The organism is Chryseobacterium sp. (assembly GCF_019236175.1).
Lineage (GTDB): Bacteria > Bacteroidota > Bacteroidia > Flavobacteriales > Weeksellaceae > Chryseobacterium.
Genome location: NZ_JAFAJM010000007.1, coordinates 1 through 115,343, shown reverse-complemented (window position 1 = coordinate 115,343; position 115,343 = coordinate 1). Strand labels below are relative to the sequence as shown.

Here is a 115,343-nt window from a genome sequence, read left to right as displayed (position 1 = left end):
ATATTTCCGTCAGTGTATTTTTTCCCATGACCTGAGTGCTGTCATAGGTTTTATTCCATTTTGGGGCCGGCGCTAATGCACATGGAAGATTGCCTCCGGATGAAGGCTTCAACGTACATTTTCCAAAGGTGGCAGCAGCAGGAATGAAGGTCTTATCTTCCTCGGTGGCGGCCAGTTTTCCGTGTGCATCATTTAAAACAATGATAGAATGGGTGGTTACTTGTAAATCCGCGGTTTGTTTAGGATTTTCGGCTTTGTCACACACACATTTAGCACCGTGTACTACAAAGTATTTTCCGTCATGATCACTTTTTGAAGCCTGTTCGTTTTTCTTTTTTTCTTCTTCTTTTTTCTTTTCCTCTGCCTGTTTCTGTTCTGCGGTTTTTTGTTCTGCCTCAGGATCCGGAGGTGGGATTTCTCCATTGAGCTGATAGACCTCATCGGGTGGTGGAGTCATAAGATTGAATCCTTTATAAGGGATATCCAGCGTTTGCTGATCGGGACCGGCATGCTGATTGTGGTATTGTTTAAGTTTTGTCCAGTCTTTGATACCCAGCTTTGTTGCGATATCCTGCAGCGTCTCTCCGCTCTGAACTGTATATGGGATGGGTGCTGACATATTCTTATTTTGTTTCGATGGTGATACTGTGTTGGTAATAAAATTTATCTTCTGTTTCTATACATACATGGGTTTCCGCTTTTTTCATTCTGCCGGTTTTGCCGGTGTAGCTGATGTTATGCTGAAAGTCTGCATAGAGTGGAAGAGTCTCTTCGTCAAAGCTGACGTGATAATCATGTTTATGGATATATCTGATAATGTCATTCATCATATCCTGGGCATTATCGATTTTCGGTTCAAAAGACAGGGTATTTTGTTCTTTCTGATACCGGGTTTCTCCTATCCAGTCGGCAGTTCCTATGGGCAGTACTTTCCAGGAGGTTTCATAGGGTCTCTTAGGGTTGAATTTCTGAAGACCATATTCCAGGATTTTCATAAAATGAAGCTGTCTGATAAAGTGAAGCAGTTTTTCATCTGTTTGTATTGCTTCAAAGAACTGAGCCTGGATGTGGTCGATACCATCTCCGCTATAGATATCATGAATGGCTACATCTGTTTTTTGAATCCGTTTCCTGATCTCATCAATATTCTGAATGGAAAGACTGTACTTTTCTATCGTACAGATCAGTGGAAACAAAGCTTCCATATAGCTGTTGGCCACTTCGAGAAATTTGGTATCTATTTCCTGATCACTGACTTTTAAATTCGTTCTGTTGATGATCATTTCATCACTGTCTTTCTTTCCCTGTTCTATGTATAAAGTATAGGAGAGCTTTGCATCATACTGCTCTTTACCTATTTTGAGGGTACACTGATCCTGTACCCAATAGGTCGAAGTAGGAAACAGATCTGGTAGTGATGAGGTCATGTTAAGTTTTTTATTTTAAGTTGTCTAAAAGGTTAGTCAGCAGCTTGTATTTTTATAATATTATCATCTCCTATTTCTTGTGGTTCATTATTAATAGTATACATAATATCACCTCCCTGAGACTTGGACATCATTTTAAAATTAGTGATTTTGTATAATGAAGCATTGATTTTCAATTCATAACTGCTGTTGATCTGAAACTGAACGGCATCTTTAAAAACAAGCATGAAATAATTTGTTTTGTTCAGACTGTCATATTGTTTTTTTATGTCCACATTTTTCTGGTATACTTTAATTTTTTTACCATCTTTTATTTCCGTTAATGAAACAGTTTTGATCGGATTTTTTTCGTTCCAGTCATAAACATAAATCTGATTTTTAAGATGCCTTTCCTGTGAACACGCTGTAAACATGAATGAAATAAAAAAAAGAACAAAAATTTTATAACTAATACATTTCAATATACCCATAGTAATTACTTTTAAAAGCTTTAATATTTAATCCTGGTTTTTTAATCATAGCCTCTACATTTAAATCCAAATCGATTTTGCCTGCAGCATTAGTATATTTTCCTGATTGGGGATCACGTCCCCAGGTGAATATCTTAAAACTTACTGTTGCCGCTTTATCCAGATCCGATGTTATATTTTTATCTGAATCATAAAAAGCAAGATCCCCTTCATATACAACCCAGTGTGAATCATTGAAAACATCAACCAGTGAATTGTAGCTTACTTCGTTACTGATCATATCCGCATCTATCATCATAAGGATATGATGTCCTTTTTGATGGAGACTGTCTATTTGTAATAATTCTCTCAGATCACTATTTGAAAAATAATCATGAACTCTTCCGCCTATTATTGTTTTCTTATCATTGATGCTTGTATAGCTGAGACCATGTGCTGTGGAATTACTGAATCCGCCCACCTGCTTGCCCATTCTCGTCAGCATATCCGGCCAGTTCACCGCTTTCAGCATATCTAATTTACCGCTTTCTTTTCCTTTGTAAATCAATTTGGGAAGACTTTCTTTACTTCGGGTAGTGGCTAAAACCATCCAGTCTACTTCAAACATTCCCATTCCTCTGTAGTCCTGGCTCCTTTTAGGATGTGTGTCATACATTTCAAGAGCTTCCGGATGCGGAGCAATCGTATAGCTGTCAAGTGTACATTCTCCGGTTCTCAGTAAATCTTTAACAATTTTCAGATAACGTTTGGAGTCTCTTTTAATGAGGGCATTATAAAGGGAGGCCATTCCGCATAATGAGCTGCTGGCCTGTTTTATTTTCCACGGATCTTTAGCTCTTTCTTCGGCTTGTTTCTCTACCAGTTTCCGGTCAAAAAATCTAAATCTGTTATGATGCCATACTTTAAGATATCCTTCCGATTCTTCATCATTAATATAAGCCATGATATGAATCATTCTTCCGCAGATGTCTTTTTCATTCAGAAAAAGATTGTACTCTTCACCTGTTATGGTAGAATTATGTTCTATCCATTTGTTTTTTGAGATGCTATGGTATTTATATTTCCATTTGATCTTTTTTTTATCCTGAGGCGGAAGGTTTGTGTAGCCTTCTACTCTGAATTTATATGTTTTTCCGAATACAGCTCCTTCCTGGTTAAAGTTCTTTCCTGTACCATCATTATCGGAACCTTTTTCCAGGGCTGTCATAAGCTTGATGCTTTTCACCTGTGTAGGCTCTATGCCTTTACGTTGGGTGTCTTTTTTTTTGTCAAATTCTACTCCTGGCATATATCATATTAATTTGGGGTGAGACTTGGCTATTTTTTATTAAAACTCAATCTGAGATATTTTCCTTTCTGCTCGTAAAGTACAGCCATCAATTGCTGGCCTTTATCTCCGTTGATGGAGTATGTATATTGATCCGAATGAAGCTGATAGCCTGCTTCATTGATCTGACGGATAACAGACTTCAGAGCCTGTAAAGTTATTGTTGATCCGGAAATGGTGATCATTCCGGATTGCGGAGTTTTACGGGCAGTGGTGGCTGAAATTTCACCCTTGGTTTTGGTGTTGGGGATATTTAATTTTTTTATTTTAAAATTATCTTCATCCAGCTCATATTCAATAAGTATATCATTTGTTTTGGGCTCTCCGCTGATATCTCCTGGAGCTTTGTAAAAAATAACATTAGTGGCTGAGGTCGGAAGACTCTGACCTTTCAGGTATTTTTCAGCTACTTCTTTTTGCAGGCTGGCTATATGGCTGTTAATAGAATCCGATACTTTTTTGGAATCCTGGATATCTTTTTCTGCAAAATCATTGATTTTTTTAATTCCGTCGGTACTATCTTTAAAATTGAATACGTAGTTGCCGTATACATCATTGATGGATGTATATTTTATGTCCATGTTTTGTACAGAAGGATGTTTCATACATGAAGTAAGGTTGATTAATAATAATATAGCTAAAAAATAAGGTCTCATAAATTGATGTCAATTACTACGGTGAATGGCTGATACTTGGATTGATCTGCCGAATTTTTAAAATGTTGTAAGCAAAACATGGCTACTAAGCCGGGAATCCATTGTTTTTTCATGCCGCCGGCTCCGCCGTCTTCCCATCCGGCACCAAAGGTATCCAGGAAAGATACTTTGTCTATTTCTATTTCCACTTTTTTGCTGATCTGATATTCATATACTTTATAACTTGCAATACAACCCTGAATTCCTCCTACAAAAGTTGCAATTTCGTTTACCCAGGGATTCAGCCCTTCCTCGGCGGAATAATAAGGCAGTTTTGTGGAAAACTGGTAAATTTTTGTTGGGCTTTCATTAATATATTTTTTCTCTTTATAGCGTTTTTCAAGTTCGGCTTTTAAAGCGGTAATGAATGTCGTTTTGAATCTGTCCGAATCTTTTACCTCATTGGAAGGGTTGGTTCCGGGGCCAAAAGTAAAAGGCTGTCCCTGTCCTGTGAAGAAATGATTGGCAATAGCCCGTCCGTTTTTTCCAAAACCATCTTCTATATCAGAGAAACCAACCAGCGTTGTTTTAAGCTCAGCTTTAAGATAGGCTTCAGGATATGATTTGGTCAGGTTGACATTAAAGATATCATATTTCGACATTCCGTTAGCTTTCATAACCTCTTCTGAAGGCGCATCACCGTACATCCAGTCATAGCCGCGCCTTCCTTTACTGTTGACAATAACGGTTTTCCCGTTTTCATTAATCCAGTATCCTTTATTAACTACCCCACGGTCAACCAGTATTTTTTTATCTTCAGGATCAGCCTGACCACCTTTTCCAAACCCCTGCAATATTGCTTTCTTCTGGCTGGATAATTCCAGGTTCTGTTTGGTGGCCTCAATGGTTACTTCTCCGGATTCCTCATGAGAAACCTTGCTTAAAGAAGTATAATTGTTGGCAACCTGAATGTTAATATTGCTCGCTTTTTTTAGTATAGCCATGGTGGGGTGTTCTAATGGATATTCTTTATATTATTATTTGAATCAGCAGTTATTTAGGATGTCATTTTTTCACTGTTCAGAATTTTCAGCGATTATTCTATTCTGTTTCTACTGATTTTTATATTTTTTATGATGAGATTCTTTTTAAATATTTTAATTGATATGGATAATCTCCTAAATGGTTAGCCTATTATCCTTTCATTATTTATCACTTTAAAAGCCTGAAAAATTAATCAATAGTTTTAGGCGATTCGATGATAATTATATTCTGGGAAAGAAAAAGAGTATCTCCGCTTTTACGTACAATGTCATACTGCTGATCAAATAACTTTACTGTATGGGTACTTATTTTTTTAAATTCAAGTTTTTTGTAAGCCTCTGTTTCTTTGCTATTTCCATTTTCTTTTATATTGTCAATTAAAAGGCTTTCTGATTGAGGCGTAATGTACTTTTCTAAACTATTATTTTTATATAAAAAGCCTTCTCTTATCAATATTTCCTGATTCATATTTTTTATATAACAGTCTGGAGAATATACTTTGGAAATTCCATTGTCAATAGTCTCTCCTTTCACTACTAAAACCTTTTTTTGTGTGCAGCTTACCAGTGCTAAAAAACTAATAAGGAAGAGTGACTTTTTTAATTCTTTCAACATCGTTTCTTTTTTCAATTATTATTTTAACTTTTGAATAACCAAAAATCGTATCATCATCCGATTTTTCTCTAATTTTATTAATAATGTTTTTGGTTTCATTATCAGACGGACTTTTAGGGGAATTATCTTTGTTTGTAATTCCAAAACAACCTAGCGACCCACCAGCTCTTATTCTTGGCTTGTTATCATAAGTAGGATCCTTTTCATTATGATAATAACCTCCTACATGTATCATTATACTCTTTGCAGAAAAAACTTTTTCTTTTCGATCATTGAATCGTTCTTCTGAGGTAAGGATTTCAGAATTATTTTGTTCAAGTTTATAGGCAGCGGTATCATTATGATGAGGATATACATCTATAAAGACTCCCTCATATTCGTTATTGTCTTTAGGTTCAAATGCACAATTATACACTTCAGCATCTGTTCCTGTAATTTTATTTATAATCCAGGAGTCTCTTGAAACCATAGTCTCAAACTTAAATGTTTTATCAGTGGAGTGTGTAACTAACATTTTATACAGAGGAATTCCTATGGTTATATAATTCCCTTTTAACTTTCTGTCATCTGCTCCAATTAATTTAATGTAGCCCCATCCTGCTTTTTGATTGGTTATTGTTATAATTGGGCCTCCATCTTTTGAATCCTCATTGGTTGCATTATCATTACTGCTTATTGCTCCTCCTCTCCCAAACCCTTGTAAAACTGCTTTCTTTTGGCTGGATAATTCCAGATTCTGCTTAGTGGCCTCAATAATCACCTGCTGGGATTCCTCGTGAGAAACCTTGCTTAAGGAGGTATAGTTATTAGCTACCTGTATATTGATATTTTTAGCATTCTTGATAATGGCCATTTTTTAGCATTTTTAAAAATCCTGCTCCCTTAGTGTCTGGTCAAACGGGTATTTATTTTTTTTTCTTTGAATCAGAGCTTTTGTTGAAGTATAAAAAACTAAAACTGCAGCTAAAATTCCAAAGAATACAGATTCTGTTACATTATGGAAAGGCATATACCTTTGGTCTTCTTCAGTAACTGCGACCTGTGGGTTAATATATTCAGCAATATTATAGACCGTTATTGTAGATATTAACATAACAACAGCGCTTATAAATAAAGGAATCAGATATAATTTCATAATATTTTTTAATGAGAATTTCCTTGTTCTCCGCTTTGGGATTTTACGGTTTTTTCACTCTGAAGTACCATATTTTCTTTTGTACTTACTACGGTTACTTTTTCAGCATATGAATCACTTTTTTTAGCCTGGATATTTCTTTCGTTTTCAGAAATCTCAGTTCTCATATCAGACGATTCATGAATGTTTCCTGTAGCAGTTTGCATGAGATCTTTTCCTGCAGTATCAATCATATTGATCCCTGCATTGGATACAATGTTAACATTGGCCGTTGCAAACATGCTGTTTCCTGCAATGGAAGTGATATCATGACCAGCTGTCATTTTAATATTGTTACCGGCTGTGAAAGTCATATCTTTCGGGGCATTAACGGCGATATTTCCTTTTCCGTCCATGAAATAGGTGTTTCCGCTTGGATCTTCAATATAAATACTGCCTTCTTCATCATTAAAGATTACTTTATTACCACTTCTGGTCTGAATAGATTTGATATGATTGTTGACACTGCCTCCCAATGCTACACTCCCATGAAACATTCCTCCCATGGCAAAAGGAAAATCTGGATGATGGTATTCAAAACCTACCATGACCTGATCTCCAACTTCCGGAATCGCTACAAATCCCCTGTTTTGAGTGATTACATCTGTACCTCCCGCATCGGGGCTCATCATTCTGATAAAATGAGTAGTATCGTGCAACTGCCAGTCAAACTGAACCTGTATTCTTCCCTGATTCAGGGGATCCGTATTGGAAATTACGGTTGCAATTTGTGGCTCCGCCTGCGGATTTACAAATTCAGGTGTCGGAATATACCCCGTTCCTTCTGCGATGGCTTCAAATGATCCGGTGTAGTACCCTCTGGTATTTACTTCATGAGAAACTTCCGTGATCATCAGTTTAGTGAAATAAGAAGTCTGATTACTATTGGGCTTTCTCATTTCTATATCTGCGATACACCCCGGATGAAGAAAAGGAACCGTAGTATTTCCCGAAACGGTAAAAACTTCTACTGCGGCACTTCCTGCAGCACTTTTCTGAGCATCATCCACATTTAGAGACATATTGGCATTGACAGGCGAAGGATTTAAAGATCTCGTTTTATAGATCCCGTCATTCATGTCATAAGCTTTTGATGCAAGCTGCCCTAAATGTTTAATACTGGCTGTAGAGCTTAATAATTTCTCATTTTTACTACTGTTGTAACCGAAAAACTCAGGTTTTGTATGAACTGCTTTCAGTGCTATACAGATATCGCTTACATTACTTCCGTAAGTAAGCTTTATAGGTTTTTCTCCCGGAGGAAGTTTTCCGAAGTGAAGAACTTCTCCGTCATAGTAAAACTGTTCTCCATACGTTTCTGCCAGTCTGGAAAGATAGTTATAATGAGTTTCCTTATACTGAGCGCTATAGTTGATATAGCTCGTATTTTTAGTATTTACTTTAAAATCATATTTGCCTGAGCTAAGTCCTTCTTTAATGACTCTTTCTGCAATAATAGAAGTATTTACCGCCTGATCTCCACCGAAACTTTGGGTATGGGGTGCCGAATCCAGCAGGATGGTGGGACTTTTCCCTTTCAGAACAATACTTCCCAGACTTGCTTTTTCCTGGCTAAAAGCCACCTGGGTGATGAATCCTACAAAAGTTCTTTCAGGACTTTCATTTTCTGCATCTTTATACTTGAAAACAACCGTTAAGCGTTTCCCCAGAAACTGTTGAGCATCTTCCAGGTTATGATCCTGTATTTCTCCCAGCGTATCATGAGCGAGGGTGAGTTCAAATTCATGGTGCTTCCGTATGCTTTGCTGTAGACGGAAATGTTTGAAGTGTTTGATAATCTTACCTTCAATTACAACGTCCAGTTTTACCACACGCTGGACTCCTGCGATATGATTTTCAGCAATTTTATCTGCATTAGTCGTCTTATTTTTCATCGGGTACTTTTTTGTGGTTATATCACTAAAATTAGAAATGTTTTACGTTACTTTAATATATAAACTGTTAAATTTTAAAAATTGTAGTAGAAGTACGATTTTTCATTTATAAAATTTAAACTAAATATGTTTATTTATGAGATCGTATACATTGAATTAAGCTGTTTATATTGAGATATTAACAAGTGTTCTTTTTTTGAAAATAAAATATTGATAAAGAGAGACGAAAAGACCATCCCTAAGAGTAAGGATGATCTCTACTATTTTTTAACAGACAAATATTAAGCGTTTGGCCACAATCCTGTGTACTGAGAAGTACCATAATCAATGGTTTCCGCACTTACTACAAACGTGACCAGCATGTTGTTGCTATCAATCGCATCAAAGTCTACCTCGTGCTGAATCACATATCCGTTCTGCCAGTTTAAAGTAATTAATGTTCCTTCTTCGTGGGATTTATTAAAAATAATTTCTCCTGATGTAGGCTTATATTTTCCATTTAATAAGCTTTCAAGAATATCAGATTTTTCAGTAGCTTCTACTGTCAGTTTGATTAATGCATTGGAAGGATCCGAAGCGACACGTCCTGATACATCTGTAGATCTGGATACGCTGTAGTTTAATTTTAATAATTTCTGCCCTTCTCCGCCGTTGAATTTTAAGATTCCTCTTGAGTTTGCTGCCATGGTTGTAAATTTTTAAGATGAATTAATATATTGTGTAGTGATTGTGTCACAAATGTATATCACTCCACTTAATCTTAAAAATTTTTTGACATAACTTTCACTTTTTGTAGTAGTTCTACGATTTCGTGTCGTAGAATTACGATACCTTTCACTGAAGGGAAATAGACAAATTACAGATAAATAATCTGGGTTTTCAGTACTTTTTTACCCAGTTTTTCAAGAATGTTCCTGTAGCCTTCCACCTGTGCTTCATCTTTTGTTTTTTGTTCACCGGTTTTAAAATCTACAATGATATAGCCTTCATCACTTTTCAAAATACGGTCCGGTCTTGAAATATAGCTTTCTCCGTTTTCAGAGATCATAATATCTTTTTCATTGATAACCGTCCATTTTTCATCAAAAAATTCAGCATAGGTGTTGACGATTTCCTGTAAAGTGTCCTGGATTTCATTTTTTTCGTCCAGTGTAATCTGACCCTCCAAGGCATAGCCTTCCAGTACTTTCGGAATATCTTTTTCGGTATTGATTTTAGATAAGAGCTCATGAACAAAAAGCCCGATTCTTACCTTTTCATTTCTCACCTGATAGTTTTTGGATGGGGTGGCAATTTTTATAGAAGTACTTTTTTCATTAACATTTTTCAGGTTTTGAATATTCCGGGTTTTAAAAGGGGAGCTTTTTTCTTTAGAATATTTTTTAAGCATTTCAGGCTTTACTTCATATAGGTCGAATTCATCAGCATCTTCTGTATTTCTGGTTTTAAAAAAATCTAAAAGTTCAAGATTATTGGCGGTTTTGTTAGGTTTTTGAAGATAAAAGAACAGTTGCTCCACGGGTCTTGTCGTTGCCACATATTGAAGGCACAGCCTGTCGATGAGATTTTTATAAGAATTTTTCTTGTTGAAAACCTGAATTTCCTGATCGTAAGCTTCCAGGTTTTTACTAAACTGATTAATATTCACCGATTGTAAGGCCTCATTGTCATGGGTATCGAACCAATTGGTAAATTCATTATCCCTGTTCTTATTAATCATAGGAATAAAAACTATAGGAAATTCCAGTCCTTTGGACTTATGAATGGTCATGATTTGAATGGCATCAATATTTTCAGATGCCTGAATGGTATGAGACGAAGCTTCTTCATCCCAGTATTTCAAAAATTCTTTGGTACTGGCGCCGGCATTTTGTGTAAAATTAAAAAGCATTTCCATGAAATTAAGCAGGAAATCCGTTTCTTTATTTTCAGCAGAAAATTCGTTGATGTAATATTCAATAAAATTGTAAAGATTAAACCTTGGAAAATTATCCTGTTTAAGCTGTAATGAATATTTTTCCTGAATATACTGCAGGATTTCTTCATGCCCTTCAATCTCCAGCATTTCTTTCATCTCCAGTGTAAAATCAGCCATCTGAATTCTTCCCAGTGTATTCAGATGATACATCATCATAATCAGACAGGGTTTATTCTTAGGATTAATTTCCCATCTTAAATATTCTATTACCGCTTTTAGGGTATTCGAAAGTTCCAAAGTAAGCCCTTTATCAGAAATGGTTTTAATATTGGTTTCTTCACCACGATAGCGGACTTTTAAATTTCCCAGCTTTTGTGAGTAACTGAAAATATCAAAATTACCACGACAAAGAATGGTGATGTCCGAAAATTTGAAACCATTATCCAGACATTCCTGAATATCTTTTCGCATTCTTTCTGAAGTATCATCATAAAACTCTTCATTAGTGCGATTTTCAATGAGGTTTACTTTTACCCTTCCATCCATTTGCGATTTTGGGGTCTGTTCGGCATCTGTTCCAAAAATGTTCCGGTGTTCTTCTTCCAGTTCTCCGGCATGAAACTGGTAAAGTTCATTATTGAAGTGTACAATATTTCGGGCACTTCTCCAGTTGTCTTTTAGCACAAGAAGATCTGCCTGTTTAGGAGAAAACTCTTTTTTGTTGATGATATTTAGCATCAGCTTGCTTTCGCCACCACGGAATCTGTAGATACTCTGTTTAGGATCTCCAACCAATGTAAAAGAGGTATTTTCGGAAGAAACACTATGGTCTCTTAGAGGAACAAAATTCTGCCACTGCAATTCCGACGTATCCTGAAACTCATCAAAAAAATAGTGCTGAAACTGTGAACCTACTTTTTCATAAATAAAAGCAGAAGGCTCATCCTTAAGATTCTCATTAATGAGGATATTGAATTTTGAAAGTAGAACAAGATCATTCTCTTCCTCAATTTTTTTTAGCTCATCCTGAATGTCTTTATTAACTTTTAAAGGAAGAAGAGCAGATAAAACTTTCTCTTTTTTCTGAGTTTCGATATACCAGATAATCAGCTGCATTCTGTTTTCAAGAAGCTGATCAAGAATCTCAAAAATTTCAGATTCTTTATGTTTGGATTTTGAAGAAGCTCCTTTCCGGTAATTGTTGATCACAGATTCTTCCTGTGTGGTCGGGAAAGGGAAGCCGGCTCTTTTCTGCTGATAAAAATCGATGACTTTGGGAAAGAATCCTCCGATTCCGTTTTTTCCCTGAGCAAAATCTTCAACCTCGATATTTCTGGATGTGAAGAGCTCAACGGACTTTGCAGCAAGTTCTGCCGATTGTTTTTTATGAAGTACAATCTCTTTACGGAGTGTATTTTTTATCTTTTCATAATTCGCATCATCAAAATTATTGTTGTTTTTAAGATGTTCATAGTGGATATCTTTAACAAACTCTTTAGCCGAATCATAAAGATTTTTGTTGAGGTTGATCCTTTCATTGTTTTCCAGACTGTAATCTACATAATCCATGAAAGAATTGGAGATTGTTTCGTTTTCTCCGATCTGATCCAGCATTTTATCAACGGCCTCAATCAGAAAAGGTTCAGCTTCAATTTCAAGATTAAAATTTTTAGCCAGTCCCAATTCATAAGAAAAACTTCTTACCAGTCTTGAATTAAAACGGTCGATAGTTCCTATATTCAGTGTCGAATAATTATGAAGAATATAATCCAGAAGTTTTTTAGAACGAAGATGGAGTTCATCAATAGTAATTTTTAAGCCCTGTGCTTCAAATGCCTTTTGAATGTTTTTCAGATCTGTGTTTTCTGCAAAATTACCGGCGGCGAAGTTTCCCAGCCAGCTCAGAATTCTTTCCTTCATCTCATTGGCTGCTTTATTGGTAAAAGTCAGTGCGAGAATATTCCTGATCGACTGCTGCTGATTAGGATAACGAAGACAAATCATCAGAAGTCTCTGAACCAGAGCATATGTTTTCCCTGATCCGGCAGAAGCGTTGATGACTGTATAAGAATTTTGCATTGTTAAAGGTAGAATTGAAACTGCAAGTTAGCTAAAATTTAAAATAAACTTTAACAATTGAGTTGAGCTATTTAACGGTTTCAACCTCAAAACCTCAAAAGAAATACTAAAAGACGTTAACTTGTGGTTAAACTTCTGGTATAATTTAAAAATAATTTTAGCTTTGCTTTATAAAAAACAGCCCGTGAAACTTAAACTATTCTTTTTTTTCTCTTTCATCTTTTTCATTCATACGAATGCCCAAAGCTATATCTTCGGTAAAGTAACTACCGAAGGAGGTTCTGAAATACAGGACGTCAACATAATCAACATCCGGACGGATGAAACCGTAATGTCAAATACAGACGGACATTTTATGATTGCCGGAAGAGTGGGAGATGAGTTACGTTTTATCCGATCAGGTTATGAGCGCGTAACGAAAATCATTTCTCAGGAGAATGTACAGTCACCACTTGCTGTTACTTTGGTGAGAGCTACCATACATATTCCTGAAGTAGAAGTGAAACAGGGAATTACAGGAAATTTAAAGATTGATTCCAAAATGTATAATAAACCGAAAAAGGTTGAGAAACTGTCCAAAGAAATAGACCTGTATATCGCACAAAAATCAGATCCGAGAATACTGGCTGCAAAAGCAGGAGAATTTGTTCAGCCAAAAGGAGAGGGGTTTTATATTGGAAAAGTAAAAGATCAATGGGATGATATTGATTTAACGAAATATCTCAAAGCAAGCCTTGGGGATAATTATTTCGCCAATCTGAAAATAGATAAGCCTCAGATTGATCATTTTATTGCTTATGTTCTGGCAGGAGGTTTTGAAAGAAGAAAAATTTTAAAATACGGTTTTTGCAGTGATGCAGATCTCAATAGATTTCAACGGTTTGTATTGACCCGAATTGCCTCGTACCGGGCTCCGCAGACTCAAAGATAATCTTTATGAAAATAAAAGTCCTTTTCTTGTTTATTCTGCTATATAACCATTTGTTTTCCCAGCAAACGATAACAGGAAATGTAGCTGATGAGACGGGAGAAAGCCTGAGCTCGGTGATTGTCATCAATATGGCTACGGATCAAAAAGTATATTCCAATTCAATAGGACAGTTTTCCATTGAGGCCTCGCCGAATGATGAGCTTAGGTTTGTAAAGCAGGGATTTATGAGGGCATCCAAAAATGTGCTTTCAGATGGTGTAAATCCGTTCTTATATATCAGACTTCATCCGATTCCCAAAGAGATTGAAGAAGTCACGGTTTTCAGAAAACCTACCGGTGATCTGGATAAAGATTCCAGGGCCGTCGCATCAAGAGATAAGGGAGAGGAAGTAAGAGATGCGGTAGGTCTGCCACAACCTGTTGGGAAAATGAGGGAAAAACCGGCAGAAGTAAAACAGGTTTTGTTACCTATCCTTTTAGGAAGTCTGAATGTTCAGGGAATGTATGACCTGATCAGCGGAAAAGCCAGAAGACAAAAGAGACAATATAAATATGATGATCTTCAGGAGCATATTGCCTGGATCAGAAGTAGAGTAGAAGACGAATATTTTACCAAAGCGGGAATTCCTGCGGATAAAATTTCTGAATTTATAGAGTTTTCATTTACCGCAAAACCTTATGTACGTACGTATGTAAAAGCCCGAAACCTATCGGGAGTTTTATTAAGGCTGGAAGAAGCAATACCTCTCTATGTCGAAAGATTAAAGAAAAATCAGAAATAATGTTAAAGAAATCTTAAAGCATTGGAATAGAAATTGATGGTTTGTTTTGTACAACAACATTAAATTCACAATTTTTATGAATAAAAATATTATTGCAGTAGCAGTAGGAGCCTTAGGCTTTGTCCTCGGACTTGGTTTTCTGGGAAACGCCATTAAAAACAGGAATAAGTCTGAAAACACAATTTCCGTAACAGGACTAGGAACTAAACAATTTACCTCTGATCTGATCACCTGGTCCGGGAGTTTTTCCAAAAATAATGTTGATTTGAAATCGGCGTATGATGCATTGGCCTTAGACAGAAAAGTAATCAATGATTATCTGATTTCAAAAGGAATAAAACAACAGGAAATAGTATTCTCATCGGTAGATATTCAGAAACAATTCAGAAGTTATAATGATGCTAACGGGAATTACGTACAGGGAGAGTTTTCAGGATATAACCTGACTCAAAAGGTTTCCATTGAAAGTAAAGAAGTCGCTAAAATTGAAAATCTTTCCCGAAATATTACAGAAATTATTAATCGGGGAATAGAGTTTACGTCCTCTTCTCCTTCTTATTTCTATACCAAGCTGGCTACAGTAAAACAGGAAATGATTGCGGGTGCTACCAAAGATGCTAAAGAACGTGCAGAAAAAATTGCTGAAAATTCCGGGAGCAGTCTGGGAAGTCTGAAAAAGGCGACTATGGGGGTTATTCAGATTACCGCTCCTAATTCAAATGAAGATTATTCTTACGGAGGGACTTTTAATACCTCCTCTAAGGAAAAAGAAGCCAGTATTACGATAAAACTGGAATATGAAGTCAATTAAAGATAGCATATCAAAGAAATAAACGCCGGAAAAATTCCGGCGTTTTTATATATTAACGATAAACAGTATCGCAGATTTCATTTTTAAGTTCTTCCACGTTTTCAGGAGAATAATTCGCCAGCAACCAGAGATTTAAAGATTGTTTTCCTTCTCCGTAACTTGGCTGCACATGAGTGGTATCAATAACCTTAAAATGATTTCTCTGATAGAAAGAATAGCGTCTTTCAGCATCTCCTCCTAAATCAGCAGGCTCAATTTCTAGAATAATATTCGGGTAACTCTCCAACAGATGGCCTATGATATGGGAACCTAGTTTCTTACTTCTGAAGATTTCAAATACTTCAAAATGTTCTACAAAAACAAACGAACTCAATTCCCATACAATAAGGTATCCGATAGCCTGATTTTCATGTACTACAGACATTATTTTGGTCTGTGGATTTAATAATAAACCCATAAACTGTTCCTTATCTCTTTGCTCGTCTACAGGAAAGGTGCTGGTGTAAGAATTATAGATTTCCTGAACTCTATTATCCCCAGCATTAGTAATCGCTACAAATTCCATAATTATAAATCAAAAACGCTTGGCCTTCTGGTAATAAAAATATCTTTAATCCACAATGTAAATGCCAGTCCTAAATAAATTAAAAAGAAAAATCCGGCGGTAGCAAAAGTAGAATAAATGAAAAAAATTCTTAATTTAGATACAGGAATTCCCAGTTTTGCTCCGGTTCTTGTCAGAACACCAAACCATTCTCTTTCCATTTTATGACGGATATTACTCAGCATTTCAAGATTCTTTTAAAAGTTTAAATCCAATACTGCAAGTTAAGCAATTTTTTTCTTCACATGAATTTTTATAGTGATAAATAAGGCTCTGGCTTTCCAGTGCATCTGTTATTTTTACACCGATATTTTTCCATTTGGTGATCACCGAATTTTTTTCCGGTGGAATATTTCTATAGAATTCGATAATTTCATCAGCCGTTTCTTCACGATGATATCTATGGTAAGCGTATTTTAACGGAAGAACCGTATTAAGAATAATAAGATCAATAAAATCTTTACTCATTACTTTGGGCTGCACTTTAGAAATTGCTCCGAAATTAAAATGAAAATCCCAATATTCAGAAGCTTTTACTACTTGAAACACATGGTATAGCTCATCGATATGCTGAGCCTGAATTATTTTTGAAAATAAATTCTGATGCCGATGGTAAAGGTCCGCGAGTTGAGATAAACGGATGGTAGGGAAATTAGGAGGTCTGAGTCTTAGAAACTTGGGATGAAACTTTAAATCGGGGATATGAAATTTTATTTTCATGAATTCAAATTCTCTTTTCCAGATTTTCATCTGCCCGTCCAAAGGGGTATCCAGCCAACCGGAAATTCCAAATAACAAAGCTTCAAATTGTAGCGGGTGCTGTCTGATTTTATTAACGATACTGTAATCGAGACTTTCTGCAATCTGTCTGAAAATATGAGCATTTACTTTTAATCCGAAAGAATAGGCCAGACTATGAAATAAAACCGCTTCAAAATTATTTTTGCAGCGCATTAAACTTTCTTCCAGTTCCTGAGACTTTTCATTCAGTTTTTTCAGAATATTTCCTTCGTGAAAATGAACAGGTATTTTATTCCGGTCGAAAATTTTTTCACAGGCAATAAACTGGTTTCCGCTTACAAGGCTTTCGTACTTCCATATTATATTTTCATCAATATAATTTTTCAGTTCCAAGGCGGATACATTTCTGTTGTTAAGTTCAGGGATTTCAAGATCATGCTGGAAGACTACATGAAGAATGATATTCTGATAATTGGGATCCCGGGAATGATTGTGGAATATCCAGTCTGAAGATCGGAGATGCAGTTCTATATTTCCGGCCAGAATTAAACCGTTGATTTTAATTTTTGCCGCCAGAAAATCAGGACCGGCATCTTTATTCCATCGCCCGAAGTCAATGATTTCAACGGAATTTCCTTCAATATCCTTGAAGTCAAAATTTTTGAAAACCTTATAGTTCCAAAGATATTGAAGTAGTTTTTCCGTCATAAGTGACGATAAATATAATAGAAAAATTATACTTTCGTCGGTTCCTTTTTAAAATTTTCTATAGTCGTTCTATACATTCTTTCATATATAGGAAGAATGTTTTTTAAATCGAACTTTATAGCCTGATCTTTCGCATTTTGTTTCATTTTGGTTAAAAGTTCATCATTGCTTAATAATTTGATAGTGTAGTTACTCATTGCCTCTACATTTCCGATCTCAGCTAGATATCCGGTTTCTCCCTGAATATTTACCTCAGGAATACCTCCTGCATTGGAGCTGATTACAGGTGTGTATGCGGCCATTGCTTCAAGAGCTGCCAATCCAAAGCTTTCCTGCTCAGAAGGAAGTAAAAAGACATCTGAAAGCTGTAAAATTTTATAAAGATCATTAACTTTTCCCAAAAGGCGAATTTTGGAAATGAGATCCGGGTTTTCTTCAAGAAACTGGTTGACTTTTTCCATATCCGGCCCTTCTCCAATGATAATCAGTTTTGATTTCACTTTTTTCTCCACATTCTTAAAGATCTGCAGTACTTCATCCACACGTTTTACAGGACGAAGGTTAGAAACATGAATCAGGATTTTTTCATCAGGATTGGCAAACTGAGTTCTCTGACATTCAGTGCAGTCATCAAATTCAGAATTGTCAATAAAATTGGTAATAACCTGAATTTCTTTTTTAATATTAAAAAACTGAAGCGTATCCTTTTTCAGGCTCTCAGAAACCGACGTTATGGCATCAGACTGGTTAATGGAAAATTCTACAGCGTGTTTGTAACTCGGATGCTGGCCTACAAGAGTAATATCCGTTCCGTGGAGTGTTGTTACCAACGGGATATCATTGTTGTCTTCCTGAAGCATCTGCTTGGCCGTAAAAGCGGCATATGCATAAGGAATTGCATAATGAGCATGAAGAAGATCAAGTTTGTAAAGATTTACTACACGGTAAATCATCGAACTTAAAGCAATATCATAAGGCTGATACTGGAAAAGCGGGTAGGTTTGAACATTTACCCTATGGAAGAATATATTAGGATTGGTAATGTCTAATCTCGCAGGAAGAGCAGAGCTGATGAAATGTACTTCATATCCTTTATTGGCAAGAGACATTCCCAGTTCTGTTGCTACAATTCCGCTTCCCCCATAAGTTGGATAGCAAAGTATGCCTATTTTCATTAGATTATCGTTGTTTTGATGTTGTTGATTTGCTTATAGAAGAAACAGGATCCAGATCTGTTCCCATTCCCGGTTTTAATTGATCATTAACCAGTACCGGAAGTCTGCCCCATATTTTTGTTTTTCCTTTCATGGCATCGGCAGCTGCGTTCATAGAGTCCTCATTGTTTTCATAGGAAACAAGAACTGTAGATACTTTTGAAATATCAATATCTTTCAAAGCATAGGCACTCCCGAATACATTAAGGATCACATTTTGATTTTTTGTCAGATCAGCAAGGGTTTTCTTTGATTCTGCAGATATTTTATAAGGTTTATAAGCCGTTGAATTATCTTTATGGAAGCCCACAATTACTGTTGAACCTGCAGGAATTGTATTGATTTCACCTGCTTTTTTAAGGATTATATTTGATCCCAGTCTGTCTGCAAAAGTCTGATAAGGTGCTTCTTCCAACGGAACATAATATACCTGATTTCCTGTAAGAGGCAGAAGTTTTTTCTCATCTTTTAATAAAGTCAAAGCATTGGAATATAAATTCTGAACTAATGCTTTATGAGAATCATTATTAAGATCGGCATTGATATTCTCCGGATTTTTGGGAGTGTATTGAGTAAGCCCCAGAAAATATTTTGTTAATAAAATTTTCTTTACACTTTCTTCTACTCTTGACTGGGAGATTTCCCCTCTATCCAATGCGTTCTGAATTAATTTTTTTCCTTCAGAAACGCCCTGTGAAAAAAGCATGATATCATTTCCTGCTTTAAATGCCATGGCATCCAGTTCTCCCGGCTTGTATTTATTAGCTACAGCCCCCATGTTTAAAGCATCGGTGATAATTAATCCTTTGTAGCCCAGTTTATCTTTCAGTAAGCCTGTAATAATGTTTTTAGAGACGGAAGCCGGAATTCCTTTTCCGGATTCTAAACTCGGAACATATAAGTGCGCTACCATTACACCACCAATTCCTTTATCCATCAATGCTTTGAAAGGAGCAAGCTCTATCGTATTAAGCCTTTCCATAGTATGGGATACAACAGGAAGATCAAGGTGGGAATCCGTATTGGTGTCACCATGGCCGGGAAAATGTTTAATTGCAGCTAATATATTGTGATCCTGAAGACCATTGGAATAGGAAAGGGCAGAGCTGATTACATTGCTTACTTCCGAGCCGAAGCTTCTGTTACCGATAATAGGATTATTGGGATTGGTATTTACATCTACTACAGGAGCAAAATCCCAGTTGATTCCCATTCGGTGGCAATCTTCTGCTATTTTGGCAGACATTTGGTAAATCAGGTTTTTATCCTGAATAGCTCCCAATGTCATTGCCCAAGGAAATTTGTGTGCTGTAGCAATTCTTTGAAATACCCCCCATTCTGCATCCATTCCGATCATCAACGGAACTTTAGACTTCTGCTGAAATTCGTTAACCAGATTTATTTCTCTGGCAGCATCGTCCTGCATTAAAATTAATCCTCCGATTTTGTCATTGACAACGATGTTTCTTACCTGGCTGATATAATCTTCGCCTTTATTGGTATATAAGGCAACAATAAATAATTGTCCTAATTTTTCATCCTGAGAAAGATTTTTATATGTTTTTTCGACCCATTGCTGTGCCTTTTTTACATCTTCTTTGGAAGCATTTTTCGGCTGATACTGGGCCTTTGCGCCAGTGCTTATCAATGCAAAAATACAAAGTGAAGTATATAATAATTTCTTCATGACTTTTGAATAAGAACAAAAATACGATTAAAAAAATGACGAAAACAAAGTTTTTGAAATTTTTGGTATATGATTTGAATACGATTTATAAATAATAACTAAAATTTTATAAAAAAATAATAACTAAACTTTTATAAAAATGAAAAAAATTCTTCCACTTATGCTTCTTGCCGGAATAGGCTTTATATCTTATAGCTGTGATAATAAAGACGATGTTGTGGTGCAGCAGCAAAATGTAAATCTTCAGATGAAAGATGTTACAGGGACTTTTACAGGAGCCAATAATGCCAATTGGACTATTTCACAAGGGCTTAACATAAAATCTACAGATGTAGTGCTGGTATACCGAAATATGAATTCAAATTCCGGAGCTTCAGCAATCTGGCAGCTTATCCCAAAAACTTACTATCTGACTAATGGCAGAGAATTAGATTATAATTTTATATTCAATTCTCAAAATGTTGATATCAACACAAAAGCCAACTTTGACCAGTCTACTTTAACCGGGACTGAAGCCAATACTTATTTAATCAACCAGACATTCAGAATTGTACTTCTTCCTGCAGGAACGAATACATCCAAAACTGTGAATGCAACACCACCGGTTGATTACAATGATTACAACGCTGTTGTTAAATATTATAATCTTGACGATTCTAATGTTCCATCAACAAGGGTAAATTAAGAAATATCTTTTCAGTTTTTTATAATTAAAAAAAGCTCCGGGAGACTTCTTCCGGGGCTTTTGATTTAATAGGATGGTAATCGTAAATAGACTTTGGCTGAGATTAAATAAAGCCGCTTAAATAATAAAAATAAAAAAGCTTCAGATACATCTGAAGCTTTTATTTTATCTAATTATCATTGTCATCCAGCAGATGTCCAAAGAAATCTTTTTTTGTCTTAAGATAGCCTTTGCTGATCTCGTTGGCAGGAATTTGTAATGGTACTCTTGAATTAAGATGAATATTACTGTCCACCACATATTTTACCTTTTCAGGATTATTGGTCAAAAGGTTAATCTCTTTTACCTCCAGCAGATTAAGGATCTCAATGGCTACCCCAAAGTTTCTGTCATCAGCAGGAAGGCCCAGTTCAAGATTAGCCTGTACTGTATCCAGTCCTTTTTCCTGTAGAGAATAAGCTTTTAGTTTATTAATAATACCGATATTCCTCCCTTCCTGACGAAGGTAGATGATAATCCCTCCATTTTCATGGATATATTTCATTGCGGCATCCAGTTGCTGGCCGCATTCACATTTTTTTGAATGGAAAACTTCTCCTGTAATACATTCTGAATGGAAACGTACATTAACAGGTTTTGAGAAATCTGTATTTTCTGCGACGATTGCCATGTGAGGCATCCAGTCGTTTTCGTTTTCAGAGAAAGCTAACATTCGGAAATTGCCATGTTCTGTAGGAACATTGGCTTCCGCCTGAATTTTAATCATTAATATGTTTAATTAGTTTTTAACTTCCTGGTAAAGCATCTTCAATAACAGAAATATTGGTTTTTAAACGAACCAGATATCTGTTGAGTACCTCGTCATCATCTCTGTCAAGATTTTGTCTCAGTTTTTGAATTTTTTTATATGATTTTTCGAAGCTTTTAAGCGCTCTGCCTTTGCCTGGAGAATTGTTGGCATCAATAGCATATAAATAATTCTGAAGGCTGTATTTCAAGCTTGTTACTTCATCATTCAGCCCGTCACTTTTAAATTTAGGAAAGGTTGAAATCATATTTGAAATTTCAGAAGCGTTTACATTTTCTTTGATATTGATATTAAAACTTTTCTTTGAGCCTCTGTCAGAGTCAGAGCCTTTTGTTTCACTATAAAAACTATTTGACAACGGGGAAAGATTAAGCTTTTCCGTTGCGCAGGAAGAAGTTATTATTATAAGTAGTACTCCAAAAAAAAATGGTTTTTTCATTTCTGTTGCCCTTTTTGATAAAGGATTGGGTTAAGACTTTCATCATTGTACATCTTCATTTGTTTGTACACTTTCATCTTAACGCTACCGTTTTCAATATCAGCAAGCAACTGATCTATAGAAGTTGACAGGTCTTCTTTCTGAGTAAGGAGTACATCTAATTTTGCCTGGCAATTTTTTCTGTGCTCTTCAGAAGCAGATTCTCTATTGGCTTCTAATGACATATGATAAACCTTTAATGCAAGAATTGATAATCTGTCCACTGCCCAAGCGGGAGTTTCTGTATTTATTTTTGCTTCAGGTTTAGGAGTTATATTTTCAAACTTGGTAAGAAACCAGCTGTCGATATATTCTACCAGATCAGTTCTTTTCTGATTGGAGGCGTCTATCGTTCTCTTCAGTTGAAGAGCTTCAGCCGGATTAATATTTTCGTCTCTAATTATATCTTCCAGATGCCATTGAACGGTATCAATCCAGTTCTTTGCATACAAAATCCGTTCCAAACTATTATTTTCAAACGGGTTATTAATTAGAGTGTTAACGTCATCAGACACGTGATAGTCTTCAATGCATTGATTGAAGACTTTCCATGCAGTCTCAGTAAAATTCATTAATGCTGGGGAATTTTAGTTGCTGGTAGAATTATTATTATTGGTAGAAGAAGTTTTATTTTCAGAACCTGGTTTGTCCTCTTCTTTTACTGCATCTTTAAATTCTTTGATTCCTGAACCGACTCCTCTCATTAATTCCGGAATTTTCTTTCCTCCAAATAGTAATACCAAAAGTACGGCTACGATAAGGATGTGTTGCCAAGATAAGGCAAGTATTGTTAGTGCATTCATCTCTTAAAATTTTTACAAAGTTACACTTTTTTTAATATGAAATCCAACCTAATGGATCAACTGGGGTACTTCCGTTCCATACTTGGAAGTCAAGGGTATAAGAACCGTCGAAGTCCTGGGCTACCGTACCTACAGGAGTTCCTGAAGAAACCTGTTGTCCTTTGGAAACACTCACACTTCCTAAGTTGGAATAAATTGTGAAATAACTTCCATGTTTTACAATAACGGTTTTTGTTCCGTCGTTGTTAGCCAGTACAGAAGATACTGATCCCGGGAATACCGATTTAGCACGTGTACCTGATGGTACAGAAATCTTAATACCGTTGTTTTCTTCAGTGATATTTTTGAAAACCGGGTGGGGCTGTCTTCCGAAACGGTGGGTAATCTGGCCTGCTCTGTCTGCAGGATAGCCAAGTCTTCCTCTGTTATCAGCAAAGCTGTTTCCGCTGGCAGTAGAAACACCATAGCTGGTCATTGCCTTAGCTTCTGCTGCTTTTTTCTCTTCTTCTTTTCTCTTATTTAATGCTGCTTCCGCTGCTTTGGCAGCAGCTAGTTTATCAGCAGCTTCTCTGGATCTTGCAGCCGCTTCATCGGATGCTTTTTTTGCAGCGACTCTTTTAGCTTCGTCCCTTGCATTCGCTTCAGCTCTGGCAGCTTCTTCATTACGCTTTCTTTCTTCTTCAGCTCTTTTTGCTGCTAATTCAGCTGCTTTTTTTGCTTCAGCTTCGGCCAGTCTTCTTTCTCTTTCCAGGGCCTCAGCACGAGCTTTGGCTTCAGCTTCAATTCTTGCTTTTTCTCTTTCGGCTGCAATTTTAGCTAAACGTATTTTTTCTGCTTCCGCTTTTTTTCTTGCTTCTTCTTCCGCTTTTGCGATTCTGATTTCTTCGGCAATAATAGCTCTGATCTGGCCCTCAAGGGCTTTGGATTGAACCTGTTTCTGTTTCAGCTCTGCAGTAAGCTTGGTTTCATTCTTTTTAAAATCGGCCACAAGCTGTTCTTTTTGTGCTCTTTCAGCATTAATGGTAGCCAGATCTTTCTGTTGGTTCACCAACAGATTTTCTTTCTCTTTTACAGAGTTTTGTCGTTGAGCAATTGTTTTTTTGATTTTATTAGCTGCATCAGTGATTTCGGCAGCTTTTTTATCCTGATAATCGGAGTATTGTTTCAAATACTGAACTCTTCGTATTGCTTCTCCTAAATTTTTAGAAGAAAGGATAAATGTTACTTTGTTCTGTACCCCTTTATTTTTATAAGCATTAACCAAAACCTCAGCATAATTTTTTCTTAATACAGCCAGTTCTTTGTTCTGACGATTGATTTCCAGCTGACGTAAATAGATATCATCTTCAATGAATCTTTTCTCTTTCTGGGTATTATTATAAACCTTTTCTCTTAATACTAATTTCTGGTTAACACTAGTAAGATAGGCTAAAGAAAGTTTAGATTCACTTCTGGTTTTGGCTAAATCTGAATTTATCTGTGTAATTTGTTTTTTAAGTTCGGCATTCTGCTTTTGCAGTTGTTCTTTATTCTGCTGTCCCTGGTGCAACCCGAACATCAGAATACCTATTAAAAAGCTAAATTTTTTAATCATTTAATCTCAATTTTCTTATAATTGGATGGTACAGAATAAGGTGTTTCCATCCTCGAAAAGTCAAATTTCGTATTTTCCATTAAGATTTGACTAGATTTTGAGCCTTTTATAATTATTTTAACATTTTTTGGAAGACGGATTCCGTTGTATTCATCCCAGTCGCTGTAAGAAATTTCCAGCTCGTCCGGAGATAAAACATCTTTCAGATTCACACTCAATAAATCATAATTGGTGTCGTATTGCAGGGTGATTTTATATTCTCTGTTTTTTTCATCGGTTACAATTTTCTGATTAACATTAGAGACCATTTTATATCCCTGTGCATTTTGAGTTAAAGAAAACTGAGAATCTGAGATCTTTACAAAAGTTCTTCCCATCAGTATTTTTTCAAGAGACTTATAGTCGATGAAATTAACGTTGAGTAAATTGTTGAGATAATCAAAATCTGAATCGATATAAGTTTTGTTTACTTTGTCCTGCCCCTTTATTCCCTCAGGGGTTGCAATACCACGGGCAACATTCAGGATGACCGCTCTTAGATTCATCCAGACTTTTTTATCATTTTCAATATAAATAGTGGCGTCAAGGGTAGGAATAAAGCTTCCGGTTTCTACCCGTACTTTGCTGTCGATTTTGATCTGATCAAATTTGGGAGGAATTACCACATGCTCATAAAAACTAAGCTTGTCTCTCACTGGTTCATTCACATCTTTTGGACCTTTATTGTTATCCGATTGGGTAATGCTGTCTTGTATATTTCCGGTGTCATTTTTAATGACATTTCGGGTTTTACAAGATGATAAGGCAAGAAGTAATACCAAGAATGGGATCCAATTTTTCATGTACTGATCTTTTTCAATTAAAAAAACGCTGCAATATTAACGCCAAACCACACAAAACATTTTGTGTGGCCTGGCTATATTATGTTTATTGATAATAATTTCTGATTTTATTTGGAGAGAAAATCTAAAACCGAATAATCTCCCAAAGAAATTTCTCTGGCTACTCCAAAATACTGGGCAGAGTTTCCGATCATCGAATTGGAAAGATTCCCGTGATTGATTCTGGTATTTTCCTGAATCAAGGAATTTTCGATATTGGAATTCACGATAATGGTATTGTTCCCTAAAGAAACGCCCGGTCCTACTTTTGAATTAGAAATTTTCACATTCTCACCGATAAAACATGGCGGAATGATCAATGAATTTTCAATAACCGAAGAAGCCGGATATATTGCCATTTCTTCTTTTTCATATTCAAGGATTTTACTGTTGGTTTCTACGGTAGCATTTTTATTTCCGCAGTCCATCCAGTCATTTACTTTTCCTAATGTGAATTTAGCTCCTTTAGATCTAAGGTTTTCCAATGCTGTTGTGAGCTGATATTCTCCACCGTTTTTAATATCATTATCCATGATATAATTGATTTCATCCATCAGTTTTTCAGCACTATTGAAGTAATAAATACCAATGATAGCGAGATCAGAAACAAAAGTCTGAGGTTTTTCAACAAAATCTGTAATAAATCCGTAGTTATCTAATTTTACGACTCCGAATGCAGATGGATCTTCTACACTTTTTACCCAGATTACTCCGTCTGAGTTTTTATCCAGTTGGAAATCTGCACGGAATAGAGTATCTGCAAATGCAATTACTACATCTCCCTGCATAGATTGCTCTGCGCATTTGATGGCATGAGCTGTTCCCAGAGGATCATTCTGGTAGTAGATGCTCCCTTTTGCTCCCAGTTTTTCAGCAATCTGAATAAGGGATCTTTCGATCTCAGGACCAAAATCACCAATGATAAAGGCTACTTCTTCAATATTCTCTCCTGCAACTTTAGCAATATCTTCCACCAATCTCTGTACAATAGGCTTCCCGGCAATAGGAATTAGAGGTTTTGGAACAGTCAGTGTATGGGGACGTAATCTGGAACCACGTCCAGCCATAGGAACAATAATTTTCATAAATTATATAAAAGATGTTTTGTTAGTTAGTTTTAATGTTTAAGATATCCCTAAGGGTAATGCTATCTCTTTAGTTTTTGTTTATATCTCTAACAGATTTGTTTAGTATCAAATTAAAGACCAAATTTAATTTTTCCTGACCCGTGACAGGATCATATCTTTCTCAGAATACATCAAAATTCCTGTAAAGATGAGAAATAAGGCGTTACTCATCAAAATATTATAATTGAAATATTTGACAATGATCAGACTGAATACCCCCAGCAATACCAGAAAGAAAGACATTTTTTTCATTCGGTAAGGAATAGGATAATATTTCTGTCCCAGAAGGTAAGATAGAATCATCATAATAAGATAAGCTCCGAAAGTAGCCCATGCAGAACCGATCATACTCTGGTAATATTTTAGAGCTAAAAGGTTGAAGGCAATATTGATTCCTGCTCCAAGCCATGAAATGAAAGTCCCGACGCTGGTTCTGTCTGTTACTTTATACCAGGTGGAAAAGTTATAATATATTCCGAAACAAAGATTGGCAATAACGATAATAGGGATGATATCAATAGCGATCCAATAGGATTTGTTGGGGATGAAAATAGCCTTCAACCATGAAATATTGGCAATAATTCCCAAAGCAACGACACAGGCAAAGAAAGCAAAATATTCTGCTACTTTAGCATAGGTCTTCTTCGCGCCACCTTTATCCATCTGTTTAAAAAAGAACGGCTCTATACCCATTCTGTAAGCTGTGACGAATAATGTCATCAGTACAGCGAGCTTATAACAGCCTCCATATGCCCCTGCTTCTTCATCTGAAATATAAATTTTTTGGATTGATTTATCGAAATTTTCATTCACCATAAAAGCAAGACCGGCGAGCATCAATGGGAATGAATAGCGAATCATACGACTAAACAGAGATACCACGAACTGAAATCTTACTTTTAATATAATAGGAAACAGTAATAAAAAACCTAACGCACTTCCTGCCAGATTGCTGAAGAACGGATAATCCACATTTTGGTGTAATCCAAAACTTCCGGATATATTTTGCGGGATCCAAAAAAATAATGCCGCCGTAAATACAGCCTGAAATATAGACTGGAGAACTCTTACTGCGGAATATTTTATAGGTTTATTATGGAAACGCAGCCACGCGAAAGGGATTACCAGTAAGTTGTCAAAAAAGGCAATTAAAGCAAACCATCTGATGTATTCAGGATTGTCATGATATCCCAGATAATCGGCAATAGGCTGGTTAAATAAATAACCCAATGCAAGGAAAACAGCTGATGTGGAAAATAAGAACCAGAATGAAGTATTAAAGGTTCTTTTCTCATTTCCTTCTTCTGCAGAAAACCTGAAATATGCTGTTTCAAAACCAAAAGAAAGGATAATGTTGACAAATGAAATCAATGCATAAAGCTGTGTGAAAATAGCAAAACCTTCATTCGGGATTTTATAGATCAACAGTGGATTAAGGATGAATAAAATAATTCTTGGTGCTATGGCTCCTGCTCCGTAGATGATGGTTTGTCCTAATAGTTTCTTGTACAAAGTCGAAATTTTTTACAAATGTAAAACTTTAAGTATTCGTTTGGTGATTTTAGAGTGAATTAAAACATAAAATCTTAATTTTGTGGTTATACTTGATTGATAAGAGTATGGTATTCTATATACAACTTCTTATTTCTCAAATCTAATCTCTAAAAAGTAAAAATGAAGACCCTAATCAAAAATGTAAAAATCGTAAATGAAGGACAAATTCTTGAACGCGATATTTTAATTGAAAATGATGTAATTGCTAAAATAGATGCTCCTATTTCTGATGAGGCAGACCAGATTATCGATGGTGAAGGAAAATATCTTTTACCAGGAGTCATTGATGATCAGGTACATTTCCGTGAACCGGGCCTTACCCATAAAGGAGATATTGAAAGTGAATCCCGTGCTGCTATAGCCGGTGGGACCACCAGTTTTATCGATCAGCCCAATACCGTTCCCAACGCGGTTACCCAGGAATTACTGGCTGATAAATATGAAATTGGTGCTCAGAAGGCCTACGCGAACTATGGTTTTATGATGGGGGGAACGAATGATAACCTTGAAGAAGTATTAAAGACCAATCCGAGAAATGTTCCGGGAATTAAGTTGTTCTTAGGATCATCGACAGGAAATATGCTGGTAGATAATCCGGAAACTCTGGAGAATATTTTCAGCAATACCAAAATGCTTATCGCCGTCCACTGTGAAGATGAAGCAACGATCAGAGCTAATACCCAGAAATATATGGATGAATACGGAGAAGATATTCCTGTAAAATTTCATCATCTGATCAGAAGTGAAGAGGCCTGCTATAAATCTTCCTCAAAGGCTATAGAACTGGCACAGAAAACAGGAGCAAGACTTCATGTATTCCATCTTTCCACCGCTAAAGAAATGGAGCTTTTCAGAAATGATATTCCCTTACAAGATAAAAAGATTACGGCAGAAGTATGTGTTCATCATCTGACATTTACCAATGAGGATTATGAAACAAAAGGCGGATTGATCAAATGGAATCCTGCGGTAAAAACACAAAAAGATAAAGACGCTCTTTGGGAAGCATTACTGGATGACCGGATTGACGTTATTGCCACTGACCATGCACCGCATACAGCAGAAGAAAAACAGAATGTATATACAAAATGCCCTTCAGGAGCTCCTTTGGTACAGCATTCACTGGTCGTAATGCTTGAAAACTACAGAAATGGAAAGATCTCTCTTGAAAGAATTGTTGAAAAGATGTGTCATAATCCGGCTATTCTTTTCAGAGTTGAGAAAAGAGGATTTGTAAGAGAGGGGTACAAGGCAGATTTGGTATTGGTAGATCTTAATGCAGACTGGACGGTTGCTAAAGAGAACCTTTTATACAAATGCGGATGGAGCCCATTGGAAGGAATGAATTTCCACTCCAAAGTTACCCATACTTTTGTCAACGGACATCTAGTTTATGATAACGGGAAAATTGCAGAAGGAAAATTCGGGGAGCGTTTGCTTTTTGAAGTTCAGGACTGATCAACCGAAAGACAGAAATGTAATAATGCAGAGCATGGGATAAAAATTACAAAAGCGGGCTAAAGCCCGCTTTTGTAATTTTTATCTTTTTGCTTTATTTCCCATATAAAAGGTAAGTTTTCCACCATTCATTATTTCACTATGTTTTAGCGTAAAGTTTTTAATTTCTTTTCCGTTTAAAAGGATTTTCTGAACATATACATTTTTCGGGCTCTGATTTATGGCTTCAATTTCAAAGGTTTTTCCGTTTTCCAGATTCAAAACAGCATGATCAACGGCCGGGCTTCCGATAGCATAGTCTTCCGATCCGGGAGCTACAGGATAAAATCCCAGTGAGCTCAGGATATACCAGGCGCTCATTTGCCCCGTATCGTCATTGCCACCCAATCCGTCAGGAGTGGCTTTATACTGCATTTCTAAAATATGTCGTATCTGTGCCTGTGTTTTCCAGGGTTGGCCGGCCCAGTTGTACAGATAGGCTACATGATGAGCAGGCTCATTCCCATGAACATATCCGCCGATGATTCCTTCTCTTGTAATATCTTCTGTATCTGCGAAAAATTCATCAGGTAAATGCATCGTAAATAATTCATCCAGCTTTGAAGCAAATTTTTTCTGGCCACCCATTGCTTTGATCAGCTCATTTGGATTTTGAGGAACAAAGAAACTGTAATTCCAGGAATTCCCTTCTATGAAACCCTGTCCGTGAGTGCTTAATACATCAAAGTCTTTTTTGAAACTTCCATCTGCCATCCGGGGTCTCATAAATCCAATGCTAGGATCAAAATTATTTTTCCAGTTTTCAGAACGCTTCATAAATTGATTGTAAATTTCCGTGTCCCCTACATGTTTGGCAAGCTGTGCAATGGCCCAGTCATCATAAGCATATTCTAAGGTATTGGAAACCGAAGTTCCGTTTTTCTCCGCAGGAATATACCCCAGATCAATATATTGTCCGATACCCTCATAGTTTCTTTTGTTAGCCGTTGCTATGCAGGCCTTTAATGCTTCTTTGGGATCACCGTCATAATTTCCTTTAATGACAGCATCTGCAACTACACTTACACTATGATATCCGCTCATACACCAGTTGTCATTGGCATAATGTGACCAGATCGGAAGCATTTTCATGGAAAACTGATCATAATGGGCCATCATTGATTGTACCATATCACGATTCCGTTTAGGCTGGATGATATTGAAAAACGGATGCAGTGCCCTGTACGTATCCCATAAAGAAAATGTAGTATAATTGGTAAAGCCTTCCGCTTTATGGGTATTCTGATCCAGGCCTTTGTACTCTCCATTAGTATCCATATAGGTAGTCGGATTGATGAAGGTATGGTACATGGCAGTATAGAAATTAGTTTTTTCAGTTTCAGATCCCTGGATAATAATCTTGTTTAATTCCTTATTCCAGTTTTCACGGGCTAAATTTCTCACCTGATCAAAGTTTAAGTTTCCGGTTTCCTTTTCCAGGTTCTCCAATGCATTAGCCTGGCTTACAGGGGAAATAGCAAGTTTAACTTCAATGGGCTCATTTTCATTGGTATCGAAATCAAAATACATCTTCAGATTTTTTCCGGCGATCTCCGGGAAGTTTTCATTCTGGTTGAATTTTCTCCAAAACCCTTTATACACCTGTGTTCCGTCATAATTTTTCTGGCCATAAGATTTAAAAGATTTTGAAAACTTTAAGGCAAAGTAAACCGTTCGGGTTCTTGCCCATCCGTTGGTCTGGCGATACCCGGTAATGGTATTTCCATTTTCTGCCCGGGCGTAAGTCCATACATTCTTACCCTCATAATTATAAATTCCTGCCATCAGATCCAGAATAATATGTGCTTGGTCAGATTTTGGAAATGTATAGCGGTGAACGCCCACTCTTGTGGTGGCTGTTAATTCTGCAAGAATATTATAGTCATCAAGTTTTACCTGATAATATCCGGCTTCCGCCTTTTCATTCTGATGGGAAAACCGGCTTCTGTATCCCTTTTCAGGATGAGATGCTGTTCCAGGGTTCAATTGGAGCTTCCCGGTAGTAGGCATGATGAGGAAATCACCCAAATCAGAATGACCTGTTCCGCTGAAATGAGTGGAACTGAATCCTGTTATTGTTTTATCTTCATACCGGTAACCGGCACAGTATTTATAGACTTCACCATTGTATTTTCCGTTGAGTTCATACGAAATCGTATCTGTTTCAGGACTTAGCTGCACCGCTCCGAAAGGAAGAGTGGCACCGGGATAGGTATGTCCCATTTTTTCAGTTCCGATTAAAGGATTTACATACTGATAGAGTTTTTCAAACTTCTGGGCAGAAAGCGATGAAGTAAATGATACTAATAACAGAAAAATAGCAGTTCCCGGATTTCTCATAAATGAATGTATTATTAAGGGATAAAATTAAATAAAAAACAAAGAATATTATTTATGGCATTATTTATAAATTTAATTTGAAGACAATCCGTTCAATATTTATTAATTTTAGAAAAATATTTCATATGAATTTATATACACAGCCAATGTTGCGCGAAGGTGCACTGAAAGATAAAGTAGCCATTGTAACAGGAGGGGGAAGCGGTCTTGGAAAAGCCATGACTAAATATTTTCTTGAACTGGGAGCTCAAGTAGTCATCACTTCCAGAAATCTTGAAAAACTTCAGGGAACTGCTAAAGAACTCGAGGAAGAAACAGGAGGTAAAGTGCTTTGTGTTGCCTGTGACGTTAGAAACTGGGATGAAGTGGAAGCGATGAAAGAAGCTGCTTTAAAAGAATTCGGAAAAATTGATATCCTTCTTAATAACGCTGCCGGAAACTTTATTTCTCCAACAGAAAAGTTGACTCATTCTGCATTTGATTCTATTTTAGATATTGTTTTAAAGGGAACAAAAAACTGTACACTTTCTATAGGAAAACACTGGATTGATGCTAAAACTCCGGGAACTGTTCTGAATATTGTAACCACTTATGCATGGACTGGTTCTGCCTATGTAGTTCCATCAGCGTGTGCAAAAGCTGGAGTTTTGGCAATGACAAGATCTCTTGCAGTAGAATGGGCTAAATACGGAATCCGCTTTAATGCTATTGCGCCGGGGCCTTTCCCTACAAAAGGAGCCTGGGACAGATTGTTACCTGGTGACCTGCAGGAAAAATTTGATATGAAGAAAAAAGTGCCGTTGAGAAGAGTAGGAGAACATCAGGAGCTGGCTAATCTTGCAGCATATCTGGTTTCAGACTATTCTGCATATATGAATGGAGAAGTAGTGACTATCGATGGTGGAGAATGGCTCCAGGGAGCAGGTGAGTTTAATATGCTTGAAGCCATTCCGGGAGAAATGTGGGATGCACTGGAAGCGATGATCAAGGCAAAAAAATCGAATTAATTAAAATTATATAAAAAAACTCCCGGAACTGTAACAATTCCGGGAGTTTTTTTTACCTATCTATAAATTTTGTTATGTGAATTATAAACTTCCGACACTTGTTTCCGCGGTGACAGTATTTCTTTTTTGGGGAACTGTACAGGCACAGGAAACTCCAAAATATGATTATGTAGAAGCATTTAAACCGTTTTTTTATCCCCAGACCGGTACGGAAACGCGTTCGGCAAGCGGGCAGCCCGGTCATGCTTACTGGCAGAATTCAGCAGACTATAAACTGGATGCCAGTTTAAATGAAGATAAAAAGGAAATTACCGGAACGGCAGAAATTACTTATACCAATAACAGTCCGGATAAGCTGGGTTTTCTCTGGCTGCAGCTGGATCAGAATTTATTTGCAAAAGATTCCCGTGGGAACGCTGTTGTTCCATTGTCGGGAAGCAGAAACGGAGCGCATGGTGAAATGTTTTCGGGAGGGTATACCATTAAGTCGGTGAAAATTGACGGAAAAGTGGCTAAATATACTATTACGGATACAAGAATGCAGATTGATCTCTCTAAAGAATTAAAAGCAAAAGGAGGGATTGCTAAAATTACTATTGATTATTCTTTTGTTTCTCCGGAATATGGTTCGGACAGAATGGGGGTTCAGGAAACCAAAAATGGTAGAATCTTCACGATAGCACAATGGTATCCCAGAATGTGTGTGTATGATGACGTTATGGGATGGAATACTTTGCCTTATCTTGGAGCTTCTGAGTTTTATCTTGAATACGGGAATATTACCGCTAATATTACAGTGCCTTCCAGCCATTATGTAGTAGCATCCGGAGAATTGCTCAATGAGAAAGAGGTATACACTAAAGAAGAGATCAGCAGATGGAATCAGGCCAGAAATAGTGATAAAACAGTAATGATACGTCCTGAATCCGAAATTGGGAAAAATAAAGCATCCGGAACAAAAACCTGGAAGTTTAAAATTCTGCAGGCAAGAGATTTTGCCTGGGCATCGTCTTCAGGATTTATTGTGGATGCAGCAAAAATTAATCTGCCAGATGGTAAAAAATCGTTAGCTATTTCAGCGTATCCGGTTGAAAGTGCCGGAGATCAGGCGTGGGGAAGATCTACAGAATATACAAAAGCTGCCATTGAGCATTACTCGGATAAATGGTATGGTTATACGTATCCTGCTGCTACCAATGTGGCCGGAAATGAAGGCGGAATGGAATATCCGGGAATTGTCTTTTGTCATATGAACTCTAAAGGAGAAGATCTTTGGGGAGTAACGGATCATGAGTTCGGACATAACTGGTTTCCTATGATTGTAGGATCTAATGAAAGGCTGTTTGCCTGGATGGATGAGGGGTTTAATACTTTTATCAATGGCTTATCCACAGAAGCTTTTAATAAAGGAGAATACTATAGGAAACAAAATTTAGGACAGGCCGGAAATTTCTTATTAAGTGATAATTTTGAACCTGTTATGGTAGGCCCGGATAATATGAAGGAGACAAGTATCGGAGCATTGGCATATTTCAAGCCAGGTGCAGGTTTGTCTATTTTAAGAGAATCTATTTTAGGCCCGGAAAAATTTGATAAGGCATTCAGAATATATATTGATCGTTGGGCATTCAAACATCCTACACCATGGGATTTCTTCCATACTATGGAAAATGTTTCCGGAGAAGAACTGAACTGGTTCTGGAGAGGATGGTTTATGAATAAATGGAAAATCGATCAGGCAGTAAAGACTGTAAAATATGTCAACGGTGATTTCAAAAACGGAGCTCAGATTACTATTGAAAACATCGGTCAACTGCCTATGCCTACAATCGTTCAGATAAAATTCAAAGACGGAACCACGAAAACCGTGAAAATCCCTGTTGAGGTATGGAAAAGAAATAAAGAATGGACCTTTAAAACAGATTCCAATAAAGAAATCAATGAAGTAAAGCTGGATCCGGATTCAATGATCCCTGATGTCAATATGCTGAATAATAGCTGGACGAAATAACTGAAGAAAGAATAATTTAACATTATTATGATATCAACAGGACTTCTCTGTCGCGGAGAAGTCCTATTTTTGTCTCTGATTGATAAAATAGACTATGAATTTCAGATTTTCAATGGTGTGCCTGATGCTTTCCGTATTGGGATTTTCACAAGACCTTAAAGTAATGAGTTTTAATATCCGCCTTAATGTGGAATCGGATAAGGAAAATTCCTGGCCACAGAGAAAGCAGGACGTGGCAGATTTGCTGACCTACTATCATCCTGATTATTTTGGGGTTCAGGAGGCGCTTCCGGAACAGATGAAAGATATTAAAAACAGTTTGAAGAATTATAATTCTATCGGAGTGGGAAGAGATGACGGTAAGGAAAAAGGAGAGTTTTCTGCTATTTTTTATGACACCAACAGGCTTGAAGTTGTAAAGGCTGGAACATTCTGGCTGTCTGAAACACCGGAAAAACCTTCAAAAGGCTGGGATGCTGCATTGAACAGGATCTGTACCTATGCTGTATTTAAAGATAAAAAATCAAAAAAAGAGTTTCTGGCGATGAACCTTCATTTTGATCATATCGGAAATGTAGCAAGAGTGAAGTCATCGGAACTTATTCTGAAAAAAATTAAAGAGCTTAATCCTAAGAATCTTCCGGTAACACTAAGTGGAGACTTCAACCTTACAGAGGATTCCGAACCGATTCAAATTCTTTCTCAGCATATGAAAGATACTTTTTATCATTCGGACACCAAACATTATGGTCCCACGGGAACTTTTACCGGATTTAATGGTAATGAAATTCCAAAGGAGAGAATAGACTATATCTTTACTAACGGATTTAAGATAAAATCTCACAGACATATCAATGACAGAAGAGAAAATCTTCTGTATCCTTCCGATCATTTTCCGGTAATTACAGACTTGTCCTTTTAAGATCAGCTGTTAGGAAAATCAACTTCAAATCCAATTCCTCTGAGGGATTGGATTTTTATTTCAGGATCATGGCTGAAATACTTACGGAGCCTGCTGATAAAAACATCCAGACTTCTTCCGGTAAAATAATCGTTGGTGTCCCAAAGATTATCCAGGATATTGTCTCTTGTTATGGTCATGTGGTTGTGTTTCAGGAGATACAGGATGAGCTCCTGTTCACGGATGGTAAGGCGTGTATTTCCTAAAGGATGGGAAAGCAGAAGCTTGGTGGTATCCAGAGCATAATCTCCAACCTTTATATAGGTTTCGGTAGTGGCAGATAATGTTCTTTTGAGAATATTTTTTATTCTTAAAACCAATTCTTCAGGATCACAGGGTTTAGTGATATAATCATCGGCCCCTATTTTTAGTCCGGTGAGCCGGTCGATTTTCTGATTTTTGGCTGTCAGAAAAAGAAGCGGGAAATCTTTTTTTTCCTGAAGAACCATTTTCGCGAGAGAAAAGCCGTCAATATTAGGCATCATGATATCCAGAATACCTATCTGAAAAGTAAAATCGGAAGAAAGTAACGGGATAATGTGTTCAGGATTCTGAAACCAGGCTACCTCAAAATTTTCCAATTCAAGATACTGCTTCAGAATCATTCCGAAGTCGGGATCATCTTCTGCCAAAAGGATTTTAATTTTCATAAGGAATGACTATTTTAAATACGGTTCCTGTTTTAAGCTGGCTGGAAACTTCTATTTTACCCTGATATTTTGTAATTATTTTTTTTACAATATAAAGCCCAAGTCCAAGCCCTCTACTGTTGTGGATATTGTTGGTTTGTATTCTGTAAAATTTCTCAAAAATATTTTTTAATTCTTTATGCTCCATCCCTAATCCGTTATCGGAAATTTCAATGGTCAGATAGTCTGCAGAACTGGAAATGTCTATGTTGACTCCTGAAGAGCCATATTTTACACTGTTTTCGCAGAGGTTTTTCACAATGGTTTCCATGAGGTTTTTATGAAAAGGGAGTTCCCGTGATACCTTATTTTCAAAACTAAAGTCTGTCTCAGGATAAGTAAATGCCAGATCCTGTATGAAAAAATTCCAGTCTTCAGGTTGTATGTATCTGCTTTCTTCCTCTGTTTCATGCTGATGAAGCTGCAACATCAGACTTTCGAGGAGGAGAATCTGCCGGTCTATAAGAGGAAGTGTTTCAGGATTCCATTCTTTTTTCAATGTTTTTGAAGCTATTTTTAAAGTCGCAATAGGTGTTTTGAATTCATGTGATATATTGTCGACAACCGTATGAAGTACTTCTACTTGTTTTTGCTGTGTGATCAGATTTCTGATCGTGGAAATATAAAGAACAAACACTCCCGAAAGGAGGGCAATACAACAGATGATTAATAAAGCAAGTTCTTTAAAAACAAGAAATTTAATATTTGAAATTTCAAAGGCGGTCTGACTTCTGACGAAGAAAGTATCCCTTCTCTCCACTTCTTCATTGTCTCTATCGCGCCTCTTGGTAGATGAGGTTTCCCAGCTGCTGTTGCTGGAGATTTTAGGTGTTTTTACTTTTTCCCTGGTTTCAAAAATAACCATTGGTTGATCAATAAGCTTTGTACTGTCCGGAAGGTGGATTATTGAAGTATACTGAATCCTTGCAGAAATTTTATAGCCGTCTTTCTTAAGCCGTTCATTGATATAATGAGAAAGTTTTTTGCCTGCAGGAGCTTTGTTTTCTGTAAAAAGACGAACGAAATCCTTCTTATTTATCTCTTTATTATAATATCTGATAATGATTTTTTGCAGTGAATCATCTTTTATTTCCCGGAGAGCATGGGTATTCTCCGGCTCATCTGTAAACCTGTCAAGTCCGTCATTAACGGATCTGTAAATATCTCTTTCTTTTACCTGATAGGTTTTATACATAAAATATCCCTGTATTCCCAATAAGAGAAGGAATAGAATAGCGAATAAAGGGATGAGATATTTACTTCTGGCATTCATTGAAAACAAAGATAGAACTTTAGTTTTTTCCTAATAGGGATTAACTGATCATTAACCTTCCATTAACCGAATTTCTCTTTTCTAATATGGAATTTTGCACCGCAGGATGAGCTGTAAACGGCTTTGTGTGATTTAAAATGGTTTTAATTATGTATAAAATTCTTCTTTTTTTATGTCTTCCGATTTTGATTTTTGCTCAGAAACAGAAGCTGGAAGGTGTAATCGTTAATGCTGAAAATAAAAGACTTTCAGCGGTGAGTATCGAGTTGTATGATGGCCGGGAAAAATTAATCAGGACATTAAAAACGGATGATCAGGGAAATTTCTTCATAGAAGGGATTTCGGAGCAGAATATCAAATTACTGATTAAGAATCAGGGGTATGCTGTTGTTGAAGAAAAACTGGATCTGGAAAAAATAAAAGATCTCCATATTGTGCTGAAAAAAGACTCACACGAAATAGAAGGTATAGTTATGACTAAAAAGAAACCTTTGGTGAAAAGAAAAGTTGACCGTCTTGAGTTGAATGTGGAAAATTCTAATATTTCCTCATTAAATGCCTGGGAAATTTTAAAAAATACGCCCAATGTTACTGTGAATAACAATGTGATTGCCGTAAAAGGAAGTACCGGAATTCTGGTAACAATTAACGACAAAAAGATAATGCTTACCGGCGATGAACTTAAAAATCTTTTAGAAAATACTCAGGGTGACGAAATCAAATCAGTAGAGGTTATTACCAATCCGCCGGCGAAATATGAAGCTTCAGGAAGTGCTGTCCTCAATATTATCATGAAAAAAAATAAAATAGAAGGATACCGTGGAATTGTATCCTCCAAATATATACAGACGCAATATGCAAAGGCTGTATTCGGGGTTTCCCAATATTATAAAAAAGATAAACTTTCTCTCATGGCCAGCTATTACAGAGGAATGGGAACATATTACAGGGAAGGTACAGATTATGTCAATTACCAGGAAAGCCAGACGAAATGGATCAGTACAATGAACAGAAAGGATAAAAACAATAGCCAGAATACTTTAAACTTTAATGCAGAATATGCGCTGGACAGTCTTACCGGCATCAGTCTCAATTATTCAGGTTTTTTTGCGCCGAAATCTTTTGGAACGTATAATGTCCCTACAGTAATTTATAATCATCAGGATATTATAGAGTCTGATTATACAACAATTAATGATCATCAATCGAGAACCATTAACAATGCGGTGAGCTTTCAGATTGATAGAAAATTTAATAAAAAAAGTAGTTTGTCGTGGGTTAATTATTTTACAACCAATAACGCAGATAAATACCAAAGCGTAATTACCTCTCTGAATTTTGCAGGCCAGCCTCCCCGTGAAGAAAATTTTTTGACTCAGAATAATACTGATGTTAAGCTTTATTCCACTCAGGCAGATTATCAGTGGAAAAATGAAAAAATTGAATGGGAATCGGGAGCGAAATATAGTTTCGTGAAAACAAACAGTAGACTGGCTTTTTCTGATAATGAAAATGAAGTACTGCAATACAGACCCGATAAAAGCAGCATTTTCGATTACAAAGAACACAACTTAGCCTTCTATTCTTCTTTAGGTTATACGCTCGGAAAATGGAATTTCAAAGCCGGACTTCGTGCAGAAATGACAGATCTCGAAGGTGTGGTTTCTGAACCCTCTGATCGTAATAAAAATAAATACTGGAATCTTTTTCCTACCATGTACGCTCAGTATACCACAGAAAACAAGCAGGAATTTGGCATTTCTTATGGAAAGCGCATCAGCAGACCTACCTATTCATGGCTGAATCCTGCAAAATCCTACTATAATCTTTTTTCTTATTATCAGGGGGACCCGAAATTGAAAGCGACAATTATCCACAATCTGAATTTTACCTACTCCTGGAAAGAATGGAATCTGGATCTGTATTATCGTAAAGAGATTTATCCTTCCATGGAAATTTCCTACCAGCAACCCAGTACCAATAGTCTGATCTACTATTTTACAAACATAGAGAAAGGAGAAGCTTTTGGATTAAGCTTATATAAGAGTTTCCAGATTAAACCATGGTGGACCCTCATTGTATCAGAAAATCTTGAGCATAATGAAAATTATTTTAAAGGTACGGACGGACTGCTGTACAAAAATAAAGTTTGGAATTTGGTTTCCAATATTTCTACAAGTCTGACGCTGGATAAAAACGTCGACTGGAAAATGGAGGTCGGACATCGCTATTATTCTCCCGGAATACAGGGTACTTTCCGGATCTCAGGTGCTTGGGCAGCTTATTTTGTGATGAACAGGAAGTTCTTTCATAAAAAACTGGATGCCGGTTTTATATTTAATGATATATTCAGAACTATGGGACAGAAGGTGAGTACGCAGTATGCTAATCAGGACAATTATTTTTTAGATTACAGCGATACACAAGGTTTTACACTCTCTTTGAAATTCAATTTTGGAAATCAGGCCGTAAAAAATGCTAAAACAATAAAAAAGACAGACGAACAAGACCGCCTGTAGCAAATTGTAAATAAAAACTAATATCCATAAAACATTGCTATAAAAGAAATTGCTGTTCAATGTCACATTTTCGCTATTTTTGATACCAATCTTAAAAAAGATAGTTATGAAGAGAGTATTTTCTGGGGTGATGATCATAGTGTCCGTATTGCAAATGTCTGCTCAAGAGTTATATATGCCAAGGAATATTAAAAGAGCTTTCGACAGAGGAACGCGTGATATTTCCGGAGCGCCGGGGAAAAATTACTGGCAGAATAAAGGAATTTATAATGTAGATGTAAAAGTAGATGCCGGTACAAAAGTAGTTTCCGGAAAAGAAACAATCGTATATACCAATAACAGTCCGGATACTCTGAATGAGCTGGCAATAAGGTTTGTGAACAACCTTCATAAACCACAGTCTCCAAGATCCGGTTTTGTTTCTAAAGATTTTTTGTCTTCAGGGCTTAAAATCAAATCATTTATTGTAAATGGAGAAAAATATGACATTGATAGTGATGACTGGGGAACAGTCGAAAAAGTGAAGCTGAAATCTGCTTTAAAATCAAAATCAAAAGCTGAGGTAAAAATAGAATGGGAATATCCGCTTTCCGTGCAGAGTGGAAGAGAGGGGCAAATAGATCCTGAAACTTTTTATGTAGCTTATTCTTTCCCAAGGATTTCCGTATATGATGATTATAACGGATGGGATATGCTTCCGCATTCAGACAGACAGGAATTTTATAATGACTTTAATGATTATAGCTTCGCAATCACGGCTCCCAAGAATTATGTGGTATGGGCAACTGGTGATTTTCTAAACCCTGAAGCCGTACTTCAGCCGGAATATTTGAAGAGATATAAAGCTTCCCTGAAAAGCGATAAGGTAATGAGTATTGCCAATGAGCAGGAAATGAAATCCGGAAAAGTAACCAAACAGAACAAATGGAATGTATGGAAATTCAAAGCCAGTCATATTACCGATTTCTGTTTCGCTTTGAGTAATCACTATGTATGGGATGCCGCAAGTGTTCAGCTGAAATCCAAAAGAGCCAGCGTTCAGGCAGGATATAAAGCCGGAGCGAAAGACTTTGAGCATTATGTAGACTGGATGCGTTATAATCTCGACTGGTTTTCGAAAAACTGGCCGGGTGTGGAATATCCTTATAATGTAATGACCGCTATCCAGGGATATGCTGATATGGAATATCCAATGATGATTAATGATACAAGTATTCCTGATGATCTTAAAGATGCAAGACTGACGGCAGATCATGAGATCGCCCATACTTATTTCCCTTTTTATATGGGAATCAATGAAACGAGATATGCTTTTATGGATGAAGGCTGGGCTACAACATTGGAGTATCTGATAGGAATTGATGAAAACGGAGAAGCTGGGGCAAAAGAGTTCTATAAAAATTTTCGTGTAAAAAAATGGATTACTGATCCGTCTGCAGAACAAGATCAACCGGTGATTACCATGAGTACCCAGGTGAGTGGTGCAGGATATGGAAATAACTCTTATGTAAAAGCGTCTTTATCTTATCTTGCTTTAAAAGATTATCTGGGAGACGACCTTTTTAAAAAAGCTTTACATCATTATATGGATAACTGGAATGGTAAACATCCTGTTCCATGGGATTATTTCAATTCGATGAACTCCGGTTCCGGAAAAAATCTGAACTGGTTTTTCCATAACTGGTTTTATACCAATAACTATATTGATTTAAAAGTAACAGGAGCTTCTCAGATGAATGATATGCTTACTGTGAACGTAGCCAATGTAGGTGGATTTGCAATTCCGTTTGATGCACTATTGAATTATCAGGACGGAACTACGGAAAAACTGCACTTCTCACCTTCGGTATGGGAAAAAAATCAGAAAATGACTGATCTTGTGATTCCTATCAAGAAGAAAGTGAAATCAGTGCAACTGGATGGTGATATCTTTATGGATTATACCCCGGAAGATAACAGCAAAACATTATAAAGTAAAAAGCCTTCAACAATCTGAAGGCTTTTTTATTTAAAAATAGGCAGTTAGTCTGAGACCTAAAGTTATATAGTTGATTCTTTCTTTTGCGATCAGATGATTAAGTTCTTCGTTGAGCTCATCACTTTCTTTAATTTCATCACTGAAATGATAACGAATAGTAGATTTGACCTGATTATATTCGCTGTATAAAGTGAGTCCCAATCCCGGGTTAAATTTATAGGTCACGGAAGCTCCCGTATTCCAGCGGAAAGCCGGTTTGGGTTTGTATCTGGCTATGGGAAGCTCATGGGTAGGAGTATCTATATCATCGCTTTTTATAAAGACTTTTCCACTGGCTGTCGCAGAATATCCGGCCGTAGCTTTTAAGGTAACCTGCCATTTATCTGAAAACTCATGAGAAAAATAAGGTCCTATTCCTGCACTTAAGAAGCCCAGAGACTGGGTGATAATGCTGTAGTTTCCGAAATTTTCATCATTGTCTAAAGACTCCTTTATAGGTTTTACAGGAAAGCTGCTGAAACTGAAATCTCCTCCTACACCCCATTTTTTTGAAAAGAAATAAGCTCCCTCAAGCCCGCCTTCAAAACCAACCTGTTTCCGGTTGTCAAGATCAGATTCTTTAAGGAAATTGGTAGTTCCTAATGCCGCTCCGAATTTTATGGCAAGAAAAGAAGGGTAGTCATTTCCCTGGATTCTGGATAAAATACTTAAATTATCTCCTTTGTTTTTATATATTTTGTCAATAAAGAAATATCCTAATTCTGTTGAAATAATACCAATTCCTGCCCCTGCAAGAACATCCGGAAGCCAGTGTCTGTTGTTAAGATTTCTTCCAAGACCTGTAAAGGTCGCAGCACTATAACCGGCAATACTGTAAGCAGGATTTACCATGCCATATTCCTTATGTAGAAAGCTTGCATTGGTGAAAGCCATGGCAGCATGCCCCGACGGAAACGAATTATTTTTAGATCCATCCGGTCTTTCCACTTTTGCCGTATATTTTATAGAGTTGACCAGGATTCCCATAATGGCTAAACTTGTCACATAAGAAAGTGTGGCTCTTCCCAGGTTATTTCTTCCTTTTACTCCGGCAAGCTTTAATCCGTAAACAGTGGCTGCAGGGGCATATTGTAAATAATCATCATATCTTGCTTTGAAAGTCGGAAGGTAGCGGTTGCGGACTTCTCTGATGTTTTCTTTTTCACCCCATGTGGCCGCGGCAGCAGTAAAAAGTAAGGCAGGAGCTACTGATTTTTTGACCCATTCTTTTTGGAAAAAGGGTGTTTTATTCTCAATAAGTGTTGGTGTTTCTGCATTGATTAGTGCAATGTCTTTTTCAAGATTACGAGATTGTAATGTATCTTGTGCTTTATAGCAGCTTAAATGCAATAAAAAGCTCGCTGCTAATATTATTTTTTTCATCCCTATTTTAAAATCGTGTAAAAATAAAAAAAAAATCCATCTCTGGGTAGAGATGAATTTTTTATAACGAAAAAATTATTTCGCTGATATTGAAGTGATTATTGTTAATAGAGTCTTAACCCTGATCTTGGTCCGGATGCAGAAACTACAGCCTGCATTCTCTGTCTCTGATTAGTGGTAAACATCACCATAATTTTATCATCTACATAGTCCATATAATTCATGAATATCTGAGAACGGCTTACTCCGCCACATGCACGGCTAAGAGGGTAAGTAGGAGTTCCGTAGTTTGGACCGGGAGAAAGCGGAGTATCATCAGAATAGTCAGTCTGACATCCTGTATTAGACGATCCCCAAAGGTGTGGAAGATTCAAGTAATGTCCTACCTCATGAGTTGCGGTTCTTCCTAAGTTGAATGGTGCTGAGGTACCGGAACCCGTCCCTATATAAGGTGCTCCGATAACAACTCCGTCTAAAGAAGCCGAGATCGTTCCGGGATAATATGCATATCCAAGAGTCCCGTTAGTCATTTTATTAACAATCCATATATTCAGGTAATTGTCAGGTGACGTAGCTGCAATCCCTGTAGTAGCTGATTTCATTTTATTTTCATCAGGATTCCAAAGTGTAACACTGCTTTGTTTTCTGACTGTTTTTGCCAATTTGAACCTGATCTTTGTATCTCCCGCTTTTACAGGAACAAATTCTGAAGGTGTATTGCTGTTATCTGCATTGGTGGCCCCATAATCTCTGTTTAAAACATCAATCTGTGACTGTAATCTTGCGTCAGATACATTCTCACCGCTCGTATTGTATACCACATTAAATACGACAGGAATTTCTACCGTACCATCCGCCAGTACTTTACCTACTTTGATATCGTTAAGGCGCTGTTGGGTAAACTTTTCAATAGATTCCACACGGGCTCTGGCTGCAGGATCTGAATTTAAAATCTGATCCCTCATAAAATCTGAAGGACATACTCTTTTACTTGCTGATTGTTGGGATTGAGCTTCCGGTTGTTCCGCGGAAGTATTGACATCGTTGTTACAGGAAGCTAAAAATATAATTCCAGCTCCCAAAAGAAATTTTTTCATATTATATTTAATTTGGATTTGAGATTGTGAATTTATATTAAAATAAATTAATATGCAAATTATTTGTAATTTATTTGATTTTTATTCATTTTTTACACTTATTTATTGTGATTATGTTAAGTTATTTGAAGTTGGGTTGTGTTTTAATCAATAATGATTATTTTTAGATTTTATTTCACGTTAAAGTGTGTTTTTTATTAAAAATTACATGTTTTTTTTATTTTTATAAAATTTTGATCTATGAAAAAACCATCCTGGATTACAGAATGGTTTTGTCTTTATTTGTCGTGTATGTCAGCTGATTAGCCTGCGAAGCCATTTTTAATGGCAAAGACCGCCAGCCCGACGCGGGTTTTTAAATCCAGTTTTTCACACAGCTGATCACGATAGCTTTCAATAGTTCTCGGGCTACAGCACATCTTATCAGCAATTTCTTTATAACTAAGCTCTGTCACAGTATATTTAAGGAATTCTTTTTCGCGCTCAGATATTTTTACCGTAATTTCAGTTTCTATTTCCTTATTAAGGTTAGAAAAAATAATTTTAGAGGCCCATTCAGGATAAAAGAAACCCTCGGAATTTAATCTTGTAAGTGCCGTTTCCAGATCTTTAGGATGAGTGTTCTTTAATAAATATCCTTTTGCTCCTTTTTTAATCATCTTAATGACACTGTTGTCATCTCCCTGCATGCTGAGAGCCATTACTTTGATATTGGGGTGGTTTTTGGTAAGCCATACAGCTGTTTCAAAACCATCCATAATCGGCATACTGATATCCAAAAGAATGATGTCCGGAATTTTCTCCCCGTCTTCGAATTTACGGATCAGGTCTTTTCCATTTTCGCAGACGTAGATCACTTCAAACTCATTAAAGTTACTGATAATACCTTCCAGCGCTTTCGCAATGAGTATATGGTCGTCAACAATTACAATCGTTTTTTTCATGATGCTTTATTTAAAATAATATGAAGCTGAGTGCCTTCATTCTCTATACTTTCAAAATGAATATCAGCGCCGATAATTTTGGCTCTGTTCTTCATATTGGTAAGGCCAATCCCGTTGGAGGTAACCCGTGATGTATCAAACCCGATACCGTCATCATTAATTTTAAGCTCCCAAAGAATCTCTTCTGAAGTATTTAATTTGATAAAAATATTTTTACAGTCAGCATGTTTTATGCTGTTTTGAATAAACTCCTGAATGATTCTTAAAAGTACGTTTTTATGGACAAAACTCAAATCAAGGGTATCAAAATTATAGTCAAAACTTACCCTGCACTTTCTGAAGGAATTTGTGATATCTACTTCTTCCTGAATTAATGTTTTAATATCCTTCTGATTGATGTTATCATCCGTTAATGTTTTTGACAGATTACGGAGATCCTGCAAAGACTGGTTGATAATCTGAGATACCTGCTCTATTCTTTCACTGGCTTCGGGAACCTTATTTTCATACAGCATTTGTTGGGTATAGAGGCTTACCAGTGTCAGTTTCTGACCGATATTATCATGAAGTTCACGCCCGATCTGCTGCATAGTGGCCTGTTGGATTTCCAGCTGGGTAGTCAGGAGCTCTCTTTGATGGATCTCATTTTTAATTTCGATCTCATTCAGATATTCTTTCTTACGCTGTCTGTAATTCCTGATATAAATAGCAATAGCCACTACAAACATGACAAAGAATATATTAAATAAAATAATCGTAATTAAGAGTTCTGTTTTCCCCATATGAATGAAATTGAAAATAAGATATACATTGCGGCTCCTGAAACCTGAAAGTACACGAAATATAAATCCCAGATCTCTCTATACTGCCACAGGAGAGAAGTAAATGTCATAAGTGGAAGAGTTCCGATATAGAAAAGGGTAACTCCCAGGTTGATGTAAAACATTTTATTCTTACTGAAATTTAAAATTTCCGAAGAATTTACCTGTTTATAATATTCCATGATAACGAGAATCATTAAAAGGAGGCAGCCCAGCGTATAGTTAAACGGGAAAACCACCTTTTTGGCTACCGGGAAAAATAAGGCAGTGGGAATAAACGAAAAGAGATAAATGGCGGTAAATGTATAAAACAGTTTCGTGCTTTTCAGCGATTGTTTAGCATACAGCCAATAGAAGAATATAAATTGCAGTGGAATGACAAAATAATTGTAAAATTTTACTCTGTGTATTCCAAGCGTCTGTTCGCCCCATTTTACAGATGATTCACATAAAAAGATAACAATGAGATACAACGCCAGATATTTCCAGTATTGTTTTTTTATACGATTGAAATAAATAACAGATGTAAAGGCGGAAAATCCTTCCGCCCAGTACATGAATTCTGAAAATATTTTTTGAAGTTCAGTCATTGTGTTTTTAGATAAAACAATGTTTTTTACTTAGTATTGATTTAAAATCCTTCGGCAAATGAATTACCCGGAGGAATCAGAAAACCCTGATTTTCTGCAATGGAGTTTTCATCACTTCTTTGCATGCGGTTTAAAGCTATGGATCTGGACTCACCGTCAACAGCTGATATCGGCTTAAAATCACAATCGTGAATTTCACCGTTCTCATCCTCTTTTTTCAGAGTGGGCACCATCACCAATGTATGCTTTTCAGCATATTCTTTGGCTACAGGATGAGACGCCATAATTTCCCAGTTTTCAGATTTAGGATAAGCTGCATAATAGAATCTTATTCCCAGATCATTTTCAGTAGTCTCAGGATTCATGACGCTGGCCTCCTTTTCTATCGTGGCAATGAAATTTTTTAATTTAGGAAGATCAAACCATATAGAATGAGCATCTGTTATTCCTAAAGTTTCATTGATAGCATTCAGATGATTATTGCGATAATTATCAATCAAAGCCTGAATCAGATTGTTTGACATAGTACCTGAAGGCTCATGCTCGTTAGTAGATTCTTTTCCCATAACTTAGTAGAATAAAAATATTAGTGTATCTGCAAATTTCGCAAAAAAATACGGGAGATAAATTATGAAATATTACGGGATTATACTGTTTATTTTACCGTGATTTTACGGATTGTGAAAAAGTTGCCTTCAAAGAGATTGTTGTGAAAAGGCGATATGAAGAATTTGGGGTGAAATAAAGTGAACCGGAGAAAAAATCTCCGGTTTTTTTTAAATGCACATATTTTTTCTGGGATCTCTGCAGATATTGCCGGCATCACAGCATAGTCCCGGCGGGCACAGCATGTCCATATCACAGCTCATGATCTCGGCCTTTCCGCCTGAGATTTTTTTCAGATCATCTCTTTTTAATTTTTTCATAATAATTTTAGTTTTAACTCATAATTTTTAGCGATGTAAATATATAAACATTTCACATCATGATGATAATTAATAAAAAAATAAGTGCTGTAAATTTCTCTACAGCACTTACTTACAAAAATAATGTATATGAAAAAAACTATTTATTTTTCAGTGGGTCTGAAAACAAGACCGGTTTCTACGAAGTAGTCTAATGTAATTCTGTCCCCATCATTCACATTTCCTGCAAGGATTTCTTTGGAGAGTTTATTAAGTACCTCCTGTTGAATCACTCTTTTTAAAGGTCTTGCTCCAAATGCAGGATCATAACCTTTTTCCATCAGATAATCTACGGCATCCTGAGTGAAAGTCATAATGATATTGCGTTTGGCCAGCATATCATTGAATCCTCTCAACTGATACTGAACGATTTTTCCGATTTCTTTTTTTCTTAAAGGCTGGAACAATACGATCTCGTCAATTCTGTTCAAAAATTCCGGACGCAGGGTTTGTTTTAATAAATCAAAAACATCTTCCTTTGTTTTATCCACAATTTCATCCTGATTTTCTTCAGTGAGATTTTCAAAGTTCTCCTGAATCAGGTGCGAACCTAAATTCGAAGTCATAATGATAATCGAGTTTTTGAAATTCACTACACGGCCTTTATTATCCGTTAAACGTCCGTCATCCAAAACCTGCAGCAATGTGTTGAAAACATCCGGATGTGCCTTTTCAATTTCATCTAAAAGAACCACGGAATAAGGTCTTCTTCTTACCGCTTCAGTTAACTGACCTCCTTCATCATAACCTACATATCCCGGAGGCGCTCCCACTAATCTTGAAACACTATGACGTTCCTGATATTCACTCATATCAATCCTTGTCATATTGTTTTCATCATCGAATAAAAACTCCGCCAGTGCCTTTGCTAGCTCAGTTTTACCTACCCCTGTTGTTCCTAAGAACAAGAAAGATCCGATTGGTTTTTTATCATCACTTAATCCGGCTCTGTTTCTTCTGATCGCATCCGCTACAGCCTGAATCGCTTCATCCTGTCCTACGACTCTGTGGTGAAGTTCAGATTCCAGATTTAATAATTTTTCTCTTTCTGACTGCAGTAACTTGGTTACCGGGATACCGGTCCACTTACCAATAACTTCAGAAATGTTTTCAGCAGTAACCTCTTCTTTGATCAGCTCATTCTGATGGTTTTGCATTTCCAGTTCCACTTTAGCCAGTTCTTCTTCTTTCTCACGAAGCTTTCCGTACTGGATTTCCGCTACTTTGGCATAATCTCCGGATCTTGAAGCTCTTTCTGCTTCCAGTTTCAATGATTCTATATCTTTTTTGATCTGGGTAAGATCTTCACTTTTTTGTTTCTCTTTTAGCCATTTGGCATTGATCTCATTTCTTTGTTCAGAAATTTTGGAAATATCTTCCTTCAGATGATTGATCTTAGTTTCATTACCTTCTCTTGAGATCGCTGCCAGTTCAATTTCCAGTTGCATCAGTCTGCGGTCGAGAACATCCAGCTCTTCCGGCTTCGAATTGATTTCCATTCTCAGTTTGGCAGATGCTTCATCAATAAGGTCTATTGCCTTATCAGGTAGGAATCTGTCAGAAATGTATCTCTGGGACATTTCTACCGCAGCAATGATCGCTTCATCTTTAATTCTTACTTTGTGGTGAGCTTCATATTTATCTTTAATTCCCCGAAGGATGGAAATAGCGGACTCCGTATCCGGTTCTTCTACCATTACCTTCTGGAAACGTCTTTCCAGGGCTTTGTCTTTTTCAAAATATTTTTGATACTCATTCAGCGTGGTAGCTCCAATTGCTCTTAATTCTCCTCTTGCCAAAGCCGGTTTTAAGATATTGGCCGCGTCCATAGCGCCTTCACCGCCTCCTGCACCCACCAGTGTATGGATTTCATCAATGAAAAGAATGATCTGTCCGTCTGATTTGGTGACTTCATTCACTACGGATTTCAGACGTTCTTCAAATTCTCCTTTATATTTTGCTCCGGCGATCAGGGCTCCCATATCCAATGAATATAAAGTTTTATCCATCAGATTTTCAGGAACGTCACCGCTGATAATTCGGTGAGCAATACCTTCTGCGATAGCCGTTTTACCTACTCCCGGTTCTCCGATCAGGATAGGATTGTTTTTTGTTCTTCTGGAAAGGATCTGTAAAACCCTTCTGATTTCTTCATCTCGTCCGATGACAGGGTCCAGTTTTCCTTCGGCTGCTAATTCATTAAAGTTTTTAGCATACTTATTTAAGGACTGGTAGGTTTCTTCCGAGCTTGCAGAAGTAGCCTTACTTCCTTTTCTTAATTCTTTAATTCCACCTTCCAGTAACTTTCGGGTAACACCCATATCTTTCAGCATTTTGGATACTTCAGAATTCGTTTCTAAAAGTGATAACCATAAATGTTCAATGGTTACATATTCGTCACCCATTTTTTTTGCGATGTTGGGAGCATCCAGTAATACTTTGTTTGCCGATTGTGAAAGATAGATGTTTCCTCCCTGTACTTTGGGAAGTTTCTCCAGACTTTCACGGTTGCGCTCTCTTACTAAAGCAGCATCAGCTTCTGATTTTTTTAATAAGAAAGGCGATATATTTTCATCTACCTGAAAAATTCCTTCAAGTATATGTTGAGGTTCGATACTTTGATTGCCTAATTCCATGGCGATCTGTTGAGCTGCCTGGATGGCTTCCTGTGATTTTACAGTATATTGGTTTAAGTTCATATTTTATATATTTTTGGTTTTGATTTCTTCCAAATCTGAATTTATAAAAAACATCAAGAAACTAAATTTTCAGGCTCAGTTTCTTAATGCCATCAATTATTTAATCATTTATTCGATGACTGTATCGCAAAAACTGTTCAATTATTAAATTTACAAAAAAATAGGACAAATTTTCCGAATTTAGTATTTTTAACGTAAAATTAACTTGACAAAATTTCCGGTTCTTATTATTTTCCTTCAAATACATGAACAATACGTCATATCCGGATTGTTGTCGACAGATGGAGTGTAGCACATGAGCCAATGAATGAGTGATTTTTAAAACTTTATCCTTTTTATGATGAAAAAAATAAGACTTTAAATCAGAATAACTATTTTTGCATTTTTACAGATGGAACTTAAAGAAAAACAAAGGAAAATATTAGACGTAGCAGTAGAACTTTTCAAAGAGAAAGGCTATATGGGAAGCTCTGTGAGAGATCTTGCTACTAAGCTTAATATCAAAGCTGCATCTTTGTATGCCCATATCCGTTCAAAAGAAGAAATTTTGGAATGGATCTGCTTTGGTATTGCTCAGGAATTTTTCGATGAACTTCAGGAAGTGAAAAATACAACGGCTGATCCTAAAGAAAAGCTTAATTTATTTCTGGATAAGCATTTATCCGTAGTCCTTAAAAATCGCGATGTTACTCATATTTATTCCATAGAATGGAGGCATCTTGAAGAAAGACTCCCGGAGTTTATAGAGCTTAGAAAAAATTATCAGCAGGAGGTTGAAGAATTGATCTCTGAAATTTATAAGGCTGAAAACTGGGAATTAAAATCACCGTCATTCACTACAAGGTTTATTCTTCATACCCTTAACAATTCCTATTTCTGGTTCAAAAGAAATAGCGATTCTACGGATGAAATTACCGATGAAATAAGAGATAAAATTCTTTTCGGTCTGCTGGGAAATCAAACAGTATAGTCTTTTTAACAAGACAGTATCACTAATCTTTACCGTACTACAGTCTATTTTATACCCCATACATTGTATCAATACATCAGGCTTTCTTATTTAGAACCATTCAAAATATGATAAAAGTCATAAAAATTTTGTCAGGTATCAAAATCTTTTTAAATTTACACCTAACAAATGTTAGTTAGTTTTATGGATTTTTCAGTTGAATATCTGGAGCTGGGTCAGTTGAGACAGCTTCAATCCGACCGGTTAACAAATTTGATGAGTTACCTGTGGGAAAAATCGGAGTTTTATAGAAGGAAATGTAAAGAATCAGGGATATCTCCGCAGGATATAAGGTCGATTGAGGATATTACTAAGCTTCCTATTACTTACAAACAGGATTTGAGGGATCATTATCCGTTTGGATTATTTACGGTTCCTAAAAATGAACTTCAGAGGATTCACTGCTCCAGCGGTACTACAGGAAAACCTACAGTGGTAGGATATACAAAAGAAGACGTAGGTCTTTTCAGTGAAGTGGTGGCAAGATCTTTATATGCAGCAGGGGCCAGACCGGGGATGCAGTTACATAACGCTTACGGATACGGAATTTTTACCGGCGGACTTGGGCTTCATTATGGTGCTGAAATGCTGGGAATGAGTGTTCTTCCTATTTCAGGAGGAATGACGGCCAGACAGGTGGATCTGATTATGGATTTTAAACCGGAAGTTATTTGCTGTTCACCATCATATGCACTGACTATTGCTGATGAATTTGCCAACAGAGGTATTTCAGCAGATGAAATAAGCCTTCGATATGCTGTTTTGGGTTCAGAACCCTGGACGGAAATTATCAGGGGACATATTGAAGAAAGGTTAGGGGTGCATGCGACCAATATTTACGGATTAAGTGAAATCATCGGCCCCGGAGTTTCTATGGAAGATTTTGAGGAAAAAGGAGGTTCCTATATTTGGGAAGATCATTTTTATCCTGAAATTTTAGATCCGGTTACCAAAAAACCGGTTCCGTTTGGAGAAGAAGGAGTGCTGGTTATTACGACTTTAACCAAAAAAGCAATGCCTCTGCTTCGCTACTGGACGAATGATATTACAAGCCTTTATTATGACGGAAATGCAAAGAGAACAATGGTGAAAATGAAACCTATTGTCGGAAGGGCAGATGATATGCTGATCGTAAGAGGAGTCAATGTATATCCCAGTCAGATTGAAGATGCTTTTTCTCATGTAAAAGGAGTTGTTCCTAATTATTATCTGACACCGATTGAAAAAGAACATATGTGTGTCGCATTGGATATCGATATCGAAATTGATGATGACCTTGTAAAATCTCAGAAAATACAGCCCAATACCGATGATTATTTTAATTTTGTCGGAAGCTTTGGAAAAAATATAGAAAACGAAATAAAAAAACGGGTAGGAATCACTACAAAAGTGAAAGTTCATGCCCAGGACAGTTTGCCGAAGTGCGAAGGTGGAAAAATTAATAGAATACTAAAAAAATAATGAATTCATTTTATAAACTTAAAACGGTTAAGGTTCAGAAAGATACGCCGGAAGCGGTGAATGTGGCGGTGGAAATTCCTGAAGAACTGAAAGACAAATTCAGATTCAAACAGGGACAATACCTTAATTTCCGAATGATGATCAACGGAAACGAGGAAAGACGTTCTTACTCTATCTGCAATGCTCCGAGTGAAAAAAGCAATACGCTGGAAGTGTTGGTTAAATTATTGGAAAACGGAAAAGTTTCAGGATATTTCAATGAACACCTTCATATGGATGAAATGCTGGAAGTAATGCCGCCGATGGGTGGTTTCAATACTTCTTATCATCCTACCAATGTAAAAACTTATGTTGGTCTGGCTGCGGGAAGCGGAATTTCCCCTGTTTTATCCAATATCAAGGAAAGCCTTTATCAGGAACCGAATTCAAACGCTTATCTGTTCTATAGTAACAGAAGTATGAATCACGTGATGAAAAAAGCTGAAATCGATAAACTGGTGGAACGTTTTAACGGAAGACTGAAAGTAATTTATTTAGTAAGCCGTGAAAAACATGAGGATCCGGTTTTTGAAGGAAGAATTTCTCCTGAAAAATTAGATCTGCTGTTTGAAAGATATGCGGATATTGATGTAAAAGAAGCTACTTATTTCATTTGCGGTCCATCAGAAATGATCAAAGGAATTGCAGATTATTTGAAAAAGGATAAAAAAGTACCGGCTATACAAGTATTATTTGAATACTTCACTGCTCCTGACGAAGAAAATACGGAGGAAATGAGTGATGAATTCAAAGCGATTGCCAATATTGAAAGTATGGTAACGGTGATCATTGATGATGATGAATATTCATTCCACCTTAATTCCAAAAAAGAGAGTATCTTAGATAAAGCATTGAAAGACAATCTTCCTGTACCTTTTGCTTGCAAAGGAGGAGTTTGTTGTACGTGTAAAGCGGAAGTTTTAGAAGGAGAGGTTTTTATGGAGAAAAACTACGCACTTACCGAAGATGAAGTAGCCAGAGGTTACGTTCTTACCTGTCAATGTCACCCGACAACGAATGTGGTGATGCTTAATTATGATGTTTAAAAATTAATGTAACAATGTAACAATTTACCAGTGCAACAATCATTGGTACATTGCTAGACTGATGCATTGCTAAATTGAAAAAATTATGGACTTAGAAAAATTTGTTCAATACGTTCACGAAGAAAATAAAGTAGAACCAAAAGATGTAATGCCTGATGATTACAGAAAATTACTGGTTCGTCAGATTTCACAGCATGCCCATTCTGAAATTGTAGGAATGCTGCCGGAAGCCAACTGGATTTCCAGAGCACCTTCATTGAGAAGAAAAATGGCTCTTTTGGCTAAAGTTCAGGATGAGGCAGGACATGGTTTATACCTTTATTCTGCTACTGAAACACTAGGAGATGGAAGTATCCGTGCAGACAGAGATGCTACTTATGATGATATGCTGGAAGGAAAAGCTAAATATTCAAGTATCTTCAACTACCCAACATTAAGCTGGGCTGATATTGGTGCCATTGGGTGGTTGGTTGATGGAGCAGCCATAATGAACCAAGTAATGTTGATGGGGAACTCCTATGGACCTTATTCAAGAGCGATGGTGAAGATTTGTAAAGAAGAATCTTTTCACCAAAGACAAGGATATGAGATTTTAATGGCACTTTGTCGTGGTACCAAGCAGCAGAAAGAAATGGCTCAGGCTTCGTTAAATCGTTTCTGGTGGCCGGCTTTAATGATGTTTGGACCAAACGATGACAGCTCACCAAACTCCAAGATCTCTATGAATTACAGAGTAAAAAGAGAAAGTAACGACAGCCTTCGTCAGAGATTTATTGATGTTACGGTTTCTCAAGCTGAATTCCTGGGATTAACGATTCCGGATAAAGACCTGAAATGGAACGAGGAAAGACAGCATTATGATTTCGGAGAACTTCCCTGGGATGAATTCATGGCCATTTTAAAAGGAAACGGACCCTGCAATAAAAAGCGTATCGAAACCAAAAGAAAAGCACAGAGAGAAAATTCCTGGGTAAAAGAAGCGGCGATAGCTTTTGCAGAGAAACAACAAAAAGAAGTAATATAATTTTCAAATTAATTATGGCAAATTTAGATATGTGGGAAGTGTTTATTCAAACTAAACCGGGATTATCTCACAAACACGTTGGAATTGTACAAGCGCCAACAGCAGAAATGGCTTTACAGAACGCAAGAGACGTGTATACAAGAAGAAAAGAAGGAACTTCTGTCTGGGTGGTTCCTAGTAAATATATAGTGACTTCGGAAGGAGTGGATAAAGAAGCTTTCTTTGATCCTGCTGATGATAAACTATATCGTCATCCAACTTTCTACGAGATTCCAAACGACGTAAAAAATATGTAATTAATCAGGATTTTAAGATATGAGCATCTCAGATGCTAGACTTTTTTGTCAATCTGAAATCTGAAATCTACTAAACAATGAACCCATTATATAATTATTTATTAAAACTAGCAGACGACAGTTTCATTATGGGACAGCGTTTGTCTGCATGGTGTGGTGAAGGGCCCTATCTGGAGGAAGATATTGCATTGACAAACATCGCGTTGGATGAATTAGGTCAGGCAAATAACTTGTATGTGTATGCTTCACGAGTAATCGACAACGGTAAAAGTGAAGACGATATCGCATTCTTAAGATATGAACACGAATATATCAATGCACACTGGACAGAACTTCCTAATGAAGATTATGCACAGACTATTCTTAAAGTCTATGTTTTCTCCGTGTATCAGAAACTGATGTATGAAGCATTGTCTCATTCTGCGGATGAAGAATTGTCTGCCATTGCACAGAAATCACTTAAAGAAGTAAGATATCACTATACCCATGCTTCTTCATGGATGAAGATCTTTGCTCAGGGAACAGAAGAGAGCCGTGAACGTCTGATTAATGCGATAGAAAATATCTGGGAGTATACTAAAGGATTATTTGCTAAGTCGGAAGGCGAAGATGATCTGGCCGTTTTGAATATTGTTCCAAATGTTGATGAACTTTACAAAGAGTTTATAGCCATTACGGAGAAGGATTTCCAAAGCTTCGGATTGGAATATCCAACGAATCCGTTTATGCAGCCAAAATCAAGAACAGGATATCATACCGAGTATTTCGGATTTATTCTTTGTGAGCTTCAGTACATGCAGAGAGCATATCCTGGATGTACGTGGTAAATTGGTGCATTTTTAAATGAAAAATCCTTTAGAAATATTAGAAATGGTTCCTGATCCGGAAATTCCGGTAATCAACATTGTTGAATTAGGTATTGTAAGAGAGGCGAAAGTGACAGGTGAGACTTCTGTTGAAGTGACGATAACCCCTACTTATTCTGCCTGCCCTGCGATGTTTACCATTGAGGAAGACATCATGAAGATCATGAAGGAAAACGGATGGGATGCCAAAGTAGTCACCAAGATGTTTCCGATCTGGACAACAGATTGGTTAACGGATGAAGCGAGAGAGAAACTTCGGGTATACGGAATCACACCTCCTGAAAAAGGAGCAGACGAACATCATATCGGGAAACCGAAAAAATGTCCGCGTTGTGGCTCTGAGCATACCAAACAGATCAGCAGATTCGGGTCTACATTGTGTAAGGCTTCTTACCAATGCCTAGACTGCCTGGAACCTTTTGATTATTTTAAATGCCACTAAAATTAAGGTAATACTATGACAATGTATCAGTTTGCCTATTTGTTTGGTGCAGCATTATAATTGTTAGATTGGTAGACTGGTAGATTGTTACATTATAACTAAATTAGGGGAATAAAATCATAAAAATCAAAACTATGTATACACAACTCGATATTGAAACGCATTTTGACGGGAAACTCAAAATCGCTTATCTTAATCAGCCGGAAACAATGAACGCCCTTACAAAGCCGGCTCTGTCAGATCTGAAAGACTTTGTAAAGGAATGTAGCAATGATGAGACGGTAAGATGCGTTGCCATTTCCGGAAGAGGAAGAGCATTTTGTTCCGGCCAGAATCTGGATGAAGCCTTTGTTACAGGTAAAGAGCACCATGATCATGATATCATCAGAAAAATTGTGGTAGATTATTACAATCCTTTAGTTACTGAAATTACACATTGTAAAAAACCTGTTATTGCATTGGTAAACGGACCAGCGGTAGGAGCAGGAGCTATGCTGGCTCTGATCTGTGATTTCGTACTGGCCAACAACAAAGCGTATTTTGCTCAGGCATTTTCAAATATCGGATTGATTCCTGATACAGGAGGAACTTATTTCTTACCGAAGCTTTTAGGTAGACAGCTGGCAAACTATTTGGCCTTTACCGGTAAAAAATTATCTGCTGAAGAATCCAAATCTTACGGTCTTGTTGCTGAAGTTTTCACTGAAGAAGAGTTCGGGCCCAAGTCAATGGAAATTCTTGAGAAAATGGCTAATATGCCAACCGCAGCCCTGAAGCTGACGAAAAAAGCATTTGCCCATTCTTACACCAATACCCTGAAAGAACAATTGGAACTGGAAGGAGATCTTCAGCAGGAAGCTGCAGAAACAGAAGACTTCATAGAAGGTGTAAATGCCTTTTTACAAAAAAGAAAACCTGATTATAAAGGAAGGTAAAATCCGTATTAATGTATTCCTGTACAATGTATTAATGATTGTACAGGAGTACATTTTACATTAATACATTGTACAGATAAAAATGAATATCGGAATTATCGGGGCAGGAACCATGGGGGTAGGAATTGCCCAGGTTGCTGCAACTGCAGGATGCAAAGTCGTCTTATTTGATGCGAATGCTCCACAAATTGATAAAGCCCTCTCAGGCTTAGAAAAAACACTTCAGAAGCTGGCTGAGAAAGGTAAGATTTCTCAGGAAAAAGCGACAGAAATCAGAAATAATATCGTTAAAGGAGAAGCCTTACAGGATTTAAAAGATTCTGAACTGGTTATCGAAGCGATTATTGAAAACAAAGACATTAAAACGAAAGTTTTTACCGAACTTGAAACCTACGTTTCAGAAAACTGTATCATCAGTTCCAATACCTCATCCATTTCTATTACCTCTTTGGGCGCAGAACTAAAGAAACCGGAGCGTTTCATCGGGATCCATTTCTTTAATCCCGCTCCGCTGATGCCTTTAGTAGAAGTGATTCCTTCTTTATTAACAGAAAAAACATTAGCAGATAAAATTTACAGCCTCATGAAAGAATGGGGGAAAATACCTGTTATTGCCAAAGATATTCCGGGCTTTATTGTCAACAGAATTGCCCGCCCTTATTATGGTGAAGGATTAAGAATTGTGGAAGAAAATAGGGCCACACCGGAACAGGTAGATGAAGCTATGAGAACACTCGGGAATTTTAAAATGGGACCTTTTGAATTAATGGATCTTATCGGAGTGGATGTAAACTTTGCCGTAACAACTACTGTCTACAAAGACTATTTCTACGATCCGAAATATAAACCGTCCTTACTCCAGCAAAGAATGGCAGAAGCGAAACTTCACGGCCGAAAAACCGGAAAAGGGTTCTATGATTACACGGAAGGTGCCGAGAAACCAGCTGCTGAAAAAAATGATACACTGTATCAGCAGATCTTTTTAAGAATCATTTCCATGCTGATTAATGAGGCTGTTGAAGCCAAAAGATTAGGCATTGCCAATGATGAAGATATCGAACTGGCCATGCAGAAAGGAGTAAACTATCCGAAAGGATTATTAAGCTGGGGAAAAGAAATCGGATATTCAAAAATATCGGAAACCCTGCAAAACCTTTACGGGGAATATCAGGAAGAACGATACAGACAGAGCCCGTTATTGAGAAAATTATAATTGATGAGTCGCTAATTTATTTTATAATGAGCAGATCAAGAAGAAAAACTCCAATAACTGGAGTTACCACTGCGGATACCGAAAAAGAAAATAAGCGAAAAGCCAACAGAAAATTAAGAAGGTTGAATAGAATTAAAATTCATAAAGGAGATTTTAATTTGTTTCAAGTAAGAGAAATATCAAATGTATGGGAGTTTGATAAGGATGGTAAACATTACTTAAAAGATCCTGTTAAAAGATATTTAACAAAATAATAAAGAAAATAGAGATCGTATTTTCATGAATATAGAGGAATTCAGAGCGGAGCTGGAAACGAGGCTTTTAATAGAGAAAGAATATTTAATTCAGGAAGCTTCTTCTGTGAATGATGAGGAAAGACTCGAATTACTCGGGAAGTTTAATGAGAAATACAGGACGTTAATCAATAGATTGGCGAATGAAAACGGGATAGATTTACAAGCTTCATATGAAACTGAAAATTCATCTGGTGCCGGAAGTCTTTCATATGAACAAATCATCCTGGGTAAAACCATGAGTGTGTATGATAGGTTATCAGACGAACTCTATGAAGAAATAATAAACGTATAGAAATGAATCCGAGACAAGTCGCAGATTATATGCTCAATCAGGATTATTTTTCCCAATGGATGAATATCAGAATGATTGAAGTAAAAGAGAATTATTGTTTAATTGAAATGCCTGTTAAAAAGGAAATGCTGAACGGGCTTAAAACAGTGCATGGAGGTGTAACTTTTGCTTTCGCAGATTCAGCACTCGCATTTTCATCCAATAATACAGGGGATGCTGCCGTGGCTTTAAACTGTGTTATTAATTTTACCAAAGCAGGAAAAGAAGGGGATCTCTTCAGAGCAGAAAGTATTTTGGTGAATGATACCAGAAAAACAGCAGTTTACGATATTAAAATTACCAACCAGCATAATGAGCTGATTGCCAAGTTTGTCGGAACAGTTTATAAAATCGGGAAAAAAGTGATCGAGTTATAAAATACCGGCCAACCACCAGATTAATCAAAATGAGAAAAATATTTTTATTGCTTTTCGGAATTTCAACCTTGCTGACGAGTGCTCAGCAGAAAGAGAACGAAGCTTTGAAAAAAGAGCTCGATGGGATTATGAAGGTGGATCAGGGATATAGAATGCTTTTTGATTCCGGGATAAGTCCGGAAAAAAAAGATCGGTTATTGGCAGAACTGAATATTGACAAAGAAGAGTTTGAAAAGAAAAGCTGGAAATTGGTTGCTGAGCATGATAGTATAAACATGCAGAAGATTGAACACATTATCTCTCAATACGGCTATCCTGGTAAAACACTCGTAGGAGAACCTACAAATCAGGCAGCATGGTATGTAATTCAGCATTCGAAAAATATTGGAAAATATCTGCCTCTTATCAAAGAAGCGGGCAAAAAGAATGAAATTCCGTTGATATGGGTTGCCATGATGGAAGACCGATATCTGATGTATGAGAATAAAGAGCAGATCTACGGAACACAGGGAAAGGGTGAAATGACCAAAGATAAAGAAGGAAAACAGATTTTTATCAGTTTTATATGGCCTATCCGGGATCCCCAAAATGTTAACAAAAGAAGAAAAGAAGCAGGATTTGATTCTACCGTTGAAGAAAATGCCAAAAGAATGTTTGGAAAAGATTTCCAATATGAGCCTTATACATTGAAGCAAGTCTTAGAATTAAGAAATAAAAATAAATAGAAAAGCTAATGAGATCACTTTCAAAAGATCTCATTCTCAAATTTTCAAATTACAATTATGAACAACGTATACATTATAGACTATGTCAGAACTCCCATCTCAAAATTACAGGGAGGTTTATCAGAAGTAAGAGCAGATGATCTGGCAGCCATTGTAATCAAAGAAGTAGTTGCCAGAAACCCTAATGTTCCTGTTGAAGAAATCGAAGACGTTATTTTCGGATGTGCCAATCAGGCAGGTGAGGATAACAGAAACGTAGCCAGAATGGGACTTTTGCTGGCAGGACTTCCCTATACAATCGGAGGTGAAACTGTTAATAGACTTTGTGCATCGGGAATGTCTGCCGTAGCTAATGCATTCCGTTCCATTGCTGCCGGAGAAGGTGAAATTTATATTGCCGGCGGAGTAGAGCATATGACCCGTTCTCCATATGTCATGTCAAAACCAAGTGCTGCTTTCGGAAGAGACAGCCAGATGTATGATACCACTTTCGGATGGCGTTTTATCAATCCGAAAATGAAAGAAATGTATGGCGTTGACGGAATGGGAGAAACTGCTGAAAACTTAGCAGATATGCATCAGATCAACAGGGAAGATCAGGATAAGTTTGCACTCTGGTCTCAGCAAAAAGCTACAAAAGCACAGCAAAGCGGAAGACTGGCAGAAGAAATCGTAAAGGTTGAAATTCCACAGAGAAAAGGCGATCCTGTTATTTTTGAAAAAGATGAGTTTATTAAACCAACATCTTCTATGGAAGGGTTAGGAAAACTTCGTCCTGCATTCAGAAAAGAAGGAACTGTAACAGCCGGAAATGCTTCAGGAATGAATGATGGAGCTGCTGCCCTGATTTTGGCAAGTGAAGAAGCTGTAAAAAAATATGGTCTTACCCCAAAAGCTAAAATTTTAGGTTCTTCCGTAGCAGGAGTAGAACCGAGAATTATGGGAATCGGACCGGTAGAAGCAACTCAGAAATTATTGAAAAGATTGAATCTTTCTCTCGAGGATATAGACATCATTGAACTCAATGAGGCGTTCGCAGCACAGGCACTTGCAGTGACAAGAAGCTTAGGATTGAAAGATGATGATGCAAGAATAAATCCAAACGGAGGTGCTATTGCTATTGGTCACCCACTGGGAGTTTCCGGAGCCAGAATTATTGGTTCTGCAGCCATGGAACTTCAGAAGCAGGATAAAAAATATGCATTGTGTACGCTTTGTATCGGAGTGGGACAGGGATATGCAATGGTCATTGAAAAAGTATAACTCATTTAACAAGAAATCAGATTTCAGATGTTAGACTGTAGAAGGTCTGATACCTGAAATCTAAAATCCAATAAATATGAACATCTACTCATACCACGGAATCCGTCCCATCATAAAACCTTCTGCCTATATTCATCCGCAGGCGGTGATTATAGGGAATGTAGAAATAGGTGAAGAAGTATATATAGGTCCGAATGCTGTAATACGCGGAGACTGGGGAAAAATTATCATTAAAGACGGAGCCAATGTACAGGAAAACTGTACGCTTCATGTCTTTCCGAATATTGAGACTATTCTGGAAGAATCTGCTCATATCGGCCACGGCGCGATCATCCATTCCGGGCATATTGGAAAAAATTGTTTGATCGGAATGAATTCTGTCGTGATGGACAAAGCCTATATCGGAGACGAAAGTATTGTCGGTGCACTGGCTTTTGTTCCTGCCAACTTCAGATGTGAGCCCAGAAAACTGATTGTTGGGAGCCCCGCAAAAATTATCCGTGATGTTTCTGATGAAATGATCCATTGGAAAACAGAAGGAACCAAATTGTATCAGGAATTGGCAAGGGAAGGAAAAGAAGCCATTTTACCTTGCGAACCATTTACCGAATATGTTCAGCAGACTCCTACAAAAATTGTGGATTACAGTATTTGGGATGATGTAAAATAAAAAATATTGTAGTTGTCTAAACCTTATAGGTTTTTAAAACCTATAAGGTTTGAACACACCAAAATAAGCACAAAATGAAAAATAAATGGGTAATAATACAGACAGTTTTGAGTGCGGGTATGTCTATCACATATATTCCCACGCTAATGGAAAAGATTTGATTTTCCGTGAAGAAGAAAATTATCAGTACTTTTTAAATAAATTATTGAAGTATATTACCCCTGTTGCGGATATTTATGCTTATTGTTTATTACCAAATCATTTTCATTTACTGGTAAGATTTAAAGAAGTTAATGAAAATGACCATAAGTATTTTATGAAACCTTTTAGTAATCTATTGAATGCTTATGCTAAAGCCTATAACAAAAGATATAATAGGAGAGGTGCTCTTTTTCTTGACTTTTTGAAACGTAAAAAAGTTAATGATGAAAAGTATCTGACTAAGGTGGTTCATTATATTCATAACAATCCCATAAATCATGGTTTTGTAAATGATATTAACCAATGGAAATACACATCATACAGTTCATATACTAATTTATCTAAGCCTAGTAAATTAGAGAGAATGCAAGTGATGGAGTATTTTGATACAACAGAAGGTTTTATTCAATATCATACTTCTAATGTAGAATATGATTTTATGGATTTAGAATAAAAATTTCTAAAACTAAACTTGAAGATAAAAATTAAATATGATTAAGAAAATTGCTCTTGTATGCAGCATGATGTTGGCGGTAAACTATACAGTTTCAGCACAGACTGTTACTACAAAACCGCTTACGATAGGAGAAGTGAGGACTATTAAGTCTAAAACATTGAATGAGGAAAGAACATTAAACATCTATCTTCCTCAGAATTTTGATAAAGCAAAAGCTTACCCAATTATCTATCTTTTGGATGGAAGTATGAATGAAGATTTTATCCATGTTTCAGGATTGGTGCAGTTCTTTAATCAGATGTATTCCATGCCAGAGACCATTGTGGTGGGAATTGCCAATATAGACAGGAAAAGAGATTTTACTTTTCATACAGATTTAAAAGATCTGCAGAAAGACTATCCTACAACAGGACATTCTGATAAATTTCTTACTTTTTTTGAAAAAGAACTGAAGCCTTATGTGGAAAGTCAGTTTAAAACAACAGATAAATATCTGTTTGGACAATCTCTTGGAGGGCTTTTAGCAACAGAGATTTTATTGAAAAAGCCTGAAATGTTCAATAATTATTTTATCATCAGCCCAAGTTTATGGTGGGATGATGAAAGCCTTTTAAAGCAAGCACCGCAATTACTTTCAAAATCTGGAGATACTAAAAAATTCGTTTATGTTTCTGTTGGAAAAGGAGAACATCCAGTAATGGTAAAAGACGCGCAAGATCTTTATGATGTTTTGAAAAAAGCAGGAAAAAAAAACTGGACAGTAGAATATAAAATGATGGAAACAGACAACCATGCCACTATTCTTCACAGAAGCTTATACGAAGGATTATTGAAATTGTTTCCGTATCAGGAACCGAAATAAATTATAAGTGTAACAATATACCACTGTAAAAATGTAACAATTATTTTCATGCCGAATGCAAGAGGTATTTATTGGAAAACTGTTAGATGGATACATTGTTAAATTAAATTCTATATGGAAAAATTAAAAAATTATATCTACGGACAATGGGTGGAGGGTACCGGAACAGGAATTCCTTTGTACAACGCCGTTACAGGAGAACAGGTAGCTGTTTCTGATACAGAAGGGCTTAATTTTGAACAAGCACTGGATTATGGTAGAACAGTAGGATATAAAAACCTTTCTTCAATGACTTTCTACGATCGCGGTGAGATGCTGAAAAAAGTAGCGCTTTACCTGTTAGAAAGAAAGAAAAAATATTACGAATTATCTTATAAAACAGGAGCTACCCATGTTGATTCATGGGTGGATATTGAAGGAGGTTTCGGAACTTTCTTTACCTACTCGGGACTGGCGAAAAGAATGCTTCCCAATACTCCGTTCTGGGTAGATGGTGATACGCAGAAGATTTCTGCTAACGGAACTTTCCTGGGAACTCATATCTTAACACCAAGCGAAGGGGTTTCTGTACAGATCAACGCTTACAACTTTCCTGTTTGGGGAATGTTGGAAAAGTTATCCACATCATTGTTGGCAGGAGTGCCGTCGATTGTGAAACCGTCTCCATTCGGATCATATCTTACCAATGCCGTGTTTCAGGATATGATTGAAAGCGGAATTTTACCGGAAGGAGCCATCCAGCTGGTATGTGGAGAACCCGGAAATATTCTGAATTATGTACAGGATGGAGATTCTGTGCTATTCACAGGTTCCGCACATACAGGGCGTAAATTGAAATCACTTCCGTCTGTTGCGGGAAATGCCGTTCGTTTTAATATGGAAGCAGATTCGTTGAACTGTTCCATCCTTGGATTAGAAGCAAAACCGGGAACTCCCGAATTTGACTTATTCATTAAAGAAGTCCGTAATGAGATGACCACAAAAGCTGGTCAGAAATGTACAGCAATCAGAAGGATTATTGTTCCTGAACATTTCATCGGGGATGTACAGAATGCTTTATCCAAAGCTTTAGATCAGACAAAGATCGGAAACCCGCTAAGCAGAGAAACTAAAATGGGCTCTTTGGTTGGAAAACAGCAATATGATGAGGTGCTGAGAAAAGTAAATATGCTGAAAGCAGAAACAGAGCTTGTGTACGACGGAAAGCAGGAGCTTGTAGATGCAGATTATGAAAAAGGAGCATTTATGAGTCCAAAGCTATTCCTGAACGATAAGCCATTCGAAAAAAATATCTCTCATGATGTAGAAGCTTTCGGGCCGGTATCTACATTAATGCCTTATAAAGATGCTGAAGAAGCGGCAGCTTTGGCAAAAAGAGGAAAAGGAAGTTTGGTGGGATCTATTATTTCTCATGATGAAAACTTTATTGCGGAGACTTCATGGAAAATGGCTTCTCAGCACGGAAGAATCTTTGTCCTAAACAGAGACAATGCAAAAGAAAGTACAGGACACGGCTCGCCACTTCCGACATTAATGCACGGAGGACCAGGTAGAGCAGGTGGTGGTGAAGAAATGGGAGGTCTGAGCGGTCTTCATTTCTTCTTGCAGAAAACAGCCATTCAGGGGTCGCCGGATGTTCTGAAAGCGATTACTAAAATTTATCAACAAGGAGCAGAGAAAAAATTCTCGGACAAGCATCCTTTTCAAAAATATTTTGAAGAAGTTGAGGTCGGAGACTCATTAGAAACTGCCGGAAGAACAGTAACAGATGCTGATATTGTCAACTTTTCAAACGTTTCATGGGATCATTTCTATGCCCATACGGATGCTACAAGTTTATCGGGAACTATCTTTGATAAGACCGTAGCTCACGGATATTTTATCCTTTCGGCGGCAGCAGGATTATTTGTATCAGGAAAAAAAGGACCTGTTATTGCCAACTATGGACTGGAAGAATGCAGCTTCTTCAAACCTGTATATGCAGGAGATACTATTACGGTGTATTTGACTGCCAAAGAAAAAATCAACAGAGGCGTAAAAGGAAGAAATATTCCTTCCGGTGTGGTGAAGTGGCTTGTTGAAGTTGTCAACCAAAGAGATGAGGTCGTTTGCGTAGCTACGATTTTAACCTTGGTCGCCAAACAATCTCCTTTCATTGATCTGAATGTGAAAAATGTACAGAAAATATTGAGCGGATTGACAGAAAATACACCTTCTCAATGGGGTAAAATGTCACCACAACAAATGATTGAACATCTTAATCAGGCACTATTGGTAAGTCTGGGAGAGCCTGAAGCAGAAAAATGTTTTACTCCGGAAGAACATCTGGAAAAATGGCAGGATTCTCTTTACAACCACAGAGCAATGCCTAAAGAATTTACAGCTCCGTTCCTTCCGCAGGATGGTTCACTTCCGGAACTTATCCACAAAAATCTGGAAACCGCAAAACAATCATTCATCGATAACCTGAAGAAATTTGTGATCTATTACAAAGAAAATCCGCAGGCAGAACATATGAATTACGTTTTTGGGAAACTGAATAAAGAAATGTGGGAACTGATGCACAAAAAACATTTTACGCATCACTTTGAACAGTTTGGATTGATTTAATTCCAAAATAAAATTTAAATGTAAAGTCCCTTTCACTGAATGGGACTTTTTCATTTCTACCATCTGCCATACCCTGTCAGGACTTTGAACCCTGACAAGCATGAGGACAGACTAAGCAGGCTGTCCGGTCAATTAAAATAATATTTCAGGTTTAAATTTTTATTAAATCCTGATAACTTCCTTTTTCCGTGTTCCGGTTTTCATCTCAAAATACTATCTTTAAACTTCAATCATAAAATAAAAAATCATGAATGAAAGCTGGATGAAACAATGGGGAGAACTAAAAGACGTTCTTATTTCTCCTGTCGATATTGAAACATATTTTACTTCCGATGAAATTATGGAGCAAAAAATGGAGGTTATGGAAATAGGAAATGTTTCGCTGCCTTCAGGAAAAGTAATCGTTAGAGATCCTCTGGCCTATCTTAACCAGGAGGAACAACCTTATTTTACCGAAGTGCCTAAAGGAAACTTCCCCGTAACGATTGCCGTAGCCAAGCTTGAAGACTGGGGAGATCGATATGCCGCTGTAAAAGTAGAATTTACCAAAGAGAAGCCGGTTATTTACCGGGAAGCATTAATAGGGATTGAAAATATTGAAAATGCCAATGAAGACGAATTTTTTGGATTTAATGTTGATGCCGGTTTAGGTTGTATTACCGACCCTGAAGTAGTTCCCTATGTAGATAAGTTTATTGCAGAACTGGAGGTGGATAATATTTATGATGATTATTTTGCAGAGCTATTTGCAAAAAACTATAAAGAAAACCCTAGAAACCAGAGGGATTTAGGAGACTGGATTAGCTGGAAAGTTCCGAATACGGAGTATTATATTCCCATTTTTGCCAGCGGAGTGGGAGACGGCGTATATCCGGTTTACTTTGCGTATGATAAACAGGATCAGCTGTGTGGTTTATATATTCATTTTATAGATATTGAATTAGAGTTCTCAGCATATGATGAAGACGAGGATGATGAGCTTCTTGACTAAGGAATTAAAATAATTTTAATGAATAAAACTTTTGCTGATCAGGTCATTGCTTTCAATAAAAATCTGAAGTATTCCGGAGCGCTTCCGGAAGGTTTTGATGTACTGAATCCGTATCTGGATAACCCTGAGACCATGACAGTCATGCAAAAGTTTTATCATAAGTATTATAATGATTCAAACAGGAGAAAATTCATTATAGGAATTAACCCCAGCCGGAACGGAGCCGGTGTTACGGGAGTTCCGTTTACCGATACCAAAAGACTGGAAAGTGTATGCGGAATCAAAATGGAATCCGCTCATACCCATGAAGTATCTTCAGTTTTTGTATATGATATGATTGCGGACTATGGCGGCGCAGATCTTTTCTATAAAGATGTTTATATCAATTCCCCGTTTCCTCTGGCCATTGTAAGGAAAACGAAAACCGGTTTGCTTAATGCCAATTATTATGATGACAGAAAGTTGTTTGATGCCGTAAAAGATTTTATGATAGCGTCTTTAAAACAACACATCAGTCTTAATCTGGATACCTCCGAAGTCTTTATCCTGGGAAAAAAGAATGCCGATTTTATTTCAAAACTGAATAAAGAGGCAAAATTATTTGATATCATGACTGTCCTTGAACATCCAAGGTATATCCAGCAATACAAATCGAAAGAAAAACAGGGGTTCATTGATAAATATATTCTGGCGCTGAAAAAATAAAAATCCCCTGGTTATTAATAACCAGAGGATGATCATTCATGTATTAGAATCTTTATAGAAATGATTTGCGGAGCGTATAAAAAAATTATTTTTTAATCACTTTAGTAGTTCCAGAAGAGGTTTTGACAAAATAAACTCCCTGAGGTAATTCCGAAATATCCATCTCGTTTATCCCTTTTTTCACCGGTATGTTTTTTAACATTTTACCGTCCTGACTGTAAATCTGAGCCTCTGAAGCCCGATCTGCCTGAATGGTAAATGGCCCGTTGGTTGGATTGGGATAAATACCCTGATCTTTTTTTATGTTTTTAGTTTCTGATGTTCCCAGTACAATGTTGCTGTCCTTTACCCATGTAAAAGCATCCAGCCCAATGTAATAATAGTTGCCTCCTAAAGTAAGTTGCAGCTGGTCGATAACAATATTCGAATAATTCTGCCCGTTAAGATTGGTTAAATCAATAAGAGTATATCCGTTTGTACTGCCAAGGTTGGTTGCAAAGCCAGTGGTCTTTGTGGAGGTAAATTTGGTCACGCCACTTAATTTTCCTGTTACAGTCAATGTTCCTGAAGTATTCGGATTAGAAAACCGGTCTGCTACATATACCCAGAAACGGTTTACTTTAAATAGGTTGGAAGTTGTCTTAATACTAAAGGAAGCGGATGCGGGGCCTACCCCTGCGGTATTATCAATATACCGGTTGTCATTGGCTGTTCCGCTCCATCCTGTATTGGGGAAATTCACGATAACAAACGTGGAAACATGCGAGATAATATTGAAAGTGACTCCGTTATCCGTAAAGCTGCTACTTCCCGGAGATTCAGTTTCAAAAGTCTCTGTACTGGTCTGCCCAAATGAAAAAATTGAAATGAGCAGACTACACATAATAAAAAAGGTAGTGCTTTTCATGATTTCTGTTTTAAATTTAGAGGTTGATAAAGTTTAATCTCGTGGAGGGTAAATACCTTCTGCGCAGATGATATAGTTGAGTCCCAGATAGGGAGGCATATTGTTCATCGGAATACTTTGCCCCGTAAATGAGATGGCTTTGGAATTAATAGTGGTGTCAGGATCCGCATCTATAAAGCTTGGAACCGGATCAAAATTTCTGCCGTTAGGGATTCCTGAAATAGCGAGCGATGAGTTGGCTGAAGGAGTGACGCTGTTTGCGTTCTGGTTTTTTACTTTAAGCTGGAACCCTGCTCCGATACTTGGCAGGTTTGTGGCCAGAATAGTGTTTTGGGTGGTTCCTGAAACAATACCTAAAGGGTAGTTTTCATTAGTACTCACACTTCCTGCTCCAAGAGCCATTCTTCCTTTAAGGTTAGGAAGGGCAAATGTGGTTCTTCCGTCGCCGCCATAAGTGGTTCCTAAAATAGAAAATAATGCGGAGTTACTAGCAATACTAAGTAATCTTCCATCGCAGAACATCCAGCCTCTAGGGGCAAAGTTGCCTGCAAATAACTTTACAATTCCAATGTATTCTTCCATGGTCAATAAATTTTTCAGTTTAAATTTTCCTACTCTTTTTTCCGGCTTTTCGGAGACTGCCGTTGGTTTTAATTAGCTAGGTCAAAGGAACGATATATTAGAAGTTGGAAGTAGAGTAGAAAATACCAAATTTTACCATCCGTATTTCTACGTAGTGGCAGGAAAAAAAGAAGTTTTAAAAATATAATTTATCAGCTTTAAGTTTCTCTGAACGAGCTGTATTTCGTATTTTTGTGAGAATCCAATTAAAATAAAAATGAACGAATTCGTAGCATCAGAAATTACAAATAATATTGCCGAAATTACTTTCGGAACACCAAAAAGTAACTCCCTTCCGGGAGCCGTTTTAGAAAAATTAGCCCAAACCATTTTAGAAGAAGGGGCTAAAGATGAGGTAAAGGCTATACTGGTAAAAAGTGAAGGTGAAAAAGCATTTTGTGCAGGGGCAAGCTTTGACGAGCTTTTAGCAATTGACGAGCTGGAGGCCTCTACGAAATTTTTTGGTGGTTTTGCCAAGGTTTTAAATGCGATGAGAAACTGCGGAAAAATTGTCGTAGTAAGAGTTCAGGGAAAAACAACAGGAGGAGGAGTTGGAATTGCATGTGGCGCCGATTATTGTTTTGCAACTAAAGATTCTGCATTGGCACTCACTGAAATTAACCTGGGTATTGGCCCTTTTGTAATTGGTCCGTATGTAGAAAGAAAAATAGGAAAATCACAGTTTTCCGCTATGGCTATTGATGCTGATTTCAGATCGGCAGACTGGGCAGAGCAACACAATATTTACCATTCCGTTTCAGACAGTATACAGGAAATGGATGAACAGCTCGGGAAATTTTTACAGACGCTGGCTTCAAGAAGCAGCGAGGCATTAGCCCTGATTAAAAAAGTTTCATGGGAAGGGACAGATCATTTCAATGAATTGATGCCGGCAAGAATTCATATGAGCGCAAGTCTGATTCTGGAAGATTCTGCCAAGAAAAATATACAGGCAATTAAAGAAAGATTAAGAGTTAAATAATTTCATATTTTTTTAAGATATAAAGCCATTGATTTAGTTCAATGGCTTTTTTTGTTGATTTTTATTTTGATAATTTGTTATTATTTTAACGTTTTTTAATATAAATATTTTTCTTTTTTAAGTGAGTTATTTATTTATGTTAATATTTTTAACATAAAAACGCTTATTAACTAAATATTATTATATCATTATGTATTTTTTCATTAAATGAAGTTTTTTATTGTTTTTTAATAATATTTAATACATATATTTGCGATCACACTGTTAAATTTAGTTAAATATGAGAATGAAGTTATTAATGAGTACTGCTGTGATGTTCTTTATCGGGGGGCATCTGGTGGAAGCTCAAAAAGTAAAGCGCGATACCACGTCCTCGGAGACCAAGATCGATGAGGTAGTGGTGGTTGCCTACGGAAGCCAGAAAAAGGAAACTTTGGTGGGTTCCAATACCGAAATTAAAGCAAAACAATTTGCAGATCGTCCCATATCAAGTATCGGACAGGCAATTGACGGAGCAAGTGCCGGTGTTAAGGTAAGTACCGGTACCGGCCAGCCCGGGAGTTCGCCAAGTATTCAGATTCGTGGAATAGGTTCTTACGGAATTACTACCCAACCCTTATACGTAGTAGACGGAACGGTATATACCGGATCTCTGGCAGCGATTAATCCTAGTGATATCGCTTCTTTCAATATCCTGAAAGATGCTGCATCCACTTCACTTTATGGTTCTGCCGCTGCCAATGGGGTGATTTTAATTACCACAAAATCAGGTAAAAAAGGAAAAGATTCTTTTAATTTCAATATGAGTACCGGTGCCGTAGGACGTGCAATTCCTGAATATGACCGGGTAAACGCTTATCAGTATTATCCTTTGATTTGGGAGGCGTTGAGAAACGGAAGAATGACATCAGTTCCTGGTACATCACTTGCAGATGCCAATGCTTATGCTTCTGCACAGCTGATTCCCGGAGTTCTGAAAACAAATATTTTTAATGTTGCCGATAATCAATTGGTTATCGACGGGATCTTAAATCCCAACGCCCAAATGAAATATACCGATTTGGATTGGCAGAAACCATTGATAAAAACCGGATTCAGACATAATTATGAGTTGAATTACAGTGGCGGAAGCAATACGACTACTTATTTTACTTCAGTAGGGTATACCAATGAGACAGGATATCTTATCAAATCGGATTTTGAAAGATTTACGGCAAGATTAAAACTAGATTCCCAGGTTAAAAGCTGGATGAAATTAGGAACCAGTATCAGTGGTGTGGCTTCTAATGGAAACAACTCCGTTGAAGGCGTAGATAATAATTCTGCCTATATCAATCCATACAGATGGACAAGAACAATGGGACCTATTTACAGCCCTTATGCACACGATCCTAAAACATTTGCCAATCTGTATGATAACGCAGGAAATATAATGTACGATGCGGGAAGTGCAAGAGGAGCTGATGCCGCTGCAGGAAGAAATGTTATTCAGGAAACCCTTCTGAATAAAGATCTTTCTAAGAACTATTATATCATTTCAAGAGCTTATGCTGAATTTAAAGTAGATCCTTATCTTACATTGACTACTAATGTCGGGTATGACATAAGAAATAACAGACGAAGCACTTATGGTAATAAAATTATCGGGGACGCGGCACCCGGAGGGTCAGCTGAAAAATACAGTTTTACTGAGCAGACTTTTACATGGAACCAGCTCCTGAATTATAAAAGAAAATTCGGTAACCATAATTTCGAATACCTTTTAGGACATGAGAACTATAAGTTTACTTATGAATATCTGTATGGCTATAAAAAAGGACAGACTGTAGATGATAATGATGAACTGATCAACTTTGTAACACCTGCCTCACTTACTTCACGTACAGATAATTACAGAAAAGAAAGTGTATTCTCAAGATTGAATTATGATTATAAATCAAAATATTTACTTTCAGGATCCATTCGTTGGGATGCTTCTTCAAGATTCAGTAAAGATGTAAGATGGGCGTCATTCTGGTCTGTGGGTGCAGGTTGGAGAGTGAAAGGAGAAGATTTCTTAACCAACTCCAGTCTTATCAGTGATTTGAAACTTAGAGCTTCTTACGGTCAGGTAGGGAATGACAGAACAGACAGTTACTATATGTATAAAAGTACCTATAACCTGGGCTATAACAATGCTCAGGAGCCTGGAATACTTTTTGGCTTTTTAGCTGATCCTTCTATTACCTGGGAAACAAATAAACAGACAGATCTCGGGATAGATTTCGGATTCTTTAATAACAGAATTAGCGGGTCTGTAGAATACTACAACAGAATTACTTCAGATTTGATTTTCCCTGTTCCTATTCCGGTATCTTCAGGAGTTCCTGATAATACAATCAATAGAAATATCGGAACCATGTACAATCGCGGATTTGAATTCACTGTAAATGCTGATGTTATCAGAACCCCAAGTTTTACATGGAGTTTAAATGTAAATGCTTCAACCCTTAAAAATCAAATCACAGCACTTTCAGACGGAATCTCTGAGTTTATCAACGGAACGAAGAAGATTTCAGTAGGACATTCTGTTTATGATTATTGGTTAAGACAATGGTATGGAGTGGATCCGGCAGACGGTGCCCCTCTGTTTTTAGTAGCTGATGCCTATGCTAATACAACAGCTTCAGATATCAGAACGATAAATAATACTAAAGTAACTACCAATTTTAATAAAGCTAAGTATGATTATTCGGGTACGGCGATTCCTGATCTTTTCGGTAGCTTCGGAACATCAATCAGCTATAAGCAATGGTCTTTCTCTGCCATGTTTACTTACCAGCTGGGAGGCAAAACTTATGACTCCAACTATGCAGCGCTTATGTCCAGTTATTCTCAGGGAGGAGCTTTAAGCACGGATATTCTGAACAGATGGACGACTCCGGGGCAGGTGACGGATGTACCGGCACTCAATTCGTCAACCTATACAAGTTCGAATGCAGCTTCTTCAAGATGGCTTGTAAGCTCGGATTTCATTACATTCAGACAAGCTACTTTAAGCTATAGTTTCAGTCCGGAAATTTTATCTCAGCTTGGATTATCAGGGCTAAAGATTCTGGTTTCAGGTGAAAACTTATGGAGTAAGACAGCCAGAAAAGGTTTAGAACCCGCTCAGGCATTTAACGGAACAACTACCAACAGATATACTCCGGCAAGAATTGTTACTATAGGATTCAACGTATCATTTTAAAAATTAAGTATGAAAAATATGAAAAAGCAATATATAAAATGGGCTGTAGTACTTTCATCAGTCTTCACAACAATGGTATCATGTCAAAGTGACTATCTGGAAACAGACCCTACCACAGCAGTTTCTGAAGATGCAGCCTATTCAAGCGCATCTAATCTGGCTGCCATTATCAACGGAATGCATAGAGATATGTATTACAGACAAAATGACAGCCAGGGGCAAAACGGAGAAGGAGGAATTATGATTATGATGGATGCTCTTGCCGATGACCTCGTATTTCCTTCTACCGGAAATGGATGGTACATTACAACAGTCAGATGGCAGGATCAGGTGAATGAAAACGGATCGAATGATTTTTATCCGTATCAGTTCTATTATGCTCTTATCAGAAATGCCAATCTGGTTATCGCCAATGGACCTAAAGTTCCGGTGGTAGATGCTTCAGACGCCGGTACCATTAAGGTGGCTATAGGAGAAGCTTACGCATTCAGAGCATTCTGTTATTATATGCTGGTTCAGATCTATGGAAAAAGGTATGTGCCGGGTACGGTGAACAGCCAGCTCGGGGTTCCTCTAAGATTAGCGGCTAATGAAGCACCATTAGCCAGAAATACAGTCGAAGAAGTATATACCCAGATTAACAGCGACCTGAATGAAGCTGCGTCGAGACTTGCAGGAAGTAAGAGAGCTACAAAATCACATTTTGATGATAAAGTGATTTTGGGATTAAAAGCCAGAATAGCTTTGACACAAGGAAATTATACGGAGGCTGTAGCAGCTGCTAAGTCTGCTCGCGTAGGGTTTAATCTGATGGATAATGCTGCATATACTGCAGGATTTAATAACCTGGCAGGAAATAATGAATGGATGTGGGGGGCTACTATTATTGCAGACCAGGGAGATTCGTTCTCGAATTTTGGGGCGTATATGTCCAGAAATTTTAATTCCACCAATATCCGTCAGTCTCCTAAAGCGATTAATAACAAGTTATTCCTGTTGTTTCCTTCTACGGATATAAGAACTAAGAATTTTGATCCTACCGGAGCTCATACTGCATTGGGATTGCCTTCTACTTATGCTAAGTTTCCTTATACAAGTCAGAAATTCCTTGCTGCCAGTCAGGCAGACAGCAGGGTAGATGTTCCTTATATGAGAGCTGCGGAAATGTACCTTATTGAGGCAGAAGCCTTGGCAAGGCTCGGAAATGAAGCTGATTCAAAGGTAGCTTTCAACCTGTTTACGAAAAACAGAAACCCTTCTTATACCGGAAGTGTAAATACCGGTGCTGCTTATCTTACGGAAATTCTTAACAGCAGAAGACTAGAATTATGGGGTGAAGGTTTCAGATTCTTAGACCTGAAGAGACTTAATCAGGGATTAGACAGAACGGGAGCCAATCATTCTTCAGTTGTTACCAATAACGTGATGACAGTTGCCAATACAGATCCGCGATGGGAATTCCTGATTCCGAGAGCTGAGATTAATGCTAATCCTCTGATTGTTCAGAACCCATTATAAATATATCACATAAACAGATTTTAATAATAATAAGATGAGGCCTCTGCTTTTTAGCAGGGGTCTCTTTTTATGAAACTAATTCTGTTCCGGGGTGATGAGATTCCGGAAATATTTTTAGAATATTAATTGCAGATTTCAATATTTATTTTAACTTTGTAATTCAAAGTTCTTTTTATGGATGCGAAAAACTATCACGAAGATTTATCTCATATACGTTCTATGATGGAGCGATCTTCCCGATTCATTTCTTTAAGCGGATTATCCGGAGTAGTAGCAGGAGTCACAGCTCTTCTGGGCGCCGGATATGTATACTATGCTATGGAAAGAGAAAAAGTGAGCTATATAAGCGGAAACAGAATTGCATATACATCCTCTTTGGTTCAGGAATTGATCTTGACAGGTATTATTGTTCTGATTATAGCGGTCTTCAGCGGTTATATTTTTACCGCCAATAAAAGTAAAAAGAAAGGATTGAAAATATGGGATGCCACAACAAAACGTCTTTTGGTAACTTTTGCTGTTCCATTGGCAGCCGGTGGACTTTTCTGCGGAGCACTTATCATCCATGAACTTTTCGTCTGGATAGCTCCTGTAACATTGATTTTTTATGGGCTGGCTTTAGTAGGTGCAGAACGATATACGCTTCCGGATGTAAAATATCTGGGATACTGCGAAATGGCGTTGGGATTAATTGCTGCATTTATTTTAGGGTGGGGATTGTTCTTCTGGTCTGTAGGATTCGGGGTTTTGCATATTGTTTACGGCCTTATTATGCACAAAAAATATAAATAAACTAAATTTGCAATTCTTTACCATTTAGATTCTGCAATCTGTAGCCTGAAACAGACAGCTTATGACCGTATTATGATAAAAATAAATCAACTCAATAAAGAATTTGAAAGCCGTGTAAGACTGGGAATTATGTCCGTTCTTATGGTAAACGACTGGGTTGATTTCTCGGAAATGAAAAGTTTGCTGGAAATCACGGACGGTAATCTTGCGAGCCATAGTAATGCATTGGAAAAAGCGGGGTATATTGAAGTAAAGAAAGAATTTGTAGGAAAAAAACCTAAAACATCGTATCGCGTCACGCAAAGTGGAAGACAGGCATTTACCGAACATCTGGATGCACTCGAAAAATTATTGGGACGATAAGTTCTGTATTTTTTTAAAATTTTACTTTGTAATTCAAAGTTCTTTGTATTTGTGAATGTTGGAAATGCTACTTTTTTAAATGAATTCAAACTTGAATAAATAATGAAAGATCAAAACATTGGAAAAATAGTCTTTGGACTTCGTTTTTTGCCGGGAAGTATAGCTCTCTTCGGATATAATTACGAAAGTCTTTAATCCTTCAGCTTCAGATGTGTACTTCAAAGCAAGAGGAATTTTGATGATCAGCATTCCAACGCCGTTATGCTTTAATACGACTTAATCTTAACTAAAAATAATTCTGCGATGAAAAAAATACGCGTTCAGTTTCTGCTTTTTGTGTATGATAAAACCCAAAAGCTTTACAGGAAATATTGTAAAAAGAAAAAAAGACAATGGCAGTTTAATGAGAGGCAGCTGCTAGAATTCAAAGAAGACTCCTTAGGAAGAAAACTTGGGGAGTTTTATAAAAAACACGGATTTTCAATGATTCCCAAAATGGAAAATCATGATGTCCACCACCTGATCACAGGCTGCGGAACCAGCTTTGAAGACGAAATAGCCATGCAGTATCTTCTGCTGGGAAACGGTAAGCTCAATGCCCATCTTCTGGCTGCAGTCATATTAGGAACATTCATTCTCCCTGAGTATGGTAAAATGTATATCAAGGCCTATAAAAAAGGACAGCATATGCGGGAATTCCACAGGTGGGATTTTGAAGAGCTGCTATGGCAGAACTTTGATCATCTGAATGATTTTATTCAGCAAAAAGAGACTATTGCACTTCATTAAAATATACTGTATGCGAAAAATAAAATTCAGCCGGTTAGGAAAAATAACATTCCTGATTTCTTTTCAGCCGGGAACACTTCCAGAATATTTAAAAAAACAATAAACCGCTACCTATGAAAACACATCATTATATATTCCTTACAACGGCTCTGTTTGCCATTGTATTCTATAATCAGGATATCGGACTGAATCTTGGAATTCTGGGAATTGTTTATGCAGTGCTGACCCTGTTTAAAACTTCCGGAAAAAATAGAACGAAAACGCTGTACATCCTTTTGACAACCTCTGTTGTTTCGAGCCTGGCTTTTGCCTGGTACGGAGATTTTTCTTCTTTTCTGGCGGAAGTAAGCTCTCTTCTCCTTTTGGCTTATATTTCCGGAAACAGAAAACTTAAAATCCTTTTTCTGATTCCTGTTTTTGTGGTCAACTGCTGTACCTCGTTCTGTCGATTTTTCGATTTTGACCGATGGATTCCTACAAGAAAATTTCCCGGATTCTGGCAGAAGACCCTTGCTTTTATTTTGATTCCTTTGGTATTGTTATCTGTTTTTTTCGGAATCTACTCTGTGGTAAGCAATCATTTTGCTGCTCTTTTTACAGATTATGAACTGGATATCAATCTGTGGCAGTTGTTCTATCTCTCCGTACTCGGCTTTTTTATAGCCTTTAATTACTGGAATTATGCCGTTGAAAAAATCATATATAAAAACAATCATTTTTTAGACAATGATTTCAGCGAAGCTTCTAAAATTCAGAAACCTACCTATTCTTTTCTTGATCTTGACTCGGAAAGAATAAGCGGCGTTATTTCTTTCTTCTCACTGAATATTTTACTGATCTTTTTTATCATCACATACAATTATGAACAGTTTTATGAAATATCAAAAACACCGATACAGCTTTCAGAAGAAACACATGAAAGGGTAAATGCGGTTATTATGTCTATTATGATGGCTATTCTGGTGATTATGTTCTATTTTAAAGGTGGCTTTAATTTTGATCCTAAGGCTGGTCTTATAAGAATTTTGGCTAAGATCTGGATTTTCCTGAATGCCGTACTTGTATTATCAGCTGCTTTGAAAAATTATGAATATATTGTTCACTACGCCTTTACTTATAAAAGACTTGGGGTCTTTGCTTTTTTACTGTTAGCTATGATTGGATTAATACTTACGTATATTAAAATTCAAAAGAAAAAAAGAAATGCATTCCTGTTCAATTCAATGACCTGGTTTCTGTACGGAACAGTCCTTGCCTGCAGTTATATCAACTGGGGTGGTTCTATCACATCTCAGAATATGAAACGGAAAGACTTCGTTATCAATTATCATTTGAATGCCGTCAGGTTCAGTGAGAAAGCTTTGCTCAGATATGCAGAAGAAAAAAATAATCAAAAGCTTAAAAAAGAAATATTACATAAAATTAATGAAGAAAAAAACAAAACAATACTCTCTAAAATTATTTATTATCAGACTATTAAATAATATTACGGTTGTGGGAGCAGAATCAAAAAAGATAAATAATAACAAGACTTGGAACAATTTTAGCATTTAAAAGATCTGACTTCTAACAGAATGTTTCCTTGAAGCAATCTTAAAATTAATTATTATGAAAAAAAGCTTATTGCTAATTCCATTGATTATCTTTTCGTGTAAAAAAGAGCCGGCAATCGCCAGCGTACCGGATAAAGACTCCACAGTGGTAACAGAAATGCCGGATTCAGCGGTGAAAGCTGATTCTGCAGCATTGAGAAAAAAAGACTCTATTATTAATAATGCTCCCGCCACAAAAGAAGTTTTACGTAAAGGGGTGATGAGAAGCGTAAAAGATGGACAAATCATAAGAACTGCAGATGCATCCCAGCTTCCTTTCACATTGGGAGAAGAATTTAAAAACGACGGTCAGGAGCTGATTTTGAAACTCACGAATTATGATCAGCCTCATCTCAAAGCAAAAATTTCAACAAAAGAGAAAGATTTTAATATCCGTTTTAATCAGATTAAATTACCGAATGGAGATTATGACGGGCCTTTCAGTAGAGATATTACCTATGATATTCCGGGGAAGGGTGAAGTGTGGCTCATTATCGGAAAAAGTAATATGGCTTCAGGGAATACAAAAGGTCATTTCACTGTAAATGTAGAGTAGGGCTTTTAATTTGGTATAATTTCTGCAAACTAAACCTAAAGTAAATTTAATATTATGAAAAATATAGTTCTAACAGCAATGGCAGCTTCAGCTGTACTGGTAAGCTGCGGAACCGTACAGTCACTGGTTCAGAATACTTTTCCATACACGGCTAATGTTTTAGTTTCTACAGGAGTACCTGCTGATAAAGAAGTTTCTTCTACATCTACAGCTACCAATGTACAGACATGGTTTGGTGGAAATAATAATGCCAAGATTAAGGATGTAAGAATTTCTGATGCCAAAATATCCGTAGTATCACCTTCAGGAGGAAATTTAAACGCTTTCAAATCCGTTAAAATTTATGTTTCTTCCAGCGGGACAAAAGAAAGACTTGTTGCCTCCCGTTCTAATATTTCTACCAATTCGTCCGGCTTAAACCTAGATCTGAATGATACAGGTTTTTTAGATGATATCGTAAAAAGCTCAGGACTTACTGTAAGAACTGTTTATGAACTGAAAAATCAAACCACCTCAGACATGAACATTAAAGTAGCACTTAATTTCAGCAGCGTGCCTGCGAATTAGTTTTTATAAAAGTTTATTATATAAAACTCCTTTCAGTTTACTGAAAGGAGTTTTTGTTGTATTAGAGTTTGGTGAATTTTTCTACCAGTCTTCGCTGGCCTTCATTAATGTTGATGAGGTATTGACCTGGAGGAAGTTGTTCGATATTAATTTTTTCATCCGGAGAAACGGAGTTTTTTATAACAGATCTTCCGTACATATTGATGATTTCAATCTCTAATTTCTTGCTTTCAATAGTTTTGATCGCTATATAACCGGTACTCGGGTTAGGATAGATTTTAGCTTCTAAAGCAGGTAATGCCTGAGTCTGAGCCGAAAATTTACTTTCCAGCTGTAATATGGCATTTTTTACATTCGGAAGAGGGCCTATCTTCTTATTGGTATCAGTTCCGCCCTGAGGAATTCCCGTAGAAACCAGAAGGTTTTTCATGGCAGCAGGCGTTAAATACTGTCCTGTTGTCTGACGGTAATATGACTGAAGTAATACCGCAGCAGAAGCTACCGTAGGAGTCGCTGAGCTCGTTCCGCTGAAATAATTATACGTTCTGTTGTCATCATTATCATATTTCTGATAAGATCCGTATCCGGCTGCCAGAACGCTGCTTCCCCATCCCTGTACATCGACCCTGTTTCCATAAGTACTGAAACTTAGTTTTGAATGGGTGGTATTGGGAGAACCTGCACCTACAATAATGGCACCACTGTTCCCCCTTCCTCTGTAAGCCGCATAGAAAGGATCATCGAGATCCTGATTCCCGTTACCTGCTGCTGCAATAATGATAATTCCGGAATCCGTTGCTGCTTTTGTCAGATCCCAGATTACACTGTCATATTCAGCAGGGCAGTATTGCCCGTCTTTTCCTCCCGTCTGCATTTCATACAAAATAATATCTCCCGCCTGAGATGCATTGATAGATCTGCTTACTGCGGCGGCTCTGTTATAACCAACGGTGGTCCACTCCATAAAACCTTTGATTTCCGAAGCATTATAAACAGCACCCGTAAGCCCGATATTATCTTTTACAGATCCCAGTATGCTGACTACTGCAGTTCCGTGATCGCGGTAGTTGTTACCGGATAAACCGGCATTGGGAGAATAACCGGGTTCTAATTGTATTGAATTTTGATTCGCCAGCATTTCATGGGTTTTATAAAAACCATATTCCACATCCCGGATGCGGATGTTCTGGCCTGTAATTCCTCTGGACCATGCATATTTTGCATTGATCCCCGGATTATCGTTGAGGTAGGTCTGCAGGTTTTCCATATCCGGAGTGGCAACAAACCGGCTAGTGAATGGAGGTTCTACAGGAACAGCACTCATTACGGAAACATATTCTACCTCAGGAAATCTTTCAAGGACCTGGATAATCTTTGTTGTTGCCTCATGACTCTGCACAGGAAAATCAGCTTTAAAAATTCTTTTAAGTTTCTGAACAGACTCTCCCGAATTACCGTTGGCTTTACTGCTCTCCGTCAGTTCGGCGATTTTTTTATCCGTAAAACCCAGATCATAGGTAAATGAAATCCCGTTTTCTATGCTGAATCTTTCAAACTCAGGATTTTTGCTGAAAGCTGCCTTTTCTGAGTTGATATTTTTTGAAAAACAGACATAGATAAGTGTATTTTCCCGATGGCCGGACTGGCCGTAAGAAAGGAAAAAACAAAACATAAAAACTACTAGAAGATTGATTTTTGTTTTCATATTATTTTTGTTAAATGGTTGTGGATCAGTTTGTGATATTTCAAAAATAGCAATAAAATGAAAACAAATCACATTTTTGTGAGTTTATTCTGAAAAAATAAAAATCTATGATTGATGTAAATACCTTAAACCATTTTGGTGAAAACATTTCAGACATTTACGCTTGAAAATAAAAAATACCTTTCATTGATATTGAAAGGTATTTCTTATGTTAGTTTGGATAAAGACTTAAGAATCCTCAAACCAGCTTTCTTTAATTTTGTGATAAAAGATTTTCTTTTTATTCAGGATCTGATATTCAATGCCAATACTATCTTTACTTACGTTGACAAGTTTTGCCTTCTGAATGGGCTGTTTATCAGCAGTAACAGGACTTGTGGAAGGCAGCTGTAAAACATCTTCAGCAATATCGGAATAGGAGGTTCTGCTGATTTGTTTTTCAAAAATTCCCTCATTTCTGTAAACTGTTATTTTGGGGTTATATAAAGGTCCGGGACGGCCTCTGTCTATCCGGTACTGATCATTAAGCTGAATGCGCTGATAGCTGCCTATAGTGGAAAAATAATGAACCATACCGAAAAACGGAATCATCATTGGCAGGATGCTCAGAATGATGATAGCGAGGAGCAGAAAAAAGTAAACTCTGACAGCTTTTTTTTTCCAGAACCAGATGATAATAAAGATGGTCATTGCCAGCCAAAACCAGTTGATGATTTTATCAGAATAATAGCCGGAATAACTGTATTTATTTAAGTTTAGAATGACTTCACTCAGGAATATCAATGTTACGGCAAGATAGCCTATAATTATATTTTTGCTTTTCATCTGTTCTTTAGCCTAGCTTTTTGTAATGGAGTCCATTACAATTGTAACCGGTCCGTCATTGATTAAGGATACTTTCATATCGGCACCGAAGATTCCGCTTTCGGTCTTTAATCCTGATTTTGCCATTTCTTCTTTGAAATAGTCAAAAAGAGGAACTGCTTTATCAGGTTTAGCCGCTTTTATAAAAGAAGGCCGGTTGCCTTTTTTATAATCTGCAATCAATGTAAACTGGCTGATGCAAAGGATTTCTCCCGAAATATCCTTTACCGAAAGATTGAGTTTGTCATCTTCATCTCCAAAGATTCTGAGGTTCAATGTCTTTTGTATAAGCCAGTCTGCATCTGTCTTTTCGTCATTCTCATCAATGCCTACCAATAGCATCAGGCCTTTTCCGATTTCTCCGACGGTTTTTCCGTCTACTTTTACACTGGCTTCAGAAACCCTTTGTATTACGATCTTCATGGGTTGTTTTAATAGTAAATATTTAAAATTTTTGTGGCGGAATTATAGTTGTAAGGATACGTTTTAGGAGGAAGAGAGGTCTTTGCACCTGATTCCGGCTGTCCTGTTCTTAAGATCCATCTTGTATTATCCTTAGGGCATAGAATGGCAATATTGTCTTTCACTTCAAGAGTGGTGTTGTTATCCGGACAGATATGAGGCGCATTCCGGTCATATACTTTGAAAGAATCTCCCACCCGGACAACGATTAATCCTCTTGTTCCGGACTGCTGTTCATTAACGTAAATCCAGCCGTTGTCATAGTTGATGGCATTGTATGCCGGCAGGTTCAGATTTAGACTCACGTTGATTGGGTTATTGGGAAAGCAGTTCACGGTATCTTCTCTGCTTCCGCAAGAGTTGATGTATAAGCTGCTGAAAATCAATGATATGAAAATGAATGATATTGAAAAAGTTTTTTTCATTTCAATTTAAATTTTTATATATTTGTAAAAATTAAACGATTATAACACGAAAACATTGTCCGGCAAATGTCGGATTATTTTTTTATACTAAAACTAAATTTTGAAAATTATGGCAAGCTATGTAACCAAGGAGGGACTAGGGAAAATGAAAGCTGAGCTGGAACAGTTGGAAACTGTGGAAAGACCAAAAATTACTCAGCAGATCGCGGAAGCAAGAGACAAAGGAGATTTGTCTGAAAATGCAGAATATGATGCGGCTAAAGAGGCTCAGGGAATGCTTGAAATGAGAATTTCCAAGCTGAAAGATGTTATTTCTACTTCTAAAATTATAGACGAAAGCCAATTAGATACTTCAAAAGTTTCTATCTTAACGACAGTGAAACTTAAAAATAATGCGACGAAACAAGAGCAGGTATTTACATTGGTGCCGGATAACGAAAGTGATCTTAAAACAGGAAAAATTTCTGTAAACACTCCGATTGCAAAAGGACTTTTAGGAAAAGCGATAGGAGAGACTGCAGAGATTACTTTACCAAACGGAAATAAACTGTCTTTTGAAGTATTGGACATTACCCTATAGTCTGATACCTCTTTCATTCTAACTTCTTTTTCTAACCTTAATTTCTACACAATGAGCACTATATTCACAAAAATCATCAACGGCGAAATTCCCTCTTATATCATTGCTGAGGATGAGAATTTTATCGCATTCTTAGACGCAATGCCTTTGGTGAAAGGACATACCTTGGTAGTCCCTAAAAAAGAAGTGGATTTGATTTTTGATCTTGAAAGTGAAGAATATAAAAACCTTTGGGGATTTGCCCAACAGGTAGCCAAGAAGATCAAAACTGCAATTCCATGTGTCAGAGTAGGAGTAGCGGTAGTAGGATTGGAAGTTCCTCATGCCCACATCCATCTTATCCCTTTAAACAGAATGGAAGACATGAACTTCAGAAATGAAAGATTAAAATTAACGAACGAAGAATATACAGAGATTCAAAACTCAATTATTAATTCTTAAAAAACAGAAAATCGTAAAAAAGTAATTTTTTACGATTTTCTTTAACATATACATTATATATAATTATGAATTCAAACCAGTGTTCTTTCTGCGGAAGAAAAAGAAATGAGGTACAGATGCTGATTTCTGGGCAGAACGGTTTTATTTGTGAAAACTGTATAGAGCAAGCACATGTTATTGTAAAGGATAGTGTTTCCAAAACAGGAGCTTCATCTGCTGCCAGTATGGAAGAACTTAAAAAGCCTAAAGAGATCAAAGAATTCCTTGATCAGTATGTAATCGGGCAGGATCAGGCGAAAAAACAACTTTCTATTGCTGTATACAACCACTATAAGAGATTGCTTCACGCTCAGGATGAGAACAGAGAAGTGGAACTTGAAAAGTCAAATATTATCATGATCGGGGAAACCGGTACAGGAAAAACTCTTCTTGCCAAAACAATTGCAAGAGAACTTAATGTTCCTTTCTGTATCGTGGATGCTACCATTCTTACAGAAGCAGGCTATGTAGGGGAAGATGTTGAAAGTATTCTTTCAAGATTATTGATGGTGGCTGATTATGATGTTGAAAAAGCAGAAAAAGGAATTGTTTTTATCGATGAGATTGATAAGATTGCCAGAAAATCAGATAACCCGAGTATTACCAGAGATGTTTCCGGAGAAGGAGTACAACAGGGATTATTGAAGCTGCTGGAAGGAAGTATTGTAAATGTTCCGCCTCAGGGAGGAAGAAAGCACCCGGATCAGAAATATATTCAGGTAAACACTCAGAATATCCTCTTTATCGCAGGAGGTGCTTTTGACGGGATCAAAGAGATTATCGAAAGAAGAATGAACAAGCAGGCGATAGGCTTCAGCTCTGAAAAAATCAATAAAGTAGATGAAGATGAGTACGTATTAACAAATATTAATGCAATTGATCTTCGTTCTTTCGGATTAATTCCCGAACTTTTGGGAAGGTTTCCAATCATCACTTACCTTGATAAACTCACAAAAGAAACATTGGTAAGAATTATGAAGGAACCTAAAAATTCTATCGTGAATCAATTTGTGGAACTTTTCAAAATGGATGGCGCAGATTTGGTTTTTACGGATGGAGCTATTGAAAAAATTGTTGAAGAAACCATCGAAAAAGGACTGGGAGCAAGAGGGCTCAGAGGGACGACGGAGAAGGTTCTGGAAGACTATATGTTTTCAATCGGAGAAGAAAAAAATATCACCCTTACAGAAGGTAATATTTTGATTAATAGATAAAATGTTTTTTTTTTAAAGAAAAAAATAATACCTTTGCGGGTGAAGATTGTATTAACACACAAATAATTTATACAATGAGAAAAAGTTTATTTGCTATAGGTCTTTTAGCCGTTAGCTATTCTGTTCAGGCGCAGAATGTTTTATGTCACGTAGACACTAACGCTACTATGTATGTGAGCGAAGGCACCCTAGTTTATAGTGGTGGAGGTGTACAAACCAGAGATACAGGTCTTTTGGATGTACACGGAAACGTAATGGTTGTAGGTACAGCCGCGGATGGATTTAAGACCATTGATGCTGCGGGTGCAGATAAAACCAATGGTGGAAATATTATCTTAAGACTGAATACACCGGCAACCTATGCTACTTCTACTTACGGACAACTTTACATTGACGGATTATCCCAATCCAATATTACCGGTGTTGTAAGTAAAGAGTACAGAACAACCAGTCATGGAGGTTCTACAAATCCTAGTTACTATCAGCAGGTAGCTTTGCCTTTCTCTGGCAAAGTATTAAGTACATTATCCACAGAAATTGGTAAGACTTTCGATACAGGAAGATACAGCAATCCAATCCTTAAATGGGATAATACGAATGCTGTATCCAACCACTTTACCAATCTGGCAACGACAACCAGTGATCCTTCAGGATATTATATGCTGAAAGTGACCAATCAGGACTGGAATCCAAGTGCCCCTGCAACAGGTACCGTATTCACTATTAACGGAAAACCATATGCTCCGGTTGCGGCTCCTGTTACCCTTCAGAATGCCGGAAACGTAAGTTTCGGAACGGGAGGGGATAATAACAACGCTTACAGTGAGAAATACAATACATACCTGGATGACAGCTTTGAGTATACTACGACTCCATGGGCCGGAACATTCGGTAAAAATTTCTACCAGTTCGGAAATCCATTCCTGACGAATATTGACTTATCCAATATCGGATATACTGAAGGTCCTAACGGGGACGGTAATGCAGTAAAAACTATCTGGGGAATTGAATACAACCCGGGTACGGTCAATACACTTTCAAATGGTTCAACTTATGCTACAAACAGTAGAGTAGTTACCTTCTTGCCAACAGGCGATGGTGTTGCTCCTGCTGTTGGAGATGTGGATTTGGTAGTGATTAAGCCTATGCAGTCATTCAAAATAAAGTTGAGAGACAATACACCTCAGACTTTAAACTTTAACACGTTAAGAAGATTTAAAGGAACTGCAAGAGCTGCCGGAACACCATATGATGTAACTGCAGCAAGAACTGCCAACAGAAATACCAGCGGAACTGTTAAGCAGCTGGGAGTTATTGGTCTTGATGCTAACCAGAATGAAATTTCAAGAACGTATTATGTCGTTTCCGGATCATCTGTAACAGGCCACCAGACTTCTATCGCAACAACTGTACAGGCTTCTGCAGGTAAGAACATCATCGGTACTTTTGAAGAAGATGTAAACGGAGGTTATGACAATAACTACACCAACTACTGGTTATACATTAACGAAGCTAATGAAAATGATTTCAAAGGTAAGAATGTTAAATTAGTAAACTATTATCAGGATAAAGTTAAATACTACAAATTTGAAGTTAGAGAGAATGCAGAATTGATTCCTGCAGGAGCTCACCAACTCTCTTCAGGTATTGGTTTTTACTATAAAGCTGAAAATGGAAATGTAGTACAGGCTAAACAGGGAGATATTGTTCCTGTAACAAACATAGAAGCTAATCTATATTACGGAGAGCCTAGTACTACTGGTACTTTAGCTGTTAAAGATAAGAAGACATCACCGTCAAGAACATTGGTGGTTTATGATCCTTCCATTACAAATTATATTGTAAGATTTGATCCAAATTGGAAGAAAGCAGATATTGAAGTTTATGATATGAGCGGTAAACTAGTTATTTCTAAGAAAGCTGTTGATACTTCTAGAGATTTTGTAATCGAGCTTAATAACTCTATTAAAAATTCTTATGTAGTAAAAATTGTCTCAGACAAGGGAGAAACTGTTAACACAAAAATCTTAAAATAAATAATATGAAAACTATTAATAAACTAGTATCCGCATTTTTTCTTTTTGCATTAGTATTAGTGCAAGCTGCTCCGCCGATTCCCGGAGGAGGTGGTAATGGAGGTAATGGTACAGGTGCGCCTTCTTCGCCAATTGATATGTATGTATATGTACTGGGTATCGTAGCAGTCGCTCTGATTGTTTACTTTACAAAAAAGTATAAGAACGTAAAAGCATAAAATTTTATTAAAATAATATTAAACTCTCTGATTAATCAGAGAGTTTTTTTATTTTTACTTTATGAAAAAGATTTATATAGTATCTGCGGTTTTAGCCGCATTATCTCTGCAGGCTCAGTTCACTGTTACCATTCAGACTCCGGCGGATTTTAAAGATCAGGACGCTATTCTATATACATTAAATGGGTCAAAGGATATTATTTTTACCAAAGAACAAAGTAAAAATAATGTATGGACTTTTAAATATCCCAGTCATTACATGGGAATGATGAAAGCCTATTTTCCTAATACAAATAATACAATTAATTTCATCTCCGAAAATAAGAATGTCAATGTAAAACTTGATATTCAGAATAATAAAATAAAGGATGTTGTATATCTGGATGAAGCCAATGAGCTGATGAGCAGACAACAGGAAGGATCACAAAAGAAAGAACTTATTCTTCCTGCTCTAACACAGATTAAAGAGTATTATAAGGATAATACAGAGTTTGGGAAGGCATTGAATGCTGAAATCGGAAGACTTTCCGGTACTTCTTCATCTATTGATGCTGTAAACCATCCGTTTATTTCTTATTATAATACAAATTATGCTAAGTTCTTATCCAATTCAGCGGATACTTCTAAAAAAGTGAATCAGGAAGAGGTGATCAACTTTCTTGATAAGTCTAATGATATGCTGGAAAGTTCATCATTATTAAGACCTCTGTTGGTCGCTTATCTTAATTCGGGAGGGAATACAAATGTCACGGCTTCTGTCGATAAACTTTTAGACCGTTTAAAGGTTGAAACACCAAGAGGACAGACTGTTTTATCTGAATTAATAGATATCTTTGATGCGTACTCAATGGATGAGTATAAAACGAAGTATCTGGGCTTGGCCAAAGGCCTTAAATGCACAATTACGGACAGACTGGCCTCTACATTAAAGTCGAATGCCAATGTGGAAATGGGAGCTGCTTTTCCTAACTATAAATTCCAGTCTCCGGTAAACACTAGTGCAAAATCAATTTATGATGTTAAAGCAGATAAAAAAGTAATTGTTTTCTGGTCTTCTACATGCTCTCATTGTGAAAGCGAACTTCCGAAACTTCTTGAAAAATACAATGAGCTGAAAGCTAAAAATATTCAGATTATAGGATTATCTCTGGATGTTGATAAGAATTCTTATACTAAAAGAATTGCTGCTTTCCCATGGATCAATGATTCGGAATTGAGAGGATGGAACAGCTCTTATTCGGAAACCTACAATGTTCATGCAACTCCGACATATTTTATTTTGGATGCTAACAACAAGATAATCAATAAACCAGAGCACGTAGGTGATGTTTTGGAATATTTTAAGCTAAAATAATTTTGGTAGGTAGGAAATATTTTCTATATTTGCACCACCAAAAAGGCGAGGTAGCTCAGTTGGTTAGAGCGCAGGATTCATAACCCTGAGGTCACGGGTTCAATTCCCGTCTTCGCTACAAAAAAAGGAAAAACAATTATTGTTTTTCCTTTTTCTTTTTTATACTGTCTTTAGAATTTCAGTTTCACTATAATGATTAAATGATTCGTTCAGGTGAGAGTATACCCATCAATTAGGTTTTATCCGGATCATCATGCAGATGACACTGTATATAAATAAGTGAAATTTGAAAAATAGTTCCGGAAAAAATACGGATATGAAATAATAAAGAATTTTGTAAATGTAAAGAAATGTCCTATATTTGCACCTTCGAAAAGGCGAGGTAGCTCAGTTGGTTAGAGCGCAGGATTCATAACCCTGAGGTCACGGGTTCAATTCCCGTCTTCGCTACAAAAAAAAGGAAAAGTACATTGTACTTTTCCTTTTTCATTTATAAATGGTTTATTCTAACTTTGATATCCAAGCAGTTTTCTCAGCTGATAGAAGAATCTTTCAATAAGCCTTAAATCTTCAGTTACAATTTCTGCACTCCCTCTAAGCTCCTTGTCGAAGGTAAGGGTTTTATTATAGCTTGTTTTTAATCCTTTTGGTAATATTACATCTACATAATAATTTCCTTTTTCATCGGGAATAAGAGAGATATTCTGTACCTTTCCCTGTACAATACCATATTCCTGGAAACGGTAGTTATCAAGTTTAATCAATACTTTTTCTCCGGGAATAATTTTCCCTGAATTAGCTGCCGGAACAGACATTCTGCCTACTAATTTCTCTTTATTGGCAGGTAGTATAGATAGAATAGGCTCTCCTGCTTTTACAAACTGATTTTCTCCGAAAAACTGCTGAAAGCTGGCAACCCCATCCGTAGAAGAAAAGATAAGATAGCTTTGTTCCCACTGTTTTAAAGATTTCCGCAATTGTTCAAACAACTGTAAGGTTTGGGAAGAATAAGTGATTTTATCTTTTTCTGTATTAATAGCAGCTCCGCTTTTCGTTTTATTCAGATTAGAAATCCCTTCATCCATCTGAGAGATATTGATGTTAATATTTTCAAGATTTTGTTGGGCCTGAAGAAATTTTATTTTTTCATTTTCAAGTTCCATGGAAGAAATTACTCCCTGGCTGAAAAGCTCCTGAGATCGGTGAAAGTTTTTCTTAGTGAGCTCATATTTTGCCTGTTCAAGATTTTTTTGTTGTTTTAAGGTAGCAATTCTTATCTGATATTCTGAAATACTCTGATTAGCTGCAAGGTTTTCGGGAGCATAAGGCTGAAGTCTTGTGAAAAGCTGCTCGTCCTGCAAAGCTTTGGCAAAGCTGTTGTAATCTCCCTGAAGTTCTCCAAGTTTAAATCTTGAAGATGCTGCAAGCGGGAAAGAGCTAAGCTGATTAGGGGTAATGGAATCTACCAGATTCTTTAGCTCCAGAATATCTTTATAACTGGCCGCAGACTGCATCACCATCAGTAGCTGGTTCTTTTTTACGGGCTGATGGTCTTTGATGAATATCTTTTCAACTTTAGAGCTCGTTCTTGCTTCAATTTTTTCAGGTGGGTTTTGAGAGGTTACTATAATAGGAGCCGGAACAAATTCCGGATATTTGATAATGTAACTCATTACCAGAATAAGTAATAAAATAATAAATATAACCGTATTGCCCCAACGTATCATCCAATGTGGAGGCTGGGTCAGAATATCCTGAACGCTTTCTGAGCGAAGTTCTATATTGTCTAAAATGTCTTCTTTCATGTTTTAAAATAATGTTTTGTCAAATATTTCAAAAAAGGATTTTTAATTCTATGAATTTTAATTTCCTAATTCAAGTTGGTTTCTGACAAGCCGGTAATATTCTCCTCTTAAATCTACAAGCTCTGCATGGCTTCCTTCTTCAACTACTTTTCCGTTATCTAATACAATGATTTTATCAGCATGTTTTACTGTTGAAAGTCTGTGAGCAATTACTACCGCTGTTTTTCCTTTAAAGAACTGTTCAAGATTTTCCATAATGATTTTTTCATTGTTAGCATCCAATGCTGAAGTAGCTTCGTCAAATAAAATATATTCCGGGGACTTATATACGGCTCTTGCAATAAAGAGCCTCTGTTTCTGCCCTCCGCTTACTCCTACACCCTCATTTCCTATTTTTGTATTATAGCTAAGAGGCAGGGCTTCTATAAAATCTTTAATGTTAGCAATTTCTACGGCACGTCTTAGCTTTTGTTTATCAATATGATCTTCACCGATAGCAATATTATTGGCGATAGTATCATTGAATACATAACCTTCCTGCATTACTACACCACAGTGGTCTCTCCAGTATCTCGGTGAGATGTTTTTCAGACTTGTGCTTCCGATCCGGATTTCTCCCTGGTCAGGATCATAAAACTTCATTAACAGCTTAAGCAGGGTTGTTTTTCCACTTCCGCTGGCTCCCACAATCGCGGTAGTTTTTTGATAAGGAATGCTAAGAGTAAGATTTTCAAAAACAGGCAGATCTGAACCAATATATCTAAACGTAATATCATTGATCAGAATATCTTTATGAGGAATATCTGTTGCGTAATGTTCATTCTTATCTTCTTCATCATCCTTATCGTGAATCTCGCCCAGCCTTTCCAAAGAAATCTTTGCATCCTGGGTTTGCTTTATGAAATCGATTAACTGAAGCAGGGGGCTGTTAAGTTGTCCTATGATGTATTGTACGGAAAGCATCATCCCTAAAGTAAGATTTCCGCTTAATACTAATTTAGCAGAAAGGAAACTTACCAGGATATCTTTCATTTGATTAATGAAATTTCCTCCTACAGATTGCCATTGCTCTAAGCTTAGAGATTTTATTCTTATTTTAAATAATTTTACCTGTAAAAATTCCCAATCCCATCTTTTTTGTTTTTCGGCATTATGCATTTTGATTTCCTGCATGCCGTTGATGAGTTCGATCACTTTACTCTGTTCCTGAGAAACCTGAGAGAATCTTTTATAATCAAGCTCTTTTCTTTTTTTAAGGAAAAAGGTAATCCATCCAATGTATAAAATGGCGCCTATCAGATAAACAATAAAAAGTCTGTAATCATACAATAATAATACGATACTGAAAATGATAAGGTTCACCAGAGAAAACAGGGTATTCAATGAAGAACTCGTCAAAAGCTGCTCTATTCTGTGATGGTCATTGATTCGCTGCATAATATCTCCTGTCATTCTGGTATCAAAGAAGCTTATGGGAAGCTTCATCAATTTGATAAAGAAATCAGAGATGATAGAGATGTTGATTCTGGCCGAAAGATGGAGCAAAATCCAGCTACGGATGGTCTCAATTCCCATTCTTCCGAGGAAAAGCATTACCTGGGCAAGTAGAACAAGATAGATGAAATTGATATCCTGATTCTGAATACCTACGTCCACAATACTCTGGGTAAGAAACGGAAAGATAAGAGAAAGTAAACTTCCGGCGAGAAGTCCTACAGCGAGCTGGATGACAAGGGACTTATACTTATATAAATACTTTGAAAGAAAAGAAAAACTTGCTTTGCTTTCTTCTGCATCAAACTCTGTCTGAAAAAATGCAGGGGTCGTTTCTAAAATAAGAGCAATTCCTTCTTCTGTGTTTTCATTGGCATTTTCACCAATCCAGAATTTGATAAATTCATCCCGGTTATACGTAATCAGTCCGTAGCTAGGATCTGAAATGTACACTTTATTATTCTTATCGATTTTATAAACAACCACAAAGTGGTTTTTATTCCAATGGACTACACACGGAAGCGGAACTTCTTCTACTAAGGTATTGAAATCAATCTGGACTCCTATAGAGCGGAATCCAAGGTTTTCTGCGGCATCGCTGAGCCCCAAAAGGCTACTCCCTTCGCGCGTGGTTTCAGAAAGTGCACGAATCTGTTGTAATGATATGCTTCTGCCGTAATATTTACTTACTATTCTGAGGCAAGTAGGGCCACAGTCTTTGGCGTCCGGCTGCTTATAAAAAGGAAATTTCTTCAAAACTAATATTCATTATAAAATGTCGTCAACGTATGACGACATTTTTTCTTTATTTCAATATTGTAACTTATAAAATGGCAGATTAAAAATATAACCATTTGTTGCATACATCTATAATGACGTTTTTAGGTGGTTCTGTCCTGGGTTTATCATAGGGCAACCGAGTGTTTTTCTTTAATACCCTTGCATTTTTCATGATCAAAGTTCTTTTAGTTTTCCTACTCTTAAGTTTTTCGGATACCACTTTTATTTTTCCTAAGATAGGGAATTTTTTAATTGAACAAATACTTAATTAAATGTCCTCATCATCGATAAGCTCATCAATAAAAAACTTAATGTCTTCACGGTCGTATTTATCCGGAAACTGATAACCGTTAATAATAAAAACAGGTGTAAAGCTTAGTCCGGCATTCGTATTCTCTTTAGCCATTTCAATTAAAGGATTCAGATTTTCTGAGGTAGGTACCCCTCCGGAAATACCATTTATTTTATTTTCATCTTTTGTTTCGAACCAAAGTTCTACAGCTTTAAGGAAGTCCTTTTCCGGTCTGTTATTATAGATGTATGTGAGATCAGAGATCAGCTGGGTATATTTTTCATGGTTACCCGGAATATAATTAAATCTCATTTGTACCGAGAGATCGTTCGGGTATTTTTCCAAAAGATCTTCCATTAATTTATGGGCGTCTTTACAGAAGCCGCAATAAGGATTAGAAACGATAGAAATACGAAGTTTTGAATCTCTTTTCCCAACTAAAAACGTTTCTGTATCCTGAAATGCTATTTTATCATTAGCCTGAAGCTGGCTCTTGAACAGGTCATAGTTTCTTTTAAATCTAAGATTTTTAGCATTAGACTTTTGAAGACTTTCCTTTTCTTCAAGGAGGTTATTGAAATACAACACCGCAGAAAAAATAAGGGCCCATAATATAACAGTTAATAAAAGAGCTCCAAGGCTAAAAGAAAGATTCTGGAAAAATACAATACTGATGATAAGCTGTGCAGCCAGTACTGAAATAATTAAAAGGCAAATTCTGCAGAATGTCTTTTCGGCAAATGCCTGGATGTATAAGGAGTATCCTATTGCCAGTATGGAAACAAAAGTAAATCCTTTGATGATATAAGCTGTAGCGGGAAGAAATAAACCTAATGCTGCAAGTCCGACAAAATAAATTAATGAAAAATCAGAAAATTTTAAACCCATGATGCTGGTCTTATCCTGCTTGATGATTTTATCGCAGGAGTTTGCCGTTTGAACAACTGATACTCCTCCGCAGATACTTCCGATGACGGCAGATGTATTTCCGAATTTTTGATTAAAAATTTCCATGGAAATGTATACACCCACCAATGATAGCAGATTAAACAGAGCTTCATAGATTTGAAGGCTTACAAAAGAATAAACAGCAATAACGGCAAAAATTAAATAAAGAACCGGCTTAAAGTTAAAAGCCAGCTTATTTTCTGCAGCCTCAGTTTTTTCAAAAAGAAGTACGAAATCAGATGAGTTCTTATAAAGCTCTTCTTTATTGAGCGTTTTCGCTTTTTCAGAATAAACGGAATAGCTGCCTCCTGACTTTTTTACTAATGAAAATGAGTTTTCGACGATGGCAATAAATTCTTCCGGAAGCTCATCCCAATATTCTTTGTCAAGTTCATAGGCATCATTTTTTATTCCCATAAAGTTTAAGGTATCACTGAAGGCTAGTGCTGACGGATAGTTGGGATGGGAATTAAACTGGAAAATAAATTCCTGTTTATCGAGTTTTAGATAGTTAATTAGCTTGTCGAAAATCATATTAATATTTTCATCTAAAATACACAGATGTTTTAAATAAACAAAAATTTTTTTCTTTTATTAGTGAGATATAACAGTGTGTAGGCAGATTTGATTTGAGTTTCAATATTTTGTTTTTTGAAAAACATTTGAAAAATAAACACTTGATACCCATAGGTAGACTTATTTTGAAATAGGGAATCATTTGTTCGGGCATTTTCCGGCGCTGCTTTATTTAAAATATTTTAAAGATAAATTTATATTCTTGTAATATTATCGAGTATTTCTATTGAAAATAGATTATTGATTAATGTATTTGTGATATATGTAGAAAGAAAACTAACTTGAAAATAACAAAATCGAGCTTGAAATTAAGCCAATTAATAGAGTCGTCTTTTTTGAATTATTTGATGTTTAAGTGAAGATAACTCTAATTTTTGAAGCGCGGAAAATTACGGATAACTGGAATATTTTATTTTTAAACAATTGTTTTGTTTTGTGTAGTTTTTACATGTTAAATGTGGTTTTAATGATGTTTTATTATTGAAATGTGTGTTTTAACTATATGGCGATCACCTGTCCTCAAACTCAAAAAAACATAAAAAATCATAAAGTTTTCATAAAGTTTTAAAAAAGGATAAAAATGTTTTTGTATTTATAAAATATATTGTACTTTTACATCGCCTTGAATGAGGGAACAAGTCAAGGTAATAAATTTTTTTTCATCATTTGTGTTTTTAGAATCGTATCGCCTGATACGATTCTTTTTTTGTCTTTATTTTTCGAAATTTAAAAGAAGATCTATGAAGTAAGAATAGGTAACGGAACCTTCCTGCTGGTTAGTTTTCAGGAATAAATTATTAGTGAATCCGAAAAAATCATCCAGCCAGCCCTGATGACTGAAGATAAATGCCTTTTCATAAGCCCGGTCTCTTTTCATAGCTGGAGAATAATTCTTAAGAACCGATTTTACAAACTCAGGATCCTGCTCTGCAATGAACCTTAAAAGACTCTTTAAGGTAAAATACTCCGTGCTGTATCTCAATTCCGGATGAGATGAATGAATGCCGAGTAAATATCCTACAAAATTAGCTTCCTGTTCTCTGGCAAAGCCAAGCTGGTGAGAGCTTTCATGTGCGGTAGTAAAAGGAATAAAAGTAGAAGGTAATTCGGCATTATATTGTGCTTCGGCGGTAAAGGGATTATAGTACCCCAGAATGCCGGTATAATTCATGATATTCTTAAACAGGCTGGGTTTGATTGCTAAAATCTGCGGAGCCTTTTTATCTGATATATATTGAGGTAGTCTGGTCTGCTGACGGAGAATTTCCTGCTGTATGGATTTCAGGTCGGTAATAGCAAAGACACCAGCATGATCTTCTTTGACGAGTTCCCGTGTTGTCTTGCATTTTTCAAGGTATTTCAGCGCTAAAATCTTAGCCTTGGAAACTTCCGGACTTTGTTGGCTGGAAAGCTTTTTAATAATAGGAGTCTGAAAGTAAAGCATTCCCCAAAACACCTGATAGGTAAAATAAAATAGATTGATAATACATAGAATGCTGAGTAGGGAGCTGTTTCTCCTTTTCTTTTTAAATATTCCGGTAACGTGATACAAAAGAAAAATACCCAGTAAAATATAAACGGTATCTCCCGCAGAAAAAGGAAGTCCTCTAAATAAGAGCTGATGGGGTGTTTTTTGAAGTTCAAAGAAACTTTCAAAAAAAGAAATCATCAGTTTTGATTTTGAAAAACTGTAAAATAAAAGAAATTGGGCAAGTAATACACCTGCCCAAAACCTCTTTTTCTTATATATTGTTTTGATATTAATGACCACTACCTTTAGATAATTTATCCAGATCAATGCCCTGAGCTTTTAAAATCCCGCTCACACGGATCGCATAGAATGCAAGATAAGCAAAACATACAACTCCTACGATATAACTGAAATGAATATTCGTAATATCAGCAATATAACCCTGTATAAAGCTTACAATACCACCACCCATAATCATCATAATAAGATATCCCGAGCCTTGGTTGGTATGTTTACCAAGTCCGTTAATAGCTAGCGCGAAGATACACGGCCACAATGTAGAACAGAAAAGGCCTACACTTGTAAACGCATATACAGATACCATACCGGTAGTTAACATACCGATAATTAATGCTGTAATTCCTGCCAGAGAAAAGATTAAAAGCATCCTTGCCGGGTTTCCTTTGCTTAAAATATCACAGATAATCATTGCAATAATGATAAATCCGTATACATAAAATGGAGAAAGATCATGTTTGGCAATAGCATTTACCAATAGAAATACCCCAAATGCCAGATAAGGAGCTAAGAACCTTAGGATTTTTTTGAATCCGGCATTCACGTCAAATGCTTCTACAGCACCTGTCCAACGGCCAATCATTAATGAGGCCCAGTATAAGGAGATATAAGGAGCTACCTCTTTTGTTTCAAACCCTAAGTTTTTTTCCATATAGGCAGGAAGGTTACTTGCCGTGGAAACTTCTACCCCCACATAAACGAAGATTGCAATCATTCCCATCACCAATTGCGGATACTGGAAAGCTGATGATCTGTGTTCTCCCGGAGTAGTGTCATCTGTATCCACAGTATTTGTAGGCGTTACAGCCGGAAGGGAAGAAAACTTAAGCATTAAAGCTACAAGAGCAAATGCAACGCCTAATATAAGGTAGGGTATTTTTACACTTTCTATACTTGCTTCTGTATTAGCTGTGCTTGCAGACCCAAAGATCGCAAATGCAACGATAAGCGGTCCTATGGTCGTCCCTAAGTTATTGATTCCTCCTGCCATTGTTAATCTCTGAGATCCTGTTTCCGTAGGGCCTACCTCAATAGCAAGAGGATTGGCAACAATCTGCTGAAGAGAGAATCCTAAACCTACAATAAATAATCCGGAGATCATTAAAGGGAAAGAGTGCATATTGGCAGCCGGATAGAATAAAAGGGTTCCCATTGCGGAAATCAGAAGCCCCAGAATAAGACCGTTTTTATATCCGATTTTGTTGATCAAATCCTGTTTCAGGCTTTTTGATATTACCATATAAATTAAAGAGCCTACTGTATATGCTACATAAAAGCAGATCTGCACCAGCATACTTTCAGTTTGAGATAAATGGAATGCTTTTTGGAAAACCGGGATCAGAATATCATTACTGGCCGCTACAAATCCCCAAAAGAAGAATACAGTAACCAATGGAATAAATTGAGCCCAATTGGTTTGTTTAGAATAATTTGACATATTTTATTGAAAATTTCGCAAACAAATATAGCTATTTCTTTTAAATAGCATGCTCTACTAAGGTTTTTTTAATTTCCTGATAAGCCTCTGCTTTAAGGTCTTTTGGAGAATCCGTAGGCTCCATAATTCCGTTGAAATACACCTTTACTCTTCCCGGATATCCTTTGGAACTGTCAAAAGGAAACATTTCCTTAAGTCCTATAAATGTATAAACGGCGATAGGAGAGTGGTGTTTTGAAGATAAGATAAAGGGGCCGTCTTTAAAATCATCCAGAATGACAGAAGTATCATCCGGTACTCCGCCTTCAGGAAAGATGGCAATACTGTTTCCTTCTTCCATCTTTTCAGCGCATCTCCGGTATACATCGGCGCGGCTTCTGGCGCTGGTCCTGTCTACCATTACGCATATCCTTTTATAAATAGTTCCGAATATAGGAATTTTTACCAGTTCCTTTTTTCCTACAAAACATATAGGATGGTTTGGGAAAAGAATACAGGTGAGCATAATATCCATAATAGAGGTATGATTCGAAATGAATACATACTGTCTGTTTTTATCCTTCTCCTGATCCGAAAGTTTAATGAGTTCATATCTGAATCCCATTCCGTAAAACATTCCAAAACACCAGAAACGGATGAACTGATAAGCGTATCTGTAATGTTTTTTACTAAAGGACAGGATGTAAACGGGAATTCCCATGGAAACTGTCAGTACGAAAGCTAACAGAAGTAACCAGAATCTCCAGAGATAGTTTAAAATTTTTGCCACAGTTTAACCGTTAAAAATTACTTTCTTTTTTACTGAATAATTAAGAATGGAAACCAGCAGAATGGCAGCAATCTTACTGATCATTTCCGGGCTTAAGGTATAAAAAATTAAATTGATATTGTCCTTAAATACAAAACTGTAAAATACCTGAAAGAATCCTAAACTGAATAAGGTGGAAATAAAAGAAACCATCATGAAATAGATGAATTCTTTTTTCTTGGAATGTTTTCCTCTTTCAAATACAAACCAGATACTGAGAAAATAATTGGTGATGATCCCGCAGGTGGTTGAAAAAATATTACTTAAAGGATAATGAATCCCATAGAAGTTCGTTTCTCGGGCAAGAAATTGGGGGAGGTTGGTGCTGAACACCTTAAAGCTGCCGATTTCTACAATAGCGCTTAGTCCTCCTGCAATAATGAAGAACAAAACCTGTTTCTGGCGTATAAGTATTTCTTTCATTTAATTAAGATCTTACCTGTTATGCTTTGCTTTACAGTGAAATATCAACAAATTTAAATTATAAGTTTAAAAAAACTGTCAATATTTCAGGAGCTGCATAATATTGAACTGCAAATTTATAACTATATGTTAAACACTGAAAAAAGTTGTTAAAATATTTTTTTGAATAAAAATTATTTCTAAATTTAATAAACAAAATGATGCAATAATCACCTGATAATAAATTCATTGTCAACACTGTGTTGATGGTTTTTTCTATCTTGTAATGCGTGCTTGAAAGCATACTATTCTAACATTTTTTGATCCCTTTTTAATAATATTTGTATGAAACGTCAAAACAAATACAGAAAATTCCAGCTTCAACAGAAAAATATTGAGGCCCTTGAAAGAGAAAATTCCCGCTTCAAAAGAGTGTATTCTGAATATGAAAATATGTCTAATGAACTTTGGAATCTTGAAAACTCAACAGGTGAGCCTGTTCCCGATGATTTTATTAATGCAATGGTTTTACAGACTTCTTATCTGGAAGATGAAATTGAAGACTGGCTTCTTCAATTCAATGAAAAAAAAGCTGATATAAAACATTAGTGATTTTAGACAGCTTCCGGGTTGTTTTTAAACGCTAATTGAAGATAAATTCATAATTTAGCACCCTTAAATTAAATTCTAAAATATGGTTGCTATTGTAGATAGTGGTTCTACTAAATCGGATTGGGTCATTCTTGACGACTTTAAAAAAGTTTTTCTGAAAACAGAAACAATTGGCTTTAATCCGAATTTTATCAATAGAGAACTTATCGCTCCTGAAATACAGAAGAACAGCAACCTGATGTTGGTAAGAAATTCAATTACAAAAGTCTTTTTTTATGGTTCCGGATGTGGGGTGAAAAAAAACTGCGAAACGATAGAAGAAGAACTTAAAAAAGTATTTGGAAAAGCCGAAATTATTGTAAAAGAAGATCTGATGGCTGCTGCTTATGCAGCATATAGCGGAAAACCTGCTATCGTATGCATTTTAGGCACAGGATCCAACTCCTGTTATTTTGATGGTGAAAATCTGAAAATAGAATTGCCTTCCCTTGGATTCCTTATCGGTGATGAAGGAAGCGGAAGTGCTATAGGAAAACAATTGGTGCGCAGGTATTTTATGAAAAAATTACCTTCGGATCTTCATAAAGAATTTGAAACGGATTATCAACTTACCATAGAAGATGCATTGAAAAATATGTATCACGCTCCAAGGCCGAATGCGTATTTGGCTAATTTTACCAAATTTGTTATCGAAAGAAAAGATCATCCTTATTTAAGGGATATGGTTTTTGAAGAAATGAAAAGTTTCTTTGAATATCAGGTGCTCCCTTATCATGAAGCGAAAGATGCCGAGATTAATTTCATTGGCTCTATTGCCTATTATTACGAAAATATACTACGTTCTGTTGCGGCAGAACTTCATTTAAATGTGGGACATGTTGTTCAGAAACCAATTGAAAGCTTAGTTGATTACCACATTAAATATATACTCTAACAAAAAACAAAATTTTATGTCAAGTAACAACAATCGTGACGAAAAGAACTTTAGCCAGGCCGCGCTGGATTATCATAAAGCAGAACCTAAAGGAAAAATTGAAGTTATTCCGTCGAAACCACACTCTTCTCAAAGAGATTTGTCATTGGCATATTCTCCGGGAGTGGCAGTTCCTTGTATGGAAATTCATGACAAACCGGAAACTGTTTATGATTATACAGGAAAAGGAAACCTTGTAGCGGTAATTTCTAATGGTACAGCAGTACTTGGATTAGGAGATATCGGGGCAGAAGCTTCGAAACCGGTTATGGAAGGAAAAGGACTTTTATTCAAAATCTTTGCTGATATCAATGTTTTTGATATTGAGATTGATGAAAAAGATCCGGATAAATTTATTGAGATTGTAAAAGGCATTGCTCCTACTTTTGGAGGAATCAACCTTGAAGATATTAAAGCTCCGGAAGCATTTTATATAGAACAAAGACTGAAAGAGGAATTGAATATTCCTTTAATGCATGATGACCAGCACGGTACAGCTATTATTTCTGCTGCTGCACTGATCAACTCATTACAGATTGCCAATAAGGATATTGATAAAGTGAAAATGGTAGTGAATGGAGCTGGAGCAGCTGCCATTGCCTGTACCAAACTTTATATCTCATTAGGATTGAAAAAAGAAAATGTCCTGATGTGTGATAGTAAAGGGGTTATCAATCATAAGAGAGAAAACCTTACCCCGGAAAAATTAGATTTCATTGCTCATACGGATATTGAAACATTAGAAGATGCTGTAAAAGGATCTGATGTTTTTGTAGGATTATCCAAAGGAAATGTGATGACTCCTGAAATGCTGCTAAGCATGAACGAAAATCCGATCGTGTTTGCTTTGGCGAACCCTGATCCGGAAATTGCTTATGACCTTGCGCTTTCAACTCGTAAAGATGTGATCATGGCAACAGGAAGAAGTGATTATCCTAATCAGGTAAATAACGTATTAGGATTCCCTTATATTTTCCGTGGAGCATTAGACGTTCAGGCTACAGGGATTAATGAGGCAATGAAACTTGCTGCAGTACATGCTATTGCTGATTTGGCAAAAGAACCGGTGCCTGAAGCAGTTATTCTTGCTTATAATGTTCAGAGTTTACAATTCGGAAGAGAATATTTTATTCCAAAACCATTTGACAACAGATTGATTACAAAAGTATCAAGTGCTGTAGCAAAAGCGGCTATTGAAAGCGGAGTTGCAAGAAAAACAATTACCGACTTTGAAGAGTATGAGCACCAGCTTCTGGATAGAATGGGTAGAGACGAGAGATTGGTGAGAATGATGCAGAGCCGTGCAAAATCTAATCCGAAAAGAATCACTCTTGGAAATGCTGAAGAATATAATGTATTAAAGGCCGCTCAGATTCTTTATGAAGAAGGAATTGCTTACCCAAGCCTTTTAGGAGATAAAAAGTACATCAAGCAGCAGATGGAACGTTACGGAATTAATCTGGATGTTCCGATTATTGATCCTAGTGATGATGATCAGAAAGAAAACAGAAAAAAATACAGAGAAACACTTTGGAAGCTTCGTCAGAGAAAAGGGATGAATGAATACAAAGCTAAAAGATATGTTCGTCAGAGAGATTATTTCGGTCCATTAATGTTGAGACATGGAGATACTGACGGGCTCATCGTAGGATTCTCTAAAAACTATACATCAGTTCTGCGTCCTGTTTTAGAAGTGATTGAAAAAGATAAGGGAGTTGATAAAGTGGCTGCCATGATGATGATTCTTTCTGAGAAGAAACCTATTTTCTTTGCCGATACCTCTATCAATCAGAACCCTACTTCTGAAGATCTTGTGAATATTGCTAAAATGGCAGAATTTACAGTAAAATCATTCGCTATTGAACCGAGAATTGCCATGTTGGGGTTTGAAAATTTTGCAGCTATTTCCGAAACATCCAAGAAAGTGGCTAAAGCGGTAAGCATCCTTCATGAGAAATACCCAAAAATGGTGGTAGATGGTGAAATTCAGCCGGATTTTGCTATGAATGCCGATCATTTAAGTGATTATCCTTTCTCAAAACTGGGAACAACACCAGCGAATACATTTATCTTCCCGAATCTGGAAAGCGCCAACCTGTCTTATAAAATCCTTAGAGGAATGAAGGTGGCACAGGTAATCGGTCCTATCTTAATGGGATTAAAGCAGCCGGTACACGTACTTCAGATGCGTTCAAGCGTAGATGAGATTGTGAATCTTGCTACCATTGCAGTTCTTGATGCTCAGAGAAGAGAAAAGAAAGCGTAAGAAAACAAAATAAACCGATTGTAAGAATCGGGAAAAGCCAGACGAATATTCGTCTGGCTTTTTGTTTTTTTAAGATGATGGTGCAGAAAAACATCCGAAAACGGTTTTTTTTAAGTGTTTTTTTAAAGCAGATGGGTTTATATTATTACTTGTTTTCTCACTTTATTTCAGATTATATCCTGGTTTTTCAATTTAAAAATGTAAAAAATATCTGGATGTTTTGTTTCTTATGAAATATTATGCTTTTTTTTAACCGGATAAGATTATTTAATATCTTAGAACTACAAAAACACAAAGACGTACTAAAAACACAAAAATGCAAATGCATGAAAAGGAAAAGATTTTTTAGATGGATAAAAGTATTTTGTCATGATGACTGATCCGGACAGAGGTGTCAAAATATTTTGATATTCGGGTTTCCTCTGAATATTCTTAGATTCTTAATGAAGTAACAGTTCTCTTTCTGTTAAACTGTTTGTATTGTTTTTAGCTGGTTCTTTTTAGCAATAAACCTATTAAGAAACAACTATGAGAAAAAAAATAATTACAAAATCAGGATGTCTGTTTTTTCTGATAACAGGAGCCTTGTATTGTGCGCAGAAAATTAATTTTGGCTCCCACGAATTATCTTCTAACGGTTATCTGAGGTCCGGATTTGGATGGACTGACGGAGGACCAATGGTTAATTTTGTCACCCCTGATAATATGCATAAATTCAGAATGGGAAATGAAGCCAATCAGTATGCAGAATTTCAGTTCAACTACCGGTACAAAAATAAAGACTCTGTCAACCTCTATGAAGTGACCTACATGATGTCTAAATATATTGCATTTGGAAGTGATGATTATAAACAGTTTCCGGAAACAGCACAGCTGTATGGGAAAATAAATAAGGTAGTTAAAAATGCTAATATCTGGATTGGAAAGAGATATTACGATCGCAGAAACGTAGAAATGCTTGATTATTTCTGGATCAATGCTGCTCAAAACTCCCAGTTGGGAATAGGGCTGGAAAATTATCAGATAAAAAAATCAGGGAATATGAATCTCGCTTTCATAAGATTTAAGTACGGAAATAATGATGCTCATTCTTATGTAACAGATTTTAGATATATGGATATTCCCGTTTCTCAGTATTCTCAGCTTAATTTCCTAGGGCAATACAGTATTAAAACCCAAAATGATATTACCCATACTCCAAAATCTTCCGGCTATGCAATCGGAGGATGGTGGACGTATGCTAAAGATCATATCACCCATACTTCTACACTTATCTTCAGAAAAGGAAGTTCAATCACCGATAATACGTATTCGGGAAAGACGATAACTGAAAATATAGGAAACCAAACATTATACAATCTGGATAAAGCCAGTTCTTTCGATGTCATCAATAATTTTGTTTATGATGATAAAAGAAGACATGCGGTACAGGCATCTCTTACTTATCAGTACAGAGACTTTGGAATTGATAATACTGATGAAAACGGAATAATGACTGACCACAGGGTTGCAAGAAATCTTTTTAGTGTAGGGTTCCGCTATTTATATTACATCAACAAACATTTTAATCTGGCACTGGAAGCAGGAAACGATTATGTGAAAAATAACAGATCCGGTGTGGAAGGAAGTTTACAAAAAATCACATTTTCTCCACAGATTTCCTGGAATTACGGTTATTTTTCCAGACCCGTTTTAAGACCTTTTATTACATATGCCCATTGGTCGGATAGTTTTGTCGGATTAACCGGCACATCGGATTATAATATGAAATTACTCAATAAAAATCATGGTATTTCTTTCGGACTCCAATTGGAAATTTGGTGGTAAATGACAGCTGCAGATAAGATATTATTTTGGTATGGGAAATATTGATACTGGGAAATCAGTATTTTTTGGAGTCTTTTGTTTTTATGTTAATTCATTGAATTGTTATTTTAAAATTAAGTTAAAAATCATTCGTACGTGAAATGAAAACATTAATTAGTTTAAATTGCTATATTTGGGAGTTTTAAAAATTAATAATGATATTTTCTTTACAAGGCACCGTCCAGGAACTTACGCCTACCTACGCAGTAATCAATGTACAAGGAGTTGGATACTATGTAGGTATCAGCTTAATGACCTCACAGACTCTGGTTTTAAACCAGCAGACCTTTTTATTTATTCAGCAGATTATTCGTGAAGATGCTCATCTTCTCTTCGGTTTTAACACTCGTTCTGAAAAAGAAATGTTTAATTTGTTAATAAGCGTTAACGGAGTAGGGGCTGTTTCTGCCCTTATCCTTCTGTCTACTTTGAGTCTTGACGAAATCGCTTCTGCAGTACTTTCAAAGAACAGTGCATTGATTCAAAAAGCAAAAGGAATCGGTGCTAAAACTGCCGAAAGAATTATCGTTGATCTTAAAGATAAAGTCCAGAAATTCAGCGGTCCTGCCGAGAATATTTCTGCGTTGGCGGATAATAAAATTAAGGAAGAATCGTTATCTGCATTAGAAGTTTTAGGTATTCCGAAGCGAATGAGTGAAAAGATTGCCGATAGAATATTAAAACAAAATCCAAACATTTCGGTGGAAGAATTGGTGAAACAAATTTTAAAAAACATTTAACATTTGGTGGCAAATAATAAGCATTTTAACATATTTTTGTTCCTGTCGTTCCTGTGTATGTCTGTGAGTGCTTTTGCACAGCAGGTCCGGGATACGGCGATCATAAGAAAAGAGTATGAGGTGGCCGACCCTACGAGGTACGAAGCCTATTATGACATAAAAACCGGGATGTACTATGTATATCCTAAAATCGGAAATACCGTTACCGGTCCCCCGACAGCCATGTCTCCGGAAGAGTATAAAGAATATATGCTGGCTACTCAGACTAAGGCCTATTATAAGGAAAAATCCGATAAATACAGTCTCCTTTTCAGAAAAGATAAATCTGACGCCAGAAAAAAAGGGCTGATTCCTTCTCTATTAATCAATAACAGACTTTTCGAAACCATATTTGGCGGGAACAAAATTGAAATTATTCCTTCGGGATATGCATCTATCGATTTTGGAGGGCTCTATCAAAAAATAGATAATCCCATGATTCTGCCTCAAAACAGAACCAGTTTCGCATTCGATATCAATCAGAGAATTCAGTTGGGACTATTGGGTAAAGTAGGAGAAAATCTTCAGCTGAAAGCTAACTATGATACCCAGAGTGGTTTCGCTTTTGAAAACAGAATGAACCTCGTGTGGCAGGCAAAAGGAAGCTGGAAAGATCTTCAGAGCAAAGGCCTTGGAAATGTAGATAAACCTAATGCGGGAGGCGAAGATAAAATTATCAAAAGAGTAGAATTTGGTAATGTCAATATGCCTCTTTCTACAAGTTTGATCAGAGGTTCCCAATCTCTGTTCGGAGTGAAAACCGAATTTCAGCTGGGGAAAACCTTTGGAACAGTTGTTCTTTCCCAACAACAGGGGGAAGCCCGAAATATTGTTGTACAGGGTGGTGGAGTTATGAATAACTTTAAGGTGAATGCCATAGACTATGAAGATAATCAACACTACTTCTTAGGACACTATTTCCTTAACAGCTATGATAATGCTTTACTGAATTATCCACAGATCAATTCTACAATTAATATCACCCGACTGGAGGTATGGGTACTGGATCAGTCGAACAGTAATCTGGCCTATCAGAAAAGTATCATCGGGATCAGAGATCTTGGAGAGGGAGCCGGTTCTCCTGATAACTCACAAAACGGTTTGTATGATGCTATTTCCACAACAGCCGGAACAAGAGACCCCGGTAAAAACTATGGAGCTGTTTTCCAGGGACAGACTTTTCCGGGAACTACAACACCTTATGATAATGGGGAAGAATATATTTTTAATACAAAAGCAAGAAGGCTGAATTCTAATGAATATACCATGCAGCCTCAGCTGGGGTATATTTCATTAAACCAGAGATTAAATGATAATCAGCTGTTGGCTGTTTCATTTTCTTATACCGTTGGGGGAAGTAATAAAGTCTATAAAGTGGGGGAGTTTTCTGAAGAAAGCCCCGTTTTGGTGACTAAACTCTTAAGATCAAATAACAGGGTTAATACAAGCTCGCCTATGTGGAGCCTGATGATGAAGAATATCTATTCTTTAGATGCCGGACAGGTATCACCGGATGGCTTTATGCTGAATATTTATTACCGTGATCAGAAAACCGGTGGTAAAGTAAACTACCTTCCCGATACTCCGGTACAGGACCAAAACCTGTTGAAACTAATGAACTGGGACCGTCTGAATATGAATGGTGATATTCAGAATAATAAAGACGGAACCAAAGGTGACGGGATGTTTGACTTTGTGAACGGAATCACAGTCCGGCCGGAAAACGGGAAAATTATCTTCACCAAAGTACAGCCGTTCGGAGATTATTTACAGAATGTACTCGGGAGTAATGATCCGAAATATGTCCTGCATGATTTATATGATAAACAAAAGCAAACACCATCTTTCGTTCCGCAGTGGTATACGATAGAAGGACGTTATAAAGGAACACAGGGGCAGGGAATTTCCTTAGGAGCCGTCAATGTTCCGCAGGGATCTGTAAAAGTATCTGCTAATGGAGTTCAGCTTAATGAAGGAGTAGACTATACGGTAGATTATATGCTGGGAACCGTAACCATTATCAATGAAAATGTAAAACAGTCCGGACAGGCCATCAATATCTCGCTGGAAAATCAATTGACATTTAATACCCAAAGAAAAAGATTTTTGGGATTAAACCTGGAAAGAAGATTTAATGAAAACTTCATTTTAGGCGGAACGGTAGTCAATTATTCCGAGTCTCCGCTTACCCAGAAAGTAAATTATGGCCAGGAAGCCGTTAATAATACAATGGCAGGAATTAATTTGATGTATAACAACAAAGCACCTTTCCTGACACGACTTACCAATAAAATCCCTTTTGTAAAAACAGAAGCTCCTTCTAATATCAACTTTAGAATGGAGGGAGCCTATTTACTTCCGGGACTTAATAAAGGAACAAATAATCAGTCTTATATCGATGACTTCGAACAGACGACTTCTAAAATTTCTTTAAAAGAACCTGCAGCATGGAGCTTAGCTTCAAGACCGGAGAAAAATACATTGCCTCCGTTCAGTACACCACCTCTTGATAATGACCTGAGCAGCGGGTACGGAAGAGGTTTGTTATCGTGGTATAACATTGATCCCAGATTTTGGGGTGTAGGAGGTAAAGCTCCTGCGGGAATTACCCCGCAATCCGTTTCTAATCACGCATCCAGAAGAGTACAGTATTCGGAAATTTATAATAACAGAGATTTTGTAGCGGGCGAACAAACCTTCACTAATACCTTTGATATTTCTTATTTCCCTCAGGAAAGAGGACCTTACAACGTCAATCAGGCTACCGAAGCAGCGGGAAGCAGATGGGCAGGTATTATGAGACCTGTAAGTGTATCCAATTTCATCACTTCAAATATTGAGTATGTTGAATTCTGGATGATGGATCCTTATGCCGATGGAACCCAGCTGGGAACTCAGCCCAAACTTTTATTACATCTGGGAAATGTTTCCGAAGATGTTCTGAAAGATGGAAAAATGTTGTATGAAAACGGCCTTCCGACCGGAGCAACACCTTCTACAACGACGACTTCAAACTGGGGAGTACAGCCAAAGCAGCCGCCTATTCTGTATGCATTCTCTACGGAAGGTGATAACAGAAAAGCGCAGGATGTAGGATATGACGGGTTAAGCTCTGATCAGGAATCTATGAGATTCGGAAATACTTTTGTGAATCCGGTGACGAATGTTGCCGACCCTGCTGTAGATGATTTCGTGTTCTATATGTCAGATAAGTTTACAGGCAGTCAGGCCGCTTCCATTGTTCAGCGATATAAATATTTCAGAAACCCGGAAGGAAACTCTGAAGCGAACTCTTTAAATGTAGCTTCCCAGACTCCGGATGCCGAAGATATTAATAAAGATTATAACCTTGACCAGACTGAAAACTACAACCAGTATGTGGTAAAATTAGATCAGGCGAGCTTGGGCTTAGGACAGAATAATATTGTGGACGTAAAAACAGTAAAAGCCAATTTCCAGAACGGACAGAGCTCTGATGTAAAATGGTATCTGTTCAGAATTCCGGTTTCTCAGTTTGACAGCAGTGAAGGCGCACATGATCCGTCTGTACTAAACAATGTAAGATTCGCAAGATTAATGTTAACAGGATTTGAGCAAACTTCTACACTGAGATTTGCTACAATGGACCTGGTAAGATCAGACTGGAGAAAATATCCTAAAAATATTGCTATTTATGCGGGAGCAGCTGTTGACCCTGCAATAAATGAAGGAAGTATAGATGTCAACACATCGGACCTGGATGTAGGAAGTGTAAATATTGAAGAGAATGCACTGAATCAGCCTCCATATGTATTGCCTCCTGGGATTGATCGTCAGGTACTGAGTGGTAATGCAGGAGTACAAAGACAGAACGAGGCATCTTTGTACATGAAGGCCAATGAGCTTCCTCCTGGTGAGGCGAGGGGAGTGTTCAAAAACACGACGCTGGATATGAGAAGGTACAAAAAGCTAAAACTTTTTGTTCACGCACATGATCCGCTGAACAGAGTACCGGGAATTGACCCTAAAACAAGATTTTTCATCCGTTTTGGAACTGATGCTACCGACAACTATTATGAGTACGAAGCTGCATTGAAAATTACACGAAATACAGAGACCGCTCCAATGGATATCTGGCCAATGGAAAATGATGTAGACTTTGATATCCAGAATTTCGTAGATGCAAAAATCAGAAGAGATAAAAATAATCCTGGAAAAATTACAGAAAGAGTTTTAGATAATAGTTTGGATCCGGGTAATAATTATAAAAGAATTTATATTAAAGGTAGGCCGAGTCTTGGAAATATTACAACTATTATGATCGGTATCAGAAATGGTATTGAAAGAGGAAATACAGATGCAGCAACAATAGACAGAGTTCTTTGGGTGAACGAAATCCGTCTTTCTGATATTGAGAATGATGGCGGGTATGCAGGGAATGCAAGCTTAAATTTCAATTTAGGAGATTTTGCAACCGTGAATACCAATGCTTCCTATACTTCTGTGGGCTTTGGAAATATAGACTCCAAACCGGCAGAAAGAAACCAGTCTACCCAGTCTGCATTCAGTATCAATACATCCGTTAATGTGGATAAACTTCTTCCGGAAAAAAGCGGAATGAAAATTCCTTTAAATTATTCTTATTCTCAGACCATTGAGGATCCGAAATACAACCCTCTGGATACAGACGTAGAATTCAGCAAAGCAGCCAATAAAGACCAGCTGAAAAAAGTAGCAAGAACCTATACACAACAGAGAAGTATCGGGGTAGTCAATATGCATAAGGAAAGAGTAAATCAGAATAAAAAGCCTAAATTCTATGATGTGGAAAACGTTTCGGTAACGGCTGTTTATAATGATGATTATTTCAGGGATATCTACACAAAGAAAAATTACAGACAGTACCTGAGAGGGTATGTGGATTATAACTATACCTTTAAACCATGGGTGGTGAAGCCTTTCAACAAAATGATCAGTGATACGGCAAAATCTACCAAGTATCTCAGATGGGTAAAAGAGTTTAACTTTAATCCGATTCCTACAAGACTTGCTTTCAGAACGGAGATAGACAGAAACTACAATGAGCTTGAGTTTAGAAATGTTGAAGCTATCTTAAGTGGAAATACCGGTGGTGATTTCCAAACCCTTCGAAACAGAAACTTCTATTTCGGATGGCAGTACGGATTAGGGTTTAACTTTACAAAATCATTAAAACTGGAAATCAACTCTGCAACCAGAACCCTTAATGATAATGTGGACGTGAATAGCATGGACAACAAAGCTATTTTCGGAAATATTTTCAGAGCAGGAAGACCGGTATTGTATAATCATAAAGTGCAGTTGAATTATAAACTTCCCTTCCAGTATCTGCCTTATCTGGATTTTATTGATGCAGAGGTGGGATATGGTTTTACCTATAACTGGAATGCAAGATCTACAGCATTACTTTCGAGCCCGAACGGATCTTTAGGATCAGTAGGGCAGAATACAAATGTAATCCAGGCAACAGCTACAGCTGACATTCCTAAGTTCTTCGGTCAGTTTAAATATTTTAAAGATATTACAGCCAAATTACAAAAGCGTAAACAGGAAATTGATTCCCTGAATAATGTATATACACAACAATGGGCGAAGAACAGATACAAATACAAAAACTATAAATTTAAAAATAAGCTGACAGTACTGCAAAGTGCAGCTTTCTTCCTGACTTCTTTCAAACAATTAGATGTGAATTATAATGAGACGAACGGGACAGTGCTTCCCGGGTTAATATCTGCACCGAATTTCTACGGGTACGGACAAACACTGGGAGGTCCTAGTATTGGCTTCTTATTAGGTTCACAGGCTGATATCAGAAGACTGGTAATGGAAAACGGCTGGGTAAGCGATTCGCCATATATGACAGATCCGTATGTGAGAATGTCTACGAGAGAGCTGAGGTCTAACCTGCAGATTGTTCCGATGAACGACTTTAGAATTGACCTTAATATTTTACAGACATACAACAGGAACTTCTCACATTCAGGATTCAATTATACCAATGGAGGAGTGGCTAATCCGGACTTTACTTTTGCTAATGATCTCATAACGTATTCCAACTCTACCATGCTTCTAAGCACTTCGTTTAAAGACGGACAGGCCGTGTATCAGGCATTAAGGGCAAATGCACAGGCACTTTCCCAGCAGCTGGGTGGCCCGAATGCTGTTATCGGAAATGACGGATTTGCTCAAGGATACAGTATTTCAAATGCCTATGTACTGATTCCTGCATTTAGATCAGCAGTAGAAGGAAAGTCGGTAAAACAGATTGGAGATGCCAAAAAAGCTGGGATTCCGTTACCGAACTGGAGAATTACCTATTCAGGATTAAGAAATATTCCGATCATTAACGGACAGTTTTCAAAATTTGATATCCTTCACGGGTATACCGCAACTTATACGGCAACAGGAGTTCAGTCCAGTATTGATTATTTTAATGCACAGAATACCGGTAAATTCTTTGATATCAACGGAGATTATATCAACCCGTTCACATTCGCACAGGTAGGATATGTAGAATCGTATGCACCGCTTATCGGAGTAGATGTGACCATGAGAAACAATATGCAGTTCGGAATTCAGTACAACAGAAACAGAATGCTGATGCTTGGATTGGTTAACCATACCCTTACTGAAGACTCCAATACAGAATATGTAGTCAGATTAGGATATATCGTCCGAAACTTCAGATTAGGAATGGCGAATGTAAGAGGAGCAAGAGGAAAAGGAAGTGATCTTAACATCAGAGGAGATATCTCATTAAGAGACAGCAGAACCTCTATTATGAATATATTACTCAATGACTCACAGATAACAGGAGGGCAAAGACTTTTGAATATTAAATTATCAGCAGACTACAACGTTTCTGAAAACCTAAACCTGAGAGTGTTCTATGAACAAATGACCTCCAAGTATAAGATTTCAACAGCATTCCCGCTGTCTACCATCAGAGCAGGTATTTCTGCAACGTTTACATTCGGAGATTCCGGTGGCGGTTTCTAAGAATAATGAATCATAAAATCCCTTTCTATTTAGAAAGGGATTTTTATTGTAAGTCTTTCTGATCTCCTGAAATTCAATTTTGGCTAAAGTGTAGCGATGGATTACCCCAAACAGATCTTTGGATGTTGAGCCATATAACAATCCTGATTGATTCAGCTGGAAAGACTTATCCAAATAAAGCCATAAAAAAATAATTCATTCGTCTTAAATCGTTGCTCCGGCAGCTGTTTTTTATTTCTTTTCAAAATTTCATAAAGATGCCTGTTTAAGCTTTGAACCTTTTAGAATTTTGAATACATTTGTAGAAAATAAAAATTTAAAAATGAACACACCATCAGAATTAAAGTACACGAAAGATCACGAATGGATCAAGATCGAAGGTAATATTGCTACAATCGGTATTACAGACTTTGCTCAGGGAGAACTTGGAGACATCGTATACGTAGACGTGGATACTGTAGATGATGATCTTAATGGAGGAGACGTTTTCGGAAGTGTAGAAGCTGTAAAAACGGTTTCAGATTTATTCTTACCGATTTCAGGAAAGGTTATTGAATTTAATTCAGACTTAGAAGATCAGCCTGAACTATTAAATACTGAGCCTTACGGCGACGGATGGATTATCAAATTAGAAATTGCTGATGGTGCAGATCACTCTGAATTACTTTCTGCAGAAGAGTACCAGGCGATCATTGGATAGAATTTCAAAAATATTTAGTAAGATATTGCCCATTTATTGGGCATTTCTTACTTATATGCTTCTCAAACCGGGTGAGGAGAACCATGAGTATTGGTTTATGTTCAACGGTATCGATAAAGTATTACACTTAAGTATATTTGCGGCATTGGGTTTTTCTCTTATAGCTGCATTTCCCAAAATCAAATTCTCATACTTTTTTCAGATCATCCTTCTTTATGCCTTTCTTACCGAAATTTTACAGGAAGAAATGGGATTAGGAAGATCCATGGAAACCCTCGATGTGGTAGCAGATGCTATTGGCTGCATTATAGGATACTATACTTATAAAATTTTCATCAAACGCTTTTTCTGATTTATACCTGCAGATAGGACACAATAGATCATATTCTTATTTTCTTTCAATCCTTATTATCCTCCACGGCCACCCCCCTTTTCAATATATTCAGGAGCTTATACCCGCTATCCGCTCATACTCCTCGTGCCGGGTTTCCCTCACCATGCCTTTCATCTTTCCATTCCTTACTGCGGGGTACCCGCTTCTATCGGGGCTAGATATGGGAAGCGAGCCAAGAATAAAGATAAATAACGATAACACCCATCCATAGGAACCGGCTTCAGCCCGTTCATTCCCAAAAACATTTTCAAATTCGATAGGGCTTTCGCCTTACCCTATATATAACGTATGCATCTCCGTCCGGGTCATATCCCATTTTCGAAAACACCTTCATACATCCGTTATTCTTATATATATATAGGCTAATATCTGTTCCGCTCCGCGTATCGGATAGCCTGCCCAAACATTTGTTTAAAATTTTTCCACTTGCTGATCAGCATATTAGCCTTAAATATTACGATTATATGAATTTTAAGTTAAATAAACTTGCGGGGTAATGGAGAAGTTTCTATCTTTGCCCCACTGAAAAACGAAAGAGATTCGG

Annotated in this window: 102 protein-coding genes and 2 tRNA genes (1 of these 104 running past the window's edge); 55 read left to right on the top strand and 49 right to left on the bottom strand. The window is 36.9% G+C overall.

Features of this window, described 5'->3' with window-relative positions:
• The 12 genes from JO178_RS07410 to JO178_RS07355 all read right to left on the bottom strand — a co-directional run.
• Positions 1-619 carry the start of a PAAR-like protein gene (locus tag JO178_RS07410; RefSeq protein ID WP_291933684.1) on the bottom strand. The gene continues 3,656 nt to the left of window position 1, outside the view, so only the first 619 of its 4,275 coding nucleotides appear in the window; it begins with the start codon at positions 617-619; the stop codon falls past the left edge of the window.
• Between the two features lie 4 nt (positions 620-623).
• A complete protein-coding gene (locus JO178_RS07405) occupies positions 624-1,427 on the bottom strand; it encodes a hypothetical protein (RefSeq protein ID WP_291933681.1) in 804 nt (267 codons plus the stop codon).
• 32 nt (positions 1,428-1,459) lie between these two features.
• On the bottom strand, positions 1,460-1,840 hold the full coding sequence (locus tag JO178_RS07400; RefSeq protein WP_291933678.1) for a hypothetical protein: 381 nt from the start codon (positions 1,838-1,840) through the stop codon (positions 1,460-1,462).
• A gap of 34 nt (positions 1,841-1,874) precedes the next feature.
• On the bottom strand, positions 1,875-3,185 hold the full coding sequence (locus JO178_RS07395) for a hypothetical protein (RefSeq protein ID WP_291933674.1): 1,311 nt from the start codon (positions 3,183-3,185) through the stop codon (positions 1,875-1,877).
• 29 nt (positions 3,186-3,214) lie between these two features.
• Positions 3,215-3,805, bottom strand: a complete 591-nt coding sequence (locus JO178_RS07390) for a hypothetical protein (RefSeq protein ID WP_291933672.1) — start codon at positions 3,803-3,805, stop codon at positions 3,215-3,217.
• Positions 3,806-3,876: 71 nt separating this feature from the next.
• Complete coding sequence (locus tag JO178_RS07385) at positions 3,877-4,863, bottom strand: hypothetical protein (RefSeq protein WP_291933669.1); 987 nt, start codon at positions 4,861-4,863, stop codon at positions 3,877-3,879.
• A 229-nt stretch (positions 4,864-5,092) separates the two neighbouring features.
• Positions 5,093-5,518 (bottom strand): hypothetical protein, encoded by a 426-nt coding sequence (locus JO178_RS07380; protein ID WP_291933666.1) that lies wholly within the window; start codon positions 5,516-5,518, stop codon positions 5,093-5,095.
• Positions 5,481-6,371 carry a hypothetical protein gene (locus tag JO178_RS07375; RefSeq protein ID WP_291933664.1) on the bottom strand — a complete coding sequence of 297 codons (891 nt, stop codon included), beginning with the start codon at positions 6,369-6,371 and terminating at the stop codon, positions 5,481-5,483. The genes JO178_RS07380 and JO178_RS07375 overlap by 38 nt, the downstream gene beginning before the upstream one ends.
• 12 nt (positions 6,372-6,383) lie before the next feature.
• Positions 6,384-6,653, bottom strand: coding sequence for a hypothetical protein (locus tag JO178_RS07370; protein ID WP_291933661.1), 270 nt, complete (start codon positions 6,651-6,653; stop codon positions 6,384-6,386).
• Between the two features lie 8 nt (positions 6,654-6,661).
• Positions 6,662-8,587 (bottom strand): phage baseplate assembly protein V, encoded by a 1,926-nt coding sequence (locus JO178_RS07365; RefSeq protein ID WP_291933659.1) that lies wholly within the window; start codon positions 8,585-8,587, stop codon positions 6,662-6,664.
• Positions 8,588-8,868: 281 nt separating this feature from the next.
• A complete protein-coding gene (gene tssD, locus JO178_RS07360) occupies positions 8,869-9,273 on the bottom strand; it encodes a type VI secretion system tube protein TssD (protein ID WP_291933657.1) in 405 nt (134 codons plus the stop codon).
• A 170-nt stretch (positions 9,274-9,443) separates the two neighbouring features.
• Positions 9,444-12,584: a UvrD-helicase domain-containing protein gene (locus JO178_RS07355; RefSeq protein ID WP_291933655.1), complete on the bottom strand. Its 3,141-nt coding sequence runs from the start codon at positions 12,582-12,584 to the stop codon at positions 9,444-9,446.
• Positions 12,585-12,768: 184 nt separating this feature from the next.
• Here JO178_RS07355 and JO178_RS07350 point away from each other — a divergent pair, with 184 nt between their 5' ends.
• The 3 genes from JO178_RS07350 to JO178_RS07340 all read left to right on the top strand — a co-directional run bounded on the left by JO178_RS07350 (position 12,769) and on the right by JO178_RS07340 (position 15,108).
• The gene (locus tag JO178_RS07350; protein ID WP_291933651.1) at positions 12,769-13,515 is read left to right on the top strand and encodes a hypothetical protein; all 747 of its coding nucleotides are present in this window, start codon (positions 12,769-12,771) and stop codon (positions 13,513-13,515) included.
• A 5-nt stretch (positions 13,516-13,520) separates the two neighbouring features.
• A complete protein-coding gene (locus JO178_RS07345; protein WP_291933648.1) occupies positions 13,521-14,297 on the top strand; it encodes a carboxypeptidase-like regulatory domain-containing protein in 777 nt (258 codons plus the stop codon).
• Between the two features lie 76 nt (positions 14,298-14,373).
• On the top strand, positions 14,374-15,108 hold the full coding sequence (locus tag JO178_RS07340) for an SIMPL domain-containing protein (RefSeq protein WP_291933645.1): 735 nt from the start codon (positions 14,374-14,376) through the stop codon (positions 15,106-15,108).
• A 52-nt stretch (positions 15,109-15,160) separates the two neighbouring features.
• Here JO178_RS07340 and JO178_RS07335 read toward each other — a convergent pair whose 3' ends face one another.
• From JO178_RS07335 to JO178_RS07315, 5 genes are read right to left on the bottom strand one after another with little or no spacing between them, the layout of a single operon-like run.
• Positions 15,161-15,673, bottom strand: coding sequence for an N-acetyltransferase (locus tag JO178_RS07335; RefSeq protein ID WP_291933642.1), 513 nt, complete (start codon positions 15,671-15,673; stop codon positions 15,161-15,163).
• A 2-nt stretch (positions 15,674-15,675) separates the two neighbouring features.
• Positions 15,676-15,897, bottom strand: coding sequence for a PspC family transcriptional regulator (locus tag JO178_RS07330; RefSeq protein WP_034695702.1), 222 nt, complete (start codon positions 15,895-15,897; stop codon positions 15,676-15,678).
• Between the two features lies 1 nt (position 15,898).
• On the bottom strand, positions 15,899-17,161 hold the full coding sequence (locus JO178_RS07325) for a DUF2851 family protein (RefSeq protein ID WP_291933629.1): 1,263 nt from the start codon (positions 17,159-17,161) through the stop codon (positions 15,899-15,901).
• 26 nt (positions 17,162-17,187) lie between these two features.
• Positions 17,188-18,336 carry an N-acetyl-alpha-D-glucosaminyl L-malate synthase BshA gene (gene bshA, locus JO178_RS07320; RefSeq protein WP_291933626.1) on the bottom strand — a complete coding sequence of 383 codons (1,149 nt, stop codon included), beginning with the start codon at positions 18,334-18,336 and terminating at the stop codon, positions 17,188-17,190.
• A 4-nt stretch (positions 18,337-18,340) separates the two neighbouring features.
• Positions 18,341-20,062 (bottom strand): glycoside hydrolase family 3 N-terminal domain-containing protein, encoded by a 1,722-nt coding sequence (locus JO178_RS07315; protein WP_291933621.1) that lies wholly within the window; start codon positions 20,060-20,062, stop codon positions 18,341-18,343.
• A gap of 139 nt (positions 20,063-20,201) precedes the next feature.
• Here JO178_RS07315 and JO178_RS07310 point away from each other — a divergent pair, with 139 nt between their 5' ends.
• Positions 20,202-20,747: a hypothetical protein gene (locus JO178_RS07310; protein WP_291933618.1), complete on the top strand. Its 546-nt coding sequence runs from the start codon at positions 20,202-20,204 to the stop codon at positions 20,745-20,747.
• 169 nt (positions 20,748-20,916) lie between these two features.
• Here JO178_RS07310 and ribA read toward each other — a convergent pair whose 3' ends face one another.
• The 8 genes from ribA to JO178_RS07270 form a co-directional block, all read right to left on the bottom strand.
• Entirely contained in the window at positions 20,917-21,513 is a 597-nt protein-coding gene (ribA, locus tag JO178_RS07305) for a GTP cyclohydrolase II (protein WP_291933615.1), read from the bottom strand.
• Between the two features lie 19 nt (positions 21,514-21,532).
• Positions 21,533-21,994, bottom strand: coding sequence for a hypothetical protein (locus JO178_RS07300; RefSeq protein ID WP_291933613.1), 462 nt, complete (start codon positions 21,992-21,994; stop codon positions 21,533-21,535).
• A complete protein-coding gene (locus tag JO178_RS07295) occupies positions 21,991-22,605 on the bottom strand; it encodes a DUF4254 domain-containing protein (RefSeq protein WP_291933610.1) in 615 nt (204 codons plus the stop codon). The genes JO178_RS07300 and JO178_RS07295 overlap by 4 nt, the downstream gene beginning before the upstream one ends.
• Before the next feature lie 15 nt (positions 22,606-22,620).
• Entirely contained in the window at positions 22,621-22,836 is a 216-nt protein-coding gene (locus JO178_RS07290) for a twin-arginine translocase TatA/TatE family subunit (protein ID WP_291933607.1), read from the bottom strand.
• A gap of 31 nt (positions 22,837-22,867) precedes the next feature.
• Positions 22,868-24,430, bottom strand: coding sequence for a peptidoglycan DD-metalloendopeptidase family protein (locus JO178_RS07285; protein ID WP_291933605.1), 1,563 nt, complete (start codon positions 24,428-24,430; stop codon positions 22,868-22,870).
• A complete protein-coding gene (locus JO178_RS07280; protein WP_291933603.1) occupies positions 24,427-25,272 on the bottom strand; it encodes a DUF4292 domain-containing protein in 846 nt (281 codons plus the stop codon). The genes JO178_RS07285 and JO178_RS07280 overlap by 4 nt, the downstream gene beginning before the upstream one ends.
• A gap of 107 nt (positions 25,273-25,379) precedes the next feature.
• Positions 25,380-26,396, bottom strand: coding sequence for a sugar phosphate nucleotidyltransferase (locus JO178_RS07275; protein ID WP_291933600.1), 1,017 nt, complete (start codon positions 26,394-26,396; stop codon positions 25,380-25,382).
• A gap of 126 nt (positions 26,397-26,522) precedes the next feature.
• Positions 26,523-27,950: an oligosaccharide flippase family protein gene (locus tag JO178_RS07270; protein ID WP_291933597.1), complete on the bottom strand. Its 1,428-nt coding sequence runs from the start codon at positions 27,948-27,950 to the stop codon at positions 26,523-26,525.
• A gap of 162 nt (positions 27,951-28,112) precedes the next feature.
• Here JO178_RS07270 and JO178_RS07265 point away from each other — a divergent pair, with 162 nt between their 5' ends.
• Positions 28,113-29,450 carry a dihydroorotase gene (locus JO178_RS07265; protein WP_291933594.1) on the top strand — a complete coding sequence of 446 codons (1,338 nt, stop codon included), beginning with the start codon at positions 28,113-28,115 and terminating at the stop codon, positions 29,448-29,450.
• Between the two features lie 81 nt (positions 29,451-29,531).
• Here the strand turns inward: JO178_RS07265 and JO178_RS07260 are convergent, their stop codons facing one another.
• Entirely contained in the window at positions 29,532-31,829 is a 2,298-nt protein-coding gene (locus JO178_RS07260) for a GH92 family glycosyl hydrolase (RefSeq protein ID WP_291933591.1), read from the bottom strand.
• Between the two features lie 125 nt (positions 31,830-31,954).
• Here JO178_RS07260 and JO178_RS07255 point away from each other — a divergent pair, with 125 nt between their 5' ends.
• The 3 genes from JO178_RS07255 to JO178_RS07245 all read left to right on the top strand — a co-directional run bounded on the left by JO178_RS07255 (position 31,955) and on the right by JO178_RS07245 (position 35,769).
• Positions 31,955-32,836, top strand: coding sequence for an SDR family oxidoreductase (locus tag JO178_RS07255; protein ID WP_291933588.1), 882 nt, complete (start codon positions 31,955-31,957; stop codon positions 32,834-32,836).
• A 76-nt stretch (positions 32,837-32,912) separates the two neighbouring features.
• Positions 32,913-34,847, top strand: a complete 1,935-nt coding sequence (locus JO178_RS07250) for a M1 family metallopeptidase (protein ID WP_291933585.1) — start codon at positions 32,913-32,915, stop codon at positions 34,845-34,847.
• Positions 34,848-34,941: 94 nt separating this feature from the next.
• Entirely contained in the window at positions 34,942-35,769 is an 828-nt protein-coding gene (locus JO178_RS07245; RefSeq protein ID WP_291933582.1) for an endonuclease/exonuclease/phosphatase family protein, read from the top strand.
• A gap of 2 nt (positions 35,770-35,771) precedes the next feature.
• On the opposite strand, the gene JO178_RS07240 is transcribed toward JO178_RS07245, so the two are convergent.
• Together JO178_RS07240 and JO178_RS07235 are read right to left on the bottom strand one after the other, a co-directional pair.
• Positions 35,772-36,458 carry a response regulator transcription factor gene (locus tag JO178_RS07240; protein ID WP_291933580.1) on the bottom strand — a complete coding sequence of 229 codons (687 nt, stop codon included), beginning with the start codon at positions 36,456-36,458 and terminating at the stop codon, positions 35,772-35,774.
• A complete protein-coding gene (locus tag JO178_RS07235) occupies positions 36,448-37,770 on the bottom strand; it encodes a sensor histidine kinase (RefSeq protein ID WP_291933577.1) in 1,323 nt (440 codons plus the stop codon). The genes JO178_RS07240 and JO178_RS07235 overlap by 11 nt, the downstream gene beginning before the upstream one ends.
• A 149-nt stretch (positions 37,771-37,919) precedes the next feature.
• Here JO178_RS07235 and JO178_RS07230 point away from each other — a divergent pair, with 149 nt between their 5' ends.
• Together JO178_RS07230 and JO178_RS07225 are read left to right on the top strand one after the other, a co-directional pair.
• Positions 37,920-40,289: an outer membrane beta-barrel family protein gene (locus tag JO178_RS07230; RefSeq protein WP_291933574.1), complete on the top strand. Its 2,370-nt coding sequence runs from the start codon at positions 37,920-37,922 to the stop codon at positions 40,287-40,289.
• 106 nt (positions 40,290-40,395) lie between these two features.
• The gene (locus JO178_RS07225; protein ID WP_291933570.1) at positions 40,396-42,261 is read left to right on the top strand and encodes a M1 family metallopeptidase; all 1,866 of its coding nucleotides are present in this window, start codon (positions 40,396-40,398) and stop codon (positions 42,259-42,261) included.
• A 36-nt stretch (positions 42,262-42,297) separates the two neighbouring features.
• On the opposite strand, the gene JO178_RS07220 is transcribed toward JO178_RS07225, so the two are convergent.
• The 8 genes from JO178_RS07220 to clpB all read right to left on the bottom strand — a co-directional run bounded on the left by JO178_RS07220 (position 42,298) and on the right by clpB (position 50,805).
• Positions 42,298-43,689, bottom strand: coding sequence for a phosphatase PAP2 family protein (locus tag JO178_RS07220; protein ID WP_291933567.1), 1,392 nt, complete (start codon positions 43,687-43,689; stop codon positions 42,298-42,300).
• A gap of 104 nt (positions 43,690-43,793) precedes the next feature.
• Positions 43,794-44,786, bottom strand: a complete 993-nt coding sequence (locus JO178_RS07215) for a zinc metalloprotease (protein WP_291933564.1) — start codon at positions 44,784-44,786, stop codon at positions 43,794-43,796.
• Between the two features lie 302 nt (positions 44,787-45,088).
• The gene (locus JO178_RS07210) at positions 45,089-45,730 is read right to left on the bottom strand and encodes a response regulator transcription factor (RefSeq protein WP_291933562.1); all 642 of its coding nucleotides are present in this window, start codon (positions 45,728-45,730) and stop codon (positions 45,089-45,091) included.
• Positions 45,727-46,512, bottom strand: a complete 786-nt coding sequence (locus JO178_RS07205; protein ID WP_291933559.1) for an ATP-binding protein — start codon at positions 46,510-46,512, stop codon at positions 45,727-45,729. Before JO178_RS07205 ends, JO178_RS07210 begins: the two co-directional genes overlap by 4 nt.
• Entirely contained in the window at positions 46,491-47,141 is a 651-nt protein-coding gene (locus tag JO178_RS07200) for a hypothetical protein (RefSeq protein ID WP_291933555.1), read from the bottom strand. The genes JO178_RS07205 and JO178_RS07200 overlap by 22 nt, the downstream gene beginning before the upstream one ends.
• 41 nt (positions 47,142-47,182) lie before the next feature.
• Positions 47,183-47,707 (bottom strand): hypothetical protein, encoded by a 525-nt coding sequence (locus JO178_RS07195; protein ID WP_291933552.1) that lies wholly within the window; start codon positions 47,705-47,707, stop codon positions 47,183-47,185.
• A 210-nt stretch (positions 47,708-47,917) separates the two neighbouring features.
• Positions 47,918-48,067, bottom strand: coding sequence for a hypothetical protein (locus tag JO178_RS07190; protein ID WP_291933549.1), 150 nt, complete (start codon positions 48,065-48,067; stop codon positions 47,918-47,920).
• 143 nt (positions 48,068-48,210) lie between these two features.
• Entirely contained in the window at positions 48,211-50,805 is a 2,595-nt protein-coding gene (gene clpB, locus JO178_RS07185) for an ATP-dependent chaperone ClpB (RefSeq protein ID WP_291933546.1), read from the bottom strand.
• Positions 50,806-51,196: 391 nt separating this feature from the next.
• Between clpB and JO178_RS07180 the strand changes: the two genes are divergently transcribed.
• The 20 genes from JO178_RS07180 to JO178_RS07085 all read left to right on the top strand — a co-directional run bounded on the left by JO178_RS07180 (position 51,197) and on the right by JO178_RS07085 (position 68,624).
• Positions 51,197-51,775, top strand: a complete 579-nt coding sequence (locus JO178_RS07180) for a TetR/AcrR family transcriptional regulator (RefSeq protein WP_291933543.1) — start codon at positions 51,197-51,199, stop codon at positions 51,773-51,775.
• A gap of 183 nt (positions 51,776-51,958) precedes the next feature.
• Positions 51,959-53,275 carry a phenylacetate--CoA ligase gene (locus tag JO178_RS07175; protein WP_291933540.1) on the top strand — a complete coding sequence of 439 codons (1,317 nt, stop codon included), beginning with the start codon at positions 51,959-51,961 and terminating at the stop codon, positions 53,273-53,275.
• On the top strand, positions 53,275-54,360 hold the full coding sequence (locus tag JO178_RS07170; protein WP_291933537.1) for a 2Fe-2S iron-sulfur cluster-binding protein: 1,086 nt from the start codon (positions 53,275-53,277) through the stop codon (positions 54,358-54,360). The genes JO178_RS07175 and JO178_RS07170 overlap by 1 nt, the downstream gene beginning before the upstream one ends.
• A gap of 85 nt (positions 54,361-54,445) precedes the next feature.
• Positions 54,446-55,384: a 1,2-phenylacetyl-CoA epoxidase subunit PaaA gene (gene paaA / locus JO178_RS07165; RefSeq protein ID WP_047098169.1), complete on the top strand. Its 939-nt coding sequence runs from the start codon at positions 54,446-54,448 to the stop codon at positions 55,382-55,384.
• 14 nt (positions 55,385-55,398) lie between these two features.
• Positions 55,399-55,680: a 1,2-phenylacetyl-CoA epoxidase subunit PaaB gene (gene paaB / locus JO178_RS07160; RefSeq protein WP_002981782.1), complete on the top strand. Its 282-nt coding sequence runs from the start codon at positions 55,399-55,401 to the stop codon at positions 55,678-55,680.
• Between the two features lie 77 nt (positions 55,681-55,757).
• Positions 55,758-56,507 (top strand): 1,2-phenylacetyl-CoA epoxidase subunit PaaC, encoded by a 750-nt coding sequence (gene paaC / locus JO178_RS07155; RefSeq protein ID WP_291933531.1) that lies wholly within the window; start codon positions 55,758-55,760, stop codon positions 56,505-56,507.
• A gap of 16 nt (positions 56,508-56,523) precedes the next feature.
• A complete protein-coding gene (paaD, locus tag JO178_RS07150; protein ID WP_291933526.1) occupies positions 56,524-56,988 on the top strand; it encodes a 1,2-phenylacetyl-CoA epoxidase subunit PaaD in 465 nt (154 codons plus the stop codon).
• A gap of 134 nt (positions 56,989-57,122) precedes the next feature.
• On the top strand, positions 57,123-57,923 hold the full coding sequence (locus JO178_RS07145; RefSeq protein ID WP_291933524.1) for an enoyl-CoA hydratase-related protein: 801 nt from the start codon (positions 57,123-57,125) through the stop codon (positions 57,921-57,923).
• Positions 57,924-58,005: 82 nt separating this feature from the next.
• Positions 58,006-59,136: a 3-hydroxyacyl-CoA dehydrogenase NAD-binding domain-containing protein gene (locus tag JO178_RS07140; protein WP_291933522.1), complete on the top strand. Its 1,131-nt coding sequence runs from the start codon at positions 58,006-58,008 to the stop codon at positions 59,134-59,136.
• 26 nt (positions 59,137-59,162) lie between these two features.
• Positions 59,163-59,390, top strand: coding sequence for a hypothetical protein (locus JO178_RS07135; RefSeq protein ID WP_291933521.1), 228 nt, complete (start codon positions 59,163-59,165; stop codon positions 59,388-59,390).
• A gap of 25 nt (positions 59,391-59,415) precedes the next feature.
• Positions 59,416-59,724, top strand: a complete 309-nt coding sequence (locus tag JO178_RS07130; protein WP_291933519.1) for a hypothetical protein — start codon at positions 59,416-59,418, stop codon at positions 59,722-59,724.
• A 2-nt stretch (positions 59,725-59,726) separates the two neighbouring features.
• Entirely contained in the window at positions 59,727-60,140 is a 414-nt protein-coding gene (locus tag JO178_RS07125; protein ID WP_291933518.1) for a hotdog fold thioesterase, read from the top strand.
• 29 nt (positions 60,141-60,169) lie between these two features.
• Complete coding sequence (locus tag JO178_RS07120; protein WP_291933516.1) at positions 60,170-60,865, top strand: DUF6624 domain-containing protein; 696 nt, start codon at positions 60,170-60,172, stop codon at positions 60,863-60,865.
• A 57-nt stretch (positions 60,866-60,922) separates the two neighbouring features.
• Positions 60,923-62,128, top strand: coding sequence for a 3-oxoadipyl-CoA thiolase (pcaF, locus tag JO178_RS07115; RefSeq protein ID WP_291933514.1), 1,206 nt, complete (start codon positions 60,923-60,925; stop codon positions 62,126-62,128).
• A 76-nt stretch (positions 62,129-62,204) separates the two neighbouring features.
• The gene (locus tag JO178_RS07110; protein WP_129059257.1) at positions 62,205-62,798 is read left to right on the top strand and encodes a transferase hexapeptide repeat family protein; all 594 of its coding nucleotides are present in this window, start codon (positions 62,205-62,207) and stop codon (positions 62,796-62,798) included.
• 85 nt (positions 62,799-62,883) lie between these two features.
• Complete coding sequence (locus tag JO178_RS07105; protein WP_291933510.1) at positions 62,884-63,453, top strand: transposase; 570 nt, start codon at positions 62,884-62,886, stop codon at positions 63,451-63,453.
• Between the two features lie 37 nt (positions 63,454-63,490).
• Positions 63,491-64,318, top strand: coding sequence for an alpha/beta hydrolase-fold protein (locus tag JO178_RS07100; protein WP_291933508.1), 828 nt, complete (start codon positions 63,491-63,493; stop codon positions 64,316-64,318).
• A 114-nt stretch (positions 64,319-64,432) separates the two neighbouring features.
• Positions 64,433-66,928 carry a phenylacetic acid degradation bifunctional protein PaaZ gene (gene paaZ / locus JO178_RS07095; protein ID WP_291933506.1) on the top strand — a complete coding sequence of 832 codons (2,496 nt, stop codon included), beginning with the start codon at positions 64,433-64,435 and terminating at the stop codon, positions 66,926-66,928.
• A gap of 247 nt (positions 66,929-67,175) precedes the next feature.
• Positions 67,176-67,919 (top strand): DUF4241 domain-containing protein, encoded by a 744-nt coding sequence (locus JO178_RS07090; RefSeq protein WP_291933504.1) that lies wholly within the window; start codon positions 67,176-67,178, stop codon positions 67,917-67,919.
• An 18-nt stretch (positions 67,920-67,937) separates the two neighbouring features.
• Positions 67,938-68,624 carry an SMUG2 DNA glycosylase family protein gene (locus JO178_RS07085; RefSeq protein WP_291933502.1) on the top strand — a complete coding sequence of 229 codons (687 nt, stop codon included), beginning with the start codon at positions 67,938-67,940 and terminating at the stop codon, positions 68,622-68,624.
• A gap of 85 nt (positions 68,625-68,709) precedes the next feature.
• On the opposite strand, the gene JO178_RS07080 is transcribed toward JO178_RS07085, so the two are convergent.
• Complete coding sequence (locus JO178_RS07080; protein WP_291933501.1) at positions 68,710-69,531, bottom strand: T9SS type A sorting domain-containing protein; 822 nt, start codon at positions 69,529-69,531, stop codon at positions 68,710-68,712.
• A gap of 33 nt (positions 69,532-69,564) precedes the next feature.
• Entirely contained in the window at positions 69,565-70,113 is a 549-nt protein-coding gene (locus tag JO178_RS07075) for a tail fiber protein (RefSeq protein ID WP_291933500.1), read from the bottom strand.
• A gap of 256 nt (positions 70,114-70,369) precedes the next feature.
• On the opposite strand from JO178_RS07075, the gene JO178_RS07070 reads away from it, so the two are divergent.
• The 9 genes from JO178_RS07070 to JO178_RS07030 all read left to right on the top strand — a co-directional run bounded on the left by JO178_RS07070 (position 70,370) and on the right by JO178_RS07030 (position 80,540).
• Positions 70,370-71,134 (top strand): enoyl-CoA hydratase/isomerase family protein, encoded by a 765-nt coding sequence (locus tag JO178_RS07070; RefSeq protein ID WP_291933499.1) that lies wholly within the window; start codon positions 70,370-70,372, stop codon positions 71,132-71,134.
• A 280-nt stretch (positions 71,135-71,414) separates the two neighbouring features.
• Positions 71,415-74,363, top strand: coding sequence for a SusC/RagA family TonB-linked outer membrane protein (locus JO178_RS07065; protein ID WP_291933497.1), 2,949 nt, complete (start codon positions 71,415-71,417; stop codon positions 74,361-74,363).
• An 18-nt stretch (positions 74,364-74,381) separates the two neighbouring features.
• Entirely contained in the window at positions 74,382-75,881 is a 1,500-nt protein-coding gene (locus tag JO178_RS07060) for a RagB/SusD family nutrient uptake outer membrane protein (RefSeq protein WP_291933495.1), read from the top strand.
• Positions 75,882-76,055: 174 nt separating this feature from the next.
• Positions 76,056-76,673 carry a hypothetical protein gene (locus JO178_RS07055; protein WP_291933493.1) on the top strand — a complete coding sequence of 206 codons (618 nt, stop codon included), beginning with the start codon at positions 76,056-76,058 and terminating at the stop codon, positions 76,671-76,673.
• Between the two features lie 72 nt (positions 76,674-76,745).
• On the top strand, positions 76,746-77,036 hold the full coding sequence (locus JO178_RS07050; protein ID WP_076596858.1) for a transcriptional regulator: 291 nt from the start codon (positions 76,746-76,748) through the stop codon (positions 77,034-77,036).
• Positions 77,037-77,339: 303 nt separating this feature from the next.
• Positions 77,340-77,825, top strand: a complete 486-nt coding sequence (locus JO178_RS07045) for a Coq4 family protein (RefSeq protein ID WP_291933489.1) — start codon at positions 77,340-77,342, stop codon at positions 77,823-77,825.
• A 113-nt stretch (positions 77,826-77,938) separates the two neighbouring features.
• Positions 77,939-79,309 (top strand): DUF4173 domain-containing protein, encoded by a 1,371-nt coding sequence (locus tag JO178_RS07040; RefSeq protein WP_291933487.1) that lies wholly within the window; start codon positions 77,939-77,941, stop codon positions 79,307-79,309.
• 124 nt (positions 79,310-79,433) lie between these two features.
• Positions 79,434-79,973, top strand: coding sequence for a hypothetical protein (locus tag JO178_RS07035; RefSeq protein ID WP_291933485.1), 540 nt, complete (start codon positions 79,434-79,436; stop codon positions 79,971-79,973).
• Between the two features lie 54 nt (positions 79,974-80,027).
• The gene (locus tag JO178_RS07030; protein ID WP_291933483.1) at positions 80,028-80,540 is read left to right on the top strand and encodes a hypothetical protein; all 513 of its coding nucleotides are present in this window, start codon (positions 80,028-80,030) and stop codon (positions 80,538-80,540) included.
• Positions 80,541-80,601: 61 nt separating this feature from the next.
• Here JO178_RS07030 and JO178_RS07025 read toward each other — a convergent pair whose 3' ends face one another.
• The 4 genes from JO178_RS07025 to JO178_RS07010 all read right to left on the bottom strand — a co-directional run bounded on the left by JO178_RS07025 (position 80,602) and on the right by JO178_RS07010 (position 83,996).
• Positions 80,602-82,245, bottom strand: coding sequence for a S8/S53 family peptidase (locus JO178_RS07025; RefSeq protein ID WP_291933481.1), 1,644 nt, complete (start codon positions 82,243-82,245; stop codon positions 80,602-80,604).
• Between the two features lie 228 nt (positions 82,246-82,473).
• Positions 82,474-83,070 carry a hypothetical protein gene (locus JO178_RS07020; RefSeq protein WP_291933479.1) on the bottom strand — a complete coding sequence of 199 codons (597 nt, stop codon included), beginning with the start codon at positions 83,068-83,070 and terminating at the stop codon, positions 82,474-82,476.
• Positions 83,071-83,082: 12 nt separating this feature from the next.
• Entirely contained in the window at positions 83,083-83,532 is a 450-nt protein-coding gene (gene dtd, locus JO178_RS07015) for a D-aminoacyl-tRNA deacylase (protein ID WP_291933477.1), read from the bottom strand.
• An 8-nt stretch (positions 83,533-83,540) separates the two neighbouring features.
• Positions 83,541-83,996, bottom strand: a complete 456-nt coding sequence (locus JO178_RS07010; RefSeq protein ID WP_291933475.1) for a hypothetical protein — start codon at positions 83,994-83,996, stop codon at positions 83,541-83,543.
• 109 nt (positions 83,997-84,105) lie between these two features.
• On the opposite strand from JO178_RS07010, the gene greA reads away from it, so the two are divergent.
• The 8 genes from greA (at position 84,106) to JO178_RS06970 (ending at position 90,328) form a co-directional block, all read left to right on the top strand.
• Positions 84,106-84,576, top strand: coding sequence for a transcription elongation factor GreA (gene greA / locus JO178_RS07005; RefSeq protein WP_291933473.1), 471 nt, complete (start codon positions 84,106-84,108; stop codon positions 84,574-84,576).
• 51 nt (positions 84,577-84,627) lie between these two features.
• Positions 84,628-85,017: an HIT family protein gene (locus tag JO178_RS07000; protein ID WP_291933471.1), complete on the top strand. Its 390-nt coding sequence runs from the start codon at positions 84,628-84,630 to the stop codon at positions 85,015-85,017.
• Positions 85,018-85,082: 65 nt separating this feature from the next.
• Positions 85,083-86,270 carry an ATP-dependent Clp protease ATP-binding subunit ClpX gene (gene clpX, locus JO178_RS06995; RefSeq protein ID WP_291933469.1) on the top strand — a complete coding sequence of 396 codons (1,188 nt, stop codon included), beginning with the start codon at positions 85,083-85,085 and terminating at the stop codon, positions 86,268-86,270.
• Between the two features lie 74 nt (positions 86,271-86,344).
• Positions 86,345-88,306 (top strand): T9SS type A sorting domain-containing protein, encoded by a 1,962-nt coding sequence (locus JO178_RS06990; protein WP_291933468.1) that lies wholly within the window; start codon positions 86,345-86,347, stop codon positions 88,304-88,306.
• Between the two features lie 5 nt (positions 88,307-88,311).
• Positions 88,312-88,524, top strand: a complete 213-nt coding sequence (locus JO178_RS06985; RefSeq protein WP_291933466.1) for a signal peptidase — start codon at positions 88,312-88,314, stop codon at positions 88,522-88,524.
• A 61-nt stretch (positions 88,525-88,585) separates the two neighbouring features.
• Positions 88,586-89,878 (top strand): TlpA disulfide reductase family protein, encoded by a 1,293-nt coding sequence (locus JO178_RS06980; RefSeq protein ID WP_291933464.1) that lies wholly within the window; start codon positions 88,586-88,588, stop codon positions 89,876-89,878.
• A 44-nt stretch (positions 89,879-89,922) separates the two neighbouring features.
• Positions 89,923-89,996: transfer RNA gene (locus JO178_RS06975), tRNA-Met, on the top strand.
• A 258-nt stretch (positions 89,997-90,254) separates the two neighbouring features.
• Positions 90,255-90,328 (top strand) — tRNA-Met (locus JO178_RS06970).
• Between the two features lie 56 nt (positions 90,329-90,384).
• Here JO178_RS06970 and JO178_RS06965 read toward each other — a convergent pair.
• The 7 genes from JO178_RS06965 to JO178_RS06935 form a co-directional block, all read right to left on the bottom strand.
• On the bottom strand, positions 90,385-91,683 hold the full coding sequence (locus JO178_RS06965; RefSeq protein WP_291933463.1) for an HlyD family efflux transporter periplasmic adaptor subunit: 1,299 nt from the start codon (positions 91,681-91,683) through the stop codon (positions 90,385-90,387).
• 57 nt (positions 91,684-91,740) lie between these two features.
• Entirely contained in the window at positions 91,741-93,933 is a 2,193-nt protein-coding gene (locus JO178_RS06960) for a peptidase domain-containing ABC transporter (protein ID WP_291933461.1), read from the bottom strand.
• Between the two features lie 292 nt (positions 93,934-94,225).
• Positions 94,226-95,731 (bottom strand): thioredoxin domain-containing protein, encoded by a 1,506-nt coding sequence (locus JO178_RS06955; protein WP_291933458.1) that lies wholly within the window; start codon positions 95,729-95,731, stop codon positions 94,226-94,228.
• Positions 95,732-96,485: 754 nt separating this feature from the next.
• Positions 96,486-97,442: a DUF3810 domain-containing protein gene (locus JO178_RS06950; RefSeq protein ID WP_365866087.1), complete on the bottom strand. Its 957-nt coding sequence runs from the start codon at positions 97,440-97,442 to the stop codon at positions 96,486-96,488.
• Between the two features lie 91 nt (positions 97,443-97,533).
• Complete coding sequence (locus JO178_RS06945; protein ID WP_291933456.1) at positions 97,534-98,979, bottom strand: MFS transporter; 1,446 nt, start codon at positions 98,977-98,979, stop codon at positions 97,534-97,536.
• Positions 98,980-99,019: 40 nt separating this feature from the next.
• Positions 99,020-99,748, bottom strand: a complete 729-nt coding sequence (locus JO178_RS06940; protein ID WP_291933455.1) for a lysophospholipid acyltransferase family protein — start codon at positions 99,746-99,748, stop codon at positions 99,020-99,022.
• Between the two features lie 3 nt (positions 99,749-99,751).
• Positions 99,752-100,210, bottom strand: a complete 459-nt coding sequence (locus JO178_RS06935; protein ID WP_291933453.1) for a GtrA family protein — start codon at positions 100,208-100,210, stop codon at positions 99,752-99,754.
• Between the two features lie 324 nt (positions 100,211-100,534).
• On the opposite strand from JO178_RS06935, the gene JO178_RS06930 reads away from it, so the two are divergent.
• The 8 genes from JO178_RS06930 to JO178_RS06895 all read left to right on the top strand — a co-directional run bounded on the left by JO178_RS06930 (position 100,535) and on the right by JO178_RS06895 (position 114,757).
• The gene (locus tag JO178_RS06930; protein WP_291933450.1) at positions 100,535-100,798 is read left to right on the top strand and encodes a hypothetical protein; all 264 of its coding nucleotides are present in this window, start codon (positions 100,535-100,537) and stop codon (positions 100,796-100,798) included.
• Positions 100,799-100,883: 85 nt separating this feature from the next.
• Positions 100,884-101,735 (top strand): BadF/BadG/BcrA/BcrD ATPase family protein, encoded by an 852-nt coding sequence (locus JO178_RS06925; RefSeq protein WP_291933448.1) that lies wholly within the window; start codon positions 100,884-100,886, stop codon positions 101,733-101,735.
• Between the two features lie 16 nt (positions 101,736-101,751).
• A complete protein-coding gene (locus tag JO178_RS06920; protein WP_291933446.1) occupies positions 101,752-104,040 on the top strand; it encodes an NADP-dependent malic enzyme in 2,289 nt (762 codons plus the stop codon).
• 528 nt (positions 104,041-104,568) lie between these two features.
• Entirely contained in the window at positions 104,569-105,867 is a 1,299-nt protein-coding gene (locus JO178_RS06915) for a carbohydrate porin (RefSeq protein WP_291933444.1), read from the top strand.
• Between the two features lie 194 nt (positions 105,868-106,061).
• Positions 106,062-106,646 (top strand): Holliday junction branch migration protein RuvA, encoded by a 585-nt coding sequence (ruvA, locus tag JO178_RS06910; RefSeq protein ID WP_291933442.1) that lies wholly within the window; start codon positions 106,062-106,064, stop codon positions 106,644-106,646.
• Between the two features lie 57 nt (positions 106,647-106,703).
• On the top strand, positions 106,704-113,705 hold the full coding sequence (gene sprA, locus JO178_RS06905) for a cell surface protein SprA (RefSeq protein ID WP_291933709.1): 7,002 nt from the start codon (positions 106,704-106,706) through the stop codon (positions 113,703-113,705).
• 322 nt (positions 113,706-114,027) lie between these two features.
• Entirely contained in the window at positions 114,028-114,405 is a 378-nt protein-coding gene (gcvH, locus tag JO178_RS06900) for a glycine cleavage system protein GcvH (RefSeq protein WP_291933440.1), read from the top strand.
• Positions 114,347-114,757, top strand: coding sequence for a VanZ family protein (locus tag JO178_RS06895; protein ID WP_365866080.1), 411 nt, complete (start codon positions 114,347-114,349; stop codon positions 114,755-114,757). The genes gcvH and JO178_RS06895 overlap by 59 nt, the downstream gene beginning before the upstream one ends.
• Positions 114,758-115,343 lie beyond the last annotated feature (586 nt).

Excerpts from the sequence above, each read along its gene's own strand:
- JO178_RS07405 (WP_291933681.1), bottom strand. The coding sequence starts at position 1,427 with ATGACCTCATCACTACCAGATCTGTTTCCTACTTCGACCTATTGGGTA.
- JO178_RS07400 (WP_291933678.1), bottom strand. The coding sequence starts at position 1,840 with ATGTTTACAGCGTGTTCACAGGAAAGGCATCTTAAAAATCAGATTTAT.
- JO178_RS07395 (WP_291933674.1), bottom strand. The coding sequence starts at position 3,185 with ATGCCAGGAGTAGAATTTGACAAAAAAAAAGACACCCAACGTAAAGGC.
- JO178_RS07390 (WP_291933672.1), bottom strand. The coding sequence starts at position 3,805 with ATGGACATAAAATATACATCCATCAATGATGTATACGGCAACTACGTA.
- JO178_RS07385 (WP_291933669.1), bottom strand. The coding sequence starts at position 4,863 with ATGGCTATACTAAAAAAAGCGAGCAATATTAACATTCAGGTTGCCAAC.
- JO178_RS07380 (WP_291933666.1), bottom strand. The coding sequence starts at position 5,518 with ATGTTGAAAGAATTAAAAAAGTCACTCTTCCTTATTAGTTTTTTAGCA.
- JO178_RS07375 (WP_291933664.1), bottom strand. The coding sequence starts at position 6,371 with ATGGCCATTATCAAGAATGCTAAAAATATCAATATACAGGTAGCTAAT.
- JO178_RS07370 (WP_291933661.1), bottom strand. The coding sequence starts at position 6,653 with ATGAAATTATATCTGATTCCTTTATTTATAAGCGCTGTTGTTATGTTA.
- JO178_RS07365 (WP_291933659.1), bottom strand. The coding sequence starts at position 8,587 with ATGAAAAATAAGACGACTAATGCAGATAAAATTGCTGAAAATCATATC.
- tssD (WP_291933657.1), bottom strand. The coding sequence starts at position 9,273 with ATGGCAGCAAACTCAAGAGGAATCTTAAAATTCAACGGCGGAGAAGGG.
- JO178_RS07355 (WP_291933655.1), bottom strand. The coding sequence starts at position 12,584 with ATGCAAAATTCTTATACAGTCATCAACGCTTCTGCCGGATCAGGGAAA.
- JO178_RS07345 (WP_291933648.1), top strand. The coding sequence starts at position 13,521 with ATGAAAATAAAAGTCCTTTTCTTGTTTATTCTGCTATATAACCATTTG.
- JO178_RS07340 (WP_291933645.1), top strand. The coding sequence starts at position 14,374 with ATGAATAAAAATATTATTGCAGTAGCAGTAGGAGCCTTAGGCTTTGTC.
- JO178_RS07335 (WP_291933642.1), bottom strand. The coding sequence starts at position 15,673 with ATGGAATTTGTAGCGATTACTAATGCTGGGGATAATAGAGTTCAGGAA.
- JO178_RS07330 (WP_034695702.1), bottom strand. The coding sequence starts at position 15,897 with ATGCTGAGTAATATCCGTCATAAAATGGAAAGAGAATGGTTTGGTGTT.
- JO178_RS07325 (WP_291933629.1), bottom strand. The coding sequence starts at position 17,161 with ATGACGGAAAAACTACTTCAATATCTTTGGAACTATAAGGTTTTCAAA.
- bshA (WP_291933626.1), bottom strand. The coding sequence starts at position 18,336 with ATGAAAATAGGCATACTTTGCTATCCAACTTATGGGGGAAGCGGAATT.
- JO178_RS07315 (WP_291933621.1), bottom strand. The coding sequence starts at position 20,062 with ATGAAGAAATTATTATATACTTCACTTTGTATTTTTGCATTGATAAGC.
- JO178_RS07310 (WP_291933618.1), top strand. The coding sequence starts at position 20,202 with ATGAAAAAAATTCTTCCACTTATGCTTCTTGCCGGAATAGGCTTTATA.
- ribA (WP_291933615.1), bottom strand. The coding sequence starts at position 21,513 with ATGATTAAAATTCAGGCGGAAGCCAATGTTCCTACAGAACATGGCAAT.
- JO178_RS07300 (WP_291933613.1), bottom strand. The coding sequence starts at position 21,994 with ATGAAAAAACCATTTTTTTTTGGAGTACTACTTATAATAATAACTTCT.
- JO178_RS07295 (WP_291933610.1), bottom strand. The coding sequence starts at position 22,605 with ATGAATTTTACTGAGACTGCATGGAAAGTCTTCAATCAATGCATTGAA.
- JO178_RS07290 (WP_291933607.1), bottom strand. The coding sequence starts at position 22,836 with ATGAATGCACTAACAATACTTGCCTTATCTTGGCAACACATCCTTATC.
- JO178_RS07285 (WP_291933605.1), bottom strand. The coding sequence starts at position 24,430 with ATGATTAAAAAATTTAGCTTTTTAATAGGTATTCTGATGTTCGGGTTG.
- JO178_RS07280 (WP_291933603.1), bottom strand. The coding sequence starts at position 25,272 with ATGAAAAATTGGATCCCATTCTTGGTATTACTTCTTGCCTTATCATCT.
- JO178_RS07275 (WP_291933600.1), bottom strand. The coding sequence starts at position 26,396 with ATGAAAATTATTGTTCCTATGGCTGGACGTGGTTCCAGATTACGTCCC.
- JO178_RS07265 (WP_291933594.1), top strand. The coding sequence starts at position 28,113 with ATGAAGACCCTAATCAAAAATGTAAAAATCGTAAATGAAGGACAAATT.
- JO178_RS07260 (WP_291933591.1), bottom strand. The coding sequence starts at position 31,829 with ATGAGAAATCCGGGAACTGCTATTTTTCTGTTATTAGTATCATTTACT.
- JO178_RS07255 (WP_291933588.1), top strand. The coding sequence starts at position 31,955 with ATGAATTTATATACACAGCCAATGTTGCGCGAAGGTGCACTGAAAGAT.
- JO178_RS07245 (WP_291933582.1), top strand. The coding sequence starts at position 34,942 with ATGAATTTCAGATTTTCAATGGTGTGCCTGATGCTTTCCGTATTGGGA.
- JO178_RS07240 (WP_291933580.1), bottom strand. The coding sequence starts at position 36,458 with ATGAAAATTAAAATCCTTTTGGCAGAAGATGATCCCGACTTCGGAATG.
- JO178_RS07235 (WP_291933577.1), bottom strand. The coding sequence starts at position 37,770 with ATGAATGCCAGAAGTAAATATCTCATCCCTTTATTCGCTATTCTATTC.
- JO178_RS07230 (WP_291933574.1), top strand. The coding sequence starts at position 37,920 with ATGTATAAAATTCTTCTTTTTTTATGTCTTCCGATTTTGATTTTTGCT.
- JO178_RS07225 (WP_291933570.1), top strand. The coding sequence starts at position 40,396 with ATGAAGAGAGTATTTTCTGGGGTGATGATCATAGTGTCCGTATTGCAA.
- JO178_RS07220 (WP_291933567.1), bottom strand. The coding sequence starts at position 43,689 with ATGAAAAAAATAATATTAGCAGCGAGCTTTTTATTGCATTTAAGCTGC.
- JO178_RS07215 (WP_291933564.1), bottom strand. The coding sequence starts at position 44,786 with ATGAAAAAATTTCTTTTGGGAGCTGGAATTATATTTTTAGCTTCCTGT.
- JO178_RS07210 (WP_291933562.1), bottom strand. The coding sequence starts at position 45,730 with ATGAAAAAAACGATTGTAATTGTTGACGACCATATACTCATTGCGAAA.
- JO178_RS07205 (WP_291933559.1), bottom strand. The coding sequence starts at position 46,512 with ATGGGGAAAACAGAACTCTTAATTACGATTATTTTATTTAATATATTC.
- JO178_RS07200 (WP_291933555.1), bottom strand. The coding sequence starts at position 47,141 with ATGACTGAACTTCAAAAAATATTTTCAGAATTCATGTACTGGGCGGAA.
- JO178_RS07195 (WP_291933552.1), bottom strand. The coding sequence starts at position 47,707 with ATGGGAAAAGAATCTACTAACGAGCATGAGCCTTCAGGTACTATGTCA.
- JO178_RS07190 (WP_291933549.1), bottom strand. The coding sequence starts at position 48,067 with ATGAAAAAATTAAAAAGAGATGATCTGAAAAAAATCTCAGGCGGAAAG.
- clpB (WP_291933546.1), bottom strand. The coding sequence starts at position 50,805 with ATGAACTTAAACCAATATACTGTAAAATCACAGGAAGCCATCCAGGCA.
- JO178_RS07180 (WP_291933543.1), top strand. The coding sequence starts at position 51,197 with ATGGAACTTAAAGAAAAACAAAGGAAAATATTAGACGTAGCAGTAGAA.
- JO178_RS07175 (WP_291933540.1), top strand. The coding sequence starts at position 51,959 with ATGGATTTTTCAGTTGAATATCTGGAGCTGGGTCAGTTGAGACAGCTT.
- JO178_RS07170 (WP_291933537.1), top strand. The coding sequence starts at position 53,275 with ATGAATTCATTTTATAAACTTAAAACGGTTAAGGTTCAGAAAGATACG.
- paaA (WP_047098169.1), top strand. The coding sequence starts at position 54,446 with ATGGACTTAGAAAAATTTGTTCAATACGTTCACGAAGAAAATAAAGTA.
- paaB (WP_002981782.1), top strand. The coding sequence starts at position 55,399 with ATGGCAAATTTAGATATGTGGGAAGTGTTTATTCAAACTAAACCGGGA.
- paaC (WP_291933531.1), top strand. The coding sequence starts at position 55,758 with ATGAACCCATTATATAATTATTTATTAAAACTAGCAGACGACAGTTTC.
- paaD (WP_291933526.1), top strand. The coding sequence starts at position 56,524 with ATGAAAAATCCTTTAGAAATATTAGAAATGGTTCCTGATCCGGAAATT.
- JO178_RS07145 (WP_291933524.1), top strand. The coding sequence starts at position 57,123 with ATGTATACACAACTCGATATTGAAACGCATTTTGACGGGAAACTCAAA.
- JO178_RS07140 (WP_291933522.1), top strand. The coding sequence starts at position 58,006 with ATGAATATCGGAATTATCGGGGCAGGAACCATGGGGGTAGGAATTGCC.
- JO178_RS07135 (WP_291933521.1), top strand. The coding sequence starts at position 59,163 with ATGAGCAGATCAAGAAGAAAAACTCCAATAACTGGAGTTACCACTGCG.
- JO178_RS07130 (WP_291933519.1), top strand. The coding sequence starts at position 59,416 with ATGAATATAGAGGAATTCAGAGCGGAGCTGGAAACGAGGCTTTTAATA.
- JO178_RS07125 (WP_291933518.1), top strand. The coding sequence starts at position 59,727 with ATGAATCCGAGACAAGTCGCAGATTATATGCTCAATCAGGATTATTTT.
- JO178_RS07120 (WP_291933516.1), top strand. The coding sequence starts at position 60,170 with ATGAGAAAAATATTTTTATTGCTTTTCGGAATTTCAACCTTGCTGACG.
- pcaF (WP_291933514.1), top strand. The coding sequence starts at position 60,923 with ATGAACAACGTATACATTATAGACTATGTCAGAACTCCCATCTCAAAA.
- JO178_RS07110 (WP_129059257.1), top strand. The coding sequence starts at position 62,205 with ATGAACATCTACTCATACCACGGAATCCGTCCCATCATAAAACCTTCT.
- JO178_RS07105 (WP_291933510.1), top strand. The coding sequence starts at position 62,884 with ATGGGTAATAATACAGACAGTTTTGAGTGCGGGTATGTCTATCACATA.
- JO178_RS07100 (WP_291933508.1), top strand. The coding sequence starts at position 63,491 with ATGATTAAGAAAATTGCTCTTGTATGCAGCATGATGTTGGCGGTAAAC.
- paaZ (WP_291933506.1), top strand. The coding sequence starts at position 64,433 with ATGGAAAAATTAAAAAATTATATCTACGGACAATGGGTGGAGGGTACC.
- JO178_RS07090 (WP_291933504.1), top strand. The coding sequence starts at position 67,176 with ATGAATGAAAGCTGGATGAAACAATGGGGAGAACTAAAAGACGTTCTT.
- JO178_RS07085 (WP_291933502.1), top strand. The coding sequence starts at position 67,938 with ATGAATAAAACTTTTGCTGATCAGGTCATTGCTTTCAATAAAAATCTG.
- JO178_RS07080 (WP_291933501.1), bottom strand. The coding sequence starts at position 69,531 with ATGAAAAGCACTACCTTTTTTATTATGTGTAGTCTGCTCATTTCAATT.
- JO178_RS07075 (WP_291933500.1), bottom strand. The coding sequence starts at position 70,113 with ATGGAAGAATACATTGGAATTGTAAAGTTATTTGCAGGCAACTTTGCC.
- JO178_RS07070 (WP_291933499.1), top strand. The coding sequence starts at position 70,370 with ATGAACGAATTCGTAGCATCAGAAATTACAAATAATATTGCCGAAATT.
- JO178_RS07065 (WP_291933497.1), top strand. The coding sequence starts at position 71,415 with ATGAGAATGAAGTTATTAATGAGTACTGCTGTGATGTTCTTTATCGGG.
- JO178_RS07060 (WP_291933495.1), top strand. The coding sequence starts at position 74,382 with ATGAAAAAGCAATATATAAAATGGGCTGTAGTACTTTCATCAGTCTTC.
- JO178_RS07055 (WP_291933493.1), top strand. The coding sequence starts at position 76,056 with ATGGATGCGAAAAACTATCACGAAGATTTATCTCATATACGTTCTATG.
- JO178_RS07050 (WP_076596858.1), top strand. The coding sequence starts at position 76,746 with ATGATAAAAATAAATCAACTCAATAAAGAATTTGAAAGCCGTGTAAGA.
- JO178_RS07045 (WP_291933489.1), top strand. The coding sequence starts at position 77,340 with ATGAAAAAAATACGCGTTCAGTTTCTGCTTTTTGTGTATGATAAAACC.
- JO178_RS07040 (WP_291933487.1), top strand. The coding sequence starts at position 77,939 with ATGAAAACACATCATTATATATTCCTTACAACGGCTCTGTTTGCCATT.
- JO178_RS07035 (WP_291933485.1), top strand. The coding sequence starts at position 79,434 with ATGAAAAAAAGCTTATTGCTAATTCCATTGATTATCTTTTCGTGTAAA.
- JO178_RS07030 (WP_291933483.1), top strand. The coding sequence starts at position 80,028 with ATGAAAAATATAGTTCTAACAGCAATGGCAGCTTCAGCTGTACTGGTA.
- JO178_RS07025 (WP_291933481.1), bottom strand. The coding sequence starts at position 82,245 with ATGAAAACAAAAATCAATCTTCTAGTAGTTTTTATGTTTTGTTTTTTC.
- JO178_RS07020 (WP_291933479.1), bottom strand. The coding sequence starts at position 83,070 with ATGAAAAGCAAAAATATAATTATAGGCTATCTTGCCGTAACATTGATA.
- dtd (WP_291933477.1), bottom strand. The coding sequence starts at position 83,532 with ATGAAGATCGTAATACAAAGGGTTTCTGAAGCCAGTGTAAAAGTAGAC.
- JO178_RS07010 (WP_291933475.1), bottom strand. The coding sequence starts at position 83,996 with ATGAAAAAAACTTTTTCAATATCATTCATTTTCATATCATTGATTTTC.
- greA (WP_291933473.1), top strand. The coding sequence starts at position 84,106 with ATGGCAAGCTATGTAACCAAGGAGGGACTAGGGAAAATGAAAGCTGAG.
- JO178_RS07000 (WP_291933471.1), top strand. The coding sequence starts at position 84,628 with ATGAGCACTATATTCACAAAAATCATCAACGGCGAAATTCCCTCTTAT.
- clpX (WP_291933469.1), top strand. The coding sequence starts at position 85,083 with ATGAATTCAAACCAGTGTTCTTTCTGCGGAAGAAAAAGAAATGAGGTA.
- JO178_RS06990 (WP_291933468.1), top strand. The coding sequence starts at position 86,345 with ATGAGAAAAAGTTTATTTGCTATAGGTCTTTTAGCCGTTAGCTATTCT.
- JO178_RS06985 (WP_291933466.1), top strand. The coding sequence starts at position 88,312 with ATGAAAACTATTAATAAACTAGTATCCGCATTTTTTCTTTTTGCATTA.
- JO178_RS06980 (WP_291933464.1), top strand. The coding sequence starts at position 88,586 with ATGAAAAAGATTTATATAGTATCTGCGGTTTTAGCCGCATTATCTCTG.
- JO178_RS06965 (WP_291933463.1), bottom strand. The coding sequence starts at position 91,683 with ATGAAAGAAGACATTTTAGACAATATAGAACTTCGCTCAGAAAGCGTT.
- JO178_RS06955 (WP_291933458.1), bottom strand. The coding sequence starts at position 95,731 with ATGATTTTCGACAAGCTAATTAACTATCTAAAACTCGATAAACAGGAA.
- JO178_RS06950 (WP_365866087.1), bottom strand. The coding sequence starts at position 97,442 with ATGATTTCTTTTTTTGAAAGTTTCTTTGAACTTCAAAAAACACCCCAT.
- JO178_RS06945 (WP_291933456.1), bottom strand. The coding sequence starts at position 98,979 with ATGTCAAATTATTCTAAACAAACCAATTGGGCTCAATTTATTCCATTG.
- JO178_RS06935 (WP_291933453.1), bottom strand. The coding sequence starts at position 100,210 with ATGAAAGAAATACTTATACGCCAGAAACAGGTTTTGTTCTTCATTATT.
- JO178_RS06930 (WP_291933450.1), top strand. The coding sequence starts at position 100,535 with ATGAAACGTCAAAACAAATACAGAAAATTCCAGCTTCAACAGAAAAAT.
- JO178_RS06925 (WP_291933448.1), top strand. The coding sequence starts at position 100,884 with ATGGTTGCTATTGTAGATAGTGGTTCTACTAAATCGGATTGGGTCATT.
- JO178_RS06920 (WP_291933446.1), top strand. The coding sequence starts at position 101,752 with ATGTCAAGTAACAACAATCGTGACGAAAAGAACTTTAGCCAGGCCGCG.
- JO178_RS06915 (WP_291933444.1), top strand. The coding sequence starts at position 104,569 with ATGAGAAAAAAAATAATTACAAAATCAGGATGTCTGTTTTTTCTGATA.
- ruvA (WP_291933442.1), top strand. The coding sequence starts at position 106,062 with ATGATATTTTCTTTACAAGGCACCGTCCAGGAACTTACGCCTACCTAC.
- sprA (WP_291933709.1), top strand. The coding sequence starts at position 106,704 with ATGTCTGTGAGTGCTTTTGCACAGCAGGTCCGGGATACGGCGATCATA.
- gcvH (WP_291933440.1), top strand. The coding sequence starts at position 114,028 with ATGAACACACCATCAGAATTAAAGTACACGAAAGATCACGAATGGATC.
- JO178_RS06895 (WP_365866080.1), top strand. The coding sequence starts at position 114,347 with ATGGTGCAGATCACTCTGAATTACTTTCTGCAGAAGAGTACCAGGCGA.